Genomic DNA, 114,777 nt, shown 5'->3' with positions numbered 1-114,777 from the left:
TGAAGGGTTCGGTAGGTGTGATCTACCAGCAGTTCTCGCTGTCAATGGCCGTGTCGATCCTGTTCTCGGCGTTCCTCGCCCTGAGCCTGACCCCGGCCCTGTGCGCCACCCTGCTCAAACCGCTGGCCAAGGGCGAGCATCAGCAACGCCAAGGCTTCTTCGGTTGGTTCAACCGCCGCTTCGAAAGCCTGAGCAACGGTTACCAGCGCTGGGTGCTGCAAGCGCTGAAGCGCAGTGGCCGCTACCTGTTGCTGTATGGCGTGCTGCTGGCCGTGCTGGGATATGGCTTCAGCCAGTTGCCTACGGCGTTCCTGCCCACCGAAGACCAGGGTTACACCATCACCGACATCCAGCTGCCACCCGGTGCCAGCCGCATGCGCACCGAGCAGGTCGCCGCCCAGATCGAGGCGCACAACGCCGAGGAGCCGGGCGTCGGCAACACCACGCTGATCCTCGGTTTCAGCTTCTCGGGCAGCGGCCAGAACGCCGCGCTGGCCTTCACCACGCTCAAGGACTGGTCCGAGCGCGGTGGCGACGACAGCGCGCAGTCGATCGCCGACCGGGCCACCCTGGCCTTCACCCAGCTGAAGGACGCCGTGGCCTATTCCGTGCTGCCACCACCGATCGACGGCCTGGGTGAGTCGACCGGCTTTGAACTGCGCCTGCAGGACCGCGGCGGCATGGGTCATGAGGCGCTGATGGCCGCCCGTGACGAACTGCTGGCCGGCGCGCACAAGAGCAAGCTGCTGGCCAACGTGCGCGAGTCCTCGCTGGCCGAAAGCCCGCAGGTGCAGCTGGAAATCGACCGCCGCCAGGCCAACGCCCTGGGCGTTTCATTCGCCGCCATCGGCTCGGTGCTGGACGTTGCTGTGGGCTCCAGCTACGTCAACGACTTCCCCAACCAGGGCCGCATGCAGCGGGTGGTGGTGCAGGCCGAAGGCGACCAGCGCAGCCAGGTGGAAGACTTGCTGAAGATCCACGTGCGCAACAACAGCGGCAAGATGGTGCCCCTGGGCGCGTTCGTCCAGGCCAAGTGGGTCAGCGGCCCGGTGCAACTGACCCGCTACAACGGCTACCCGGCGGTGGCGATTTCCGGAGAGCCAGCAGCGGGCTACAGCTCGGGTGAGGCCATGGCCGAAATCGAGCGCCTGGTCGCCCAGCTGCCGGCCGGCGCCGGCCTGGAGTGGACCGGCCTGTCGCTGCAGGAACGCCTGTCCGGCAGCCAGGCGCCGCTGCTGATGGCGTTGTCGTTGCTGCTGGTGTTCCTGTGCCTGGCGGCGCTGTACGAAAGCTGGTCGATCCCCACTGCAGTGCTGCTGGTGGTACCGCTCGGCGTGCTTGGCGCGGTGCTGGCGGTGACCCTGCGCGGCATGCCCAACGACGTGTTCTTCAAAGTCGGCCTGATCACCCTGATCGGCCTGTCGGCGAAGAACGCCATCCTCATCATCGAGTTCGCCAAAGACCTGGTCGACCAAGGCGTCGAAGCCGCCGACGCTGCCGTGCAGGCCGCCCGCCTGCGCCTGCGGCCGATCGTCATGACCTCGCTGGCGTTCATCCTCGGTGTGGTGCCGTTGGCCATTGCCACCGGCGCCAGCTCGGCGAGCCAGCAGGCAATCGGTACCGGGGTGATCGGCGGGATGCTCAGCGCCACCCTGGCAGTGGTGTTCGTGCCAGTGTTCTTCGTGGTGGTGATGCGCCTGGCTGGACGCGACCGCAACAAGGCCGAACAGACGCAGGCCAGCGAAGCCTGACTGGACAAGCCGGGCGTTGAATGAGAGGGTTCCGGCATTGACTGCCCGGAACCCTTTTTCATGCCTGATACCCTGCCCCCCTGCTCTGTGCTGATTCTCGCCGGTGGCCGCGGCCAACGCATGGGCGGGCGCGACAAGGGCCTGCTGGAATGGCGCGGCGAGCCTTTGGTTGCTCATATCCACCGGACCGTGCGGCCGCTGAGTGATGACTTGGTGATTTCCTGTAACCGCAACCAGCAGGCGTATGCCGCTTATGCCAACCAACTGGTGGGCGATGCCGAAGCGGACTTCCCCGGGCCGCTGGCCGGAGTGATCGCCGGGCTGAAGGCAGCCCGGCATGAGTGGGTGGTGCTGCTGGCGTGTGACGCACCGTTGGTTGACCGGGCATTGATCGCAGCGCTGCTGGAGGCAGCAGTGGCCAGCGACAGCGCCGCGATGGTGCGCCAGGGCGGGTATTGGCAGCCTATGTTCAGTGTCCTGCCACGCCGGGTGCTGCCGGTCCTGGAACAGGCCTGGGCGGCGGGTGAGCGGAGTTTGCAGAAGGCCTTGCTGCGGGAGGCGGTACAAGGGCTGGAGTGTGCCGAGGATGATCGCCGGTTGAGCAATTTCAACAGCCCGGAGTTGCTCCAAGGCTGAGCCTGTCATTGCCTGTGCCGGCCGCTTCGCGGGTGGGCCCGCGAAACGGCTCACACCGATTCAGCGGATGAACACCTGCGGCGTGGTGGTGGACATGTCCCCGCCCGGCAGCTTGATGTTCTTCACTTTCTCCAGTGTCTGCGGGTCGAACACCGCCAGGTCATTGAAGGTGCCGCCCAGGTACAACTTGTCGCCCTTCTTGTCGAAGGTCACGCAGTAGTAGGTGTGCTCCAGATCGGCCGCCTTGATCAGCTTGCGCTGCTTGATGTCGTATTTGGCCAGGCGGTTGAGCACGCCGTAGATCTGGTTCGGATCCTTCGGCGAACGCAGGCCGGTGAAGTAGAGTTCGGTCAGGTCGGCGAATTCCTGGGTATGGGCCTTGCCGGTCTTGAGGTCGATGCTCAGGTAGCCATACAGCGGCTGCGCCTCGTTCGGGTCCTGCTTGGCGTCCTTGAACCTGGCGATGGTGTAAAGCATCGAGAACTCGTGGCGCGGGCTCTGGTGCGGCCAGAAGTACAGCACGTCAGGGGCGCTGTAGCCCTTGCGGTTCCAATTGCGCAGCGGCAGCGCCACGGTGTATTTGCCGGTCTGCACGTCCATCTTGTAGATGTCCGGCCCGGCGACGAACAGGCTGCCATCGTCGGCGGTGCGCATCAGGTACACCTGGCGCGGCATCGGGAAGGTCCGCACCGGCTTGGCCTGCAGGCCATCGGCAGTGCTGTAGACCTCCAGGCGCGGCGGCTTGACCACATAGTGATCATTCAACCGCTGGGTCGGGTTGACCGTGGCGTACACCTCTTTGCCATCCGGGCTCAGGGCGAACGAGTACATCGACTTGCCGACTTCACCCGGCACGCTGGACAGGTTGGCGTGGAAGGTGGTCTTGCAGGTGTCCAGGTCGATACCGTAGATATCGCCATAGTGGTTGTTGAGCACGTAGGCGGTGCGGTTGTCCGGCGCCATCACTGCGCTGCCGGGGCCGAACTTGTCGGGCATCTGGCAGCTCTTGTACAGCGTGTCGCTGGCCACGTCGATGACGTGCAGGTTGTTCGGGTAGTTGGTGGTGATCAGGTATTCCTGGCCAGCCTTGAGGGCCGGCCCGGCATCATCGGCCTGTACCGCCCAGGCGCAGGCCGTGGCGGCGATGGTCAGCGCGAGCTGCGCGCAGCGTCCAGCTTTCATGCGGTTTCCCCTTGTCATTATTGTTGGCCGGTCACTTGTCTTTCGGGAACACGGTGCCGAGGTTGCGCCAGTCTTCCTGGGAGTTGTTCGCCTGGGCGTTCCAGTCCTGATAGGTGCTCATCATGTCCGGCACCTGGGCCGGCCACCAGCAAGGGTCGGAACAGCCATACAGGTCGGCCTCCATCGGCTGGCACAGCGAGCTGACGCCGCCAAAGGCGTCCACTTCCCAACCCGGGTCGGTGGTGGCGGTGCAACCGGCCACCGCGCTCATGGCCATGACTGCTTCGACGCGGTCTTCGGCGGCGGCCTGCTCGAGGATGCGCGCCTTGTTGTTCAGGGGCTTCAAGTGCTTCATGTCAGTGCGCCTTCCGCGGGGTGATGTAGCGGTCGATGAAGGCCGGGTTGGCGGCCATGATGCGGCTGTAGACTTCGATGCCGAAGTCGACCCAGTCGCGCATCAACTCGCAGTAGTGGTAGGTCGGGTGCTGCGGGTCGCCGTAACGGGCATAGCTCTCGTGGTAGCACCCGCCGGAGCACAGGTTGCGGATGCGGCAGCTGTCACAGCCGGTGTTGCTGCGGTCCAGGCGCTGCGACAGGAAGTCGTTGAGCTGCGCCTGCTTCACGCCCTGGTGGACGTTGCCAAAGGTCGGCAGGCTGGAGCCGGTGAAGCGGTGGCACAGGTTCAGCTCGCCCTCGTGGTCCACGGCCAGCATCTTCAGCCCGGCACCGCACGGCAGGGCCTTCTTGTGGCCTTCGTGGATGTCGGTGATCAGCTGGTGCAGGTTGGAGAAGCCGATGTTGCGGTGCTCCAGCGCTGCTTCCAGGTACGTGCGGCCCAGCGCCTTCATGTTGGCGAAAACCTGTACCAGCTCTTCGGCGGTTAGGTTGAAGTCGGCCATGTCGCCGGAGGTGACTGGGGCAAAGCCGACTTCGGCAAAGCCCATCTCGTTGAACAGGTGGTTCCAGATGGTCTCCACATCGGTGATGCCACGGGTCAGCGTGACCCGCGCGCCCACCGGGCGGCTGGTGTAGCGCGACAGCAGCAGGTCGGCCTTGCGCCGCACCACGTCATAGGTACCCTGCCCGCCCACCGTGATGCGGTTGCGGTCATGCACGGTCTTCGGGCCGTCGATGCTGATCGACAGGCCGAAGCGGTGGGCGTCGAGCCAGTCGATGATCTCTTCGGTCAGCAGGGTCGCGTTGGTGGTCATGATGAACTCCACCTGCTTGCCAGCCTCGGCGAAGCGCCGCTCGCAATAGGCGACCATGTGCTCGATCAGCGGCCGGTTGGACAGCGGCTCGCCGCCGAAGAACACCACGCTGTAGCGTGCTTCGTCGGGTGATTCCTTGAGCAGCATCTCCACCGAGGCTTCGGCGGTGGCGGTGCTCATCTTCTTGCCCGCGGACGGTTTGTCCAGGTCTTCCTTGTAGCAGTAGGTGCAGCTGAGGTTGCAGCCGGTGTTGACGTTGAGCACCACGGTGTTCAGCGCCGTGCGCTGGACCTGCTTGAGGGCGATTTCCGGGGTCAGCGGCGAGCCGTCGCTGACCAGCTCCAGCGCGATCAGCTCGCGCAAGGTGTCCTGGATATCGTCGCTGGCAAACTGCTGGCCAAGGCGCTGCATCAACGCCTCGGCCGAGCAGCCTTGCTGGCGCAGGGTGTCGATGATGCTACCGGTCACCGCGTCGGCGGTGAACAGCGAACTGCTGGGGATATGGAACAGCATGCGGTCAGCATCGACCTGCACTTCGTGCAGGTTGCGTTCGACCAGGTTCAGTAGCGCGCCCATGGCGACCTCCCGATAATCGATCCGTTGGCAAAACCGTTACACCCTGCCCTTACGGCAGCGGCGGGTTGTTCCAACGCTGAACGGTGACGATCATATGGCCTTCACCACGCTGGCCGCCGTCTGCCAAGGTGGCGATGACCTTCAGGTTGCCGGCGTTGTTGGTCATCATCTTGCGCGCCGGGTTCGGCCCGGCCCCGCCTGGCACGAACACCCCGTCGGCCTGCATCTGCCCGGCGAACCTGACATCTTCGTCCTCGACCGCACGCTCGTTGAATGGCTCGACCTTCCAGCTGGCCGGCAGGTAGCCGATGCGCAGCGGCTGGCCACTGCCATCCTTGCCCCAGGCTTCGGCTTCGAAACGGCCCTGAACCTTGGGCACCGAGGCACCGTTCTCGCCGATACGGGCGATGGAGAATGCCGGCACCACCTTTACTTCCTCGACCTTGTCATAGACCGCCAGGTTGGCGCCCTTGATTTCACCCACGCCCACCTCGCGCTGGCCGGGCTTGGCATCGGCTGCAGCGCGGGCCTTGACACGCACCAGGGTCGGGGTCTGTTCCAGCACTTCGCTCACCTCAACGCCAGCCCCCAGGTCGGGCTTGCCGGCCAGGCCGGTGCCGACCAGGGTGATCTCGCTCTCGCCACCGGCCTTGATGAACGCAGGCTGGACCGCCAACAAGCGCGCCTTGCCCTCTTTGGCGGCGATGAAGTCCAGGCCACGCTCGTCGTGATCGGCCTCGAACATGCGGCCTTTCATTTCGCCGTCCAGCGCGGCAAACACCTGGCGCAGGTTGCTGTCGCCCACCTTGACGTTGCCGCGCCATTCATAACCGTTGTAGAGCAGCGCCGTGCCACTGCCATTGAACGGCGTGCCGTCGGCGTAGCTGCCTTTGACCTCGACCTTGAAGGTATCGCCCTGGTCGGCAGTCACAGTCATCACCCCACGCACATCGCCCTTGGCCAGCATGTGGCCGCTGAACGCCCACTGCCCCGCCAGCGCGTCTGCGGCAGGCCTGGCCTTCTGCCATTCAGCCCAGGCCGGGCTCTCCAGCGGGAAGCGCCTGGCCAGGTCGGGTACCACCTGTTTGAGGGCGATCTCCAGCCAGTCGCGGTCACGCGCCTGGGCCTGGTATTCGAGGGACGGCCATTGGCCAAGGTGGAAGTTGACCAGGTGCTCCCATTCCTGCGCCGGGCGCCGCTGCAGCGCGACACGGGCACCGGAGTGGCAGCGCCCGCAGGTTTCGCTGAGCTGAGTATCGAAGTGCTCGACGGTGTTGAGCCGGCGCTCCATGGCGTAGCGCACGCCATCGGTCTCGCTCGGCGCCAGGCCCTGCTTGTCGGCCAGGTACTTGACCAGGGTGCGGCGATCGTCGTCGCTGATCTGCACGCCGTGCATCACCTGCATGCGGGCAATGCTCATCAGCCAGCCTTCCGGCGTCTTGCGCTGATGGCTGATGCGGCTGTAGGTATCGTTGCCCTCGGGGATATGGCACCCCATGCACGTGTTCTGCAACAGGCTCGGGCCCTGCTCGGCCGCCACCACAGCCTGGGTGCCCAGCAGTGCGGCGGCGGCCAGCGCCAGTTTGCCCGCATGCCGCCGGAGTCGAGTCGTCTTCAAGGTCAGACCTCCACGGTTGTTGTTCTTATCGTTCTTGCACGCTTTGGTACAGCAGGTGTGCTTGTGACGGTTGTGATACAGAAACTGTGCCAAGTGCTGCAAAGGCGTTGTATTTCAGGCTTTTAGCTCCTTCATGCAGCTATATGGCCCTGCTGGCCGAGTGGCCGGAGCGTGCCATTTCGCGACAACGTGTTTCATCCTGAGACTGGGCCTGCCATGCAGGCCTTCGCGGGCACGCCCGCTCCCACAGAAATCGCGTAGAGCTCAGGTTCAGCGCTGTACCTGTGGGAGCGGGCTTGCCCGCGAAGAGGCCGGCACAGGCAGTGTTTCACCACCGTCTCACACCGTCTCAATGTGCAACAGCGCAGCCCTGCAATCCCAACCTCGCACCACGGCAAAACCCAGGCAGTTCAGCATCTTGCGACCATCGGCCGACCTTGGCACGGCCATTGCGCCTATGCCGGTCACATCCAATGACAAGAGGCACAGCCCCATGCTTTCCGACCTGCCCATCCTGCCCGCCACCCGCGCCTTCCTCGAACGCAAGCTGAAGATGCGCATCGGTGCCGACTGGCAGGACGCCGCCAGTGGCCGCACCCTGTCGTTCCGCAACCCGGCCACCGGTGAAATCCTCGGTGAAGTGCCCGCCGCCGAGCAGGAAGACGTCGACCGCGCCGTGCGCGCGGCGCGCCAGGCTTTCGACGATTCGGCGTGGAGCCGTGTGCGTCCACGCGAGCGGCAGAACCTGCTGTGGCGTCTGGCCGACCTGATGGAGCGCGACGCGCAACAACTGGCCGAGCTGGAATGCCTGAACAACGGCAAGAGCGCCGTCGTGGCCAAGGTCATGGACGTGCAGCTGGCCATCGACTTCCTGCGCTACATGGCCGGCTGGGCCACCAAGATCGAGGGTAGCACCGTCGAAGCGTCGATGCCGTTGCTGCCCAACGATCAGTTCCATGGCTTCGTGCGCCGCGAAGCCGTGGGTGTGGTCGGCGCCATCGTCGCCTGGAACTTCCCGTTGTTGCTGGCTTGCTGGAAGCTCGGCCCGGCCCTGGCCACCGGCTGCACCGTGGTGCTCAAGCCGGCCGACGAAACCCCGCTGACTGCACTGAAGCTGGCCGAACTGGTGGATGAGGCCGGCTACCCGGCCGGGGTGTTCAACGTGATCACCGGCACCGGCCTCAACGCCGGCGCCGCGCTGAGCCGCCACCCAGGCGTGGACAAGCTGACCTTCACCGGCTCCACCGAAGTGGGCAAGCTGATCGGCAAGGCGGCCATGGACAACATGACCCGCGTCACCCTGGAGCTCGGCGGCAAGTCGCCAACCATCGTCCTGCCCGACGCCAACCTGCAGGAGGCCGCCGCCGGCGCCGCCACGGCGATCTTCTTCAACCAGGGCCAGGTGTGCTGCGCCGGTTCGCGCCTGTACGTGCACCGCAAGCATTTCGACAATGTGGTCGCCGACATCGCCGGCATCGCCAACGGCATGAAGCTCGGCAGCGGCCTGGACCCGGCGGTGCAGATGGGGCCGTTGATCTCGGCCAAGCAGCAGGACCGCGTGACTGGCTACATCGAGTTGGGCCGCGAGCTGGGCGCGACCATCGCCTGTGGCGGTGAAGGGTTTGGCCCGGGCTACTTCGTCAAGCCGACAGTGATTGTCGACGTCGACCAGCGCCATCGCCTGGTGCAGGAGGAAATCTTCGGGCCGGTGCTGGTGGCGATGCCGTTCGACGACATCGACGAAGTGGTCGGCATGGCCAACGACAACCCCTATGGCCTGGGCGCGAGCATCTGGTCCAACGACCTGGCTGCGGTGCACCGGATGATTCCGCGGATCAAGTCGGGGTCGGTGTGGGTCAATTGCCACAGCGCGCTGGACCCTGCGCTGCCGTTTGGGGGGTACAAGATGTCCGGCGTGGGCCGTGAGATGGGCGCTGCGGCCATCGAACACTACACCGAGCTCAAGTCGGTTTTGATCAAGCTCTGATTTACAGGCCGGGGCTGCTTTGCAGCCCTTTCGCGACACAAGGCCGCTCCTACAGGAGTCCGCGTTCTCTTGTAGGAGCGGCCTTGTGTCGCGAAAGGGCCGCAGAGCGGCCCCACGATCTCAGCTTAAACCCTGTTCTCCCAACCACCGCCGCAGCAATATCTGATGCTCCATAGGTCTCCCATTCAAGACCCCATCGAGTGACACGCCTGCAAGCAGTTCTCCCACCACCGGCGCCAACTCGATCCCCTGCAAATGCCAGATCCCCAAAGGCTGATCCGAAGTCACCACCACTTCAGCCTCGTCCACTAGCCCATCCCGCAACACCGGCCGCCGCGCCACCCGCACCGCCGCCCAGTCTGCCGCCAGATGCAACGGCTGCGCATCCGGCCAGCCTCGACGGTGCTCCCAGAATGGCTGCCCTGCGCGCTCAAGCTCCTGCCCATAGAAATCCCGCCCGATGCGGGCAAAGCGCAGAAAAAGCTGCTCGATCCGCTGCTGATGAAACTGCTTCGCCAGTGCCGCGCGCTCGGGCCGACGGAGCAAGGTGTTGATCACCACCGGCGCCTGCAACGCCGATGACAGCGACTGGAAAATCCCATTCCCCGACAGTGGGTCAACCGCCATCGCCGCATCGCCCACCCGCAGCCAGTCATCCCCCACGCAGTCGCCGGCGAGGATCGCCGTGCTGCTGCGGGCATGCACTTGGGCAGGCGCCAGCGCTCGCGCATCGAACAGTTCAGCCACCAGCGCCGAAGCCCTTCGTCGTGCCGCACAGTATTCAGGTAAGGCCGCCTTGCCCGGCAGCCGTTCGGCATCCAGGGTCACTTGCCAATAGCATCGCCCGTCGGCCAGCCGGGCCATCCAGGCCCAACCATCGTCCAGGCTTTCCACGGCCGACGCAGGCGCGCCAGGGTCCGACTGCCAGAGGTTGAGCAGGCTGACCGTTTCCGGGCCACGCAGCCGGTCGGCCGCCAACGGCGCCTGACGGCCACGCGCCTCGACCAGAAACTCGCCCTGAAGCAGCTGCCCGTCATCCAGCCGAACCTCATAGCCCTCTGCACGCGCGACTTCACGCACACGCCCCTCCACCAACGTCCCCCCTGTGCGCAACAGGTCCTCACGCAACGCACGATCGAAGCGCTGGCGGTCGAGCAGGTATTCCTGATTAGGTTGCAGGTGCTGGCCATTCCAGCGCACCTGGCGTGTTGCCGGGACCGCTGCCTCGGCCAGCGCGCCTCCCAGGCCAGCGTGGCGCAGCCCTTCCAGTACCCGCTGCGAAACCCCTTCCACGGCGGCAAAACGCCGCCAGTCGGAGACCACCGTCACCGGGTAACCCAGCCGACGCAGGCCAAGCGCAGCAGCGGCGCCGGCAGGCCCGGCGCCCAGCACCAGAATGCGTGGTTCAGGCATCCGCCGTACCTCGTCGCTCCGGGCCGCTGAACGCGGCGTGGGCCTGCAGCCAGGCATAGACCTGTTGCCGGCCCAGGCCGGGTTGCTGCTGCAACAGTGCCGCAATCCGCCCGCTCACTGCCGCACAGCCAAGACTCGCACCGGCCCGCCCGCGCTCGCCCACATGGCCACCGAAGTCGGCCTGGGCACTGCCGAGCCACGACCATTGCCCCGGCGCGCAGCGCGCATCGCCAGTGATACGGATAACCCCCGGATACGCCGCCGGGTACACCGCACTGCCCTGCGCAGGGCTGGAGGCACACAGCAGCACGCCAGCCCGCTGCACTTCAGCACAGGCCTGGCGCAACACCGCCCGGTCCTGCTGCAAGCCAAGGCTGAGATTGATCAAGGTCACGCCCTGCTCCGCCAGCCAGAACAACGCGGCGGCAACCTGTAAAGCGCTGGTGCTGCCGCGTTCGCTGAAGACCTGGGCCAGCAACAGCGGCAGCACACCGACCTCGGCTTGCAGGCTGGCCAGCACGGCGCTGCCATGGCCGAGCCGGTCTGGTTGCAACTCGCCGTCGCAGAGCACGCCCTCGTCCAGCCAGAAACGCCGGGCAGCGACCAGTGCCTGGGTTGGCGCACAACCGCTGTCGATCACGCCGACCTTTACATCAACGGCCATGCTGGATCGTCTCCCGGGGCAATTCGTGCATCCGGCCACCTTGCAGGTGCAGGTGCAGATCGGCATCGGCCAGGGTCGCTGCGCGGTGGCTGATCAAGATGCGCGTGCGCCCGGCGAACAGTTCGTCGATGGCGGCAATCACTTCGCGCTCGGTGGCTTCGTCGACGGCCGAGGTGGCCTCGTCGAGCACCAGGATCGAAGGCGCTTGCAGCACCGCCCGGGCAATGGCGATGCGCTGTTTCTGCCCGCCGGAAAGCTGCTGGCCACGCTCGCCGAGCAGCCCGTCCAGACCCAGTGGCAGGCTCTCGACCAGGCTGTCGAGATGGGCCAGTCGCACCACCCGCTCCAGCTCCGCACGGCTGGCCTGCGGCGCACCATAGGCCAGGTTCTGCGCCAGGGTGCCGCGAAACAGCACGATGTCCTGGCTGACCACGGCGATACGCTGGCGCACGGCGGCCAGGTCGAGTTCGCGCAAGTCGGCACCATCGAGCAGGATGCGCCCGTCATCCGGGTCATAGAAGCGCTGCAACAGGTCGATCAGGGTCGATTTGCCGACGCCAGAGGCACCGCTGATGGCGACTTTCAGGCCACCGGCAATACAGGCATCGACCTGCGCCAGCACCGCGCCCTGGCGCCCGTCATGGGCAAAGCTCACGCCTTCCAGGCGCAGCTCGCCCGGCCCTTCCGGCATCGGCCTGGGCAAGTCGGCCTCGCGCACGGCCACCGCTTCCTGCTTCAACTCCATCACCCGGCCCAGGCTCACCGCCATGCGCTGCACCGCCACGTACAGGCCCAACAGGCTCTGCACCGGGCCGACCGCCATGCCCATGTAGGTGGAAAACGCGATCAGCGCGCCAAGCTGCCAGGTGCCCTGGATCACCCACCATCCACCCACCAGGAACGCGCAGGCGCGGCACCACGAGGTCAAGGTGCCGGGGATCGCCTGGGTGAAGAACTCGGTCACCTGCACCTTGAGCAGTTGGCGCATGTAGCCCTGCCCCAGCTGGTCCAGGCGCCCGGCCTCACGGTTCTGCTGGCCGGACGCCTGGATGAACTTCATCGCCGGCAGGGTCTCGACCAGGAACGACGACACATCTGCCGAGCGCTCGCGCAAGTTGCGCACCTCGCGCTCGACCTTGCGCCGCATCCAGCGCAGCCACAGGACTTCGATCGGGATCAGCAGTGCCAACAACAGCGACAGTTGCCAGGACAGCATCAGCATCAGCGCCACCGCCCCCACCAGGCCAATCACCGCCGACACCGCCGAGAACAGCGAATCCACGGCAAAACGCTGGATCTCGGCCACATCGCCGTCCAGCCGCGAGAGGATGTCGCCGGTGCGCCGACGCCCGTAGAAGGTCGGCGACAGCTGCTGCAAATGGCGGTACAGGTCATCGCGCAGGGCGAACAGGATGCGCCCCGACAGGCGTGTGTGCAGGTAGCGGTTGACGCCCGCCAGCACCGTGCCCAGCAGCCCGGCGGCAATCATGATCGCCGCCATGTGCCAGAGGGTCTGGTAATCCTTGGCCAGCAGGCCTTCGTCGATCAGTGTCTTGACCAGCCAGGGTTGCACCAGGGCCAGCAGCGAAGCGCCGAAGGACAAGCCCAGCAACACGCCGATGGCCCTTCGATGGGGGCGGACGAAACCATACAGCCAGGCCAGGGCCTGGCGCATGAGTAGCGGGTTGCTGGACTCCACCAGCCTGTGCAACAGGTTGCCCATGTCAGCCGCGCAACTGCTTGAGCTTGCGGTACAGCGTCGCCCGGCTGATGCCCAGCGCTTCGGCGGCGGCCGTGACATTGCCGTGGTGGCGCGCCAGGGCGCCACGGATCAATTCCAGCTCATTGTCCTTGAGGCTACCCGAGGGCGCCGTGCCGCTGGCCAGTTCTTCCAGCAGGCAATCGGTCAGGTGGTCGAGGGTCAGCACCTGCTCGCCATCCTCGCGCATGGCCAGGGCGGTGCGCACGACCATTTCCAGCTGGCGGATGTTGCCTGGCCAGTCGAAACCTTCGAGCAATGCGGCCAGGGCCGGGTCGAGGCTCACGCCTTTGGCGCCGGACTTGTCCAGCAAGCCCTCGATGATGTTCGCCAGGTCATCGCGCTCGCGCAGGGCCGGCAGGCGCAGGGAAACGCCGTTGACCCGGTAGTACAGGTCTTCACGAAAGTGCTGGTCCTGCACCAGGCGCTTGAGGTCGCGGTGGGTGGCGCAGATCAACGCCACGTCGATGTCCTGTTCGTCGCCCGCGCCCAGCGGCGCTACCCGGCGTTCCTGCAGCACGCGCAACAGCCGGGCCTGCAGGGCCAACGGCATGTCACCGATCTCATCGAGGAACAGCGTGCCGCCATGGGCCTGCATCAGTCGCCCGACCATGCCACCGCGGCGTGAGCCGGTGAAGGCGCCCTCGCGGTAACCAAACAGCTCGGACTCGATCAGCCCCTCGGGAATCGCCGCGCAGTTGACCGCCACGAACGCTTTGTCGGCACGCGGGCTGGCTTGATGCAGGGCACGCGCCGCCACTTCCTTGCCCGTACCGGTCTCGCCGAGCAGCAACACTGGCAGGCCATTGCCCAAGCCCTGGAGGGCCATGCGCAGGTTGCGTGCCAACCGCGCATCAGCCCCGGCCAAGGCTTCCAGCGCAGGGGTTTTGTTGGCCACTGTCGGCTTGGCATGCACCGCGCTGCCATTGAGCGGGGTGTGCCGTGGCAGGTGCAGCGCGCGGAAAGCGAATTCACCTTTGGCGGTCTGCACGTTACTCACGCCACCCTGCCACAGGCGGGCGATGAAGGCCGGCGAGCGCTCGCCCAGCAGGTCGCTGCAACGACGCCCGATCAGGCTTTGGCGCGGGACCTGGAGCAGTTGACAGGCGCTGTCGTTGGCCGCCAGCACTTCGCCATCCAGGCTTAGCGCCAGCAGGCCGTGCCAGGCGCTGTTGAGGTATTGCGGGCGGCTGTGGAACGCCAGCACCAGTTGCTCGGGATGGCTCAGGCCGAACATCCTGCTCTCGATATTGCCAGCCGCCAGCATCAGCATGCTCAGGCTGTCCTGGGGCTGAGCCAAGACACCTTCGCGGGTGATGTCGAGCACGCCGATCACTTCGCCGCGCGGGTCGCGCAGCGGCACTGAAGTGCAGGAGAACGGGCTGAGCCGGTCCAGGTAGTGCTCGCCACAGTTGATCAGCGTCGGCCGGCCTTCGACCACGGCGGTGCCGATGGCGTTGGTGCCGCGCAGCGACTCGCTCCAGCAGCTGCCGGGGTGCAGGTCGCGCAGGCCTTCGCGTTGCAGTACGTGCTTCTGCCCCTCGATGGCCAGCACGTTGGCCTGGGCATCGCCGAGGATGACGATGCCAGCCTTGCCTTGGCGTGATACCAGGTAGTCCAGTTCGGGGGTGACGGCGTCCATCAGCAGCCGGTTGCGTTCCAGCAGCATGCGCAAGTCCTGACCCTGCTGCAGGCCTACGCCGACTTGCTCGCCTTGCAGGCAATCCAGGCCATGGCCGAGGCTGCGGCGCCAGGAGGCGTCGATTTCTTCGCGCAGCATGCCCAGCGGCAGCTCGCCTTCGCTGGCCAGACGCATGCGGGCCTGGCGGGATTCATGCAGCGGGTCTTGGGCGTTTGTTATGGGAAATTGTCGCGCCATTTTTTGCTCCAGCTGTGGCCCTCGGGGTCAGGGCTACGGGCTTGGTATTTTTTCCGCAGTGTGCGGGAGAATTTGGTGGGCGTCGAGGTGCATGCCTTGTGAGGTGGGGAGCCTTGAGAGGGGTGGAGCCTTGAGAGGTGCTTGGCTCAAGAGGTATGTCGCCTGGGAGATCGAGCGCCGCCCGCGCGGCGCATCGCGGGCAAGCCCGCTCCCACATCTGTTTCGGGCCAATCTCTCCTGTGCCGCCAACAGGGACCGCCTTGTTGGCATGGCGATGCATCTCGGTGGAAGCCAACAGGGGTATGGCGATGCATCTTGGTGGGAGCCAACAGGGGTATGGCGATGCATCTCGGTGGGAGCCAACAGGGGTATGGCGATGCATCTCGGCGGGAGCCAACAGGGGTATGGCGATGCATCTCGGTGGCCGCTGATTGCTGCTCCACCTGTCTCCAGTCATGCACCAGGGCGGTCCCTGTTGGCGGCACAGGAGAGATTGGCCCGAAACAAATGTGGGAGCGGGCTTGCCCGCGATGCGCCGCGCGGGCGGCGCTCGATCTCACAGGCGCCAAAGCACTCTCGGCGGACAGATGGTAGCCCTCACCCAATTCCCAGCCATGCATTCCCAGCCCTATTCCCAACCCCAAAACCAACCCCAAAACTGGGGATCACCGCCCACCAGAAACCTGCCCACCCCGTCAGACATCACCTGCCCAGCCCACGCCCCACAAGGCCTGCAGCCTGATGTGAAAAATTGGCACGGCTGTTGCGCTGGTCCTCCCAGACGCCCCAAGTCCATGGGCCCGTTAGCAGGAGGAACCGACTCATGCTCCGACCGATACCCAACACGCTCGCAGTGGCGATCGTCGCCGGCCTGTTCCAGCTCCCGGCGCAGGCTGCGCTGTACGCCGTCGACACTGGGCCCTACACACCTGAGAACGGCCGCTATGCCGCCTGGTACCAGGACACCCATGGCCGAACCCTCGACCTGTGCCTGTCCAAGGCGGTGAGTTCACGCGTCGCCGGCGCCCCAGGCGCACCGGCGTACATGTGCACCCTGTTGCCTGCCCCAGGCATCTTCGATGACACCAAACCGTTGGTCTTCCCGAGCAACTGGCCGGATGAATCGTTCTGGTTCACCGCCGACGCTGCCATCAACGATGTCGCCCGGGGGGTCAACCTGACCTACGTCAGCGCGCTCGAAGCCGCGTTCGGCGGCGGCGACCCGGCAGAAAACGATCAGATCAGTTTCGCCCGCGTGAGGATCCGGGTCGACGTTCCTGTGGCCGGCACCTACGTGGTCACCCACCCTTACGGCGTCGAGGTGTTCGACGTACCCGCCGCCGGGCGCCGGGCGATCAACATGACCCGCGACATCGGCATCGGCTCCGCTGGCACCTTTACCGGCGCCCTGAAGGGCGATATCGGGCCCTTCCTGCGCAGCGTCAATGGCCCCTACACCGAAGGCAGCGAGACATTCATCGGCGACCCCAACCTCAACGAGCGGGTCACCGGCAGCCCGTTCAACACTAACTTCGTACGCATCGAAGGCCCCAACGGCATCGATCTGCGCACGGACCTGTTCGCCGTTTCCGGCAAACTTTCCGCAGTAGCCCGACCGACGCCGTTGATCCCGCTGCGCAGCACCTACTCGCGGCACACCGAGAACGGTGACCTGCGCGCCCAACAGGACGTGTTCGTGCTGGCACCGCCACCACCAGGCAGCGCCACCCTGACCAGCCAGACCCCTAACCTGCCACTGACCGAAGCCAATGGCACCGGCACTTGGTATGCCCAGTCGGCGCTCAACCCGGCACTGCCGACCAGCCTGTTGGTCAGCGCCGACAACAGCGTGGCCATCCCCACCAGCAGCGTAACCACCGCTGACATGCCGCTCACCGACCTGGTCACCATCACCAAGGCCGAATACAGCTTGGCCAATGCCACCCTGACCTTGATCGCCACCAGCAGTGACGAAACCAACCCGCCGGCAATGACTGCCCACACCGGCAACGGCACCTTCATCGGCAACTTCAGCGGCGACGGCGCGCAGAAAAGCCTGAGCGCCAACTTGTCACCCGTCCCGCCAGCCAAGGTGCAGGTCACCAGTGCCAATGGCGGCAGCGACATCGAAGACGTGGTGCTGGTGCCATGAACAGACAAAGGCTCCGCCTTCAAGGAGGCAGCATGAACACTTGGCAACGCCGCGCGCTGTTGGCCGCCGGTTTCTCCCTCACCCTCAGCAGTGCGGCCTGGGCTGCCCTGTCCGACGTCGACCCTGGCCCCTACACCTTCGCCACCGGCGGTTTCCCGTTGTGGTACAAGGACAGCAACGGCCTGTCACTGGAACTGTGCCGCTCGCATGCCGTCAGCACCCTGGTCGCTGGCGCCCCCGGTGCACCGGCCTACATGTGCACCCTGCTGCCAGAACCGGGCGTCTTCGACGATACCCTGCCCTTGGTGTTCCCTGACAACTGGCCTTCGGAGATGTTCTGGTTCCTGGCGGAAACCACTATTCCTGCCGTTGGCAACAGCGGCTATGCCCTCGACGCCTATGTGGCGGGCATAGAAGCGGCATTCGCTGGTGGCAACCCGGTCGATGGCGACCAGCAGAGCTTTGCGCGCATCCGTCTGCGCGTCTCGGTGCCCACTGCCGGTACCTACACCATCACCCACCCCTACGGCGTGGAGACGGTCAACGTCACCACACCCGGCCGCCGGGCGATCAACATCACTCGTGACATCGGCATCGGCGCCCCGGGCAACTTCACCGGTGCGCTCAATGGCGCAATCGGCCCGTTCATCCAGGGCTTCGGCGCACCCTATACCGCAGTCAACCCGGAGACCGGCTCCACCGACACCTTCATCGGTGACCCCAACCGCCCGGAAGCGATCAAGGGCAGCCCGTTCAACACCAACTTCATCCGCATCGACGGCCCGCCCGGGCGCATCGAAACCAGCCTGTTCACGGTCTCCGGCAAGGTACTCGACCAACGTCCGCAGCTGCCGGCGTCACTGGAGCGGGCGACCTACTCGCGCAATGCCGGCGGCACCCGGGTGGAGGTATTCGCCAAGGCGCCAAGCGACGCAAGTGTCTGCTTCCGTAACGGCCTGGCCCTGGTCGGCACGCCGCCATCGCCTTGCCAGTTCAGCATGACGGCGGACAACAACGGGCTGTTCTTCAGCCAGCAACTGAGCCAGGTGGCGCCGCCGCCGGTGGTGGTGGTGACCGCCAGCAGCAGCGACATCAACACCCAGCCGACCGCCATTTCGAGCAAGCTTTCCGATGTGGTCAAGGTCAGCACCGCACGCTACGAGTGGGCCAACAAGCGGCTGATCCTAGAAGCGCGCTCCAGCGATGAAGTGCTGATCCCGGACATGGTCGCCCAAGGCTATGGCCGGCTGTCCAAGTCCGGCACCCTGCAAACGCTCACCGTCAATGACCTGGCCCAGCCACCGGCCACCATCACCATCAAGTCCAGCCATGGCGGCGTGGATGTAGAGCCGGTGGTGGTGGTCGGCACCGCACCGGTGTCGGCCGCCAACCAGCCGCCGCTGGCCCAGGCCGATGTCGGCAGCACCAGCGTCGGCGTGCCGCTGACGATGAACCTGCTGCTCAACGACAGCGACCCGGACGGCAACGTGCCACTGAGCATCACCGACGTTACCCAGCCGGCCACCGGCCAGGGCAGCGTGGTCCTCAACGGTAGCACCGCCGTGACTTACACCCCACCGCCAGGTGCCACGCAGCCGGTGGTCGCCACCTTTACCTACCGGGCAATGGATGCCAAGGGCCTGAAGTCGCAACCGGCCACCGTGACCGTCAACGTCGCGCCCAACCAGGCACCCACCGCCAACCCGGAAACCGTGACCACCCTGGCCGCACCGCTGACCATCAACGTGTTGGCCAACGACACCGACCCGGAAGGCAACGTGCCATTGACCGTCGCCAACCTGACTCAGCCTGCCGCCGGGCGCGGCAGTGTGAGCACCGATGGCACCACGGTCAGCTACACCCCTCCGGCCACGGTGACCACGGCCTTCACCACCACATTCACCTACCAGGCACGTGATTCCCTGGGCGCGCTTTCCGCCCCGGCCACCGTCACGGTCAATGTGCAGCCACGGCCCGCAGCCGGCGAGACCTTCACGGTCACCGCGGCCACCGTCCTGGCCCGCTCGAACAACCGTTACAACTGGGATGTCAGCGGGACTTCGTCGGTGACCACCGGCAACACCGTCACCGTGCGGGTGACCACCACCACCGGCATCCAGACCCTCGGCACCACCACGGTACCGGTGACCGGCCGCTGGCGCCTGACGGTGAGCAACAGCACCACGATTGTCCCGACGGCCGCACCGACCGCCACCGTGACGAGCAGCCAAGGCAGTAGCCGTACTGTCAACGTGACGGTGCAGTAAGGCCAGGAGAACGCCATGAAGTGTCTGTATCCACTGCTGCTGAGCCTGGCCCTGGCGGGCCAGGCCGGGGCCGATGACCTGGTGGACAACGCCGACCTTGAGCCCGGCAGCGATCTCGGCGAACCGCTGATCATCCGCCTGCTGCCGGTCGGTGCCGGTCAGGCGGCAGTGATCGAGCAGCAAGGCAACGGTAACCGCGCCGCCCTCGACCAGAACGGCCAGGCCTTGCTGGGCCGCATCGTCCAGGCCGGGGGCGCGCAGGAGGCGTACATCCTGCAGGAAGGCAGTGACCTGATGGCCAACATCAGCCAACAGGGATATGGCAACAGCGCTGCGATCCGCCAGAGCGGCACCAGCAACAGCGCCAGCATCGAGCAGATCGGCAACAACAACAGCGCCAGTATCCAGCAGGCAGGCGTTGGCCTGAGCAGTTCAGTGACCCAGGCCGGCAATGGCCAGCGTGTTCAGATCACCCAATACCGATAGACCTGGAGGCTCCACCATGTTCAAGCTCGCCCCCCTAAGCGCCGCTATCTTCCTGGCCTTGGCCGGCCAGGTCATGGCTGACGACAGCACCTCGAACCAGTCGCAGAACGGTAACCAGAACATCGCCGAGGTGCAGCAGACGGTTGCACCGTTCGCCGCGGCCACCCAGACGCAGACCGGCAAGGGCCACAACCACCTGGCGGTGCAGGAAAACAGCACCAGCAGCATCAACCAGACCGCCAGTGGTTCGTACAACGCCGGCTACGGCGAGCAGCTGTTCGAAAATGGCAGCCAGATCACCCAGCAGGCCGCTGGCTCCTACAATGACGCCTTCGCCAGCCAGTCGGTGGGCGAGAACAACCAGTCGTTGCAGAACCAGCAAGGCAGCGAAAACCGCTCGACCGTGTGGCAGGACACCCAGACCGGCAGCCAGGCCACCACCACCCAGAGCGGCCAGCGCAACGAAGCCTTCGTCGAGCAGCTGTTCGGCGGCAGCAACAACCGCGCCAACATCACCCAGGATGGCCAGGACAACTACGCCGCCTCCGAGCACATCCTGCACAACGATGGCTATGTGCAGATCTACCAGCAAGGCAAGCAGAACTTCGCCTACGGTGACCAGCGCGATGGCAACGGCGGCACGATCGCCATCGACCAGTACGGCACCGGCCACTCGGTGGAGGTCTGGCAGGACACCCAGACCGGCAGCCGCGCCACGGTCAACCAGACCGGCCAGACCAACGAAGGCTACATCGACCAGAGCTTCGGCAAGGACAACGTCGCCAACCTGTATCAGCAGGGCCAGTCCAACGCCAGCTGGTCGGATCAGTTCGAGACCAACCACTCGAACACCACCGTCTCCCAGGGCGGCAAGAACAACAGCAGCTTCACCTACCAGACCGGTGACAACCAGAGCCTGACCATCAACAGCAAGGGCAACGGCAACAAAGTGCTGGCCAGCAACTGGAAAGGCGACAAGCTGGGTGGCCAGTTCGGCAATAACCAGACCGCCACCATCAACCAGAACGGCACCAACAACAGCGCCAACCTGACCCAGAACGGCGAGTACCAACTGGCCACGCTGAGCCAGAAAGGCACCGGCAACACCATGCAGACCAAGCAGGCCGACAGCTACAACGAGCTGTACTTCGAGCAGAACGGGAGCGACAACAGCCTCATCGCCGACCAGCGCGGCACCGACAACTACGCCTTCGGCTCGTCCACCGGCAGTGGCAACAGCATCAACCTGGACCAGTCCGGCTACGCCAACCAGAGCTACACCACTCAGCTGTACGGCAGTGGCAACAGTGCAACCATCAAGCAGGCTGACAGCGCCAACGTCGCCTACGTGACCCAGGGCGGCAACAACAACGCCGCCATCGTCAACCAGAGCGGCGCCTACCAGAGCGCCACCATCAGCCAGATGGGCAACGGCAACACGGCCACCGCTACCCAACGCTGACCAGCTCCCCCCTTGAGCCGCGGCGTCTCCTCTCCCTGGCGTCGCGGTTCCTTTTTATTTCCCTGCTTTGCACATGAGTGATGACACGGTCCTTGTAGGAGCGGCCTTGTGTCGCGAAAGGGCTGCAAAGCAGCCCCTGCAATTTGTGAGCTGCTGATATCCCGGGGCCGCTTCGCAGCCCTTTCGCGACACAAGGCCGCTCCTACAAAGACCGCGTTGGGCTTACAATATCTTGCACTCACCCCACGCCACCGCCCTGATGATCCAGTCCGACCTCGACCTGTTCGGCCCCCAGCCGCAACGCCTGGCCAGCCACACCGTGCTGCTGCCCGGCTTCGCCCTGGCCGTCATCGAGCCGCTGCTCGACGCTCTGCGCCCGGTGCTGCGTGCCGCGCCGTTCCGGCACATGCAAACACCGGGCGGCCTGAACATGGCCGTGGCGTTGACCAATTGCGGATCGCTGGGCTGGGTCAGTGATGCCAAGGGTTATCGCTATAGCCCCACCGACCCGGTCAGCGGCCAACCCTGGCCCGCCCTGCCCCAGGTCCTGCTCGAACTGGCAGGCCGTGCAGCGGAAGCGGCCGGTTTCGAGGGTTTCGTGCCGGATGCCTGCCTGGTCAACCACTACCTGCCCGGCACCCGCCTGAGCCTGCACCAGGACCGCGATGAGCAGGACTTTGGCCAGCCGATCGTGTCGATTTCACTGGGGTTGCCGGCGGTGTTCCTGTTTGGCGGGTTGCAGCGGTCGGACAGGACTCAGCGGATACCGTTAAGCCATGGTGATGTGCTGGTCTGGGGTGGCGAAGATCGGCTGCGCTTTCACGGAGTGTTGCCGATAAAGCCGGGCGTACACCCCAGAATGGGCGAGCGGCGGATCAACCTGACCTTGCGCAAGGCAGGTTGACCCAGTACGCAGGGCCGGCCAGCCGTCAGATACCTGGCACCATCTTCCGCCCAGCCAACTGCTGCCTTTCCACCCCATCCAGCAACGCCTCCACCACCGCCTTGGCCGAATCCAGCCCATGGTCATTGCTCAACAACAGATCACGACAGGTTCCTTTGGCCAGCTCAAGGGCCTTCAGATTGGTCGCAAACGCCCCTTTGAGCAGCGTGGACAGGTGCACCAGCGCATCTTCGTAATCCACCCCCGAGCGCACGGCAAACAACGGCGGATGGCTGCATTCACAGGTAGAGAAACTGGAGGCCGCCGTGGTGGCGCGTACGGGAGGATCAGGTAAGCCTTTTGTCATTGTGTCGCTCCTTGATTCAATGGAGCCGCCACACAACGTGACCAAACGAATGGGTGGCGACTGTACGCGGGTTGGTCAACCGGGAATCAAGGAAACCGGCGCGCACGGAGGCGCCCCACGCACAGCCGCCATAAAACGAAACAGCCGGGCACAAAAAAGCGCCAACTGTATCGCAGAGCGGGCGCTTGTGCGCCTTGATGATTGCGGGTGACCAAACCCGACTGCTGGATTTACAGCAGCGGGCAAAGACTACCGGTGTCGGGGAAGCGTTTCAAGCGAAGGGCATGTGCAGTAACACTTCTCTTGCCGGCCGCCACGTCCTCTCCTGCTGACGCGGTCGATGCTGGGGAAATGGCTGGGCGGATCGGGGTATGGCTAGGGGTGTAGGGCTCAAGCTTTGGGTGGGGGCTGACATCGAGCGCCGCCCGCGCGGCGCATCGCGGGCAAGCCCGCTCCCACATTTGTTTCGGGCCAGTCTCTCCTATGCCGCCAACAGGGACCGCCTTGTTGGCACGACGATACATCTCGGTGGGCGCTGATGCCGCTCCACCTGTCTCCAGTCATGCACCAAGGCAGATCCTGTTGGCGGTACAGGAGTGACTGGCCCGAAACAGATGTGGGAGCGGGCTTGCCCGCGATGCGCCGCGCGGGCGGCGCTCGATCTCACAGGCGCCAGAAATTTCAAGCCAACCACCCAAGCCATTCACTGCTGCTGGTTCTGGCTGAGGAACTTGTCCACCTCTGCCTTGCCCTCCGCCGGATCCCCCGCCACCTGCCACAAGCGCCGCTCGATCCCCTGGGCCAGCAGATGCCCCACCGCCGCCTCGATCGCCGACAGCACGCACAGCTGCGCCGGTTCGTTGGTGGTGTACCCTACCTCAGCCTCCAGCAGCTTCTTGAACTCGATGAACTTGAACACCCCGGCATTGCGGCCGATCGAGTAGATGGTCTTGCTGGTCATGACGTTCGCCAGCACCTGCCCGGTGCGCACGTCCACGGCGCGCAGGTTGACCGTGACCTGGTCGACCCGGTACTCGCGGGAGATGTCGACGCCCAGGTAACGGGCACCCTCGCCGCCACTGCGCACGTTGGTATCGTAGGCGATGATGCCGCCTTCGAGCATCAGGTTGGCGGCCTGCAGCGGGGGCAGTTCGCTCATTATGTTCTCGGGCACGTCGGGCTTTTTCTGCGAAGCACGGATGATCTTGCGTTCGGTCAGCAGGTTCTGCAGGCCTTCACGCTCCAGCACCACGAACCAGCCGCTGGCATTCAGCGCATCCATCAGCATGCTCGCCGCCCCTTGGGTGACGCTGGTGGAGAACGAGCTGGCCGGGGTCGGCTTGTACTGCCCGGTCTGGTCGCGGAAGCCATACACCACGGCCATCAGGCGCCCTTTGGGACGCGGCATGTTGATCAGGTCGTAGTAGGTCGAGGCCCGCGGCGTCAGGGTCGGGGTTTCCGTGTCCTGTTCGGCCGGCATCGGCTCGCGCAGGCCACAACCTTGCAGGCCGGCAAGTGTGGCGACAATCACTAAAGTGCTCAGCAAGCGTTTCATGGTGCTCTCTCCCCAGCTAAACGACCCGTCCCTCTCAGGGGTTCAGGCCACTGACCTCAATGAGCGAAGTTTCTCCTGTGACGCGGTCGGTGACCTTGATGCTCAGGGCACCGGAGTCATCGATGACATCGATCAGGAATGCGTCGGTGGCCATGCTGCCGGTCTTGCCGTTGCTGATGTTGTCCATCAGCTGCGACAGCATGCGGGACTCCAGCTGGTTGCTGAAGCGCTCCAGGGCCGAGGTGCCGCCAAAGGCGGATGCGCGGTCCTTGAGGTCCGGGTCGTCGTAGTCGTTCTGCGCCTGGGCGTTGTTCAGCAGCCAGGTGCCGTTCAACGGGTTGCCGCCGAACGCCGGGTTGACCGGGGTGTACACCAGTTCGGTGGCGTGGACGGCGCAGGCGCCGAACAGCAGGCCAGCCGCAAGGCAACGGGGTATGCACATGTTCATAGTTCATCCCTATCCAGATCAGTGGTGTCCTGCAGCAGCCGTTGCAGCTTGCGCTGGATGACTTCCTGCTTGACCAGGTCGGCGGCCGCGACGGCCTCTTCTTTTAATTGCGTGACGTTCGGTGGCAAAAAGCGCCGGTACAGCACGTCACGGTCGAACTCCACGGTCACCAGGCTGCCCCAACGGGCATCCGGGCGCTCGCGTACCACCAGGTTGAAATCCAGCCGGCTGGTGGCGCGCAGGCGGTCGGCGAAGTAGTAGTAAAAGTCGTGGCCGATGTGCGAGATGGTGTTGTCGACGATGAAGCCCTTCATCTCGTCCTCGGAGTCGGCCATGGCTGCGCCCGGCGTCCCGGCTGCCAACAGCAGGCTCAGGCACAGGGCCTGCAGGCATTTCATGGCGTATCTCCCGGGCCGGCATGGGTACGAGCGCCGCCGGCACTTTCGTTGAAGGCCTGCTCGGCAACGAATTGCCAGTCGCTGTAATGTTCCAGGCCTTCGAAACCGGAAAACTGCATGTCGAAGCCACTGCGCTTGAACGGCGTGGCGTCGGAGCGGCTGTGCACCCCGGTGATACGGCCATCGATGGCGCGCAGCAGGCCCCAGTCGTCACTGTTGGTGATCGGGTCCGGGTACAGTCGGCGGATGTGCCGCTTGGCCTCCGGGAAGCGGTTGTCTTCGAGCAGGTCGGCCAGCTCCTTGGGGTACTGGGCCAGGCCTGGCGAGGCGCGATAGTAGCTGCGCAGGGCCTGGGCATACTGGCCGCCGACCCACAGCAGCTCGCGCTCGTGCTCGCGCTGGGCGACGCTCGACCACACCGTGCCGGTAGCGGCCAGGGCCACGCTGCTGATCGCGATCAGCAGCAGCACGCCCAGGTAGGTGAAGCCGGCGCTGGCCTTACCATTCCGCGAACAGGCTGCCATCACGCGCCCTCCCTGTGGCACCGCTCTTGATATCGGCGACGCCGCCGGCCACGCCTTCGGGCGGTGGCACCAGCTGCCAGGCGTCGCTGCGCTCGGTGATCGGGTCGACCGGGGTGTTGCGCAGGTAACGCTGCTCGACCAGTTGCTCCAGTGAATCCGGGTAATGGCCGGTGTCGCCGTAGTAATGGTCCAGGGCTTCGCGCAGCACTGCCAGGCTCTGGCGCAGGGTGGCCTCGCGGGAACTGTCCAGGCTGTTGAAGTAGCGCGGCATGGCGATGGTCATCAGCGTGGCAATGATCGCCATCACCACCAGCAATTCGATCAGGGTGAAGCCTTTGCTGCGTTTCATGGCTGTCACCATTGCCCGTAAGGGATGTTGTTGAGGCCTTTGCCGCGGGCCTTGGAATACACGTCGAAGACGTCCTCGCCTTCACGCGGGTTGTCCGGGCTGCTGGCGTACGCACGCAGGCCCCAACCGCCTTCGTCCTGGTTCCTGGCCGCCACCAGCGGGTCGTGAGGAATGCGCCGCAGAAAGTAGAACTTGGCGCCCTTGGCACTGCGCACATCGCGCACGCCATCGACCAGCACCTGCAGGTTCGGCGGGTAGCCGCTGGCATCCAGGCGCTTCTCGATGTAGCCGGCGTCGAAGGCGCGCTTGTAGGCGTCGATGGCGTCGCGGATCTGGTACAGCGCCTCGCGCAGCTGCTGCTCCTTGCCACGGCGCACCACCGTCTCGGTCAACGGTGCAGCCATGGTCGCGAGCATCCCGAGCAGGGCCAGGGTCAGCACCACTTCGATCAGGCTGAATCCTTGCTGGCGGCGTTTCATGGCCGTGGGCTCACAGTAACGGTGGCTGGGGCAGTGGCAACTTGGCTCTGGATCGCCGGGGCGCTGTCCTGGCTATCGCTCGGCACGTCGCCTGGCACATCACGCACGGGCAGCGGCGCCGCCTGGCGCACCTGCATGCTCGACTCGGTGCCGGTGCCGAACTCCATGTCCGAAGGGCTCTGGTACGGCAGGTTACGCACGATCCGTGGGGTGATCGCCAGCACCAGCTCGGACTTGCTCATGTCGTCCTTGTTGCTGCCGAACAGCCGCCCCAGGCCAGGGATGTCGCCGAGGCCGGGTATCTTGTTGCCGGCGGCGTTGTGGTCGTTGCGCACCAGGCCGGCCAGCACCTGGGTTTCGCCGTCGTGCAGGCGCAGGCTGGTCTGCGCGTTGCGGGTATCGACCTGGACCGGGATGGTGCCCTGGCGGGTGGCCTCCAGGGGGGTGGCGTTACTCACTTCCAGGGCAATCTTGATCGCCACTTCGTTGTTCAGGTGCACCGTCGGCTGCACTTCGAGTTTGAGGCCCACGTCCAGATAGGTCACGCTTTCGGTGATCACCGGGCCTTGGGTGGACGGTACCGAAGTGGCACTGATGATCGGTACCCGCTGGCCGATGTGGATACGCGCCTGCTCGCGGTTGCTGACGCGGATCACCGGGCTGGCCAAGGTGTTGATGTCCTTGTCCTGGGCATTGATCTTGGCCTGCGGTGCCGGCGAGATGCTGATACGGCTGGAGTTGATGCCGCGCAGCTGGTCGAGCACGCTGACCGGGTTGCCGTCGTCGGTCAGCACACCGAAGGTGTTGGGCCATTGCAGGCCAAGGTCGAGGATACGCGAGGTGGCGACTTCCATCACCTCCACTTCCAGCACCACCTCGGGGTTGGACTGGTCCTGCGACTGCAGCAGCTTTTCGGCCATGCGCACGGCGTCGGGGGTGTCACGCATGGTCAGGGTATTGAGGCGTTCGTCGACGAACACGTCACGGGTCTTGAGCATGGTCTTGACCATGTTCAGCGCGGTGTTGGCGTCGATGCTGGTCAGGTAGAAGGTGCGCATGACCAGTTCCTGGTAGTCCTTGGTCTTCTGCGGCGAATCGGGGTAGATCAGCAAGGTATTGTCGTTGACGATCTTCTGCCGCAGCTGGTTCTGCTCCAGCAGCAGCGCCACGGCGTCCTCGATGCGCACGTCACGCACGAAGATGGTGGCCTTCATGTCCGGGCGCAGGTCCTTGTCGAAGATGAAGTTGATGCCGGCGACCTGCGACAGCACCTCGAAGATGGTCTTCAGGCCGGCGTCGCGAAACTCCAGGGTGACCGGGCGCTCCAGCTTGCTGCGCAGCTGCGGGTAAGGCGTTGCAGTGCGGGCCTGGACGTTCTCGATGTCGGTGCGCAGGGCCACGCCCTTCTGGTTCTGTGGGTCCAGGCGCAGCACTTCGCGAATGTAGCGCTCGGCGCCGAACAGGTCGCCCTGGCGCAGCGCAGCCTGGCCCAGCGCGACACGCTCGTCGAGGGTGCGGATCAGCTCCAGATGGCGGATGCCTTCCTGGGCACGGCGGTTGTTCGGCTCGAGGGTCAGCACCCGGCTGTAGCCGGTGCGGGCGCTGGTGAAGTCATGGCGGATGCGGTCGGCATCCGCCTGGCTGATCAGCGCTTCCACCGCGGCCTGGCGACCGTGGGCCAGGGCGATGTTCAGCTCCGTGTCGCGCGGGTTCTCGCTCAAGGCCTCTTCCAGGCGGGCGATGCCGGCCTCGTACTGGCCCTCCTTCATCAGCTCGGCGCTGTCCTTGCGCACCCCGCTGGAGCCGCAGCCGGCAATGGCCACGCACAGCGCCAGGAGCATGAACGGAGCAGGCTTGCACGGTTTCGACGACTTCATGGTGCGCTCCCTACAGACAAGGTCTGTGACTGATGCAAAGGCAGATAAACCAGGTCCAGCTCATTGGCCGAGACTCTGTCGAGGCGATAGGTACTGTCGATCACGTCGCCCTTGCGCACGACGTAGAGCTTTTCGCCGCTCTGCAGGAAGATCTGCAGGTCGTCGCGGTCGCCCATGCGGCCGACGAACTGGAACGGCAGCGCCGGGGCGGTAGGGGCCGCCGCTACGACGGGTGCGGCGACTACAGGTTGTTCGGTGACCGTGGCCAGGGTTTGTGGCTTGGTCCATTGCTGGGCTGGGAACAGATCCCTGGAGGCCCTTGTCGGCCCTTTCGCGGGCTCGCCCGCTCCCACAGGTTCCGCAGGCGACGCCGACCCTGTGGGAGCGGGCGAGCCCGCGAAGGGAGCAACGCTGTCTTGCTGCTGGAACCAATGGCCCGGTGCCCACGCCAACGCAGCGCTGATGCCCAGGAACCCGACCCATATCACTGCGCGTTGTGTATTCATCACGACCTCGACAGGTAGAGGGTCAGGCGCACCCGGCCGTTGAGCTCGGTGTCGCCGATGGATTTGCGTTTGAGTTCGAGGTCTTCCAGCACCAGGGTCGGCAGCTGGCCGATCAGGCCGCGCAGAAAGCCGCGGATCTGCGGGTAGCTGCCGCGTACTGGCAGGATGATCTGGTAGCGCGACAGCTGGGTCTTGGGGTCGACGCCCAGGGCGTACTCACCGCGCGCCAGGCTGATGTGCTCGGCACTGGCCAGGTGGTAGAGGCGCTCGATCAGCTCGCTGGCTTCGGGCTGCCCGGGCATCTGCTGGCGCAGGCTGTCCAGCGCCTGTTGCTCGGGCTTGACGGCAATCTTCAGCTCGCCGCGCTTGACCCGTTCGACCTGCACGCTGGCATCCGCTTCGCTGGCGCGCAGTTCGCGCACGGCCTGCCACTCGGGCACTACACCGGCCAGCGCAATACCGACGGCAAGTGCTGCGACGGCGACGGCGCCCAGGCCGACCGGGCCGATGCGGCGCAGTTGCTCGTGGAGGATAAGGCTAGGGACGCGCATGGCCGGTCTCCCAGGTGGCGGTGAGGTTGAAGCGCACCGGGTGCTCGGGCTGCCCGGCAACCACTTCGTGGTTGAGCAGCGACACATCGCTGAGCTCGTCGCTCTGCTCCAGACGCTGGTGGTACTGCAGCATCGCTTCCAGGTTGCGAGCCTCGGCGCTGATGCGCACCTGGCCCTTGCGGGCGTCCGGGGTCAGGGTCAGCAGTGCCACGTCCTCCTGTGGCTGCGCTTCGAGCATGGCGAACAGCTGTTGCCAGGGCCGTTGCAGTTGCTGCGAGACGCTGCGCATCTGCGCCAGGCGTTCGGCCTGCTCGCGGCTGGCGGCGCTGTTCTGCGGGGCGACCGGGGCCGGGCGGCGGCCCAGTTGCAGTTCCAGGCTGTGCAGCTGGGTTTCCAGGTCTGCCTGCTCGGCCTGCAGCTGCAGTTGCACCAGCACCAGCCCGGCGACTGCGACGGCGCCCAGGGCCAGCAGCGACCAGGCCAACGGGCCGCTGCGACGGGGCTGAAATTCCAGGTCGAGGCGGCGCATGTCAGGCCACCGCCCGCCACATGGCGCACAGCGGGTCGCTGTCGCCAGCGGGCTGGCACAGCTGCACAGCCGCCAGTTGCGGGACGTCGCCGCGCCCTGCGGCATGCAGGTACACCCGTGGCAGTTGCTCCCCGTACAACTCGCAGGTGCGTTCGATCAGCGCCTGCAGGGCCTGGTCGCTGTCAGCGCAGCCCTGGGCCAGCACCTGTTGCCAGGCACCACCAGCGGCCAGCAGTAGTACGCTGCGGCGTGGTTCGGCGAGCACGAACAGGAAGTCGCCCTGCTCCAGCTGCGCCGAGCAGCGGTTGTAGGCGGCCATCAGGTAGGGCTGCACCGAGCGCAGGCTCAGGCGGTTTTCCCGTCCCAGGCTCTGCAGGCCCAGCAGCAGGGCTTCGGGCAGCGCGGTGGCGATGCGTGCGGCCCCGGCGGGCTCAGGCGAAAGGACGATGCGCCAGTCACCGAGCGACTGGCCGTAGAGGTGCTCGAAGCAGGCCCGGGCGTAGGCATCCAGCTCGCGAGGCTGGCCGATGGCATCGCTCCACGGCACCAGGCAGAAGCGGCTGTAACGCGCCGACAGCAGCACGCGCAACGGGGCGCTTTTGACGGCGTGTTCGGCCAGCAGTGCAGCCAAGGCTTGCAAGGCCGCTTCCCAGGCCGGTTGCGCGGCATCGCAGGTGAATGCGCGGCTGCCAAGCCACTGCGTTTGATTGCCGCACGAGCGACCCAGGCCGACCCCGTCAGCGCCGAGCACGGCGCTGTACTTGTAAGAGCCACGATCAGATGAATGTGACACGGTTGATCTCCTCGAGTGTGGTGCGGCCATCACGGACCAGGTCCAGGGCCGAGGCACGCAGCAGGCGCAGGCCGCGTTGGCAGGCCAGCTGCTTGATCTGCGACAGGGGACGGCGTTCGACGATCATCTGCCGCAGGTCGTCGTCCAGGTGCAGCAGTTCGGCAATCGCGCTGCGGCCGCGGTAGCCGCTGCCACGACACTGGCCGCAGCCCTGGGCGCGAACGAATGTCCAGCCGCTGACCGCTTCGCGGGTCAGGCCCGAGGCGGCCAAGGCTTGGTCATCGACCTCGCACGGTGTGCAGCAGTGCGGGCAGGCCAGGCGGATCAGGCGCTGGGCCAGCACCGCGTTGAGAGCGGAGACGAAGCTGTAGGGGTCGACCTGCATCTGGCTAAAGCGGCCGATCACATCGAAGACGTTGTTGGCGTGGATGGTGGTGAACACCAGGTGGCCGGTCAGCGCCGACTGCACGGCGATCTGTGCGGTGTCCGGGTCGCGGATCTCGCCGACCAGGATCTTGTCCGGGTCATGGCGCAGGATCGAGCGCAGGCCACGGGCAAAGGTCAGGCCTTTCTTCTCGTTGACCGGAATCTGCAGCACGCCGGGCAGCTGGTATTCGACCGGGTCTTCGATGGTGATGATCTTGTCCACGCCATGGTTGATCTCGCTGAGCATGGCGTACAGGGTGGTGGTCTTGCCGCTGCCGGTGGGGCCGGTGACCAGGATCATGCCATAGGGCTCGCAGGCCAGCCGGCGCAGGGCGCACAGGGTTTGCTCGGCAAAACCGAGGGCCTGTAGCTGCACGCCGCTGACGCGGTCGGACAGGTCCTGCTTGTCGAGCACCCGCAGCACCGCGTCCTCACCAAAGATGCTCGGCATGATCGACACACGGAAATCGATCTGCCGCTCGCCGATGGCGACCTTGAAGCGGCCGTCCTGCGGAACGCGTTTTTCACCGATGTCCAGCTCGGCCATGACCTTGATGCGCGAGATCACCTGATCGGCGAAGGCGCTGCCACTGGCCTTGCCAGCGCCATTGAGCACGCCGTCGATGCGGTACTTGATGACCAGGCCTTGGCCAGTCATCCCCAGGTGGATATCGCTGGCGTGCTGTTTGAGCGCGTCGTACAGGGTCGAGTTGACCAGCTTCACCACCTTGCTCTGGTCTTCGCTGATGCTGGTCAGCGACAGGCGTTGCAGCGGGTCGCTTTCACCGCTGGTTTCCGGGCCATGATCGAGGGCATCGACGGCGTGGAAGCTTTCTTCGTGGCGGGCCAGAAAGGTGGCCAGGTCGGCAGCGTGGGCCAGGTACAGCGGCGCGCCTTGCAGGTTGTCGTCGATCCAGGCCAGGCGGGCATGGTCGAAAGGGTCGGCGAACACACCGATCAGTTGGCCGTCCTGCTCGATCATCACGAACTCGTGCTTCAGGCACTGGGCCAGGCTGACCGTGTCGAAGCGCGCAGTGCTGGCCAGCAGTAGCTGGGTAGCCAGCACCGGGTAGTGCAGGGTCAGGCCAAGGCGCTGGATGAAGCGGTCGGGGGTGTCGTTGGCCAGGCGCTCCAGACAGTTGAGCAGACGCTCGTCGCCCGCTTGCAGGCGGGCCTGGGCCAGGAGGTCGCGGGGGTAGGCGCTGTACTTGCCTGCACCTGTATCGAATACGTCTGCCATGGCCTGCGACTCCGCTCAGGGGCGCGTCGCGGGCTGGCTTGGCCAGGGCAGCGGGCGCCGCTATTCCCCGGTGAGCAGTTGTTCGTCGTCAGGTCCTGGGGGCTTGGCGCCATTACGGCGGCGGTCGGCCAACACCCAGCTGCCATCGTACAACTGCAAGGGGAACGATTCGTTCCTGTTCTGGCGTCGTTCGACAAACCCTTCGGCTGGATCGTCAGTGGCCCTGCGCCGGCGCTCGATGCCCATCAGGTCGAAGATCGCGCGGGCCAGTTCGGCCAACGGGAACGGCTTGAACAGGACATGACTGACGCCAAGTTCGGCAGCTCGCTCACGGACTTCGGCAGTCGGGTGAGCGGTGATCAGCACGAAATGGCACTGCCTGTTCTTGCGCACGGTCTCCAGGAGTTGAAACCCCACCATGTCAGGCAAGCGGTAATCCAGCACAATCACCTCCGGTGCCAGGCTTTGAGCCTGCTCGATACCGCTGGCACCGTCGTGGGCGACGTGAACTTCCAGGCCTTGCGCCTGCAGGTACGCTTGCAGGTTTTGCGCAAGGGTCTGTTCGTCATCGACTACCAATACTTTCTTCACCAAGGTCGACTCCCAAATACTGCCCGGTTACCCGGGTTGCGAAGTGCGGCCTCGACAAGGCTAGAGCAGGCTTCGTGCCAGGCATGAATTGTCTTCTCGCACCAATGTAAGTCTTTGATCCCACTGGGTTGCAGCACACCCCACGACGCAGGCGCAGGCCTTGTTCCCCACATCCGGGGAAACTGATGGCACTTTGCCAAAGCGCTATTCCCCAGCTTTGGGGAAACCCGTTCAAGGGCGTCAGTCAGCGATCTCCACTGTAGCGGATTCGCGCAAACGTTGGCGCACGGATTGGCGCGCCTGCGCCTGCAACTGGCCGATGAGCGCAGCCTTGGCCAGTTGCAGGGCTGGTTCGGGTATGACCAATGCACTAACACTTTGGTTCTGCGCTCCTTGCAGGATTTGCCGGTTGGCCTGGTAAAACGCCGCAACTTCGGCCTGGCTGGGTTCGTCTACCGCGCTGAGCTGAGCGTACACCCGCTGCGCGGCCAGCTCGCGGCGCATGTAATCAGCGTACTCTGCGCGATCGAATCCTGCATCTGCCAGGCGCCTTGCGAACAGTGCCGGGCTGGCGAAGGCTGCTTCGACTTCGCTGACTTGCGCTGATACCTGCTCATCACTGATGTGAATACCCTGGCGCTGGGCTTCCTGCCAGAGCAATTCCTTGTCGATTAGTTCATCCAGTGCTTGCTCGCGCAGGCGCTTGTACAGCGTCGGATTACGAATGCTGGCCACTGCCCTGCCCTGTGCCTGCAGATATTCGGAAAAATAGCGCTCAAGGCGCAGCTGGTCGATAGTCACGCCGTTGACCCGCGCAGCGGGTACGTCGGCCCAGCTCGCCTTGGCGGCCACCAGCAGCAGGCACAGCAACAGGAATCGCATGAGCACCTCCGTTCAAGGGCTGTCCGGCAACGGCCGGTACGGTGCGACGGCGCTGAAGCGCGGCCCGGGCAGCGCCACCGCGACGACATGGGCGCCAGCCATACCCTGGCGCCTGCCGGGGCCGAAGCCCAGCGCCGGGGTCAGGCCGGTATCGACATCGTGCAGGCGCTCCAGGGCGCCCACCAGCCGTTCGCGGCTGGCATCGCGCCCCATCTGCTTCAGGGCTTCCGTCAGCAGTTTGAGGGCACACAGGGTGTTGACCTGCAGCGACGCCTGGCGTGGGTCGAGACCCTGGCGCTGTTGCAGGCCAGCCAGGCTCGCCATGCCCTGCTCGGTCCAGTCATCGGGCAAGAACGGATAGGCCAGGAACAGCCGTTGCGACCACTGCGCTGGCAAGCTGGCCACCGCTACCGCCACCTGGCTGGAGGCGGCGAGCAGGTATGGCGCACGCCCTTCGGCGTGCAGCGCCTGGGCTAGCGCGGCGAAGGCCTGGGCGCGGCCGACGAAGACGATACCCTGGCCATCGACGGCCTGGCCGTCGAAGGCCAGGATCGGTGCGGGCGTCCAGCCTTGCTGGAGCAGGCGTTGGCGCACCTGCTCGGCCAATGCCGCCTGATCGTTGCCGGCATACACCACGCGCAAGCCATCTGGCGGCAAGCCGAGGGCGCCCTTGGCATGGGCTGCCAGGCTCAGCAACTGGCTGGCGACACCCGGCAGCGGGTCGAAAATCAGAGGGCTGCCGCCGCTGCGTGGCGTGCTGCCGATCAGCGGCACGCCCCGTTGTTCGAGCAGTGTCGGCAGTTGCTGATCGAGCATGGGCACCAGCGGGGTGATCAAGGCGAACACCTGCTCCTGGTCCAGCAGGCGCTGCAAGGCGTGCTCGGCACTGGCCGGGTCGGTGTCAGCATCGGCGACCACCAGCTCCAGGCGTCGCCCATGAATGCCGCCCTGCTGGTTGATCTGAGCCAGGCCATCCTCCAGCACGGCACGTACCACATGCCCGGCTTCAGCCAGTGGGCCACGGGCCGGGAGCAAGGTGCCCAGGCGCAGCACGCCTGCTTCCACCCCGGGGTCACGTTCATCGCCCAGGCGTTTGAGGTAAGCCGTGAGGTTGCGCTGGTCAGCCAGGGTCAATTCGAAGCGCGGCATGGCGGGGTCCAGTCGCTGCCCCGCGGGGTCGACGCCGTGCTGGATCGCGCGGGCCAGCGTGCCGTCGCGGTAGGCCGGGTAGCGGCGACCGTTGCTTTGTCGCTCGCCCTGCCCGAGCGCCAGGCGTTGCCAGTCGAGGCTGGGTGGGCGTACCCCGCCTTCGGCGCGCCCACGCCCGTCAAGCCCGTGGCAGCTGGCGCAGGGCAGCACGCTGGCGGGCACGCTCATGTCGCTGGCACCGACCCGAGCCATCAGCTGTGCGTCGCTGCTCGAGACCCCTTGCCGATAGAGGCGCTTGCCGGCCTGTTCATTGGCGGTAAGTTCCAGCGCACATGCTGAGCCGCCAATTACCCCAAAAAGGACGAATCCCAGAAGAAAGCGGGCCTTTGCAGGAGCGGCCTTGCGTCGCGAAAGGGTCGCGCAGCGGCCCCAGTGACCCAGCACCCATGCATGAATGGCCGGGGCTGCTTTGCAGCCCTTTCGCGACACAAGGCCGCTCCTACAAGAATTGCGCAATTCCATGGCGGCTATCGCCCAGCCAACGGTTGCGCCAGCAGCTGCATGCGCTGGGCGATGGCCGCAGGCGGTGCATCCGGGCGGATCTTGCTCCAGCGCTTACCGGCCACGTCACCGGCAATCAGCTGCGTCGAATGCTGCTCGGGGCTGGGCAGGAACTGGCCGATGCGCCCCAGCACCAGGTCGACATCAGCCTTGTCGCCGGTGAGGAACAGCCAGTTGGCGCTGTCCACGCCTTGCTTCTCGGCAAAGGCCTTGAGCGCTGCCGGGGTGTCGTTGAGCGGGTCGCTGCTGATCGACACGAAGGTCACCTGGCTGGCCAGCGCTGGCCCCATGGCGTCGCGCACCTCACGCAGCTTGCGGGTGATCAGCGGGCAGGCGTCGGTGCAGCGGGTGAATATCACGTTGAGCATGACCACTTTGTCTTTGAGCACATCGCTGTAGAAGCGCAGCTCGCGGCCGTTCTGGTCCTTGAGCACGGTGTCGGTGAACCACGCCTGCGCATCGCGGGTGCCTCCACCGCTGGTCATGGCCGACGGTGCCGGTTGCGGGCTGGGCCCCTGTGGCCCATGGCCCTCATGGGCAAACGCTACCGCGCTGAGGATCCACAGCACGGCCACCAGGGCCAGCCAGTCAGTGCTGCGCATCGTGGTGTGGCGGGTTGTGCTGCTCATGGCTGCACCTCACTGCGTTCGGCGATGGCGGTGCTCTTGGCGTGGACGCGACGAGCACTCAGGCGGTTGATTTCCTCGACCAGCACGGCCGGGTCGGTGAAGCCGTAGTAGCGGGTCCAGTGGCCCGTGCGGCCGTCACCCACCAGAATCAGCGGCGGATGCTGGCTGAGGTCGGCACTGAAGCTGCCGAGGCCCTTGAGGGTTTCGGTGACTGCATACTGCGAGCCGGTCAGCCAGCTCCAGCCCGGGCCATGCTGGAAGGCTTTGGCGTAGCCCTGCAGGCGCTTGGCGTCGTCACGTTGCGGGTCGACGCTGATCGACACCAGCTGGATCTCCTCGCCCACCCGCCCCCCCAGCTGTTGCTGGACCTTGCCCATGATCGACGACACCACCGGGCACACCGTGGTGCAGCTGGTGTAGATGAAGCCCATGATCACCAGGCGCTCGCCCACCAGGTCGTGCTCCAGGCGCACCGGCATGCCGTCCTGGTTGAGCAGCGGAACGTCGGCAAAGCGCACGCTGGCCTTTTCCTGGTGGGCCATCGGCGGCGGCCCGGCGTGGCCTTCGTGGTCATGGCCGGCATGGGCCAGTGCCAGGTTGCTGGCCAATGCCAGGCTCAGGGCAAGCAGCTGGAAAGAATGCTTGGCGTTCATCGCACATGCCTCACTTCGGTCTGGGAAGCAGTAGCCGCTGCGGCTGGCAGCACGCGCAGGCTGGTGTAGTTTTCTTCGGCGAACGAGCGCCCAAGCGATGGCGATTGCACATGCAGGTACCAGGCGCCGGCTTCGGGCAAGGTCAACGCCGCCTGGTACACGCCCTCACCCACCTCTTCGAGCGGCAGGTTGCGCGGCAGCGAAGACGGCGCCAGGAAGTAGCGCAGGGTCAGGTCGCCCAGGCCCAGCCGTGGCCGACCGTCGTCGCCGACGATGCGTACCTTGGCGGTGAATTCCGTTTGCTGCGCCATGGGCTGGTCGAGGCCGATGAACTCGGCATGCGCCCCCCGGCGCTTGCTTGCCGCTGGCGCCGCGGCCACCTCGGTGCTGAAACAGTGGATGATCTGCGGCTGGTTGAGCAGGAAGGCCACATCGAACCTGCCTGCCGCCGGCATCTTCACCGTCGAGCCATACACGCCGGGTGCCAGCTCACGCAGGCTGCGGTCGATGACCAGGGTCGCGCGGGCCTGGTGACCACGGTTGTTGTAGCCAGACATCGGGGCGTTCATGCCCTCGGCGTAGAAGTAGGTGGTGTTGTCCACCGGGTTGACCACGAATACCGAATTGTCGTCACGCGACACCGCCAACCCTTGGGCCAGTGGCAGGTCGCCGGCCTGGCGGGGCGCCGCGGGGCCGGCTTCGAAACCCTGCACGATCGGCTGGCGCCCTTCGCCCAGGCTGCTGAGGTTGATCATGCTGACCTTGGGCGAGGCCAGGCCGCGGATGTAGGCATAGCCTTTGGTGAAGGTCAGCTGGTACGGTTCGGCCGCCACCGGAACCCGATGGATCAGCTTGTCGGTACTGGCATCGATCACCAGCGCCTGGTTGTCCAGGGTGTTGAGCACGATGCCATAGCGGCCATCAGCGCTGAAGCGCATCGGCCCGAGGCCTTGCTCGGCCTTGACGATGTGGCGCAACTGATGGCTGCTGGCATCGATCACCCGCACCGTGCCCTCTTCGCCGTCGGTGACGTAGACCGCCTGGGACAAAGCCGAGTAGGCCACCGACAGCGGGTGCGGGCCGACCTCCAGGGTTTTCACCAGGCGCATCTGGGGGATGTCGATGATGCTCAGCGTGCCGCCGTCGCGGTTGCTGACAAAGGCGTAGCGTGAGTCGGCGCTGAAGGCGATTTCGTGGTGCCCGGAGCCGGTGGCGAATGACTTCAGGGTGCTGCGCGCGGGAACGTCGATTACCGTGACCCCGCCTTTGGCCGGGTCGCTGCTGTTGTTGCCGACCCACAGCCGGTGCTGGTCCGGCTGCAGGGCCACGCGGACCGGTGACTCACCGGCCTCCAGGGTGGACACGCGGGTGAAGGTCTCGGTATCGATGACTGCCACCTGGCCACGCTCCGGCATCGACACGAAGACCTGCTTGTCGTCGCTGGTGGCCGTCCAGTCCATGGGCCGGCCCGGCAGGTCGATGCGCGCCAGGGTACTGGTGATGCCGCCCACCGACACGGTCGGATCGATCACGGTCAGGCTGGCGTCCTTGTTCAGCACCAGCAGAAAGTAGCTGTTCAGGTCGAGCAACGGGCGTGCACCGATGCTGCTCTTGAGGAACAAAGCAACACGGGCCTTACAGCTCTGGTCGCGGTTGCCGCCTTCTGCCGGTGCCGACTGTGCCGGGTCGATCCAGGCCCCCGGCGCCATGCCCGACAGCGGCTGGCCGCTGGCCTGGTCGGTGACTTTGAAGCGGATGTTGGCAAACGCGCCTTCACGCACGTCGCCGCCGGCCAAGGGGCGCGCCTCGAACTCCACCGTCACGCCGTCGCGGCTGAGCCGGTGCAGCGCCTGTGGGTCGTCAGGCTCCTGCAGCAGCTCGCGCGGGTCGCACCAGAGCTTTTCATACGCCACCCCCAGGCCGATCAGCGCCGCACCCAGCATCACCCCCAGTACTGCAGGCCGAGTCTTCTTGTTCTTGTACATGCTCGCGCTCCCCTACCCTTACTGGCTCGCCGCAGTTGCCGGCGGCGCATCGTTGGTCACCCGCAGGATGCCCCACAGCCCCGAGAGGTTGCCGTAGGCGGCATAGTCGCGGAACAGATAGTCGCCGGGCACTGCGTTGGCGCCACCGGCACTGGGCAGCATGAAGCTGAAGTGCGCGGCCGGCAGCACGCTTTCCTGGGCGCCGATGTACATGCTCATCGGGTTGTTGGCAAAGCGCACCGAGCCGATACCAGGCAGGTTCATCGGGTAGCCATCAGAGTCGTTCTTTTCGGCCTGGTATGCATGCAGCGGCCAGACATGCCCATCCAGCTGGTAGACCATGCCGCGGCTGCCACCGCTGGGCATGACGATGTGGTTGCGCACCGGCTGGCCCGGCCTGGCGTACAGCACCGGGGTCAGCGGGTCGCCACCGACCAGGGCATTGGCGTAGGCCATGTGGGCGTTGGGCACATCGGCGAAGCCCAGGCCGTTGGCGTGGCCGAATGGCGAATTCGGGGCCATGCCGAAGCGCAGCCACAGCGGTTCGGTGCGGTAGTTGACGGCCATGTTGCCGTTATCCTGCGGGTCGCCCGCCGCACCATTACCTTCGGCGTTGATGCCTTCCACCGGGCGACCATCGGCCCAGCGCATGTTCAGCGCACGCTGCCAGACCGTGACGAAGTCGCGGTAGTCCGGCTGGCCGGTGACCTTTACCGTGGCCTGGGCGCGAGTGGCCGTGTCTTCGCTCCAGGTGGCGGTCTGCGGCAGGACACTCATGGCACCGACCAGGCCCTTCTGCGGTTGCTTGATGAAGTCCGACGGGGTCAGGTTGAGGCCGCCGAACTCGATCGCCGTGGTGTTGATGTTGTCCACCGTGCGGCCCAGTTGCAGTACCGGCTTGCCTTCACGCTCCAGGTGGCCGGCGTAGTACTGGTACACCTTGCTCGGGTAGGCGCCACTGTTGCCGACCCGGGGCGGTACGGTCTGCACCGGGTTGAGACCAACGTTGGCACCATCGGACTTGGTGATGTCGTAGGCCAGCAACTGGGCGTGCAGGCCGACATGGCTGGACGGGCGCATCAGGTTGTTGGCAAAGGCGGTGGCGCCTTCGCTGTCGAACCGGTCACGCTTGACCACGTTGTGCATCACCGCGGTGCTGGGCAAGTCCGGCATCACCTCGGGCAAGCGGTTCTCCAGGGTGATGCTGATGCAATCGCCAGCGTTGGCCCGCAGGATCAGCGGCTCCACAGGTACGCCGGCTTTCAGCTTGCCGGTGATGGCATCGAGGTCGGCCTTGCGCACGTACAGGATGGCCGTCGGGTCGTGCAGCGGCGCACTGTGGCCACCGATGCTGAACGGCATGCCGTCCTCGGGATCGACACCGCTTACCAGCGGGATGCTGGTCTTGCGATTGTTGAACACCAGGGTGCCGCCGTTGGCCTTCAGCGGCCCGCCGACATGCTGGCCGATACCGGCGATATCGTTGATGGCGACGCCGTTGCGGTTGTCGAGGATGTCGTTGGCCAGCGCGGCGACGATCTCGTAGCTGCGCTTGACGGTGGCGCGGGTACCAATGCCATTGGGGTTGGCCGTGGTTTTCGGGCAGATACCGTCGAAATTGACGGTGTTGCGCATGGCCACCGGCTGCGGGTTGTTCGGCAGCGGGAACAGGTCGGCACGCTGGGCGGTGTAGTTGCGCATGATGCCCCAGATGCCGTTCCAGTAGCCTTCCAGCGCTGCGTCCAGCGAATACAGGTAGTCACCGTTGGTGGCGGCGGAACTGGAAATCATCGACACCGGTGCCAGGAAGCCAAGCTGCTCGGATATGCCGATCATCTGCGATGACTTCCAGCCCGAGTTGGAGCTGTTGCCGAAGCCGGAGCCATTCTGCAGCCATTTCACGCCGTGCAGCGTCACGTTGTGCTCCTCTTCATGGCCGCCGGCATGCATGCGCAGGCGCACATTGTCGCCGCTGTAGGTGCGCAGCATCGGCGTGAACGGGTCGCCCGGCTCGCTACCACCGCGGTTGATGTGCGGTGGGAATAGCGTGGTGCCACCGGTTGGGCCGACCGCCGAGGTGATCGCCGAAGGCGCCAGGTTCATCGCCGGGATGGCACGGTCGGTGCGGGTCTGCAGCGCGTAGCTGAGGTCACCGCCAAGGCCCTCGGCCTGCATGCCGCGCTTGCCGTCCGGGCCGACCTTGTTCGGGTCGAACACGCGCAGGGCCAGCGGTTCGTTACGGTAGTTGACGACGAACATGCCAGGGTCATCCACCGAGATCGCCTGCGGGCATGGCCGGCTTGGGCAGCCCGGATTGATGCCGCCACGTTCTTCGACGATGGCTTCCAGCAGGTTCGACGCCTTGCCGCGTACCGGCGGGTTGATGGCGTAACGGAAGCTGTCGGCAGTGGCCGGGAACGACTGGGCATTGGGGATGCCATCCGGGCCGGCACCAACATATACCCCCGCCTCGTAGGCATGCTGGAAGTCGCTGTACTCGAGGAAGAACTCGCGGTAGCTGTCGTTCTTGCCGTCACCGTCGTTGTCGCCGGTGTGGATCACCGCTTGCCACGAAGTCGGGCCGCCATCCTGGCGGGTGGCCGGGTTGTACAGCTTCTCGCCAGTCTCGGCGTGGTACCAGGTGGAACCGGCCGGCTCGGCCAGCACGGTGGCGTACAGCCCGAGTTGCTGGTGGGTCGATGGGCCGAGGTGGTCGTGGGTGAAGATGGTGCCCAAGCCACGGTCGACGTTGAACACGTTGACCAGCGGGTCGGCGAACCAGCGCTGCATGGCGGTGCGCGCGCCCAGCCAGTCGGCCCGGCCGAAGCGGCCGAAGTACGGATGCTGCTTGGCTTTCGGGCAGGCAGCGGTGCCGTCGCGGGGGTCACCCTCGGTGCAGTTGTTGAAGGCACGGATGGCATGCACGCGCTCGACCACACTGCCGGGCGAGAGGATGCCATCTTCGTAGTTCCAGCCGTTGGCCGAACCGTCGGCAGCGGTCAGGTCCCACTTGGGCAGGTGGATGTGCTGGCCGATGACATCGGTCGGGGTGCGCACCTGGTAGTCGTCCATTTCATAGAACGACGGGATCAGGTTGGTGTGCTGGTACATGGTGCAGTCGAAGGTGTTCATGCGCATCACCAGTGGCTCTGGCGGGCGCTGCTTGGTGATCACTGGCCAGGCGTCTTCCCACAGGGCGATGATGCGCGCCTGCGGGAAGTGGTAGCCGACCTTGTTGTACACCGCGTCGAACTGGATGTTGGCGCCCTTGTAGATGCGCGGGCGATCGGCAGTGAAGGCAGACGCGCCACGGAAGTTGATGCCGCTCAGGCTTTCGCCGCTGAAGAATTCGCCCGCGCCCGAAGACTGGGTCAGGCGTTTGCCACGGTCATCCATGCACGGTTCATAGAATGGGGCGCCTGCGGTCGGCAGCGCGCCGTTGGTGCGGAAGGCCTTGGGCACCGGTTGGCTGCCAGGGACCAGCGCGTAGCTGGGGTGCTCGGCTGTGGCATGGAACTGCATGGCGGCCTGCTCGACGTCGGTACCCTCTTCCGGCAGGTAGATCGGCCTGGCCCGGTGCACCACCTTGGAAAAATCCAGTTTGGTGGTGGTGGTAACGGCTTCGCCGCCAGCGGATACACCGTCCAGCGCATGGCGCCCGAGTCCACCGTCCCAGCCATCGACCTGGTTGGGGTCGAGGTTGGCCCACAAGGCTTTGCCGCTGTCCTTGAGCTGCCGGGCCAGGGCCGGGTCGAGCATGTCCAGTGGCGGGGTTGGCGGGCGGTTGCCGACGCTGCTTTCCATGCCGCCGATCCAGAACGGGTAGCCCGGGTTCTTCAGCGTACCGTCGGCATTGCGGTTGGCCTCGCTGCGGTCGACCAGGGCCAGCGAGCCGATCGCCTTGGCAGCGCCAGGCTGCTGGGCGTGGTCGTCATCACCTTCGCTTTCAGGGTGGTCATCGTTGTTGGCGACCATCTGCCCGGCAGCGAGCTTGGGCACCACCACCACCTTGCCAGGCATCGGCGCCATGGCCTTTCCTGGCAACGGCACAATGGCCGGGATTGGCGTGCCGGCAACGATCTCGCCATCTGGCAGTGCCCGGGCGCCCGCCGCTGGCTTGCCGCTGCGCAGTGCGAACGGAGTGCTGTGAAAACCGTTCTCGCCCTGCCCGCTGACATCCAGCCGGGTGCCTTCCTCGAAAACGTCATGCACCCGCCACATGGCCCACATGCCTTGGGCGAAATGCGGGTAGAAATGGCAATGATAGATGGCATCGCCGGCCACCCGGTTGCGGTTGCCCGAGCCACCGTTGGCGATCTCATAGGTGTAGCCGACGCCGGCACCGATACCCTGGGCATCGATGTAGTCGGAATTGTCGTCGTTGGGGTTGAACAGCCACTGATGCCCGTGCAAGTGGAAGATGTGCTGCTCGTGACCGTTGTGGGTGTTGCGGAACTTGGTGAAGTCACCAATGTAGCTGTGGTGCACGTTGGCCGGCTCCGCCGGGTACAGGGCCATGCTGGCCTTGACCCCGGTGGCGCTTGCCGGCGGCACTTCGCCGGGGCGGATATGTTCGAGGCCGACGTTGGCCGGCACATCGACCAGGGTGCCGATATCGCCCACGGTGTGCGCACTGAGGAAGAACTCTTCGTAGGCGCACGACAGGCAGTCATGCATCGGTCCCACGCCCAGGCGGTTGGCGACCACCTCGGCGCCCATGCCACCGGAGCCATAGTTGATCATGAACGCGTCGCGCGCCGGTTCCAGTACATGCCCCATCACCGGGTCTGCCCAGTAACCAGGGAAGGCCTGGGTGCCGGCCACCTCATCGGCGAACTGCGAGGCGAAGTCGCGAAACGCCTCGAGCCGGTTGGGCAGCGCCGGGTTGCGCTTGCCGATGCTTTCCAGTGGGTAGGTGGACTTGGGGAAACTGCCATCAGGGTTGGGGCCCATGACGATGGCGTCGGTTTCGCTGCTGAGGATCTGGTTGCCGTCGATCATCGCGATGATCGGCTTGCCGGCCTTGCCCTCGGTGATCCAAGGCTCGCGCTGTGGATAGCGGGCCTCATAGTCGATCACCGGCTGGCCAGCGGCGGTGCGGCCGGTGGTGGCCAGGCGCATTTCTTCTTCGGTCAGGGTGTTGCGGTAGGTTCGCCCGCCTTTGGGGACCACCACCACCTGGCCGAACAGGCCGTTGGCGACATTGCCGGCAGCCCCTTCGCCGCCAAAGGTGGCGGCTTTGCTGGTAGCGGCGAACGCCCCTTCGCGTTCGGCAAACAAGGTGTAGCTGCGGGTGCTGCCGGGGCTGACCAGGAAGTTGCCGTTACGGCCGGTGTTGGCAGAGATGTCGGCGATGCTGTTGACCGCCTGCATGCCGTTGACCTGAAAGCCGACCATGCGCTCGGCGACTTGCTCGTCGGCGACGAAGCCTTCGGCAGCTGGGTCTTTCGACAGTTCGAGGCCTTCGACTTGTTCCGCCTCGATGCCATGCTTGTTGGGGTTGGCCCGGTAGTCGAGCAGGTTGGTGAGGTTGACCGTGAGGCAGTCGCCGGCGGCCACGCGCAGCACGATCGGCCGTGGTCGCTTGTCTGGCCGCAGGGTGACCTTGCCCGGCACTGCGGCACCGCCCCTGCTCAGCGGGACCTGGCGGTCATCCACCACATCCTCGCGCAGGGCGAAGATCATGCCGTTGGCGTTCTGCGCACCCAGGCGGTTGAACATCAGCGGCTGGTCCAGGGCTACCACGTTGGCCACCAGGGTGCGTTGGCACTGCCCGGCAGCCTCGCTCTCGCTGGTCGCTTCCCAGCCAAACAAGGCCAAGACAAGTGATGTCAGGACGGGGCCTTTGGACGAGATCGACATGCTGCACCTCCGGGACGCAGGAACACTGCATAGGGGGCAGCAAGGTGTGTGCCACAAGGAAATAACTTGCTATTTCAGTAAGTTAGCAATGGAAAAGGACCAATTTGGGGAGGATCCCCCATGGAAATTCCCCGAATCGGGGGGATGATATGCATTGTCGTTTCGGTGAAATGCAGGGCAAGAGGAACTGGCAACTGCCGTTCTGGGCCGTGCTGTTTCCTACAACCTTTTGCCTGGCTATCTGCTGGTACGTCATCTGCCGCCTCTTCAATGTACGAGCAGCACCTGCGCCACCCGAAGCGTTTGAAGAAGTACCTGTTCAATCCACCAGGCTTGAACGCAGATGATCCACTGCAAAGCGGCTGACTGACGAGGCGCCGGGCCACGCGGCCCTTCGTCGGCCCACTGCAGAAAAAACCGTGAAACCCCATGAAACAAGTTGAACATACAGCTCCGGTAAGCTTCCAAAAGATGATACGTGCCATCCTTTTGCCAGGAGCCTGCCGCCAATGCCTACCCAGTCTTCCCTTCCGTGCCAGCGCCCAGGAGCCCTGCGGCCATGAAGATGCCCGGCCGTGCGCCCAATTCCAGCCTGCAACTCGACTACGTCCGTGACACCCTGTTCGGCCCGGTCGCCCTGAGCGTGGAATGCCAGTGCCAGCTCGCCCCTCTCAATCTGCAGGGCCGCCCTGGCCTGCGACTGCATATCTGTCCACCCTTGCCAGACAAGGTCGAGCGCGCCCACAGCGTGGCGTTCGTGTGGGACGGGCGCAGCTATCACGGCGTGGTCCGCGATCAAGGCAAATGCGGCGATGGCGGCCTGAACCTGCTGCTGGAACTACAATAAGCCGATCAACGGCCAGATGTCAGGCTGAACCTGATACAAGCGGCGGATCTCCATAACTACAAGGCTTGCCTTCTGGAGATCGCCATGAACAGCCCGTTGCTCAAGCTCTTCACTCGCCCCTCCGACGCCTGGATTGACATCCGCCGCGCCGAAGAGGACCACCCGCAACAATACCTGCCGCGCCTGCTTGCGCTGGCGCTGGTCCCTGCCCTGTGCCTGTTCGTGGGTACCACCACCTTCGGCTGGAGCCTGGCCGCCGAAGACCGTGTGCGCCTGAGCATGGCCAGCGCCGCGCAACTGGCCGGGCTGCTGTATGCCACCACGGTGGTCGGGGTGATGCTGATGGGGGTGATGATCCGTTGGATGTCGCGCGGCTTCGATGCGCAACCGACGCTCAACCAATGCATCGGCTTTGCCGCCTACTGCGCAACGCCCTGGTTCTTCGCCGGCGCCGTTGGGCTGGTGCCGATCCGCTGGCTGGCACTGCTGGCGCTGGTCGCCGCGTCTGCCTATGCCACGGTATTGCTGTACGGCGGCTTGCAGACCTTCCTGCGCCTGCGCAAAGAGCAGGCCATGCTGTTTGCCAGCTGCGTATGGGGGGTGGGGTTGCTGTTGCTGGTGACCATCCTGGTTTCGATGATCCTGTTCTGGAGCCACGGGCTGATGCCTGAATACGTGCGCCCGGCCAGCCTCGGCTGACCGGTACGCATCGGCTGCTCAGGCGATGGCCCTGAATGCCGCCGGGTGGCTGTCCCGCAGGGTGTGCAACTGACCGACAAGATTCACCAGGTCGCGACAACTGTTCAAGCTCTGCAATGAGACCCCGGAGAGGGTCACGCCCTCCTCCAGGCTTTGCCCCTGACCCAGGCGAATGGTCAGGGTGGTGCCGTCCGGGCAGCTGACTTCGCAGCGGTCGGGCAGGCAAGCCTGCTCGATGATCTGCCGCATTTCCAGCATCGAAACTCCTATCAACGACATAGTACGACCCTCTCTGTACTGGATGGCCTGTTGTGTGTGAGTACGCCTTTGGCAGGCAGGGTGCCAATTGATATTGCGCATGCCCAAGCGGCCGTCCATGCGCTGGGGCAATGATCGTGCGAGGAATCACTTAGCACCTTAGTGGAAGAACGATGATCGGCCTCGCCTGTTCGATCGAATGCTGGCACTTCACGACAGGCGGTCGCTGAACGGACTATTTGTCGCCCAGGGACGCCCATAGATGCTGCGCCGCATAAGCGCGCCAGGGGCGCCAGTCCTGGGCACGTTCGGCCAATTGGGCGTCGGGCCCTTCCAGCAGACGCAAGGCTTTGACCAGCGCTACATCGCCCAGCGGCAACGCATCAGCGGCGCCTGCCTGGCGCAGCGCCAGATACAGGGCGCTCCAGGGGCCAATGCCTTTCAGCCGGCAGAGGTTGGCCAACAGCGGCTCCAGGCCCTGGCCCTTTCGCAGCAGCTCTGGTTCTGCCAGCAGTGCCCGCGCCAATGTACCCAGGGTGGCAGCGCGTGCCCGGGGCATGCCCAGGTTTTCCAGGTCGGCGTTGGCGAGCACGTGCGGCGTCGGAAAGACATGGGTCAGGCCATCGGACGGCTGACGAAGTGGCTGGCCATGACGCGCCACCAGGCGCCCGGCCAGGGTCATGGCACCCGCCACGCTGATCTGCTGGCCAAGCACCGTGCGCATGGCTTGCTCGCAGGCGTCCCAGCCCTGAGGGACGCGCAAGCCCGGGCGGGCGGCGAGCAGCCTGGCCATCAAGGGGTCGCGACACAGTTCGGTGGCGATGCGTGTCGGGTTGGCGTCGAGGTCGAAGAAGCGGCGAATTCGGGCGATCAGGCTGGGGACAGCGGCGGCAGGCACGCCGCTGAGTTGGATAAACAGGCGATTGCCACTGGCGGGCCGGGCTTCGAGTACACCGTGTTTGCCAGCCACGGGGAAACTGCGGCGATAGGTGCCAGCGCTGAAGGTTTCGATGCCGGGGATGCAGCGCGCGGCCAGGAAGGCCTGGGTCGAAGGCCAATGGTAGGGCGTGGGGTAGCGCAGCCACAACGTGTGCTGGCCGAAGGCATTGAACGAGCGGTGAACGGCGTGCAGTCGGGACAGAGGCATCGCAGCATCATGCCAATATTTGCAGGGTTTGTACCGGCCTCTTCGCGGGCACGCCCGCTTCCACAGGTTCATCACTCACCTTCAGGCAGTGACAATCCTGTGGGAGCGGGCGTGCCCGCGAACAGGCCGGTACAGGCAATCAATGATCCAGGCCAGCCCCCTCGCCCGCCATCTGCCCAAAGCGCCCAGCGTGGAAATCATCGAACGACTCGGCAATCTCCGCCTGGCTGTTCATCACGAACGGACCATAACCCACGATAGGCTCATCGATCGGCTCACCGCTGAGCAGCAGCAGGCTGGTGCCTTCGAGCGCCTCGATCGCCACATCCTCACCACCGCGTTCCAGCAACACCAGGCTGGCCGGGCCGGCTTCGCGCTCGCCGTTGACCCGCACGGTACCGCGCAACACCACCAGAGCAGCATTGTGGCCGTCGACAATCGGCAGTTGCAGGCTGGCACCCTCTTTCAGGCGCAGGTCCCACACATCCATCGGGGTAAAGGTCCGCGCGGGGCCAGCATGCCCCTGATAGCCACCGGCGATGACCCGCAGGCTGCCGGCATCGCCTTCCAGTTGCACCACGGGAATATCCGTCGACAGCAGCGTCTGGTATCCGGCAGCCGCGCGCTTGTCACGCGCCGGCAGGTTGACCCACAGCTGCACCATCTCCAGCGAACCGCCACTGCGGGCAAATGCCGGTGAGTGGAACTCTTCATGGATGATGCCGTTGGCAGCGGTCATCCACTGCACGTCACCAGGGCCAATAAGGCCACCGGCACCGGTCGAGTCGCGGTGCTCCAGCTCGCCCTGATAGACGATGGTCACGGTCTCGAAACCACGGTGCGGGTGCTGGCCGACACCGCGTTGCGTGCTGGTCGGGCTGAAGTCGTACGGGCCGGCATAGTCCAGCAGCAGGAACGGGCTGATCTTGCTGGCCAGGTTGTCATAAGTGAACAGGCTGCGCACCGGGAAGCCATCACCCACCCAATGGGCGTGGGGACTGCGGTGGATACCCAGGATCTTTTTCATGAGAAGTCTCCTCTCTTGGCTGGGTTAACCTTACCAATGAGACCAATAAGCCGGTAGCCAGTTGAAATGGCACTCATCGTTCCACCAACAGAACAATCATTCTGCTTTCAGATAGCCCAGCACCTTTTGTGCAGCCATGGCCGGGTCTTCCTGCATGAAACAATGCCCGCCAGGCACCTGGCTGGCGCTGACTGCAGGGTTGAGGCGGGCCAGGCGCTGCACCGAATGCGGCACGAAGGGATAAGTGTGTTCGCCATGCAGCGCCAGCGTAGGCGTCTGGATGGAAACCAGTTGCGCCCACATGCGCGAAGGGAACGAGCTGAAAATCTCCACTTCGCGGCTGGGCCGGCATTTCAGCACCACCCCCTCGCCGCAGTCCCCGATTGCGTGCTCGACATACGCTTGCAGCGCCGCGTCGGTCCAGCCCTTGAAGATGCCACGCCCGTGCAGCGAGGCCCGCGCCGCGTCCCGGTCCGGCCAATGGCTGCGGCGGCTGGCGGCCTTGCGCGCCAAGGCATGCCGGCGGTGCAGGCCTACCAGCGCAGCGGCGCCCATCACGCCGATCATGCGCCGGCTGAACAGCACCGGATCGAGCAATACGGCGCGGGCAAACAAGCCCGGCTGGCTGGCCAGCATCAACCCGGTCAGCACGCCACCGAAGCTATGCCCCACGGCGTACCGGGGAACCTCGCCATATTCACCACGACCGGCCTCGAAGGCCTCTACCGCCAGCGCGGCGGTACGGTTCCAGCCGCGGAATTCACCGCCATGGTCGCTGTCACCATGGCCCTGGACATCACAGAGCCACAGATCGAAATGTTCGCTCAGGCTCAGCAGCAACGGCTGGTAGGCCAGGCAGCAGAAGCCGTTGCCGTGCAGGAAGTGCAGCAAGGGCTTGCCGCTGACTGGCGAGCGCCAGCCACGCAGGGTGAAGCCTTCGGAGCTGTCATGGGACCAGGGAATCAACTGCATCGGGTACTCAGAGGGTCATGAAAACGCCGATTCTACAAACAGCAGCGGGTAGAGTGATATCACCAGCAGCAAGGCCATCAGGACATTGAACAGCATCAGCCAGCGCGGGTTCTGCAGCAGGTTGCGCAGGGCGCTGCCGAACATCACCCAGACGCCGACGCTGGGCAGGTTGACCAGGGCGAACAGCGCGGCGATGACGATCACATTCATCACGTAACCCTGGGCGGGCGTGTAGGTAGTGATTGCCCCGACCGCCATCACCCAGGCCTTGGGGTTGACCCACTGGAATGCCGCCGCCCCCCAGAACCCCAACGGCTTGCGCGCGCTCGGCGAGTCAGCGCCGAGCGGCCCTGAGGTGGCGATCTTCCACGCCAGGTACAACAAGTAGGCCGCACCGGTGTAACGCAACACGGTGTACAGCACTGGCCAGGCCTTGAACACCTCACCCAGGCCCAGGCCCACCGCCAGCACCATGACCATGAAGCCGACGCTGATGCCCATGGCATGCGGGATCGAACGGCGCACGCCGAAGTTCACGCCCGAGGCCAGCAGCATGGTGTTGTTGGGCCCAGGAGTGATCGAGGACACGAAGGCAAACAGCACGAAGGCGGTCAGCAGGTCGGCAGAGGCAAGCATGGCAGGCATTCCAGAAGTATTGCAGGAGCTGTCACACTAACGGAGTCGCCTTACCCTGCGACCGGTACAGCTGCATTAAATTATGCACATACACCTTACTGTACCGTTCACCAAGCGCACCCTCAGCCAAGCACAAGGAAGCCCTGCATGAGCTTGACCATCCGCCCCGCCGTTCGCGCCGATGCCGCGCAGATTCTCGCCTACATCACCGAGCTGGCGGACTACGAGCGCGCCCGTCACCAAGTGGTCGCCACCCTGGCCGATATCGAGCAAAGCCTGTTCGATGAGGGCAGCACCGTGCACAGCCTGATCTGCGAGCGCGATGGCCAGGCCATCGGCTTTGCCGTGTACTTCTACAGCTACTCGACCTGGCAAGGCCGCAACGGCATTTACCTGGAAGACCTGTACATCACCCCTGAACAACGTGGCGGCGGCGCAGGTCGGGATGTGCTGCGGCACATCGCTCGCGAAGCCGTGGCCAAAGGTTGCGGACGCTTCGAGTGGAGCGTGCTGGACTGGAACGAGCCCGCGATCGGTTTTTACCAATCGCTGGGCGCCGAACCGCAAGCGGAGTGGGTACGCTATCGGCTGGAGGGCGACAGGCTGTTGCAGTTCGCCCAGGGCTGAGCTTCGGTCAGCACGTCAATCCTGACGCCAGACCGCTCCGGCAATGTCGACCCGCTTGGGCAACAGCCGGTTCTCGAAGAACAGCTGCGCAGTGCGCTGTTGCGCGGCGACGATTTCCTCGCTCACCGGTATCAACGGCGATGCCGGCCGATGGCTGAAACTGCGCCGTACCACCTCCTCCGGCAGCCCCATGAACTGCGCCAGTACACGGACGCTACCGGCCTCGTCAGTGCGCGTCAGCGCCTCAGCCTCGGAGATCTGCGCCAGCAAGCGCTTGATGAAATCGCCATTGGCTTCGACATAACCACGCGCTCCCAGCATGAATGGCCCGATCAATCCCAGCCCCTCGCCATCCGCCAGCAGCCGTGCCTTGCCTTCCAGATCGATGGCCGAATAGTACGGGTCCCAGATCGCCCAGGCATCGATGCTGCCACGCTCGAAGGCTGCCCTGGCGTCAGCGGGCGCCAGGTACACCGGTTGCACGTCGCGCATGCTCAAACCCACGCTGGCCAGGCTGCGCAACAGCAGGTTATGGGCGCTGGAGCCCTTCTGCAGCGCGACACGCTTGCCTTTTAGCTCAGCCACCGAAGTGATCGGGCTGCTTTTGGGTACCAGAATGACTTCGGCCTTCGGCTTTGCAGGTTCGGCGCCGATGTACAGCAGGTCTGCACCGGCGGCCTGGGCGAAGATCGGCGGAATGTCCCCGGTGGAACCTATATCGAGGCTGCCAATGTTCAGCGCTTCGAGCATCTGTGGCCCCGCCGGGAATTCGATCCATTGCACATGTGTACTGGCGAACCGCTGTTCCAGCAGCCGGTGCTGCTTGGCCAGCACCAGGCTGACAGAGCCTTTCTGATAGCCGATGCGCAGTGTCGCGGGGTCTGCGGCATGAACGGCACCCGCCAGCGCCAGCAGTACGAGCGCGGCAAAGCGTAGTACGCGCATGGCTCACTCCTTCCAGTCGGTCGAGGGCTTTTCCCACAGGTTGATCCCGCCTTCAACGGCATGGCGGTCGATTTCGGCGAGCTCTTCGAGGCTGAATGCCAGGTTGTCGAGTGCTGCGACATTCTCGGTGATCTGCTCGGGCCGGCTGGCACCGATCAGTGCCGAACTCACCCGCGGGTCGCGCAAGGTCCAGGCCAACGCCAGTTGCGCCAGGCTCTGCCCGCGGCGACGGGCAATCTCGTTGAGCGCACGGGCGCGGGCCAGGTTGGCCTCGGACAGGTGCTGCGGCAGCAGCGAGCCACCACCGGGGCGGTTGACCCGTGCATCAGCGGGAATGCCATTCAGGTACTTGTCGCTGAGCAGCCCCTGGGCCAATGCGGTGAACACGATTACACCGGCGCCCAACGCCTCGGTAGTGTCGAGCAAGTCCTGCTCGATCCAGCGATTGAACAGGTTGTACGAAGGCTGGTGAATCAGCAGCGGGACCTTCAACTCGGCCAGCAGCGCGGCGATCTCGCGGGTTTTGTTGGCGGAATAGGAAGAAATGCCGATGTACAGCGCTTTGCCCTGGCGCACGATATCGGCCAGGGCGATTGCGGTTTCCTCCAGCGGCGTTTCGGCATCGAAACGGTGCGAGTAGAAGATGTCCACATAGTCCAGCCCCAGACGCTTGAGGCTCTGGTCAAGGCTGGCGATCAGATACTTGCGTGAGCTGCCACCCTGGCCGTAAGGCCCCGCCCACATATCCCAGCCGGCTTTGCTGGAAATGATCAGTTCGTCCCGGTAGCTGCGCAGGTCTTCTCGCAGAAGGCGGCCGAAGTTGCGCTCGGCACTGCCATAAGGTGGGCCGTAATTGTTGGCCAGGTCGAAATGGGTGATGCCGGCATCGAAGGCCGTGCGCAGCAAGGCACGCTGGGTGTCGATCGGCGTCGCATCGCCGAAGTTGTGCCACAGGCCCAGGGACAGGGCCGGCAATACCAGGCCGCTGCGGCCGACGCGACGGTAGGGAATGCGCGCGTAGCGCTCAGGGTTGGCAATGTAGCTCATGGGTGACCTCACTCGGCAAAATAGGGATTGGCGGGCCGCTGCAGGCCCAAGTGCTCGCGCAGGGTGTGGCCCTGATACTGGCGCCGGAACAGGCCCCGGCGCTGCAACTCGGGCACCACCAGGCTGGCGAAGTCTTCGAGCCCCTGTGGCAGGTGCGGGACCAGCACATTGAAGCCGTCGGCCGCGTGGCCTTCGAACCAGGCCTGCAGCGCATCGGCGATCTGCATCGGCGTACCGATCAGGCTGAAGTGCCCTCGCCCGCCAGCGATGCGCCGTCCCAGCTCGGCGAGGGTCAACTGCTCCTGCCCCGCCAGTTCGGTCAGCAGTCGCTGGCGGCTGCGCTGGCCATCTTCAGTCAGTGGCAGTGCCGGTAGCGGGCCGTCCAGCGGGTAGCCGGACAGGTCGAAGTTGCCGAGCATGCGGCCGAGCAAGGCAACCCCTACACGGGGGTCGACCAAGTCCTGGAACTGCTGGTACTTGGCCTGGGCTTCGGCGGCACTGCGGCCGACCACGACGAACACGCCCGGCATGATCTTCAGTTCATCGTCGCGACGCCCGTAGCGGGCCAGGCGCCCCTTGAGGTCGGCATAAAACGCCTGGGCGCTGGCCAGGCTGGGCTGCGCGGTAAACACCACCTCGGCACTTTCGGCAGCCAGCTCGCGGCCAGCTTCGGATGACCCAGCCTGGACCAGCACCGGTCGGCCCTGGGGTGAGCGAGCCACATTGAGCGGACCGCGAACCCGAAAATGCGCACCCGCATGGTCGATGCTGCGCACGGCCTGCGGCCGGTGAAACTCGCCGCTGGCCTTGTCCCGGACGAAGGCGTCATCCGCCCAGCTGTCCCACAAGCCCTGCACAACCTGCTGGAACTCGCGGGCCCGGGCGTAACGCTCGGCATGGGGAATATGCGCATCGCGGCCGAAGTTGCCGGCCTCGGCGGCGGCGTCGGATGTCACCAGGTTCCAGCCGGCACGGCCGCCCGAGAGATGATCGAGCGAGGCGTACTTGCGTGCCACATGGTAGGGCTCGTTGTAACTGGTGGTGGCCGTGGCGATCAGGCCAATGCGCTCGGTCACCATGCTCAGCGCCGAGAGCAGGGTCAAGGGCTCGAAATACACCGACCGGGCGCTGCGACTGGCCAATGCATCACTGGCGGCGGCAACGCTGTCGGCAACGAATAGCGCGTCGAAGCAGGCCGCTTCAGCGATTTGCGCAGTGCGCCGGTAGCTGGCGAAGTCCAGCGGGTCGGCGGGCACATCCGGGTGACGCCAGGCGGCGACATGGTGGCCGGTGGCCATGAGAAAGGCCCCAAGGCTCATTTGACGACTCATGCTCTGTCTCCTTGCAGTGCTCGCACAGTCAGAAATCCTTGCGCAGTTGAACGCCGAAGTAACGCCCGTCATCACGCGGCACGGCCCGGTAGATATAGTCGCCGCCACTGGCCAGCATCTGCGCGTAGGACTTGTCACCCAGGTTTTTGCCCAGCAACGCCACGCGCCAGCCGTCGTTGTAGTCGGCCAGGGCGATGCTGGCGTTCCAGATGCCATAAGCGCCCTGCACGGTGTCCGGGTTCTGGTCCAGGCTGAACTGCACCGAGTCCTGCCAGCTGTAGTCGCTGGCCAGTTCCACATCCAGGCCGTTCTCCAGCGGGATCACGTAGTCGGCGCGCACATAGGTCTTCCAGTCCGGCGTGAACGGCAGGCGGCCGCCGTCGATGTTGCAATTGGCCGCCGCCCCGACCGGGCAGTTGAAATGATCGACCCGCGCCTTGGTGTAGGCCGCAGCGGCGGAGAACTTCAGCTGACGAGTAGCCTGGAAGCTGGCATCGAGCTCGACGCCCTGGGTCTTGACCTTGCCGGCGTTGACCAGCCGGGTCACCACCTGGTTGGCCACGGTGTCGAAGAAGTTGGCCTGGTAGTTATCGTAATCGGTGTGGAACACCGCCAGGTTGGCCATCAGGCGGTTATCCAGCGCGGTGCCTTTCAGGCCGACCTCGTAAGCGTCGGATGTTTCCGGCTTGAGCGCCTGGGTATCACGCGGTTGCATGTTGAAGAACACGTTGTACGCCGGCCCCTTGTAGCCGCGCGAATAGGTGACGTAGCCGGTGAGGTTGTCGTTGAAGTCGTACTGCAGGCCGGTACGGCCACTCCAGCCGTCTTCGTCCACCGAGCCGGAACTGGCGGTCGACGGCTGGATGCCGGTGACCGCCGTGGCTGAAGTCGATACGCGACGGTGGTCGTACTCCAGGTCATCATGGGTCCAGCGCAAGCCGAAGATGGCGCGCAAATCGTCGGTGAAGTTGAAGGTGTTTTCACCAAACAGCGCGACGCTGTCGTTGGTCGTCGAGTAATCCGCCCTGCCCGTATTGGCCACCCCGCCGTTGACCGAAAGCCGCTGATAGGTCTCGTTGGAGGTGCCGTGCATGTAGAAGGCGCCCAGCACGTACTCATTGAACTGCCCCTTGGGCGACGTCAGGCGAAACTCCTGGCTGTACTGGTCATAGTCCACGGTGCCTTTGTCATGGGAAGCCGTGACCGGCAATAAAGCGCGGCGGTCACCATCCTGGTACTGGGTGTTGTCCCAGCCACGCCAGGCGCTGATGGAGGTCAGCGTGTAGTCGCCCAGCTGCCAATCGAGCTGTGCCGACAGGCCCTGGTTCTCGTCTTCGACGTGGGTCTTGAAGTCACTGTTGATGTCGCGGTTGTGCGCACTCGGCGTAACCGGGCGCAGCTGGTTGGCGATGGCCGTGCTGGCACTGGTGATCACCCCGCTGGGCAAGCTGTCCTCGCCTTTCATGTAGTCGGCGATCAGTGTCAGGCGCAGCTCATCGCTGGGCTCGAACTCCAGCTTGCCTCGGGCGCCCTTGCGTTGGTAGCCATTGACGTCGTGGCCATTGGCGACATTTTCCACATTGCCGTCGTAGTCGCCCCACAAGGTGCTCAACGAGCCTTTGAACTGCTCGTTCAGGCGGCCACCGATGCCGAAGCGCAGGCGGTTTTCGTCGCCACCGCCGAAGTGCGAATAATCCACGTAGCCTTGTGTCTGTTCAGGGATGGCCTTGCTGACCACGTTCAGCACGCCCGCCGAAGCATTCTTGCCAAACAGCGTACCCTGCGGGCCGCGCAGCACTTCGATACGCTCCAGGTCGAGCAGGTCGAGGGTGGACTGACCGGGGCGGCCGAACACGACGCCATCGACCACGGTCGCCACGGTCGGCTCGACGCCGGGCGAGGTGGAAATGGTCCCCACACCGCGAATGAACAACGAGGTGTCCTTGTTCGACGCGCCGGCGCGGTAATTGAGCGTGGGTACCTGCTGAACGATGCTGGCGACGTTGTTGCGATTGTCACGTTCGAGCTGTTCGCCATCGACCACCGAAACGGCCACCGGCACCTCCTGCAAGGTCGACTCGCGGCGGGTGGCGGTCACGGTCACCGCGTCCAGCGACGTGGCCTGCGGCGCGGGTTCGGCCGCTTGCGTGGGTTGGCCGATGGCAGCCAGCAATACAGCGGCGGCCAGTGGTTGGCGTTGCTTGAACGGGATTGCCTTGCGGTGTTTGTGCATGATGCGACTGCCTTGAAAGACCAGACCATGGCCCGCACGGGGGCCGACACGGGTAATGCTGTGGGTGTCTGGTCTCGCTCGTGCGAGTGGCAGGCGCTTGCCAACAGCCGCGCTTGTTAGCGCTAACATCAACAAGTATCAGAGGCGCATACTTAGCAGGTCAAATACTTAAAAATACGATTTATATTCCATAAAGCTATTTGGCATATCCGCCTTCGTTAGCGCTACCATCGCGGCATTTCTCATCGAGGCCAGCCTGTGAGCCAAGCCAAGGAACCCACCCGCAAGCGCCGTGGCGCGGGCCGTGTCACGCTCGCGGAGGTGGCGCGGGCCGCCGACGTGTCCGCCATCAGCGTGTCGCGCTACTTCAACCAGCCCGGGCAGGTATCCCCACCTCTGCGCGAACGCATCGAGGCCGCGGTACAAGCGCTAGGTTATGTGCCCAACCTGGTGGCGGGAGGCCTCGCCTCTGCCCGTGGCCGTATCGTCGGCATGGTCATTCCGAACATTTCCGGGCCGATATTCGCGCAGACCATCCAGGCCTTCAGCGACACCTTGACCCGGCATGGCTACCAGCTATTGCTGGCGTCCAGCTATTTCAGCGAGGCCCAGGAAGAAAGCGCCGTGCGGGCCTTTCTCGGCTGGTCGCCGGCAGCGCTGGTGGTGACCAGCCATTTCCACAGCCCGGCCACCGAGAAGATGCTCACCGAGGCCGAAGTACCGGTGGTGGAAATCTGGGACTATCGCCCGGAACGGTCCGCGCTGCAGGTTGGCTTCCGCCATCACCAGGTGGGTGTGCAGGCGTGTCGCTATCTGCTGGGCAAGGGCCACCGGCGCATAGCCTTCGTGCAGAACAGCGCGGCTGGTGACCTCAGCGCGCTGGAGCGGCGCGATGGCTATATCGAAGCACTGCGTGAAGCCGGGCTCGAGCCGTGGGTTTTCGTGCCGTCGACTGACTGCGCGCCGTTTGAAGCCGGCAAGCAGGCCATGGAGGCACTGATCCGTCGCGACCCTCGTCCTGACGCGATCATCTTCGCCAACGACAACCTGGCCGCCGGCGCACTCCTGGCCGGCCAACGTGCCGGGCTGCGCTTGCCCGAGGACATGGCCATCGTCGGTTTTGGCGACTATCCCTTCGCCGAAATGCTGTTACCCAGCCTGACCACCTTGCGGCCCCCGTCGCGGCAAATTGGCGAATTGGCAGCCATGCGGGTGTTGCAGCATCTGGGATGCGTGGCCCATGAGGGTGAAGTGGAACGCTTGAACCTGCTGCAATGCGAATTGATTACCCGCGAAAGCGCATGATCCGGTAACGGCAGTTGCGGCCGCAGGGGCACCGAGCACAAGCCTGACGCAGCAGGCACGTTACACTAACGCCCAATCCTCATTTCCTCTGCTTTCCTCAGGAGCCCCCTTGGAACTCAGGCAACTGCGCTACTTCATCAAGATCATCGAACACGGCAGCCTCGGCCGCGCCGCGCTCGAACTGGAGGTCGGCGTCTCTGCCCTGAGCCAGCAGATCGCCAAGCTTGAAAGCGAACTGTGCACCCGCCTGCTCAACCGCAGCAGCACAGGTGTCACGCCAACCAGCGCCGGCATGGCGTTTCTGCACCATGCCCAACTCAGCCTGCGCCAGGCCGAGAACGCCGTCCTGGCTGCCCACCGTGGGCGCATGAGCGGCTACGTCACCGTCGGCCTGCCACCGACCACAGCGACCGTGCTCGCGCTGCCGCTGATCAGTGCCATGCGCGAGCGCTACCCCGACATCCAGCTGCACCTGGTGGAGATGCTCTCCGGGCACCTCGCCGCGCAGCTCAACGCCCGGCAGATCGACCTTGCGATCCTGTTCCAGCTCGAGGGTGGCAAACGCTGGAGCGTGACGCCGCTGCTGGATGAAAAGCTATTCGTCATCAGCCCGCCACAGCTGGCCCATGCGCCGGGAAACAGTGTGCAACTGGCCGACCTGGGCCAGCTGCCGCTGGTCATGCCCAGTGCCCAGCATGGGCTGCGCTCGACCCTGATGACCGCATTCGAACGCTCCGGCCTGGTGCCCAACATCATCATGGAGGTCGATGGCCTGGCGGTGCTGATGAACGCCGTGCGTGCAGGCCATGCCGCGACCATCCAGCCCGGCGCCGCAGCGGCGCTGAGCGGTGAAAGCGGGCTGCGGGTCGCGCAGATCAGCGACGCCCACGTTGGCCGGCGCAACCTGTTGGCGACCCTGGCGGAGGATGAGCTGTCCCCTGCCGCGCTGGCCGCACGACGGGTGATCATCGACGTTGCTCGCCAGCTTGTCAGCCAGCGGCAATGGCCGGGGGCGACCTGGATCGAAGAGTCCAGCCTTTAGTAAAACTGAACACCTCATGTCGTAACCCGCCTTTCGACGCCTCGCCGACCGCCCTATTTTCTGCTCACTCGCAAGGGGCTCTCTGTTCATGCCTCCTTGCGACCGAGGAGCGAAAATGATCGATGTTCTTGTAATCGGCGGCGGCAACGCCGCCCTCTGCGCCGCGCTGATGGCCCGTGAGGCCGGCGCCAGCGTCATGCTGCTGGAAGCCGCGCCCAAGGCCTGGCGTGGCGGCAATTCGCAACACACCCGCAACCTGCGCTGCATGCACGACGCGCCCCAGGATGTGCTGGTCGACGCCTACCCCGAAGAGGAATACTGGCAAGACCTGCTCAAGGTCACCGGCGGGCTGACCAACGAAAAACTCGCGCGCATCGCCATTCGTGCCTCCTCCAGCTGCCGCGACTGGATGCGCAGCCACGGTGTGCATTTTCAGCCGCCGCTGTCCGGCGCCCTGCATGTGGCGCGGACCAACGCGTTCTTCATGGGTGGCGGCAAGGCCTTGGTGAACGCCTATTTCCGCAGTGCCGAACGGCTCGGCGTGCAGGTGCGCTACAACGCCCAAGTCTGCGATATCGAGCTGCAAGACGGCAGGTTCGTCGCCGCTCACCTGCCGGCCCGTGAGGTCGAGGGCCGGCAACTACCAGCAGAACGAATCCAGGCCAAGGCCTGTGTGCTGGCGGCGGGTGGCTTCGAGTCCAATCGCGAGTGGTTGCGTGAAGCCTGGGGCCAGAACGCCCGTGGCGAATGGCCGTCGGACAACTTCCTGATCCGCGGCACGCGCTTCAACACCGGCATCCTGCTCAAGCGCCTGGGCGAACTCGGCGCCGATATCATCGGCGACCCGACCCAGGCGCACATGGTCGCCATCGACGCCCGCGCACCGCTGTATGACGGCGGTATCTGCACCCGTATCGACTGCGTGTCGCTGGGCGTGGTGGTCAATCGCGACGGCGAACGCTTCTATGACGAGGGCGAAGACTTCTGGCCCAAGCGTTATGCCATCTGGGGCCGCCTGGTAGCTGGCCAGCCGGGCCAGCAGGCCTATTCGATCATCGACCAGCAGGCCATCGGCCGTTTCATGCCACCGGTGTTCCCAGGCACCACGGCCAACTCCCTGACGGAACTGGCGCGCAAGCTGGGCCTGCCAGAAGCGCCGTTTTGCCAGACCATCGAGGCGTTCAACCATGCCTGCCAGGTCGGCACGTTCGACCATACCGCGCTCGACGACTGCCACACCGCCGGCCTGACCCCGGCCAAGACCCACTGGGCCCGCCCGCTGGTCAAGCCACCGTTCTACGCCTACCCGCTCAAGCCAGGCGTCACCTTCACCTACCTGGGCCTGGCGACAGACGAAAGCGCTGCGGTGCATTTCGCCGGCAAGCCCAGCCCCAACCTTTTCGTCGCAGGAGAAATGATGGCCGGTAACGTACTGGGCAAGGGCTACACCGCCGGTATCGGCATGGCCATCGGCACGGCTTTCGGCCGCATTGCCGGTGTCCAGGCGGCTGCCAGCGCAGGCTTTGTCGACTCCCGGGAGGCACGTCATGCAGCTGTTTGATCCGCAGGCCCAGAAAAGCGAACTGATCCCGGTGCTGAACGTGCACGAAAGCGAAGTGCAACGGCAAATGAGCATCTGCAATGCCTGCCGCTACTGTGAAGGGTTCTGCGCGGTGTTTCCGGCGATGACCCGGCGCCTGGAATTTAACCAGGCCGACATCCACTACCTGGCCAACCTGTGCCACAACTGCGGCGCGTGCTTGCATGCCTGCCAGTACGCCGCACCCCATGCGTTCGAAGTCAATGTACCCAAGGCCATGGCCAAGGTGCGCCTCGACACCTATGCCGAATACGCCTGGCCGCGTGCCCTGGGCCGGCTGTACCAACGCAATGGCCTGACGCTGGCGCTGGCCAGCGGCTTCGGCCTGGTACTGTTCCTGTGCCTGACATTGCTGGCCATGGGCAACCTGTTCACGCCAATGCCCGGCGGCAACTTCTACGGGATCTTCCCGCACAACACCCTGGCACTGATGTTCGGCGCGGTGTTCGGCTTTGCGGTCATCGCCCTGGGCCTGGGCGTGCGGCGGTTCTGGCGCGACGTATCGCCCCCTGCGGCAGGCGTCGGGCTGAAGACCGCCGCAGCCCTGGAGGCGACGGCCAGCGTGGCCAAGCTCAAGTATCTGGACGGTGGCCACGGCGAAGGCTGCAACAACGCCGATGACCGCTTCACCCTGTGGCGCCGGCGCTTTCACCACCTGACCTTCTACGGCTTCCTGCTGTGCCTGGCCGCGACCGGCACCGCGACGCTCTACCACTACCTGCTGGGCGTAGCGGCGCCTTACCCGGTGCTGAGCCTGCCGGTCTTGCTGGGTATTGCCGGCGGTCTCGGCCTGCTGGCAGGCCCCGCCGGCTTGCTCTACCTCAACCTGCGGCGCAACCCCAACCACGGCGACGCCGAGCAGAAGCCCATGGATCGCGGCTTCATCGCCCTGCTGTTGCTGGTCAGCGCCAGCGGCCTGGCGCTGCTGGCGTGGCGCGAGACCAGCGCGCTTGGCCTGCTGCTGGCCGTGCACCTGGGGCTGGTGATGGCGTTCTTCCTGACCATGCCTTACAGCAAGTTCGCCCACGGCATCTTCCGCAGCGCGGCGTTGCTCAAGCACGCCATCGAGAAACGCCAGCCCAACCCGATCAATGCCGGCAGCGATTGAACACTCAAAAACAACAAAAGCGAGCAAAACGGTAGCCATGATGAAAACAACAACACAGACCAGGGGCGCCAAGCTGGGCGCCATCCTGCGGGTGACCAGCGGCAACTTCCTCGAACAGTTCGACTTCTTTCTGTTCGGTTTCTATGCCACCTACATATCGCAGACGTTCTTCCCGGCCAGCAGCGAGTTCGCCTCGCTGATGATGACCTTCGCGGTGTTCGGCTCAGGCTTCCTGATGCGCCCGCTGGGCGCCATCGTGCTGGGCGCCTACATCGACAAGGTCGGCCGACGCAAAGGGCTGATCGTGACGCTGTCGATCATGGCCGCAGGTACCGTGCTGATCGCCTTGGTGCCGGGTTACGCCAGCATTGGCATCCTCGCCCCGTTGCTGGTGCTGCTGGGCCGACTTTTGCAGGGCTTTTCCGCTGGCGCCGAGCTGGGCGGTGTTTCGGTCTACCTCTCGGAGATCGCCACGCCGGGGCGCACCGGTTTCTTCACCAGCTGGCAGTCGGCGAGCCAGCAAGTGGCGATCGTCGTGGCGGCAGCGCTGGGCTATAGCCTCAATGCCTGCATGGCCACCAGCGAAGTGGCAGCCTGGGGCTGGCGCATTCCGTTCTTCATCGGCTGCGTGATCATCCCGTTCATCTTCATCATCCGCCGCTCGCTGCAGGAGACCGACGCGTTCAAGGCCCGCGGGCACCACCCGGGCGCTGCCGAAGTGTTCCGCTCGATGTGCGACAACTGGCGCACGGTGCTGGCGGGCGGGCTGCTGGCGGCCATGACCACCACGACGTTCTACCTGATCACGGTCTACACCCCGACCTTCGGCAAGACCGTGCTGCAACTGAGCACTACCGACAGCCTGGTGGTAACCCTGCTGGTGGGCGTCAGCAACTTCATCTGGCTGCCCATCGGCGGCGCGCTCTCCGATCGCATCGGCCGGCGCCCGCAGCTGTTGGCGATTTCCCTGCTGTGCGTACTGACCGCCTACCCGGCCATGCACTGGCTGGCCGAAGCCGCCAGCTTCGAGCGCCTGCTTGCAGTGTTGCTGTACTTCTCGTTCTTCTTCGGGATGTACAACGGCGCCATGGTCGCAGCGCTGACCGAGGTGATGCCGGCGAACGTGCGGGTGGTTGGTTTCTCGCTGGCCTTCAGCCTGGCCACCGCGCTGTTCGGCGGCTTCACGCCAGCGGTCTCGACGCTGTTGGTGCAGGCCACCGGGGACAAAGCGTCGCCGGCCTACTGGCTGATGTTCGCAGCGGTCTGCGGGTTCACCGCGACCACCGTGCTGTATCGTCGAGCCAAGCCAGTAGCGGCGCTTAGCTGCTGAACCTCGGTAGCCAACCGGTAGTGCCAGCAGCCTCAGCTGCTGGTTCGCACCCGATGCATCAGCGTGCCCACCAGCAGCACATTGGTCAGCGCCAGCAGGCACAAGGTCAACAACACCCCCATCGAGCCAAAGTGCTCGAACAGAAAGCCCCCCACCACGGGCGTGAGTGCCTGCCCGATCAGCGACGGCCGCGACATGCGCCCCATCAGCAGCACATATTGCGCAGGAGGCATCATCGCCAGCGGCAACAGCCCGCGTACGATCGCCCGCAGGCCATTGCCGCAGCCGAACACCAGCAAGCCTACCGCCGTAGCTGCCGGGATAAAGGTCACCATCAGCAAACCGATCAACACCAGGCTCACCCAGGCGAGCGCGGTCCAGATCGGGTGACGCTTGCCCGCCAGAATCTGCAACACCCGCGAGGCCACCTGGCTGGGCCCGAGCATCGCCGCCAGGCCGATGGCCACAGGCAGCGAATGACCCAACCCCTGAAGGACGGCCACCAGCTGTACGGCGATGGCGGTCATGATGATCGCGCCAATGGCGAACATGCTGGTCAGCAGCCAGTAGAGCTGGCGGTCGACGCCAAGGGTTTCGCCTTTTGCCGGCGTCTTGGCGGGGACTTCAACCCGGCCACCTGCGGGTAGCACTCGCCAGTACAGCGGCGCCACCACCACCATCAGCACCAGTGCATAGCACACGCACGTCGCCCGCCAGCCGAAGTGTTCAATGGCCAGGGCCACGGTCGGCCAGGACAGTGTCGAAGCGAAGCCGGCAATCAGCGTGATGCCGGTAATGGCCTTGCCCGCGCCTTCGCCGTACAACCCGCCGAGGGTGGCGAACAGCGCTTCATACAAACCCATGGCCATGCCAATGCCGATCACCGCCCAGGCCAGCAGGAACAGGCCGAGGGTGTGGCTGGCGGCCATGATCAGCAACCCCACTGCCACCACCGCGCCGCTGGCGGCCATTTGCGGGCGACCGCCGTAGCGGGCGACCAGCCGGCTGGACAACGGGGCCAACAGCGCCGAAACCATCAGGCTCAGGGACAGCGCGCCGTAGACCCATTGGCTGGGCCAGCCGGTGTCGCGGCTGATCGGGTCGGCCATCACTGCCATGAGGAAGAACGAGCCGCCCCAGACCAGGATTTGCAGCACGCCGAGGAGGACGATGCTGAGGGGGCCGGGCAGGCGGTGGTAAGTGTGCAAGGTGGGGCCTATTTCAGTCGCTGTGCGGGGGGCTGCACGGGCCTGTTCGCGGGCACGCCCGCTCCCACAGGGACCGCACTTCTTTCAGAGCTGGTGCAGGACCTGTGGGAGCGGGCGTGCCCGCGAAAAGGCCAGTACAGCCTTAGAGAGCTTACCCGCAGTCACCGTCACATGCCCGCCATCGATGTTGGATGCGGACATATCATTGCGCGTGATAATAGCTTTCGCTCCGTTCGATTCGTGCGTCGCGCGCAAGACACTCACACTCCGCCCACTACTAATACATTGGCGGAGTTCTCCATGGATCACTCACTCAAACCCTTGCGCTTCCCCCTTGCTGCCCTGGCAGTGGTGGTGCTCAGCGCTTGTGGCCGCACCCCCGACGCCGTGCAGGCTCCCGCCGCGCCCAAGGTCAGCGTCGCCAAGGTCATCGAGCAGCCGATCAACGAATGGGACGAGTTCACCGGCCGCCTGGAAGCACCGGAAACCGTCGAAGTGCGGCCACGGGTCTCCGGCCAGATTGACCTGGTGGCCTTCACCGAAGGCGCCCAGGTGAAGAAAGGCGACCTGCTGTTCCAGATCGACCCGCGCCCGTTCCAGGCTGAAGTCCGTCGCCTCGAAGCCCAGTTGCAACAGGCCAAGGCCACCGCCATCCGCAGCGCCAACGAAGCCCGCCGTGGCGAGCGCCTGCGTGACAGCAATGCCATTTCCGCCGAACTGGCCGAGTCGCGCAGCAGCGCCGCTGCCGAAGCCCGCGCCGGCGTCGACGCGATCCAGGCTCAGCTCGACCTGGCCCGCCTGAACCTCAGCTTCACCCGCGTCACCGCGCCGATCAGCGGGCGTGTCAGCCGTGCCGAATTCACCGCCGGCAACATCGTCACCGCCGATGTCACGCCACTGACCAGCGTAGTGTCCACCGACAAGGTGTACGCCTACTTCGACGCCGACGAGCGCGTGTACCTGAAGTACACCCAGCTGGCGCGCGAAGGCCAGCGCGGCCAGAGCACCCCGGTGTACCTGGGCCTGACCAACGAAACCGGCAACCCGCACCTGGGCCAGATGAACTTCGTCGACAACCAGGTCAACCCGCGCACCGGCACCATCCGCGGCCGCGCCGTGTTCGACAACCGTGACGGCCAGTTCACCCCGGGCCTGTATGCACGCCTGAAACTGGTGGGTAGCGCCCAGTACGACGCCGTGCTGATCAACGACGAAGCGGTCGGCACCGACCTTGGCAAGAAGTTCGTGCTGGTCATGGACAAGGACAACAACGCCGCCTACCGCGCCGTGGAACTGGGGCCGAAGCTCGAAGGCCTGCGCATCGTCCGTAGCGGCCTGGCCAAAGACGACCGCATCGTGGTCAAGGGCCTGCAGCGCGTGCGCCCTGGCTCGCCGGTGACCCCGGAAGAAACCCCGATGGCCAGTGAACAGACCCTCGCCGCCCTCGCCCAGCAGCGCCAGGCCCTGGAGGCCAGCAACCCGGCGCCTAAAGTGGCCGGCTCCACTGAAAAAGTCGCCAGCGCCCAGGCGCCACGCGGTTAAGGGACCCCATCGATGAACTTCTCGAAATTCTTCATTACCCGGCCGATCTTCGCCGCGGTGCTGTCGCTGGTGCTGCTGATCGCCGGTTCGATCTCGCTGTTCCAGCTGCCGATCAGCGAATACCCCGAGGTGGTACCGCCGACCGTGGTAGTGCGCGCCAACTTCCCTGGTGCCAACCCCAAGGTCATCGGCGAGACCGTCGCCGCGCCGCTGGAGCAGGCCATCACCGGTGTCGAGAACATGCTGTACATGTCCTCGCAGTCCACCGCCGACGGCAAGCTGACCCTGACCATCACCTTCGCCCTGGGCACCGACCTGGACAATGCCCAGGTGCAGGTGCAGAACCGCGTCACCCGTACCCAGCCCAAGCTGCCGGAGGAAGTGACCCGGATCGGTATCACCGTCGACAAGGCTTCGCCCGACCTGACCATGGTCGTGCACCTGACCTCGCCGGACAACCGCTACGACATGCTCTACCTGTCCAACTACGCCATCCTCAACATCAAGGATGAGCTGGCGCGCCTGGGTGGCGTCGGTGACGTGCAGCTGTTCGGCATGGGCGACTATTCGCTGCGCGTGTGGCTCGACCCGAACAAGACCGCGTCGCGCAACCTGACCGCCAGCGACGTGGTGGCCGCGATCCGTGAGCAGAACCGCCAGGTCGCCGCCGGCCAGCTGGGCGCCCCGCCCGCCCCCGGCTCTACCAGCTTCCAGCTGTCGATCAACACCCAGGGCCGCCTGGTCAACGAGGAAGAATTCGAGAACATCATCATCCGCGCAGGTGCCGATGGCGAAATCACGCGCCTGAAGGACATTGCCCGGGTCGAGCTGGGCTCCAGCCAGTACGCCCTGCGTTCGCTGCTGAACAACCAGCCGGCGGTGGCTATCCCGATCTTCCAGCGGCCAGGCTCCAACGCCATCGAAATCTCCGACGAAGTGCGGGCCAAGATGGCCGAGCTGAAGAAGGACTTCCCGCAAGGCATGGACTACAGCATCGTCTATGACCCGACCGTGTTCGTCCGTGGTTCCATCGAAGCCGTGGTGCACACGCTGTTCGAAGCGCTGGTGCTGGTGGTGCTGGTGGTGATCCTGTTCCTGCAGACCTGGCGCGCCTCGATCATCCCGCTGATGGCTGTACCCGTCTCGCTGATCGGTACCTTCGCGGTCATGCACCTGTTCGGCTTCTCGCTCAACGCGCTGTCGCTGTTCGGCCTGGTGCTGGCCATCGGTATCGTGGTGGACGACGCCATCGTCGTGGTGGAGAACGTCGAGCGGAACATAGGGCTGGGGTTGAAACCCCTGGAAGCCACGCAAAAAGCCATGAGCGAAGTGACCGGGCCGATCATCGCCACGGCGCTGGTGCTGTGCGCGGTGTTCGTACCGGCGGCATTCATTTCCGGCCTGACCGGGCAGTTCTACAAGCAGTTCGCCTTGACCATCGCCATTTCCACCGTGATCTCGGCGTTCAACTCGCTGACCTTGTCGCCAGCGCTGGCTGCCGTGCTGCTGAAAGACCACCATGCGCCCAAAGACCGCTTCTCGCGGTTCCTCGAGCGGCTGCTGGGCAGCTGGCTGTTTGCCCCGTTCAACCGCTTCTTCGACCGCGCCAGCCACGGCTACGTCGGCGGCGTACGCCGGGTCATCCGCTCCAGCGGCATCGCCCTGTTCGTCTATGCCGGCCTGATGGGCCTGACCTACCTGGGCTTTGCCTCCACGCCGACCGGTTTCGTGCCGGCGCAGGACAAGCAGTACCTGGTGGCGTTCGCCCAGCTGCCCGACGCCGCCAGCCTCGACCGTACCGAGGCGGTGATCAAGCGCATGAGCGAAATCGCCCTGGAGCAACCGGGCGTAGCCGATTCGGTAGCCTTCCCGGGCCTGTCGATCAACGGCTTCACCAACAGCCCGAACAGCGGCATCGTGTTCACCCCGCTCAAGCCGTTCGACGAGCGCAAGGACCCGAGCCAGTCGGCTGCGGCGATTGCCGCTGCGCTGAATGCCAAGTTCGCCGACATCCAGGACGCCTACATCGCGATCTTCCCGCCACCGCCCGTGCAAGGCCTTGGCACCATCGGTGGCTTCCGCCTGCAGATCGAGGACCGCGGCAACCTCGGCTACGAAGCGCTGTACAAGGAAACCCAGAACATCATCGCCAAGAGCCACAACGTGCCGGAACTGGCGGGCCTGTTCACCAGCTACCAGGTCAACGTGCCGCAGGTCGATGCCGCCATCGACCGGGAAAAGGCCAAGACCCACGGCGTGGCGATCACCGACATCTTCGACACCCTGCAGGTCTACCTGGGCTCGCTGTACACCAACGACTTCAACCGCTTTGGCCGCACCTACCAGGTCAACGTACAGGCCGAGCAGCAGTTCCGCCTCGATGCCGAGCAGATCGGCCAGCTGAAGGTGCGCAACAACCTCGGCGAGATGATCCCGCTGGCGACCTTCCTCAAGGTCAGCGACACCTCCGGGCCTGACCGGGTGATGCACTACAACGGCTTCATCACTGCCGAGATCAACGGTGCCGCAGCCCCAGGCTACAGCTCCGGCCAGGCCGAGGCGGCGATCGAGAAGCTGCTCAAGCAAGAGCTGCCCAACGGCATGACCTTCGAGTGGACCGACCTGACCTACCAGCAGATCCTCTCTGGCAATACCGCGCTGTTCGTGTTCCCGCTGTGCGTGCTGCTGGCCTTCCTGGTGCTGGCCGCCCAGTACGAGAGCTGGAGCCTGCCGCTGGCGGTGATCCTGATCGTACCGATGACCCTGCTGTCGGCCATCACCGGGGTGATCGTGTCGGGTGGCGACAACAACATCTTCACCCAGATCGGCCTGATCGTGCTGGTGGGCCTGGCGTGCAAGAACGCGATTCTGATCGTCGAGTTCGCCAAGGATGAACAGGCCAAGGGCCTCGACCCGCTGGCTGCGGTGCTGGAAGCCTGCCGCCTGCGCCTGCGGCCGATCCTGATGACCTCGATCGCCTTCATCATGGGCGTGGTACCGCTGGTGTTCAGCTCCGGTGCCGGCTCGGAAATGCGCCATGCCATGGGTGTGGCGGTGTTCTCGGGGATGATCGGCGTGACTGTGTTCGGCCTGTTCCTGACCCCGGTGTTCTTCTTCCTGATCCGCCGTTTCGTCGAGCGTCGCCAGGCCCGCAAGGCCGAACACGCGCCTGTTCTGGAGAACCATGCATGAACCTGCTCAAACCCCTGACCCCGAGCCTGCTGGCGCTGGCCCTGGCAGCCTGCGCGGTCGGCCCGGACTACAAGACCCCGGACACCGAGCCCGCACACTTCGACAGCACGGATGTGCAGGCCAAGGCCTTCGACCGCAGCCGCTTCGAAAGCGTGTGGTGGAAGCAGTTCGACGACCCGGTGCTGAACCAGCTGGTGCAGGCATCGCTGGACGGCAACCGTGACCTGCGCGTGGCCTTCGCCCGGCTCAAGTCGGCACGGGCGATTCGTGATGACGCCGCCAATGACCAGTTCCCCGTGGTCACCAGCCGCGCCAGCAGCGAGATCGGCAAGGGCCAGATTCCCGGTCAGACCACCCAGCGGGTCAATCAGGAACGCTACGACCTGGGCCTGGACATGGCCTGGGAGCTTGACCTGTTCGGCCGCATCCAGCGCCAGATCGAAGCCAGCGAAGCCCAGGAAGCAGCGGCCCAGGCCGACCTGCAACAGCTGCAGGTGAGCCTGATCGCTGAGCTGGTGGACGCCTATGGCCAGCTGCGCGGGGCGCAACTGCGCGAAAAGATCGCCATGGCCAACCTCAAGACCCAGCAGGAGTCTCGCAGTATCACGCTGACCCTGCGCGACGCCGGGGTTGGCAACGATCTCGACGTCGTCCGTGCCGATGCCCGCCTGGCGGGGGTCGAGGCCACCGTGCCGCAGTTGCAGGCCGAACAGGCCCGAGCGCGGCACCGCATCGCCACCCTGCTCGGTCAGCGCCCGGACGCGCTGAGCGTCGACCTGTCGCCCAAGGCCTTGCCGGCGATCGCCAAGGCCTTGCCGGTGGGCGACCCGGCCGAGTTGCTGCGCCGCCGCCCGGATATCCGCAGCGCCGAACGCCAGCTGGCCGCCGCCACCGCCAATGTCGGCGTAGCCACTGCCGACCTGTTCCCGCGGGTAAGCCTCAGCGGCTTCCTTGGCTTTACCGCCGCCCGTGGCTCACAGATCGGCTCCTCCGCAGCCAATGCCTGGTCGCTGGGGCCGAGCATCACCTGGGCCGCCTTCGACCTGGGCAGCGTGCGGGCCCGCCTGCGCGGGGCCAAGGCTGACGCCGAAGGCGCCCTGGCCAACTATGAACAGCAGGTGCTGCTGGCCCTGGAAGAGTCGGCCAACGCCTTCAGCGACTACGACAAGACCCAGCAGCGGCTGTTGTCGCTGATCCGGCAGAGCGAGGCCAGCCGCAAGGCAGCCGACCTCGCCTCGGTGCGTTACCGCGAGGGCACGGTGGATTACCTGGTGCTGCTCGATGCCGAACGCGAACGCCTGAGCGCCGAAGACGCCCAGGCCCAGGGTGAAGTCGAGCTGTATCGCGGCATCGTCTCGATCTACAAGGCCCTCGGCGGTGGCTGGCAGCCTGAAACCGTCGCCAGCGCCCGCTGATCCTCTGTTTGCAACGACTCCTTTGGTTGGTTCCTCCCCCAACCGTTTGCCCCGCCGGCCTTGGTCTGCGGGGCTTTTTTATGGGCCGCTGGCGACCCGTTCGCTTGCAGCCCAGGGCATTCTGCCCCAAGCTCTGCCTTCCGACCGCCATGGACCGCTGCGTACGATGCCCAGACGCCACCGCTACCTGATCGCCGTGTTGTTGCTGATCCTGGTGTCGCTCGCCATCGTTTTCCTGCGCCGGGACGATAAGCCCGCGCCACCGGTACTGCCGCCACACAGCTACGGCAAGGCACTGCGCCAGGCCCATGACGGCCTGCCAGGTGCCGCCCGGGTGCTTTACCAACAGCTGCAACGCGATGACCTGACGCCGATCCGCCGCGCCGCACTGTATGCCGAATTACCCAACTACCCCTCGCCGCAAGCGCTCAAGCTGGCGCGCCTGGACCTGGAAAACGACGACCCGCTGGTGCGTCGCGCAGCCATTGCCAGCATCCGCAAGCTACTGCCGCCCTCTCAGCGCAGCCTGGTGCTGGGGCCGTTGCTGGACGATGACGAACAGAGCGTGCGCTTCGCCGCCGTGGACGCATTGCTGGGTCTGGACCCCGATGCCATCGGCCTGTACTTCGGCCCGTTGCAGAGCGCACTGGAGCAATACCAGCAAGCCCTGGAAAAACAACCCGACGACGCCGAGGCCCAAGTGCACCTGGCGCGCCTGTACTTGCACGAGAACGACTACGATCAGGCTGCCGCGGCCCTGCAGCGCAGCCTCGCGGTGGCCCCGGAAGGCCTCGACGCCCTGGCCACACAGGTGCGCCTTCTGGAGCGCCAGGGCCAGCACGAGCAATCCCGCCAGGTGCTGGCCAAGGCCCTGGCGCTGCGTCCGGACTCAGCGTTCCTGCAATACGAGCTGGGGCTCTGGCTGATCCGCCATGATCAGCGTGAATACGCCCTGCTCGCCTTGTCCCGCGCGGTGGAACTGGAGCCGGAGAATGCCGACTATCGCTACACTCTGGCGGTCACCTTGCATGAGCTGGACCAGTCCGATGCTGCGCAAAAACAACTGGAAACCCTGCTCAGCCGCCAGCCAGCCAACCGCCGGGCGCGGGTGCTGCTGATCCAGTACTGGAAAGCGTCCGGCCAGTTGCAGAATGTCCAGGTCTTGCTGGCTGAACTGGAGCGGCAGAACCCGGACGATCCCTTCCTGCAGCAGGGGCTGTGACTGGCATTGGCCAGTGGGTTGCCGAAGGGGCCGGTTCAGTCGCTCAGCATCAGCAGGGCCTGGCTCATCAGGCTGGCCAACGCGAACGGCTTGAGCATCAGCGCCGTGCCGGGCGCCTCGGACAGTTGCGGGTCCAGCGGTTGGTCATTGAACCCGGTGATGAACAGAATTTTCTGCTCCGGCACAAGCATGCGCATCGCCCTGGCGACCTGCCGCCCACTGAAACCTCCGGGCAGGCCGATGTCGGTGATGACCAGGTCGAACGGGCCGTGGTGGCGGAAGCGATCAAGCGCCGAATTCGCATCCCTCGCATCGCACACGTCGAAACCACGTTCCTGCAGATACTCCTTCATCACCGAACGCAGGTTTTCATCATCATCTACCAGCAGCACCCGTTGGCCACTGGCCCGGGTTACCGCCGGAACCGGCTGCGGGGGCTGCTGCGCCACGTGTTCAAAGCATCGCGGAAACAACATGCAGACCTTGAAACCGTGGTCAGGTGCTGATTCAAGCCATACGTGGCCACCCGACTGGCCGACGAAGCCATACACCATCGCCAGGCCCAACCCGGCACCGTGACCCATGGGTTTGGTGGTGAAGAACGGCTCGAATGCCCGCGCCAGATCCACTTGGGGCATACCATGGCCATCGTCGATCACATACAAGGCGACATAGTCACCAGGCGGGACACCTTGGTCGTCGGGGCTCGCCGCCTCCAGGCGCTTGTTGATCGTACGCAACGTCACCACGCCACGGCCAAGGCACGCCTCGCGGGCGTTGGCTAACAGGTTCACCATGGCGGTTTCGAGCTGCGCAACATCCAGGCAGACTGCCCAGGGTTGTACGTCCAGCTCCAAGCCCAGTAGCATTTCAGTGCCCAGCACCTGATGCAACAGCGGTTCCATGGCGGCCAGCTGGCGATTGATGTCCACCGGCTTGGGTGACAGCGGCTGATGACGCGAGAACGCCAGCAGACGGTGTGTGAGCTTCATCGCGCGCTGTACAGAATCGCTGGCCAGGGACACATAACGGTCGATGTGCTCCAGGCACCCTTGCTCCATGCGTCGTTGCAACAACTCCAGGCTGCCGCCAATACCCGACAGCAGGTTGTTCATCTCGTGGGCCATGCCTCCGGCCAGATGGCTGACCGCATCCAGCCGCTCGGTTACCCGTAAAAGGCTATCGGAGTGGCGCAAGATATCTTCATGTTCCTGCGAAATGTCCCGCCCTACGGCCGTCAGCAGCGTGCCGTCGAAACTCGCCGTCCAGCGAAACAACCGGTAGTGCCCGTCCTTGTGGCGTAACCGCGTCTCGAGCTGCTCAAGCCCGCAGTCGTTGACGAACTCCATCACCGCCACCTCAACTTCGGCTCTGTCCGCAGGATGGACCAGTTCCAGGATCGGCTTACCGACCACCTCGCCTTCGGTCCAGCCCAGCACGCGCTGCCAGGTCGGGTTGGACGCTTGCAGCCGCAGGTCGGCAGTCACGGCGATCATCGCATCGCGAGAAAGTTGCCAGATGTGATCACGATCGGCCAAGACGGACTGGATCTCGCGCTCGAACGCCAATGCCTGCTCGCGCCACTGATGATGCGTGTCGACGCTGGCGCTGGTTTCGATCACCGTATGCAGAAACCCGACCACTTCGTGCTGTTCATCGCGTAACGGTGTGTAGCTGAAGACATAGCAGGCTTTGTTGCCCGTTTGCTTGTTCGTCAGCCATAGCGGCTGGTCTTCGCCAAAGATCGCCCCCCCTTCAAGCACCTGGAACACGCAAGGGCCAATGACCTTCCAGGCTTTTGCCCACAGTCTGTCGAACGCCTGCCCCAGGGCGTGACCGTCACATTCGAGCAAATTCGCGTAAGCATCATTGTGAACCACGGTCATCCCGGCGCCCCAGACCACCGCGCAGGGAAACGGCGAAAGCACCATCATGTCGACTGCGATACGCAACGGTGCCTGCCAATGCGGCAGCGGCCCGAGCGGGCTGTAACACCAGTCGAACCGCGTGACCTGCTCAGCCATGCCCGCTGCCGTTGCCGGCCGCGTGGCGAGTTCCATGCCTTGGGCTGAAGGTTTGCGCGGCGTGTCGTTTACCAGCACTGTCGTTTCCACCGTTGCGTTGGGATGAAGATTCCGTTTGCGCATCATCTGCCCGACCATCTGCCACTGCAATAGCTGCGCATCCAGCGTGCGCAGGCAGCGACCACCAGCATAGGCCCGTTACCGAAGTAGCGCCTTGGCAAACGGAAGCTATGCTTAACAGGTTTTCCCCGCGCCACTGACCCCATTGCCCCACGACGACAGACCCGGGAGCGAGGTGATGAGCAAGAAGATTCTGGTAGTACTGACCAACACGGCCAAGTACCCGAGCCTGAAGCGGGCCACGGGCCTATGGCTGGGGGAAGCCGTGCACTTTGTCGAGGTCGCGCTGAAAGCTGGGTATGAAGTCGATTATGTGAGCCCGAATGGCGGCTATGTACCCATCGACCCGCATAGCCTGCAAATGGCCCCGGAGCTGGACTGGCAATGGTATGACGACACATCGTTCATGAACCGTCTGGGCGCAACATCAAGCCCAGGCGAGGTCAGGGCAAGTGATTACTGCGCCATCTACTACACGGGCGGCCACGGTGTCATGTACGACTTCCCCGACAACCCGCCATTGCAGGAGCTGGCACGCAGCATCCATGAAAACAACGGCGTGGTTGCCGCGGTCTGTCACGGCGTGGTCGGCCTGTTGAACATCAAGCTCAGCGACAACAGCCTGCTGCTCAAGGACCGGCAGGTCACCGGGTTTTCCAATACCGAAGAAAAACTGGCAGAGCTGGACAAGGTCGTGCCCTTTCTTACCGAGACCGAACTGATTGCCCGGGGCGGCAACTACAGCAAGGCCGACGAGCCGTGGAAGCCGTTCGTGGTTTGCGACGACCGGCTGATTACCGGGCAGAACCCAGCCTCGACGAACCTGCTGGCCGAGCAGGTCATTGCTGCCCTTTCGCGGCGATGAGTCCTACACCTCAGCAGCGTAGTTCACCAAGCACGCATGGTTATGGATTACAGCAAGTACAGTAATTGATTCATAGGCTCACCACTTGGGCTGCCCATCTCGGGCAGCTTGGAAACTGGGGGCCGAACATTCATGTCGAGAATCAAAACTGCTGGGCAGGGTTTGATAGAACTGTTGCTGACTTTGGCAATAAGCCTGCTGCCGGTCGGCACCGGGCTGATGGTCATGCTTTATCAGCAGGACAAGAAGCTTGAAGAAACCGCACGAATCTCTGTGAAGGAAGCGATCTATTCCGTGGACCTGGCACTGGATCGCATACACGCATCCGCGTCTGCTGCACTGAAGTTGGCAGGGACCGCCTGCGAGAGTGCCCTGCCGCAATTGGTCGATCAGGTCACGAAAGCGCCGCATCTGCGTTCGTTGGCTTTGACCGTTGATCGCCGCACCTATTGCAATACCTTGAAAACGCCTTTTCCACCCGATGACATTTTCCCGGATACTCGTTCGCAATTTCGTCTGGTGCTGGATGCGCCAGCAACACCCAATGCGGTTCTGCTCGCCTATCAGCTGAGTGAGAATAATAAAGGGATCATTGCCACGTCCTATGGCCTGTTGCTGCGCAATGAGTTGCGGGCATTTCAGACGGGGCTGACGTTACTGCTCGAATTTGATGAGTTTTACATCTGGGCCGACGGCGATAGCCGCGATGCAACGCGCCCATCACAAGTCGAGTTTTACCAGGAGGGGGTCTCGAGCAAGTATGGCTATACCGTCAAGGCAGGCTATGCCCACGGCTATGCGGCACACCAGACACACCAGACATTGAAACAGCTTTTCCCTATCTTGGCGCTGATAGGCGTCATTACCGGCTCGATCACGTACTGGGGCCTGTTCAGGCAACGTCGCCAGCGTGCTCGCAGCGCCGCCAGCAAAGGCTGACGGCGCCACAATTCACTCATTCGGCATTGAGCACGCCGCGGCGCACCTGGTCACGCTCGATGGACTCGAAGAGGGCTTTGAAGTTGCCTTCACCGAAACCGTCATCCCCTTTACGCTGAATGAATTCGAAGAACACCGGGCCAAGCAGGGTTTCCGAGAAAATCTGCAGCAGCAGGCGCTTGTCACCCGGCTCGGAAGCGCCATCCAGCAGGATGCCACGGGCCTGCAGCTGGTCGACTGGCTCGCCATGCCCTGGCAGGCGCTCTTCGAGCATTTCGTAATAGGTCTGCGGCGGTGCGGTCATGAATCGCATGCCAAGGCCCTTGAGGGCATCCCAGGTCTTGAGCAGGTCATCGGTGAGGAAGGCCACATGCTGGATGCCTTCGCCGTTGAACTGCATCAGGAACTCTTCGATCTGCCCTGCACCCTTGGATGACTCTTCATTGAGCGGAATGCGGATCATGCCGTCAGGCGCGGTCATGGCCTTGGAGGTCAGGCCGGTGTATTCGCCCTTGATATCGAAGTAGCGGATCTCGCGGAAATTGAACAGCTTCTCGTAGAAGCCAGCCCAGTAGGCCATGCGCCCGCGATAGACGTTGTGGGTCAGGTGATCGATGATCTTCAAGCCTGCACCCGCCGGGTTGCGATCAACACCCTCGATGAAATTGAAGTCGATATCGTAGATCGAGCTGCCTTCATCGAAACGGTCGATCAGGTAAAGCGGAGCACCACCAATGCCCTTGATGGCCGGCAGGCGCAGTTCCATCGGGCCGGTTTCGATCTCGACTGGCTGGGCGCCCAGCTCCAGGGCCCGGGCGTAGGCTTCATGGGCGTTACGCACACGGAACGCCATGCCGCACACCGACGGGCCATGCTCGGCGGCAAAGTAAGAGGCGATGCTCTTTGGCTCATTGTTGAGGATCAGGTTGATGCCGCCCTGGCGGTACAGGTGCACGTCCTTGGAGCGGTGAGTGGCCACCTTGGTGAAGCCGAGCATCTGGAACACCGGCTCCAGCACGCCTGGTGTCGGCGAAGCCAGTTCGATGAACTCAAAGCCCATCAGGCCCATTGGATTGTCAAAGATATCAGCCATGTTCGTACCCTCATCTGCAGCGGAAATTAATGATTGCGTAGGATGTGGAACGGCGATGGTGGAGAGCATGGGATACCGCGCACGCTGCGGGCGAGGAAGTCACCAATGATCAGCTTGAACCCATGGTATGTCATATGGACCCATTCTCTGCGAGGGTTGACCCTTCAGAAACGAAGGACCTTATTGTTGTATTCGTAAACCGATTCTACAGTGCGTAAATTGCTTTGTCGCGCTTTAGTTCGCCACCTGCGCCGACAAACGGCTATCCTCAACACGTCCATCATCAGGAAGATCCCCCAGCATGCCGCTCACCGCCAAACGCCCCGCTCGCTGGAGCTGGCGCACGCTGCTGCCCTGGATCGTCAGCGTGGTGCCGCTTGCCTGCGGCCTGGCGGTAATGAACTGGCAGATCGAGCGCGAATTGCGCGCCAGCAGCGAGGCGACGACACGCCAGCTGATCGAACATGTCGACCATATTCTGGACAACCTGGCCAATGCCGCGCTGACCCTGCTGCCACTGGCCGGCACCCCCTGCGCAGATGCACAGCTGGCCTTGCGCAGCCAGGTCACGCGCAATGCCTTCGTGCGTTCGACCAACCTGTTCCAGCACCATAACCTGTACTGCAGTTCGCTGTTCGGCGATTTCGACGAACAGGTCGAGACCAATGACTACACCGATGGCCGGCTATGGCTGATGGATGGCAATTCGGTAACGCCTGGCCATCCCCTGCTGGTCTATCGCGCCAGCGATGGCGACCGCGGCGCGATCACCACCGTCGATGGCGACCATCTGCTCACAGCCTTGCGCCTGATTGGCCCGGAGGAAACCCTGCAGATCCGTGTCGGCAAGGCCTGGATGGGCAAGGACGGCGTAGTGCATGAAGGCGTGCCACCGGCAGCCGCCGCCGCCGATGTGACGCTGGGCTCGACCCGCTACCCGTTCAGCGTGCACGGCGGCTACGAAGCCGGCAAACAAGGTGAAGTGCTACGCAGCCACTACCCCGCCCTGCTCAGCCTGCTGCTGGTACTCGGCGTGGTGGCCGGTTGCGCCTGCCGCTGGCAGATTCGCCGGGCCAGCTCGCCGCGTGCCGAGCTGCGCCGGGCGCTGGAGGCGGACGAGTTTCTGCCGTACTTCCAACCCGTGGTGCGCAAGGGCGACTACCGCTGGGCCGGAGCTGAAGTGCTGATGCGCTGGAACCATCCCCGTGAGGGCCTGGTGCGTCCGGACCTGTTCATCCCCTATGCCGAACACAGCGGCCAGATCGTCGCCATGACCCGTGCCCTCATGCTGCACACTGCGCAAAGTCTTGCCCCCTACACCGCGCTGTTGGAGGACGGTTTCCACATCGGCATCAACATTACCGCCGATCACTGCCGCGACCTGAGCCTGCTCGACGACTGCCGCACCTTCCTCCAGCATTTTCCCCCAGGGCGAGTCCGGCTGACCCTGGAGCTGACCGAGCGCAAGCTGCTTGAAGCCACACCGGTAGCCCTCGAACTGTTCACCAAACTGCATGACATGGGGGTGATGATCGCCCTGGATGACTTCGGCACCGGCCAGTCGAGCCTCAATTACCTGCGCCAGTTCAAGGTCGATTACCTGAAGATCGACCAGAGTTTCGTGGCCATGATCGGTGGTGACGCGCTGTCGCAACACATACTGGACAGCATCATCGAACTGTCCGCCAAGCTGGGCCTGGGCATCGTTGCCGAAGGGGTGGAAACCGACGTGCAGCGTGACTACCTGGCACGCAGCGGGGTGGACTTCCAGCAAGGCTATCTGTTTGCCCGGCCGATGCCGGCGGCCGACTTCCTCAAGGCACTCGCTACCCACCCGGCGGCTGCGCGGTTGCCGCAAGACGCGGCCCCTGAGATCATGCGCGGCTGATCCACCCGCTCACTCCCTATCCGAGGCATTCGTGTCAAAAGGCATTATTTCGTCGGTCATGGCGTCCTGTCTGTTCGCCGTGATGTATTTCTATACCTCCTTGCTGTCGCCGCTCGACGGCGAAGAGATCTTTGGCTGGCGCACGCTGTTGACCCTGCCCTGCCTCACCCTGTTCATGTTGGCCAGCAAAGACTGGAAGCGCGTCGGTGAACTGCTCGCCCGCGTGCGCCGGACGCCGACCCTGCTGCTGGGCATGGTCGGTACCTCGTGGTTGATGGGGGTGCAGCTGTGGCTGTTCCTCTGGGCGCCGTTGCACGGGCGTAGCCTGGAAGTGTCGATGGGCTATTTCCTGCTGCCGCTGGCAATGGTGCTGACCGGGCGCCTGGTGTATGGCGAGCGCTTGTCACGCCTGCAACAAGTGGCGGTCGGCTGCGCCGCGCTGGGTGTCGGGCACGAGTTGTACCAGAATGGCAGCTTCGCCTGGGAAACCTTGTTGGTGACGATCGGCTACCCGATCTACTTCGTCTTGCGGCGACGCTGCCGCACCGACCACCTGGGTGGCCTGTGGTGCGACATGTGCCTGTTGCTGCCCTGGGCGCTGTATTTCGTCACCCAGGGGCCGTTGACGACGGCCGATCTGCACCAGCACCCAGGCCTGTATGCTCTGATTCCACTGCTAGGGGCGATCAGCGCCTGCGCACTGATCGCCTACGTGCTGGCCAGCCGCCTGTTGCCGTTCAGCCTGTTCGGCCTGCTCAGCTACGTCGAGCCGGTGTTGCTGGTGGGCGTCGCCCTGCTACTGGGCGAAACCATCGGCCCGGATCAGTGGCTGACCTACCTGCCGATCTGGGCCGCGGTGCTGGTGCTGGTGCTTGAAGGCTTCAAGCACCTGATGCGTCAGCGTCGGCGCTCGGTGTAAGGCGCACCTGGCGTACCCGGCGCTCCTCCACCGCCACCACAATCATGCGCCAACCGTTCCAGGCCAACTGGTCACCCACCACCGGCAGGCGGTCCAGCAAGCTCATCACCAGTCCTGCCAGGGTCTGGTAGTCCTCGGTGGCGCGGGCGCTGAAGCCTGTGCGCGCCTGGACCTGGCTCAGGTTCAGGGCACCACTGACGACAAAGCTGCCATCTTCCTCGATGATCGCCGGGCCTTCCACCTCGCTGGCATCCGGCAACTCACCGGCGATCGACTCGAGGATGTCGGTCATGGTCAGCAGACCAGTGAAATCGCCGAACTCGTTGATCACGAAGGCAATGTGCGTTGACTGGCTACGCATTTGCTCGAGGGCGTTGAGGATGCTGAAACTCTCCAGCAGGTTCAACGGCGCCCGGGCCATGCGCTCCAGGTCCGGCTGACTGCCGGTCAGCAGCTCCTTGAGCAGCTCCTTCTTGTGCACGAAGCCCAGCGGTTCCTCGATATGGCCGTTGCGAATCAGCGGCAGGCGCGAGTACGGCGAGTTGGCCAGCGCCTCGGTGATGGCATGCGCGGGTTGCGCCAGGTCGATCACATCGACTTCGGCGCGCGCGGTCATCACCGTGCGGATCGGCCGCTCGGCCAGGTTCAGCACGCCGCTGATCATCACCCGCTCACGGCGGTCGAACAGCACCTGCTCTTCGCCCCCTTCGACCAGGTCGGCGATTTCTTCGCCCACCTCGTCAGCCTCGACCCGGCGGCCACCCAGCAGGCGCAGCACCGCATGCGCGGTACGCTCACGCAGTGGCCGGTGCTGCTGCAGGCTGCGCTTGCGGCGGGCACGGGCCAACTGGTTGAACAGCTCGATGAGAATCGAGAAGCCAATGGCCGCGTACAGGTAGCCTTTCGGGATATGGAAGCCCAGGCCTTCGGCGGTGAGGCTGAAACCGATCATCATCAGGAAGCCCAGACACAGCATGATCACCGTCGGGTGCGCGTTGACGAAACGGGTCAATGGTTTGCTGGCGACGATCATGATGCCGATCGAGAAGATCACTGCGATCATCATCACCGACAATTCTTCGACCATGCCAACGGCCGTGATCACCGCGTCCAGCGAGAACACCGCGTCGAGCACGACGATCTGCGCCACGATCGACCAGAACAAGGCATGACGCACGGCTCCCGTAGCCTGGGTGGCATGCCCTTCCAGGCGTTCGTGCAATTCCATGGTCGCCTTGAACAGCAGGAACACACCGCCGAACAGCATGATCAGGTCACGGCCAGAGAAGCTTTTGCCGAACACTTCGAACAGCGGTGCGGTCAGGGTGACCATCCACGAGATACTGGCCAACAGGCCCAAACGCATGATCAGCGCCAGGCTAAGGCCGATGACCCGCGCGCGGTCGCGCTGATGCGGTGGCAGCTTGTCGGCGAGGATGGCGATGAACACCAGGTTGTCGATACCCAGCACCAGCTCGAGGACGATAAGCGTCAACAGGCCTAGCCAGGCCGTAGGATCAGCTAGCCATTCCATTAGCGGGTACTCACGAAGAAGGCGTCACGCAGACGAAGGGGGGATGGCCGGGACGGCCAGGGACTGGGGGGTTCCGCGAAGGTGCTCATATAGGCCTTGATTGAAAAAGGAAAGACGATGCTACAAGCACAGCAGATTTTTCTGATAGCGCGAAACTATTACAAAACCTGTAACCAGCTTTCAGGGGACTTTTATTCAATACCACCGCTGCGCAAGGCTAGAGGATGGCGGCATTCATCAATCCACGGAGTTACGGAAATGAGCCTGTCCCTTTCCATGGCCGCATTCGCCCTCGCCGCTTCGATCTCGCCCGGGCCGGTCAATGTCGTCGCCCTTGGCAGCGGTGCCCGCCATGGCTTGCGAGCGAGTATGTGGCATGTAACAGGCGCGACGCTGGGCTTCTGCCTGTTGCTGGTGCTGGTCGGCCTGGGGTTGCATGAACTGCTGTTGCGCTGGCCGCACCTGGAGCTGGCGCTGCACTGGGGTGGCGTGGCGTTTCTGCTGTACATGGCCTGGAAGCTGGCCAGCGATGATGGTCAGCTGGGTGGCTCGGATCAGCCACGTGCTCCCTCGGCCTGGCATGGCGCAGCGATGCAATGGCTCAACCCCAAGGCCTGGCTGGCTGCGGTGGCGGGTGTGGGCGCCTACACCGGTGGCGAACAGCATCTGTTGTGGTTGTTCAACTGGATCTATGGGCCGATCTGTTTCGTCTCGGTCGCCTGCTGGGCCTGGGCCGGGAGTGTGATCCGCCAGTACCTGCGGGAGCCGCGGTATCTACGGTTGCTGAATCGGGGGCTGGCGGTGTTACTGGTGGGGAGTGCGGTTTATCTGCTGGTTTGATGTCGCCAGTGCCGGCCTATTCGCGGCTAAAGCCGCTCCCACAGGGACCGCGCCGGATCTGAAGCTGGCGCTATGCCTGTGGCTTTAGCCGCGAAGAGGCCGGCACTGCATCTCGGTAATGCCCGGGTGTCGCCGCCAGGTGCTGTTTGAACGCCCTCTGAAGATGCGCCTGGTCGGCAAAACCTGCCTCCAGTGCCACGTCGGCGATCGCCCTGCCCTTGCGCAGTTGCGCCCGCGCATGCTGCACCCGCTGATCCAGCAAATAACCGTGAGGGGTCAGGCTGAAGCGCTGGCGGAACGCACGGATCAGATAGGACCGGGACAGGCCGCACGCCGCGCAGATATCTGCCAGGCCAAGCGGGTCGCTCCGGTGCGCACGAATGAATGCCGCAGCAGCATCCAATTGCGGATGTTCGCTTGGCAGCTTGTGCGCATTGGGGTGCAAATAGCCGGGAAGATCGGCAAAAAAAGCGGCCAGCCGTGCTTCTCGATCATTCAACTCGGCGTCGAACAGGTCGGCAAACAATTGCAGCAGCCGGCTGTACAACCCAGCAGAGGCGCTGAACGTCTGCGCAGGCAGGACGAAGCCCCGAGCCAGCAACCACGGCATGTCGACGAACAGCATCAGGTACGACCAGGGCTGGCCGGCGATCGGGTTGCAGGTGTGCACCACACCCGGGTTCATCAATACCGTGGTACCGGCCATTACCTCGACCTGACTGGCGCCGCTCAGGTAGGTACTGCGCCCGCCAGTGATCACGCCGATGGAAAAGCTCTCATGGGAATGCGCGGCATAACAGACCTTGCGCCCATCCCCCACGCGCCGGGCTTCGACGAAGGGCAATGCCGGATCCCGCCAGAACCGCGACACCTCGATCATCGCCCGGCCCTCATTCGCCGCCGTGCTGCACCACTACCAGCAGCTGCGCCGGCTGCGCGCCGACCGAGCGCAAGCGGTGCGGTGTCTGGGCATTGAAGTGCAGTGCATCGCCCTGCTCCAGCAACACCCGCTCATTGATGAAGTCGACCTCCACCTGGCCGGCGTGGACGAACAAGAACTCCTCACCGTCATGCTCTTTGAAGGTCGGGTCGCTGAACTCGGTCGGCGGCTTGATCAGGAACGGCAACAGGCTGTGCTGCCCGAACTGCCGGGTCAAGGCTGCGTAGCCCGGCCCATGGCCATCGCCCACCAGCGGCTGACGCTCGCCCTGGCGTACCAGGCTATAGCGGCTCTGGGCGGCCTGCTCCTCGGCGAACAAATCTTCGACGTTGACATTCAGCGCCCGCCCCAGCTTCAGCGCAGCAGCGATGGACGGCGTATTCAGGCCACGCTCCACCTTGGACAGGTAGCTCTTGGTCATGCCGGACTTCTCGGCCAGCGCCTCAAGCGTGACACCAAGTTTTTTTCTCAATACTTTCAATCGGTTAGACATGCGACGCGATTTTCCCGGGTCCACAGGCTTGCTTATGACACTTTGTGTCATATAGGATTATTTGTGTCACGCACCGACAGATTCCTCGACCGACCAAAGCTTCGGAACCGGCCAGCGCTGACATCGCTCATCACGCCACAGAGGAAAACCCCATGGCCAAGACCCTGACACTCAGCAAGGACCAACTGGTCCAGCAGGCGCTGACGCAGATGCAAGGCTCGCTTGCCGATAATACGTGGACTGTACGAGAAAAGCTGGCCCTGACCTGCCGAATTCTGTTCGATCATGGCCACGACTCCGGCCTGGCCGGGCAGATCAGCGCCCGCGGCCCGCAACCCGGGACTTTCTACACCCAGCAGCTGGGCCTGGGTTTCGATGAAATCAGCGCCAGCAACCTGTTGCTGGTCAACGAGGACCTCGACGTGCTCGAAGGCCAGGGCATGCCCAACCCGGCCAATCGCTTCCACAGCTGGGTGTACCGCACCCGGCCGGATGTGAACTGCATCATCCATACCCACCCGACCCACGTTGCCGCCCTGTCGATGCTGGAAGTCCCGCTGCAGGTCTCGCATATGGACCTGTGCCCGCTGTACGACGACTGTGCCTTCCTTGAAGCCTGGCCTGGCGTGCCGGTGGGCAACGAGGAAGGCGAGATCATCAGTGCCGCACTGGGGGACAAGCGCGCCATTCTGCTCTCGCACCATGGCCAGCTGTCCACCGGCATCAGCATCGAGCAGGCCTGCGTGTACGCCCAGTTGATCGAGCGCGCCGCACGCCTGCAACTGCTGGCGATGTCGGCTGGCACCCTCAAGCCCATCGACCCGGCACTGGGCCGTGAAGCCCACGACTGGATCGACCGGCCCAAGCGCCATGCCGCTGCCTTCAACTACTTTGCCCGGCAGTGCCTGCGCACCCACGCCGACTGCCTGAACTGAACCCTGAATGCCTTGCTTGCGGAGCCTTTTAAAATGACCACTGAAATCCACGGCATCATCGGCTACACCATCACCCCCTTCAGCGCTGGTGGCGAACAGCTCGACCTGCCCGCGTTGCGCCAGTCCATCGAACGCCTGATCGACGGCGGCGTGCAGGCCATCGCGCCCTTGGGCAGCACCGGCGAAGGGGCCTATCTCAGCGACAGCGAATGGCAGCAGGTGGCCGAGTACAGCCTTGCGCAGATCGACAAACGGGTGCCCAGCATCGTCAGCGTGTCCGACCTGACTACCGCCGGTGCCGTGCGACGCGCCCGTTTTGCCCAGGCCCAGGGCGCCGACGCGGTGATGGTACTGCCGGCCGCCTACTGGAAACTCAGCGAAGCCGAGATCCTCCAGCACTACCGCGCCATCGGTGAGGCCATCGATATCCCGATCATGCTCTACAACAACCCGGCCACCAGCGGCACCGACATGTCGGTGGAGCTGATCCTGCGCATCGTCCGCGAAGTGGCCAACGTGACCATGGTCAAGGAAAGCACCGGCGACATCCAGCGCATGCACAAGCTGCATTTGCTGGGTGAAGGCCAGGTGCCGTTCTACAACGGCTGCAACCCGCTGGCGCTGGAAGCGTTCGTGGCCGGGGCAAAGGGCTGGTGCACGGCAGCGCCGAACCTGATTCCGGCACTGAACCAAGGTTTGTATCAGGCAGTGCTGAAGGGAGACCTGGCGCAGGCCAGGGCGCTGTTCTATCGGCAGCTGCCCTTGCTGGATTTCATTCTCAAAGGCGGGTTGCCGGCAACCATCAAGGCCGGGCTAGAAATGACCGGCCTGTCAGTGGGCGAACCGCGGCGACCCGTTTTCGGTCTGGACGCGCCAGGGAAAGCGACCTTGGCAGCATTGTTGGCAAAGCTGGCTGATTGAAAACCTGCACCGGCCTCTTCGCGGGTAAACCCGCTCCCACAGGATCCTGACAAGCTTCAAGGGCGGTGCAGTACCTGTGGGAGCGGGTTCACCCGCGAAGGGCCGGTGCAGGCAGTACAACTAGTTCAAGGCATCACCGGGGGCACGTATTGCAAGGTAGTGCCCAAGGCCCAGAGCAACACCAGCACCAACGGCACATGCACCAGCAACTGCACGAACGAGAAGCCTATCAGATCACGCGCCTTGAGCCCCAGCACGCCCAGCAGCGGCAGCATGTAGAACGGGTTGATCAGGTTCGGCAACGCCTCGGCAGCGTTGTAGATCTGCACCGCCCAGCCCAGGTGGTACTGCAGGTCGTTGGCCACCAGCATCACGTAAGGCGCTTCGATGATCCACTTGCCTCCCCCTGACGGGATGAAGAACCCCAGCACGGCAGAGTAAACGCCCATCAGCAGCGCGTAGGTGTCATGGGTGGCGATCTGGGTGAAGAACAGCGAAATGTGGTGGGCCAGGGTCTGTTCATCCACCCCCTTGACCTGGGTCAGGATCGCTGCGATCGAGCCGTACAGGGGGAACTGGATCAGCACCCCGGTGGTGGTCGGCACGGCGCGGGCCACGGCATCGAGGAAGCTGCGCGGTCGCCAGTGGAGCAAGGCACCGAGCATGATGAACAGCAGGTTATAGGTGTTCAGCCCGGAAATCGCCGTTATCGCCGGCTTGGTGGCGAACTCCTGATACAGCCAGCCAGCGGCCAGGGCCACCAGCATCAGTATCAGGATCGGACTGTGCTCCAGCCATTCACCGGGGCGGGTACGCCTGGCTGGCGCTGGCGCGGTAAAGCTGGGGTCGACGCCACAGGCTTCGGCGCTACGCGCACTGTTCGGGCCAGGCGCCGTGGCATAGGCGATCACCAGCGAGACGATCACCAGGGCTGCCAGCATCACGCCAGACTGCCAGAGAAAAATGGTCTCGGTGAACGGGATCACGCCCGTGATCGACAGGATCGATGGCGGCAGGCTCGCCGGGTTGGCCTGCAACTGCGCGGCCGAAGACGAAAGGCCCAGCGCCCAGACAGCGCCCAGGCCCAGGTAGGCGGCAGCACCTGCGGCGCGATAGTCCATCTTCAGCTCGGTACGACGGGCCAAGGCACGGACCAGCAGGCCGCCAAACACCAGCGACAGCCCCCAGTTGAGCAGCGAGGCCAGCATCGAGATCAGCGCAACCCAGCACACCGCCGACCGGCCATTGCCGGGGATGCGCGCCAGCCGGTCGATCAGCCGGGCCGCCGGTGGCGAGCTGGCCACCACGTAGCCGCCGATGACCACGAAAGCCATTTGCATGGTGAACGGGATCAGGCTCCAGAAGCCATCGCCGAACGCTTTGGCAGTGTCGGTCGGCTTGGCGCCCATGGCCAGGGCGCCGATGCACACCAGCAACACGGCGAGGGCGGCGAATACCCAGGAGTCGGGGAACCAGCGTTCGGCCCAGTTGGAACAACGCAGGGCAAAGCGGGCGGAGCGGCTGTCTTGGATTTCAGCGGCCACGGTTACTTCCTTTTATTGGTCTTATCGGATACATCAGTAAAAACACAAAACCCCTGTGGGAGCGGCCTTGCGTCGCGAAAGGATCGCGAAGCGGTCCCGCGATCTCAGCATCGGTGCTGAAATCGCGGGGCTGCTTTGCAGCCCATTCGCGACGCAAGGCCGCTCCCACAGGGGGGACAGTGTGATGCTTTAGAAGGTCATTTCCTTTACATCATCCGGCACGATCAGCTTGCCGGCGGTTTTCTCGATGATCTCCTCGACGCTCACCCCCGGCGCGGTCTCACGCAGGATGAAGGCGCCGTCTTCGATCTCCAGGTAGGCCAGGTCGGTCAGGACCTTGCGGATGCAGCCGGCACCGGTCAGCGGCAGGCTGCAACGCGGCAGCAGCTTGGACTCGCCATCCTTGGAGGCGTGGGTCATGGTGACGATGATGTTCTCGGCACCGGCGACCAGGTCCATGGCGCCGCCCATGCCCTTGACCAGTTTGCCAGGGATCATCCACGAGGCGATGTTGCCTTCCACATCCACTTCGAAAGCGCCCAGTACAGTCAGGTCGACGTGGCCGCCACGGATCATGGCGAACGATTGCGCCGAGTCGAAGATCGACGCGCCACGTCGGGCGGTGACAGTCTGCTTGCCGGCGTTGATCATGTCGGCATCGAGGGTGCTTTCGGTGGGGAATTCGCCCATGCCGAGCAAGCCGTTTTCGGACTGCAACATCACGTCCATGTCGGCCGGTACATAGTTGGCCACCAGGGTCGGGATGCCGATGCCGAGGTTGACGTAGTAGCCGTCCTTCAGTTCACGGGCGACGCGTTGCGCCATCTGTTCGCGGGTCAGTGCCATGGTCAGGATCTCTTTGTTGTTCTGATGGACGGCGCTCAGGCCTTGACGGTGCGCTTTTCGATGCGTTTTTCGAAGGTGCCGACGATCACCCGGTCGACATAGATGCCCGGGGTATGGATTTCGCTGGGCAGCAGCACGCCCGGCTCGACGATTTCTTCCACTTCGACCACGGTGATCTTGCCAGCGGTGGCCGCCAGCGGGTTGAAGTTCTGCGCGGTGTTGCGGTACACCACGTTGCCGTAGTGGTCGGCCTTCCAGCCCTTGACGATGGCGAAGTCGCCGGTGATGGACTCTTCGAGGATGTACTTGCGGCCCTTGAACTCGCGCACTTCCTTGCCGTCGGCAACCGGGGTGCCGTAACCGGTCGCGGTAAAGAAGGCCGGGATGCCTGCACCGCCGGCGCGCATTTTCTCGGCCAGGGTGCCTTGCGGGGTCAGTTCGACTTCCAGCTCGCCACTGAGCAGCTGGCGTTCGAATTCGGCGTTCTCGCCAACGTAGGAGGCAATCATTTTGCGGATCTGCCGGTCTTCCAGCAGAACGCCCAGGCCGAAGCCGTCGACACCGCAGTTGTTGGAGACCACGGTCAGGCCCTTGACGCCAAGGCGCTTGATTTCGGCAATCAGGTTTTCGGGGATGCCGCACAGGCCGAAGCCGCCGGCCAGTACCGTCATGTTGTCGGTCAGGCCTGCCAGGGCCTCTTCATAGGTTGCTACGCGCTTGTCCAGTCCGGCCATGCTGATCCGCCTTTTGTAGTTGTTGAACCGACGAGGCTGTCGGTGAGCGTGTGAAGCCATCTTCACCGCTGGCGACTGATTTGTTAATTTTGTTTTCATCATCGATTGATAACTTTTCCAAAACAGCGCTCGAGACTGTCATGAACGTCAAGCAACTGCGTGCCTTCGTCACCGTAGCCAAGTACCAGAGCTTCGCCCAGGCCGGTGAACACTTGCATGTGTCGCAACCGGCCCTGAGCCTGACCATCAAGGCGCTGGAAGACAACCTCGGCGGCGCCCTGCTCACCCGCACCACCCGCAGCGTCAGCCTGACTGCCGAGGGCGAGGTGCTGCTGCCGCTGGCCCGGCGCCTGCTGGCCGACTGGGACGACACCGAAGAGATGCTGCGCCAGCGCTTCACCCTGCAGCTTGGCCGCGTCTCGGTGGCGGCGATGCCAGCCTTTGCCGGCAACCTGCTGCCGCAATCGCTCAAGGTGTTCCGCCAGCGTTATCCCAAGGTCAACGTCACGGTGCACGACGTGATCAACGAACAAGTGCTGGAACTGGTGCGCCATCGCCGCGTCGAACTGGGCATCGGTTTCGAGCCGGATAACAGCGAAGGCCTGAATTTCCACCCGCTATACATGGACCGCTTCGTCGCCGTGGTGCCGGCAGACTCGCCACTGGCTTTGCAGTCCGAGGTCACCTGGGCGCAGTTGCTGGCCGAAGACTTCATTGCCTTGCAACGCCCGTCGGCAGTGCGTCTGCTGCTGGAGCAGAATGTCGCGGCGCGCCACGGCAAGCTGGCGGTGGCCTTTGAAAGCCATCAGCTTTCGACCATCGGCCGCATGGTTGCCAGTGGCCTTGGCGTGAGCGCTGTGCCTGCGCTGTGCATCAACCAGATGCAGGAACTCGGCGCACGTTGCGTGACGCTGGTAGAACCCACGGTGGAACGGCGCATCAGCGTGATCGCCCTGGCCGACCACAAGCTTTCCACTGCAGCCCAGGCGCTGCTCGACGTATTGCTTTCCCATACCCAGACTCCGGAGGTGACATGCGTTACGTGAAACTGGCAGGTTGCAGCGTGCCGGCCATTGGCCAGGGCACCTGGTACATGGGCGAAGACCCGTCGCACAGGGCCGCCGAAGTGGCGGCCTTGCAACAAGGCATCGAACAGGGCCTGACCCTGATCGACACCGCCGAGATGTATGCCGAGGGCGGCGCCGAAGCCGTGGTCGGCCAAGCCATCGCCGGGCGCCGTGACCAGGTGTTTCTGGTCAGCAAGGTCTATCCGCACAACGCCAGCCGCCGCGGTGTGGCTGAAGCCTGCGAGCGCAGCCTGAAGCGCCTGGGCAGCGAAATGATCGACCTTTATCTACTGCACTGGCGCGGCCAGTATCCGCTGGAGGAAACGGTCGAGGCCTTCGAGCGCTTGCGCGAGCAAGGCAAGATCGGCCGCTGGGGGGTGTCCAACTTCGATGTCGACGACCTGCGCGAACTGCACAACCCGGATTGCGCCACCAATCAGGTGTTGTACAACCCGGCGCAGCGGGGCATCGAGTTCGACCTGTTGCCCTGGAGCCGCCAGCGCGGCTTGCCGACCATGGCCTATTGCCCGCTGGCCCAGGCCGGGCGGCTGTTGCAGCACCCGGTGCTGAGCGAAATCGCCGAGCGCCATGGCGCAACGCCGGCGCAGGTCAGCCTGGCCTGGGTGACGCGGGAGAATGACGTGATTGCCATTCCCAAGGCTGTATCTGCCGAGCATGTGCGGTTGAATGCGGCTGCCGGGGCGTTGACCCTGACCCTTGAAGACCTGCGGGCGATGGACCGGGCGTTTCCGGCACCGACGCGCAAGCAGCATCTGGCGATGGTCTGACAGACCGGGTTGGTTTCTTCGCGGGTAAAACCGCTCCCACAGGTACGGCGCCGGCTTCGAAAACTGTGCTGACCCTGTGGGAGCGGGTTCACCCGCGAAGAGGCCAGTGAAGTCAGTGAAAATCTCGGCTCTTTACATCCAGCCCCTGCAACAAGGGGCTGATGTCCTCCAGCCGCCGGGCGATCAAATGCCGCACCCCGTTGTCCTGCTCCAGCCGCCCGCTCACCTTGAGCAACTGCGACCCCACCAGCGCCCGCCGCTGCCGCTCGGCCAGGTCACGCCAGACCACCACGTTGACCATGCCGAACTCATCCTCCAGCGTAACGAATGTCACCCCGCTGGCGGTCTGCGGCCGCTGCCGCCCCACCACCAGCCCGGCCACGGCAATCGCATCGCCATGCTCAAGCCCCGCCAGCTCGCCGCAACTGCGACAGCCCAACGCCCGCAGCCGTGAGCGCAAAAGCCTGAGCGGGTGCGGGCCCAAGGTGGTGCCCAAGGTGGTGTAGTCAGCAACCAGGTCTTCGCCGACCGTGGGTGCGGGCAATACTACCTGTGCTTCCGGCACTGCCTGCACCTCGGCGAACAGCGGCAACTGCGCCTGCACCGCCGCCACCTGCCAGCGCGCCTGGTGACGGTCGCGGGCCAGGGCTCGTAGTGCCCCCGCATCGGCCAGCCGGGCGCGGGCACGGCTGTCGAGACCTGCGCGCAGGCACACGTCTTCGACATCCCGCCAGGGGCGTTGCGCCCTCGCCTGCTCCAGCCGGCGAGCATCCGACTCGCTGAAACCACGGATCTGTCGCAGCCCAAGGCGAATGGCCAGGACCCCGTGCTGATCGGGCTCCAGCGTGCAGTCCCATTCGCTATGGAACACATCCACCGGACGTACTTCGATGCCTTGTCGCCGCGCCTCCTGCAGCAGCTGATCCGGGCTGTAGAATCCCATCGGCCAACTGTTGACCAGGGCACAGGTGAAGATCGCCGGTTCATGGCACTTGAGCCAGCTGCTGGCATAGCACAGCAAGGCGAAGCTGGCCGCGTGCGATTCAGGGAAGCCGTAACTGCCAAAGCCTTTGATCTGTTCGAAGATGCGCTCGGCGAACGCCAGGTCGTAGCCGTTGCGCAGCATGCCCTCCACCAGCCGCTGGCGATGGGGCTCGAGCCCGCCATGGCGCTTCCAGGCCGCCATGCTGCGGCGCAGCTGGTCGGCCTCGCCGGGGCTGTAGTCGGCAGCGACCATGGCCAGCTCCATCACCTGCTCCTGAAACAACGGCACGCCCAGGGTGCGCTCGAAGACTTCCTTGAGCTTTGCCGAGGGGTAGGTCACCGGCTCCTGCTTGAGGCGCCGACGCAGGTAAGGGTGAACCATGTCACCCTGGATTGGCCCGGGGCGCACGATGGCGACCTCGATCACCAGGTCATAGAAGGTCTCGGGCTTGAGCCGCGGCAGCATGGCCATCTGTGCCCGTGACTCGATCTGGAACACGCCCATGGTTTCGGCGCGGCTGATCATCGCATAGGTCGCCGGGTCTTCGCCGGGGATGGTCGCCAGGGTCAGCTGCCGACTCCGATGCCGCTGCAGCAGGTCGAAACAGCGGCGCAAGGCGCTGAGCATGCCCAACGCCAGGACATCGACCTTGAGCAGACCGACCATGTCCAGGTCGTCCTTGTCCCACTGGATCACCGTGCGCTCGGCCATTGCGGCGTTCTCCACCGGCACCAGGTGGGCCAGCGGCTGTTCGGAAATGACGAAGCCACCGGGGTGCTGGGACAGGTGGCGTGGAAAGCCGATCAGTTCACCGGCCAGCACCAGAATGCGCCGCAGCGAAGGGCTGCCGGGCTCGAAACCGGCCTCGGCCAGCCGTTGCTCGTCCGGGATACGGTCGCTCCAGCGGCCGCAGCACTTGGCCAGGGCATCCACCTGGTCGGCCGGCAGGCCCAGCACCCTGGCCACATCGCGAACAGCACCGGCAGCATGGTAGGTATTGACCACCGCGGTCAGCGCAGCGCGATGCCGGCCGTAACGGCGGAACACGTACTGGATCACCTCTTCGCGCCGGTCATGTTCGAAGTCCACGTCGATATCGGGTGGCTCGTTGCGCTCGCGCGACAAGAAGCGCTCGAACAACAGCCGATGCTCCATCGGGTCAAGCTCGGTGATGCCCAATACGAAGCACACCACCGAGTTGGCTGCCGAGCCACGGCCCTGGCAGAGAATATGCTGGCTGCGGGCAAAGGCGACGATGTCGTGCACGGTCAGGAAATAGCTTTCGTAGCCCAGTTCCTCGATCAGCGTCAGTTCCTTGTCCAGCACCGCACGGACCTTGCTGCTCGGCCCTGACGGCCAGCGCTGCGGCAAGCCCCGCTCGCACAATGCGCGCAGCCAGCTGGCGGGTGTCTGGCCCTCGGGCACCAGTTCGCGTGGGTACTGGTAGCGCAGTTCGGCCAGGTCGAACTGGCAACGTTCGGCGATGGTCAGGCTCTCGGCCAGCAGATCTGCCGGGTACAGCTCACCCAGTTGCTCCAGCGAACGCAGGTGACGCTCGCCATTGGCGAACAGGTGGCGCCCGGCCTCGGCCACGTTGCAGTGATGGCGAATCGCGGTCATGCAGTCCTGCAGGGCGCGCCGGCCCCGCACGTGCATATGCACGTCACCACAGGCCACAGCGCGGACACCCAGCTGCGCCGCCCGTTCGCGCAAGCGGGCCAGGCGCCGGGCATCATCGCTGCCCCGGTGCAGGTGCACGCCCAGCCACAGGCGCTCGGCGAACATCTCGCACAGCCATCTGCCCGTCGCCTGATCGTCGGCATCATCGGCGATCCACAGCGCCAGCAACCCTTCGTGATGTGGCTCAAGATCGTCAGCGAGCAATTGGTAGTCACCCTTTTCGGCCCGCCGTCGGGCACGGGTGATCAAGGCACAGAGGTTCTGGTAGCCCGTGAGGTTCTGCGCCAGCAACACCAGTTTGGGGCCATCCTGCAGGCGCACTTCGCTGCCGACGATCAGGCGCATCTGCTGGTCTTTGGCTGCTTGCCAGGCGCGTACGATACCGGCCAGGGTGCACTCGTCGGTGATCGCCAGCGCCTGGTAACCCTGCTCGCGGGCACGGCGGAACAGCTCTTCGGCGCTGGATGCACCGCGCTGAAAACTGAAGTTGGACAGGCAATGCAACTCGGCGTAGCCCGGAGCACTCATGCGAACCAGCCCTGCAGCCACAGCGGGCCGGGTTGAGCCAGGTCGCGATAGGCCCAGCCACGCAGGCCATCACGGGTTTCGATGCGGTAGTAGTCACGGCGCACGTCGCCACCGTCCCACCAACCTGACTCGATCCGTTCGGCCTGGCCCAGCAGCTTGTGGTCAGCCGTATCCAAGGCCTGCGGCGTGGGCAGCAACCAGCCTGGGCGGCTACCCGGCATCACCGGCAGGTGACCCTGGGCGCCCTGCTCCGCCTGCTGCCAGGCGCACTCGGGGCGGTGGTCAGCCTCGGCACGCAACCCGTTGACGGCCTCATCACCGAGGCGAGCGCGCAGGCGTTCGCGCAGTTGTTCCCAGGGCTGGGCCTGCTTGGCGCGGGGGTCGAACAGTGCCTGATGCTGGGGCACGAAGGCAGGCAGGTCATCGGCGACCAGCCGTAGGTTGCGCACCGGTGCCGGAATGCGCAGCGGCTCAAGGCGCCCGCGGGCCAGTTCGAACAGCAGGGCGGCATCCCGCTCAGCAGACAGCAGCCCTACGTGCAGCAGGGTGTCCGGCCCTTCGACGTGCTCCAGGTGCAGGCTGAAGCGCTGCACACCGCAGTCGCGCCCGGCGAGGAAGGCCGCCAGGTCATTGAGCATGCGCCGCAACGGGAACAGCAAGGCCTGATGTGATTCAACGTCGAAGTTGAGTTCCAGGCGCGATTCGAAGCGGTCTGGCGGCTGATAGAAGTCCAGCCCCATGGAACGCAGCCCAAGCAATCGGTCCAGGTGCAACTGCACATCGGCGCAAAACCGCCTGGCCAGCGCCTCGCGCGGCAAGGCCAGCACTTGGCCCAACTGGCGCAGGCCCATACGCGCAAAGGCCTGGGCAGCGTCCGCTGGCAACCCCACCCGGTCGACAGGCATGCGCGCCAGTGCCGACCGGGTTTGCTCGGCGCAGGTCAAAGCCAAGCCATCATGGCCGTTGGCAAGCATCCGAGCCGCGACCGGGTTGGTCGCGAGCACGATGCGCTGGCGCAAGCCCAGGGCAGTCAGCTCTTCGCGCAAGCGGGCTTCGAACAGTGGCCATGGGCCGAACAACTGCAAGCTGGAGCCGACTTCAAGCAGCAAGGCGCGTGGGTAATGCAGACTGACCTGGGCACTGAACCGGTAGGCCCAGGCCGCGAGCAATTGCTGCAACCGCTCGATCCGGGCCGGGTCGGCCTCGACACAATGGAAGCCATCGGCCAGGGCCCGCGCTGCCGTCAGCGTCTGCCCCGCCCGCAGGCCAAGCGCCGCCGCCGCCGGGTTGACGGCTTGCAGCAGGCGACGCTGCACAGGGCCGCCGATCAGCACCAGTGGCGTATCGGCGTCGTCCCGTTCACGCAGGATCGAGTCCAGCGCCAACTGGGGCAGGAGGATGCAGGCCCAGAGCATGGTGCATCAGCCCCGCCCTGGGCAGGCGATGGGCAGGGCCGGGGGCATGCCGCCACGGCACTTGAGTACACGCCATTGTGCCGGGCGCGTATCCACGGCAATACGCAGCGCAGCGGGCGACGGGTTGTGGGCCGCCTCTTGCGGGCGACAGGCAAAGGCCAATGCCTGCCCTGTCTCGGCGGCCACCTGCAAGCGGCGCAAGGCGCGGTCATCGGCACGCTCCGGCCAGCACAGCACCGCCGCGCAGCTGCCGGAGCGCAAGCACTGTTCGGCCGCCCACAGGGCATCGGCCTGCCCGGCATCGACCTGCACCAGCCAGCGCAGGTCCACACCTGCTGCCTGCCAGGCCGGTGCATAGGGAATGAACGGCGGCGCCACCAACACCACCCGCCCGCCCTCAGCCGTCAGGCGTGACAGGGAGGGCCATAGCAGCTGCAATTCACCACAGCCCGGGCTGGCCAGGAGCAGCTCGCTGAGGGCTGCGGCTGGCCAGCCGCCGTCCGGCAGGCACTGGTCGAGCAGCGCATGGCCGGTGGGCTGCAAACCGGCCGGGCGCACCTGGCCCTGCCGCCCACGCCAGACCTGGCGCTGGTCGAGCAGCCGATCGAGATCGACCACCGCGCCCATCAGTCGCGCCTCAGCAGGCCACAGAACACGCCTTCGATGAAGAATTCGCGCTCAGGCCCCACATCGATTGGTGCATAGGCTGGGTTGCGTGGCAACAACCGGTAACCGCCGGGCTGGCGTTGCAGGCGCTTGATGGTCACCTCGCCGTCCAGTCGCGCAACCACGATCTGACCATCACGTGCCTCGCCCTGCTGGAGGATGCCGACCAGGTCACCGTCGAAGATGCCATCTTCGATCATCGAATCGCCGCGCACCTTGAGCAGGTAATCCGGGGTGCGGCGAAACAGGCTGGGGTCGAGCAGCAATTGTTCGTGAATGCCCAGGTCCGGGCCGATCGGCGCGCCGGCAGCCACTTGCCCGAGCACGGGAATTTCGAGGATTTCCGGCCGCCGCAAGGGCTCGGCCAGGCGAATGCCCCGCGCCTGGTTGGGGGTGACGTCAATGAAGCCGGCCTGGCACAACGCAGTGATGTGCTTGCGCGCGACGCTACGCGAGGCGAAGCCGAAGCGGCTGGCGATATCGGCCAGGCTCGGTGGCTGGCCATGGTCGGCAATGCGCTCGCGAATGAAATCGAGGATTGCACGGCGTTTTGGGGTGAGATTGTCCATGGAGTACATTTGTACTCTTTTCAGTGTGCGCTGAACAGCCCCCTTTGTCGTCAGGTTTGGTTATCATCCCCTGGCGTTTGTTCTTGAATCCTTGGATACCTGATGCTGACTGCCCTGCTGTTCGATCTCGATGGCACCTTGACCGACACCGATACCCTGCATTTGCAAGCCTTCCGTCAACTGCTGCACGACCATGACGGCCGCGAGCTGACCCAGGAACAATTCGATGCCCAGGTCAGCGGCCGAGCCAATGGCGAACTGTTTGCCGAACTGTTTCCACTTGCTGGTGCGTCCGAGCGCAAGGCGCTGGCCGACCGCAAGGAAGCGCTTTTTCGCGACCTGTCACCCGCGCTGCAACCCATGCCCGGCCTGCTGCGGCTGATGGACCATGCGCGGGCCTGCAACATCGGCATGTGCGTGGTGACCAATGCGCCGCGGCTGAATGCCGAGCACATGCTCAAGGCCATGGGGCTTGGCGATCGCTTCGAGCATGTGCTGGTGGCCGAGGAGCTGGAGCGGGCGAAGCCTGATCCGCTGCCTTATCTGGCCGGGCTGCAGCGCCTGGAAGCGGTGGCGGGCGAGGCGCTGGCGTTCGAGGACTCGTTGCCGGGGGTTACGGCTGCGAGCGGGGCCGGGATCTTTACCGTGGGCGTTGCCACTACCCAGACGCCGGAGCGGCTGCTGGCTGCGGGGGCGAAACTGGTGGTGCAGGATTTCAATGACCCACAGCTGTGGGAATTGATCGAGACCATGCACGGGTGAGGGCCTCTAGGTGCCCGCCGGGAGGCATTCAGCGCCTGTGAGATCGAGCGCCGCAACCCTACCGCCCTACACCCGCAAACCACTCGTCGGCCCTGCTCCTGGCCTGTCGATCCACCTCCCCTTCGAATCGACCACTCACTGAATCCCTTCACGGAGTCAGCCCCATGAGCACCCCCGATCCCAAACACCCAATCGCCTCGCGCGAGCAATGGCTGGCCGCCCGCCGCCAGCTATGGCTGCACGAAAAGGCCTTCACCCACCAGCGCGATGAACTGGCTGCTGCCCGTCATGCCCTGCCCTGGGTCAAGGTCGGGCAGCCCTACCGTTTCCAAGGCCCGGACGGCGAACTGAGCCTGGCCGACCTGTTTGCCGGGCGCAGCCAGTTGCTGGTCTATCACTTCATGTTTGCCGAGGGCTGGAACGAAGGCTGCCCAGGCTGCTCGTTCCTCGCCGATCATTTCGACGGTGCCAACCTGCACCTGGCCCATCACGACGTCTCGCTGGTCGCCGTGTCGCGCGCGCCCTACGCCGAATTCCAGGCTTTCCGCCAGCGCATGGGCTGGCGATTCCCCTGGTATTCATCGAACGGCAGCGGTTTCAACGAGGACTTCGGCGTCAGCGTCGGCACCGAGGGCCAACGCCAGTACAACTATGAGCCGTACACCGGCAACGAGGCCGAACTACCGGGCCTGAGTGCCTTCTACAAAGACCCGGACGGCGCGCTCTACCATACCTACTCCACCTACGCCCGCGGCCTGGACATCCTGGTCAACACCTACAACTTCCTCGACATCGCCCCACTGGGGCGCAACGAAGCCGGGACCATGGACTGGGTGCGGCATCATGATCGCTACGAAGGCCAGCACGGCAAACCCCATTGCTGCCATGAGTGAGCGGTCAGCCCCTCACACCCAGCATGCCCCGCTCCACGATGAAGTCGATCACCGCCTGCAAGCCTTCGCCCTTCTTCAGGTTGCTGAAGGTCCAGGGCCGCTGCGGGCGCATGCGCTGGGTATCACGCTCCATGACCTCCAGCGAGGCGCCGACGTAAGGCGCCAGGTCGGTCTTGTTGATCACCAGGAAATCCGACTTGGTGATGCCGGGCCCACCCTTGCGCGGGATCTTCTCGCCCTCGGCCACGTCGATGACATAAATGGTCAGGTCGGCCAGCTCCGGGCTGAAGGTGGCACTGAGGTTGTCGCCACCGCTCTCGACGAAGATGACTTCAAGGTTGCCGAACTTGCGCGCCAACGCTTCAACGGCAGCCAGGTTCATCGAGGCATCTTCGCGGATGGCGGTGTGCGGGCAGCCGCCGGTCTCGACGCCGACGATCCGATCAGGTTCCAGGGCGCCGGCTTCGGTGAGGATGCGCTGGTCTTCCTTGGTGTAGATGTCATTGGTGACCACGGCGATCTGGTAGTGATCGCGCATGGCCTTGCACAGGCATTCGAGCAGCGCGGTCTTGCCAGAGCCGACCGGGCCGCCGACACCGACGCGCAGGGGTTGCTGATAGCTTTGCATGTAGGCAGTCCTCAAGAACGGAACAAACGGGTGTATTGGGTTTCGTGACGCGAAGATGCGATTGCCAGCAGCGGCAGGCCGCCGCCGAGCTGGTCATCGGCCAAGGCCAGGGCCTGGTCCAGCACGCCGGGCAGTTCAGCACCCAGGTCGCGCAGCAGGGTCTGCGCCGCCTGCTGGCCGAACGGCACCAGCTTGACCCCGGCCATCACCGCGCCTTCGAGCCAGGCGAAGGCATGGCCGAGGGCGAGTTGACGCAACGGGATCTGCCAGTGCGCGGCGAGCCAGGCCATGCCTCCAAGCTGGCTGAGTTCAAGGCTGGCGCGCCAGGCCGGGTCCTGGCCCAGCTGCCAGCCGTCGAGCAGGCGCGCCAGGGCCGAGCCACGCTGCTGTTCTTCCAGGCGCAGCTCGGCAGTTTCGCGGTTGGCCAGCAGGAACCTGCTCCAGTGCGCAAAGGCCTCTGCATCGCCTGCCTCGCAGGCGCGATACAGGCGCGCCAGCACCGGCCAATCCAGACATGCCAGGGTGTCGTGCAGCTGCTCCCGTTGCCAGGCGCTGAAGCTGGCAGTATCACGCACCCAGCCAGCCTCCACGGCCCACTCCAACCCTTGCGAGTAGGTGAAGCCACCCACCGGCAGGCCAGGGCTGGCCAGCTGCAGCAGACGCAGCAGTGCCAGGTCGCTGTTCATCAACCGGCCAGCACCAGCGCGGCGCCAGCCAGCATGCCGCCACCGAAGGCCTTCTGCAGGCCGCTATGACGACGCAGCAAGCATCCGACGCCGAAGCCGACGGCCAGCAGCAGGCCGCTGACCGTGACGAAGCCTGCGCTGAACATCCAGAAAGCGCTTGGCGTGGCTTCCACGCCGTGTGCCCAGCCGTGGAACAAGGCAAACACCGGCATGGCCAGGGCCAGCAGCAACTGACGGCGCGGCAGCAGCACGGCAACGGCAGCCACCAGCACCGACACGGCAATCATGCTTTCCATGCCCAGCACATCGCCGAACAGGTGGCCGCACACGGCGCCAGCGAACATCGACGCCAGGGTGGCCAGTGGCAGGGCAAGGTTGCGCCGGGTCAGCGCAGCCAGCACTCCGGTGCCTAGCAGCATCAGCAGGTGGTCAAGACCGGTCAGCGGGTGCAGCAAGCCATCCTGCAGCGGGTTGCCGTCGTGACCAGGGTGGGCGAAAGCTGGCAATGCGACCATTAGCAGGGCAAGGGCGAAAGTCTTTTTCATGGTGGGCTCCTTGGATGAGGGATTCAGGGATGGGCTGGCAGGCGCACGAACGGATGGTCGTTGCCATGGCTGTGACTGTGGCTATGCGGTGCGCTCTGGTAGGCGCCGGCTTCAGGCTCGAACGGTGCCTGCTCGGCCAGCACCGTCAGGCCCAGGCCACGCAGCATCTCGTCGAGCACATGATCGTGCTGGTAACGCAGCAGGCCTGGCTCGATCTGCAAGGGCACATGGCGGTTACCCAGGTGATAGGCGGCACGGGCCAGCAGATGCGGGTCGTCGCAGCGCACCGTCGAAACCGCTTCAGGTGCAGCGAGGATGCGGATCACCTGGGTGCCTGCGGCATCGGCAAGCAGCTCGCCACCGCGCAGCAGGTGGCCACGTTCGAGCATCAGGCCGGCTTCGCGGCCGTCATCGAGGACCACGCGCAGGCGGCTCTTGATGCGGCTGTCGACGTCCAGGGTCACAGTACCGGTGACGCTCTCGGATGCCTCGATCCGACGGGTCAGGACAATCATCTTCACTCCTTCAGAACAGGAAATAACGCTGGGCCAGCGGCAGTTCGCTGGCCGGCTCGCACACCAGCAACTCGCCGTCGGCGCGTACCTGATAGGTCTGCGAGTCGACTTCGATCACTGGCTGCAAGGTGTTGTGGACCATGTCGGCCTTGCGCACCCGGCGGCAGCCGTGGGCCACGCCGATCAGGCTCTGCAGCCCCAACTCCTGGTGCAGGCCACGGTCCATGGCGGCCTGGGGCAGGAAGGTCATGCGTGTGGCGTGACGGGCCGCACCCAGGCCACCGAACATCGGCCGGTAGTGCACTGGCTGCGGGGTTGGAATCGAACCGTTGATGTCGCCCATTGGCGCGGTGGCGATCATCCCGCCCTTGATCACCAAGGCCGGTTTGACCGCGAAGAACGCCGGTGACCAGAGCACCAGGTCGGCCAGCTTGCCCACTTCCACCGAACCGACTTCATGGGCGATGCCGTGGGTCAATGCCGGGTTGAGGGTGTATTTGGCGATGTAGCGCTTGACCCGGAAGTTGTCGCTGTAGCCGGTGTCTGGTGCCAGCGGGCCGCGACGCAGCTTCATCTGGTGCGCCACCTGCCAGGTGCGCAGCACCACTTCGCCGACCCGGCCCATGGCCTGGGAGTCGGACGAGGTCATGGCGAAGGCGCCCATGTCGTGGAGGATGTCCTCGGCGGCAATGGTCTCGCGGCGGATGCGCGACTCGGCGAAGGCCACGTCTTCGGCAATGCTCGGGTCCAGGTGGTGGCAGACCATGAGCATGTCGAGGTGCTCGTCGACGGTGTTGACCGTGTACGGCAGGGTCGGGTTGGTCGAGGACGGCAGCACGTTGGCCTGCCCGGCCGCACGGATGATGTCTGGCGCGTGGCCGCCACCGGCACCTTCGGTATGGAAGGTATGGATGGTGCGGTCGCCGATGGCCGCCAGGGTGTCTTCGATGCAGCCCGACTCGTTCAAGGTGTCGGTATGGATCGCCACCTGGATGTCCATTTCTTCAGCCACGCCCAGGCAGCAGTCGATGGCGGCCGGGGTCGAGCCCCAGTCCTCGTGAAGCTTGAGGCCCACGGCACCGGCGGCGATCTGCTCGCGCAGCGCTTCGGGGCGCGAGGCGTTGCCCTTGCCCAGCAGGCCGATGTTGATCGGCAGGCAATCGGCGGCCTGGAGCATCCGCGCCAGGTACCACGGCCCGGGCGTGCAGGTGGTGGCATTGGTGCCGGTGGCCGGGCCGGTGCCGCCGCCAATGAAGGTGGTGACGCCACTGGTCAGCGCCTCTTCGACCTGCTGCGGGCAGATGAAGTGAATGTGCGAATCGATGCCGCCGGCGGTGACGATCTTGCCCTCGGCGGCGATCACCTCGGTACCTGGGCCGACCGGCACGGTCACGCCCGGCTGCACGTCGGGATTGCCGGCCTTGCCGATGGCAGCGATGCGCCCGCGCTTGACGCCGATATCGGCCTTGACGATGCCCCAGTGATCAATGATCAGCGCATTGGTCAGCACCAGGTCCATGGCCTCGGCCGCGAGCATCTGGCCCTGGCCCATGCCGTCGCGGATGACCTTGCCGCCACCGAACTTGACCTCTTCGCCATAGACCGTAAAGTCCTTTTCGACCTCAACCCACAACGCGGTATCGGCCAGGCGAACGCGGTCGCCGACGGTGGGGCCGAACATGTCGGCATAGGCCCGACGGGAAATACGGCTCATGCCCTACCCTCCAGTGCGCCATTGACCTTCCCCTGGAAGCCGTACACTTCACGCTTGCCGGCGTAGGCCACCAGTTGCACGGTGCGCGCCTGGCCCGGCTCGAAGCGCACGGCGGTGCCAGCCGGTATATCGAGGCGAAAACCACGGGTCGGTTCACGCTCGAACACCAGCGCATCGTTGACCTCGTAGAAGTGGTAGTGCGAACCGACCTGCACCGGCCGGTCACCATGGTTGGCCACGCTGACGCTGACCGTGTCACGGCCGACGTTGAGTTCGATGTCGCCAGCGGCGACCTGAATTTCACCTGGGATCATGCTGAGCTCCTGCTCCAGGTCAGACGATAGGGTCGTGCACGGTCACCAGCTTGGTGCCGTCGGGGAAGGTCGCCTCGACCTGCACGTCATGGAGCATCTCGGCGACGCCCTCCATGACCTGCTCGCGGCCAATCACTTCGCGGCCCAGGCTCATCAGCTCGGCCACCGTGCGGCCATCGCGGGCGCCTTCGAGCACCGCAGCGCTGATCAACGCCACCGCCTCCGGGTAGTTGAGCTTCAGGCCACGGGCCAGCCGTCGTTCGGCCAGCAGCGCGGCGGTAAACAACAGCAGTTTGTCTTTCTCTCTCGGGGTCAGCTCCATGGCGCTCTCTCAAGTGGCCCAGATGCGCGGCGGGCATGCGGCCAGGCCGAGAACGGCCGGGCGCAGGGCATGCCAGAGGCGCTGCAGGGTGTGTTGCAGGTGTTGGTTGTCGTGGTCGAGCAGGCGGATCACCAGCAGCGAGCCGAGCAAAGTCGCGCCTGCGGGGGTGTCGAGTTCATCCAGTAGCGCGCGCACCTGCTCCAGCACCGCCGGGGTCGCCGGGGCGGCGCAGAAGGTGGCGACCAGCGGGTGGCCGCCGACCTTGGCCAGTTGCCCACCGGCGATGCGCAGCCGCTCGTGCAGGCCGGGGTCGCCTGGCAGCTCGATGCACAGGCGGCTGTCCAGTGCACCCTGCTCGAAACGCTCGTTCATCACCGGCCGGCCCAGGCACAGGGTTTCCCAGGCCAACAGCTTCGCCCCCGGTTCCAGGGTGAAGCGGCTGTCGAGGCTGGCGCGGGCGCCGTTGAACAAGATGCTGTCCTGCGGCAGCCATTCCAGCGTGCTGCCGGCCTGCAGGTGGAAGCGCTGGGCCAGCCGGGCGGTGGGGCCGATGCTGCGGTAGAACTTGCTGGCACCCGGCATGGTCAGCAGCGCATGGCTGCCCGGCTCGAGGTGGATATCCAGCTCCAGCCGGTCACCGGCAACGATGCCGCCGGGCGGGTGCAACACATACACGTGGCACGGTCCACCCTCTGGGTAGAACGGGCGCTGCACCAAAAGCGGGCCGAAATGCCGGCGCGCACCAATGCGGGTCACGCCATTGCGCTCGACGAAGCGCAACTGCAAGTGCGCGCTCCAGCCGGCGTCCTGCTCCGATGGTTCGATCTGCTCCGCGAGCGACATCCTGCGGCCCCTTGATATCCGTGGCCTGACGGCCGTTTTGAGGGTCATGCGTGGCCTTTTCGGGCAACCGCAGACTGACCACTCGATCAAATTTCGCTGGCTGGATATAGCAGGTTGCGGGCCAACTACGCAGGTGAATGAAGATGAAACCTTCACGGCGACGGCTCTGGCATGGGGCATATGGGGTTACATCGCACATTGCCGGGGCGGCACTTGGCCCTGTTTCGGTGCTGCGCTACAGTCTCTGTTTTACCTACGGCCAAGGAACCGCCATGCCCCTCGCCCCTGCCATTCCGGTCCTGCGGATTTTCTCGGTCGACAAGGCCAAGGAGTTCTATCTCGAGTTCATGGGCTTTCAGCTCGACTGGGAACACCGCTTCAGCCCGGACCTGCCGCTGTACGCGCAGATCCACCGCGACGGCCTGATCCTGCACCTGAGCGAACACCACGGCGATGCCTGCCCCGGCTCGACCGTGTTCGCCCGCACCGAAGACCTGCTGGCACTGGAGCGCGAACTGCTGGACAAGCAGTACGGCTATGCCCGCCCCCAGGCCGAACGGGTCGATTGGGGCCTGCAGATGCAGATCCGCGACCCGTTCGGCAACCTGTTGCGCTTCTGCCAGCAGATCGATGATGAGGATGCCCAGTGAAAGCCATGAGCAAGCGCGACCTGGCGCGACTGGAACGCGAGCTGGTCGCCTGCCTGACCGAAGCCTGCGAGACCGCAAAAGGCGAGATCGTCGGCTTCACCTGGCTGACCCATCAGCTGGACCCGGATGACTACCCGGCCAGCCTGCGCATTACCTGGGTATTCGAGCGTGAGGCCGATAAAGCAGCGGCGCTGGCGGGTAAGGCCAAGGCGCGCATGCTGGCGCTGACAGCCCAGGCACTCGATGCAGCCGGTGTGAAGCTGGAGCACGTTGCCTGGCATGTGCGATTCGACAGTGAAGAGGCCTGTAATCGCAATCATGCCGGAGACTGGAACAGGCGCTTGCAGCAACGCTAAGGCTGGACGGGCCTTGTGTTGCCTGGGCCGGCCTCTTCGCGGGCAAGCCCGCTCCCACAGGGTTGGCGCAGCTCTCAAGACTTGCGCGATACCTGTGGGAGCGGGCGCGCCCGCGAAGAGGCCGGTCCAGACAATCGAAACGTTCAGATAGTGGCCAATTCGTGACTGGCCGTTCCCGATCCGCAAGGTTTGTATTATCGTGGCGTGGTGCGCATATAACAGCAGCCCGAGCGATCGGGCACTTGCAAGACAATCGAGGGTGTCATGAGTAACGAAAGCATTAACTGGGACAAGCTGGGTTTCGACTACATCAAGACCGACAAGCGCTACCTGTCCGTATGGCGCAATGGTGAGTGGGACAAAGGCACCCTGACCGAAGACAACGTGCTGCACATCAGTGAAGGCTCCACCGCCCTGCACTATGGCCAGCAGTGCTTCGAAGGCCTCAAGGCCTACCGTTGCAAGGACGGCTCGATCAACCTGTTCCGCCCAGACCAGAACGCAGCCCGCATGCAGCGTAGCTGCGCGCGCCTGCTGATGCCGCAGGTGCCGACCGATGTGTTCATCGAGGCGTGCAAGCAAGTGGTCAAGGCCAACGAGAAGTTCGTCCCGCCACACGGCAAAGGCGCCCTGTACCTGCGCCCGTTCGTGATCGGTACCGGCGACAACATCGGCGTGCGCACCGCCCCCGAGTTCATCTTCTCGGTCTTCGCCATCCCGGTTGGCTCGTACTTCAAGGGCGGCATGAAGCCGCACAACTTCCAGATTTCCAGCTTCGACCGTGCCGCCCCTCAGGGCACTGGCGCAGCCAAGGTCGGTGGCAACTACGCCGCCAGCCTGCAACCAGGCGCTGAAGCCAAGAAGGCCAACTTCGCCGACGCCATCTACCTCGATCCGCTGACCCATACCAAGATCGAGGAAGTCGGTTCGGCCAACTTCTTCGGCATCACCGCCAACAACGAATTCGTCACCCCGAAATCGGCCTCGGTACTGCCAGGCATCACCCGCCTGTCGCTGATGGAACTGGCACAAGCGCGCCTGGGCCTGACCGTGATCGAAGGCGACGTCGAGATCAACAAGCTCGACCGCTTCGTCGAAGCCGGCGCTTGCGGTACCGCTGCGGTGATCACCCCGATCGGTGGTATCGAGTACAACGGCAAGCTGCACGTGTTCCACGACCTGGAAAAAGTCGGCCCCGTCACCCAGAAGCTCTACAACGAGCTGACCGGTATCCAGAGCGGCGACGTCGAAGCGCCAGCCGGCTGGATCGTCAAGGTCGCCTGAGACGCTGCACCGCGCTGATCGACGGGGCATGCCAGACACTGGCATGCCCCGTTTTGTTTTACCCGGCGTAGATGAATTTTTCTTAAATCGCCGTTTGGCTATTCTTTGGCACAATCAAGTCTCCAATAGACGCCCAGGAACGAGCATGCCACGCGTACTGACCATCGAAGACGACGCCGTCACCGGCCAGGAAATCGTCGCCGAACTCTCCAGCCACGGCCTGGAAGTGGATTGGGCCGACAACGGCCGCGAGGGCCTGGCCAAGGCGATCGCCGGCGGTTACGACCTGATCACCGTAGACCGGATGCTGCCCGAGGTCGATGGCCTGACGATCGTCACCACCCTGCGCAACCTGAAAATCACCACGCCGATCCTGATGATCAGCGCCCTGTCCGACGTGGATGAGCGCGTGCGTGGTCTGCGCGCCGGCGGCGACGACTACCTGACCAAGCCGTTCGCCTCCGACGAAATGGCGGCACGGGTCGAAGTACTGTTGCGCCGCAACAGTGTACCGATGACCCAGACCCGCCTGCAGGTCGCCGACCTGCAGCTGGACCTGATCAGCCACGAAGCCCGCCGCGGCGAGCAGACCCTCAACCTGCTACCCACCGAGTACAAACTGCTGGAATACCTGATGCGCCACAGCGGCCAGGTGATCACGCGGATGATGATCTTCGAGGAAGTCTGGGGTTACCACTTCGACCCGGGCACCAACTTGATCGACGTGCACATCGGGCGCCTGCGCAAGAAAATCGACTCCCCCGGCCAGTCGCCGCTGATCCGTACGGTACGGGGCTCGGGCTATGCCATTGCTGAACCCGTCTAAGGGCTGGAGCTCGTCCACCAGCCGCCTGCTGGCGCTGTACAGTTTCCTCTTCGTGGCCTGGAGCAGCATCCTCATGGGGGTGCTGTATTTCGAGGTGTCCAGCTACCTGAACAAGCTGACCCGCCACTCGATGCTGCAGCGCCAGCACCTGTTCGCACACATGAGCGGCAAGCAGCTCGACGATGCCCTGGTCGCCAGCCAGGCGTTCGAGGAACGCAGTTTCGATGCCTATGGCCTGTTCGATGCCCAGTTCAACCCGGTGGGCGGGCGGATTCGCGCGATCCCCCCGGACCTGGGCCTGGACGGCAAGGTGCACGAACTCAAGCGCTGCCTGGATGCCGATGACCCGCACATGCCACGTGACAGCTGCGATGCGGTGGCGATCAGGGTGCAAGATGGCCGTTGGCTGGTACTGTTCCGCGACAATGGCTCGTTGTTCGTGGTGACCCGCATCATCCTGCATGCCTTGCTGTGGGGCATCTCGCTGACCCTGATTCCGGGGTTTGCCGGCTGGTACCTGCTACGCCGCCGCCCGCTCAAGCGCATTCGTGCCATTCAGGCCCAGGCAGAGCTGATCGTTGCCGGCGACCTCACCCACCGCTTACCACTGTCAGCGCGCCGCGATGAGCTGGACATGCTGGCCGATATCGTCAACGCCATGCTCGACCGCATCGAGCGGCTGATGCATGAAGTCAAAGGCGTATGCGACAACATCGCCCACGACTTGCGCACTCCCCTGACCCGCTTGCGGGCCCAGCTTTACCGTATTCGTCAGCAAAGCGCGCACGATTCACCACAAGCCGAAGCGCTGGACCAGGCGATTGGTGAGACCGATACGTTGATGGCCCGCTTCCGTGGCCTGCTGCGCATCAGCGAGCTGGAAGACCGCCAGCGCCGCGCCGGCTTCGTTCAGCTTGATCCGCACGACTTGCTGGTGGAACTGCACGACTTCTACCTGCCGCTGGCCGAAGATGGCGGCATTCGCCTCAACCTGGAACAGCCGGCCCAGTTACCGGCGCTGCACGGTGATCGCGAGTTGCTGTTCGAAGCACTGGCCAACCTGGTGGGCAATGCCATCAAGTTCACGCCTGAAGACGGCCGGGTTGCCATCAAGGCGACTCAGGATGAGCTGGGCGTGCACATTGCCATCGAAGACAGCGGGCCGGGGATTCCCGAAGAGGAGCGCGCTGCGGTGCTGAAGCGGTTCTATCGCAGCGAGGAAGGCCACCGCCATTCCGGGTTCGGGCTGGGGTTGTCGATCGTTGCGGCGATCGTCGACCTGCACGGGTTCGGGCTGGAGATTGGCGAGAGCGAGCTGGGTGGGGCCAGGCTGGTATTGCACTGCCCATTGGCCGGTTTGGCCAAATAAAGCTGGGGCTGCTTTGCAGCCCTTTCGCGACACAAGGCCGCTCCTACAGGAGATCGTGTTCCCCTGTAGGAGCGGCCTTGTGTCGCGAAAGGGCCGCAAAGCGGCCCCAGTTGCGCCGATCAGTCAGCCAGGCGCCAGGTGGTGGCACCCTTGCTGTCTTCCAGCACCACACCCATGGCCGTGATCTGGTCACGGATACGGTCGGACTCAGCCCAGTTCTTGTCCGCACGCGCCTGCAGACGCGCCTGGATCAAGGCTTCCACCTCCGCCGCATCGACCTTGCCTTCGGCGCCGGCACGCAGGAAGTCATCGGCCTCCAGTTGCAGCACACCCAGCACATCGCCCAGCTCACGCAGGCGACCGGCCAGGCCCGCCGCCGCATCGACATCGCTGTCACGCAGGCGGTTGATCTCGCGCACCAGGTCAAACAGCACGGCGCAAGCTTCCGGGGTGCCGAAGTCGTCGTTCATCGCCACGCTGAAGCGCTCGACGAACGCCTCGCCACCCTTGGCGGCAACCCGCGGCAGGCCACGCAGCGCGTGGTAGAAGCGCTCCAGGGCGCCCTTGGCATCGCGCAGGCTGTCTTCGGAGTAGTTGATGGCGCTGCGGTAGTGGCTGGCCACCAGCAGGTAGCGCACCACCTCCGGGTGATACTTCTCGAGCACGTCGCGAATGGTGAAGAAGTTGTTCAACGACTTGGACATCTTCTCGCCATTGATACGGATCATGCCGCAGTGCATCCAGCTGTTGGCGTACTGCTTGCCAGTGGCCGCCTCGCTCTGCGCGATCTCGTTCTCGTGGTGCGGGAACTCCAGGTCGCTGCCACCGCCGTGGATGTCGAAGCTCTCACCCAGGCAGCAGGTGGACATCACCGAGCACTCGATGTGCCAGCCCGGACGGCCCGGGCCCCACGGCGAATCCCAGTATGGCTCGCCCGGCTTGACGCCTTTCCACAGGACAAAGTCCAGTGGATCCTGCTTGGCCTCGTCGACCTCGATGCGGGCACCGATGCGCAGGTCTTCGATCTTCTTGCGCGACAGCTTGCCGTAGCCGGCGAACTTGCCGACCCGGTAGTACACGTCGCCGTTGCCGGGCGCGTAGGCGTAGCCCTTGTCGATCAAGGTCTGAATCATCGCGTGCATGCCGGCGATATGGTCGGTGGCACGCGGCTCCAAGTCCGGCTTGAGGATGTTCAGGCGGCGCTCGTCTTCGTGCATCGCGTCGATCATGCGCGCGGTCAGGGCATCGAACGCCTCGCCGTTTTCGTTGGCGCGGTTGATGATCTTGTCGTCGATGTCGGTGATGTTGCGCACATAGGTCAGGTCGTAGCCGCTTTTACGCAACCAGCGGGTCACCAGGTCGAACGCCACCATGCTGCGGCCATGGCCAAGGTGGCAGTAGTCGTACACGGTCATGCCGCACACGTACATGCGCACCTTGTTGCCATCGAGCGGCTTGAAGGCTTCCTTGGTCTTGCTCAGCGTGTTGTAGATGGTAAGCACGGCGGTTCCTTAGCTGCCCCAGGAGTCACGCAGGGTGACGGTGCGGTTGAACACCGGACGCCCCGGCTGGCTGTCCTTGAGGTCGGCGCAGAAGTAGCCTTCGCGCTCGAACTGGAAGCGGTCCTCAGGCTGCGCCTGGCCCAGCGATGGCTCGGCGCGGCAGCCCGTCAGCACTTGCAGCGAATCCGGGTTGATGTTGTCGAGGAAGCTGCCGCCGTCTTCGGTCTTTTCCGGGTTGGCGGAGCGGAACAGGCGGTCGTACAGGCGCACTTCGCACTCGACACTGCCTTCGGCCGGTACCCAGTGGATCACGCCCTTGACCTTGCGGCCTTCCGGGTTCTTGCCCAGGGTGTCCGGGTCGTACGAGCAGCGCAGCTCGACGATGTTGCCGTCGGCATCCTTGATCGCCTCGTCGGCGCGGATCACGTAGCTGCCGCGCAGGCGCACTTCACCGGCGGGCTCCAGGCGCTTGTAACCCTTCGGCGGCTCTTCCATGAAGTCGTCGCGGTCGATGTACAGCTCGCGGGCGAACGGCAGCACGCGCACGCCCATGTCTTCCTTCGGGTGGCGCGGCAGTTCAAGCTGCTCGACCTGGCCTTGCGGATAGTTGGTGATGACCACCTTCAGCGGGCGCAGCACACACATGGCGCGTGGCGCGGTGCGGTCGAGGTCGTCACGGATGCTGAATTCGAGCATCGACATGTCGACCACGCCGTCGGAACGGTTGGTACCGATCATTTCGCAGAAGTTGCGGATCGACGCCGGGGTGTAGCCGCGGCGGCGGAAGCCCGACAGGGTCGACATGCGCGGGTCGTCCCAGGCACTGACGTGCTTTTCGTCCACCAGTTGCTTGAGCTTGCGCTTGGAAGTGATGGTGTAGTTCAGGTTCAGGCGGCTGAACTCGTACTGGCGCGGGTGCGCCGGGACCGGCAGGTTGTCGAGGAACCAGTCGTACAGCGGGCGGTGGCCTTCGAACTCGAGGGTGCAGATCGAGTGGGTGATGCCTTCGATGGCGTCCGACTGCCCGTGGGTGAAGTCGTAGTTCGGGTAGATGCACCACTTGTCACCGGTCTGGTGGTGGTGGGCATGGCGGATGCGGTAGAGGATCGGGTCGCGCAGGTTCATGTTCGGCGAAGCCATGTCGATCTTGGCACGCAGCACGCGCTCGCCGTCCTTGAACTCGCCGGCCTTCATGCGTGCGAACAGGTCGAGGTTTTCCTCGACGCCGCGCTCGCGGAACGGGCTGTTCTTGCCGGGTTCGGTCAGGCTGCCACGGTATTCCTTGGCCTGATCAGGGGTCAGGTCGCAGACATAGGCCTTGCCACGCTTGATCAGTTCAACGGCCCAGTCGTGCAGCTGGTCGAAGTAGTCGGAGGCATAGCGCACCTCGCCGGCCCAGTCGAAGCCCAGCCATTTCACGTCGCGCTGGATGGCGTCGATGTATTCCTGGTCTTCCTTGGCCGGGTTGGTGTCGTCGAAGCGCAGGTGGCAGACGCCGCCGAACTCCTTGGCCAGGCCGAAGTTGACACAGATCGACTTGGCGTGGCCGATGTGCAGGTAGCCATTGGGCTCCGGCGGGAAGCGGGTGACGATGCTGCTGTGCTTGCCCGAGTCCAGGTCGGCCTGGATGATCGGCCGCAGGAAGTTCGCAGGGACAGCGGGGGCGCCTTTGGCAGCGGCGTTGGGCGCGTTGTCGGCAGTGGGCTTGCTCATAGGATCCTTGAATGCACGTGTCCGGCCTGGGTAGGCCGATTGAATCAAAGGGCCTATCATAGCCGAAGCAGTCAAGCTGCTGACAGCCGGGCACCGACAAACTGGCGCGATTTATCGCGATCCGTGCAAAATGGCCGCTGCGCGCCATGAACCATCAACATGTGTCGCGGTTGCCCGATCCTGCGTCAGGTGACTAAACGCGCCCTGCGCACCCTATTCCCGTATGCCTTGAAAGAGCGAATTTCAGCATGTCCAAAGTCAAACTGACCACCAACCACGGCGACATCGTTCTGCAACTGAACGCCGAAAAAGCGCCGCTGACCACCGAAAACTTCGTTCAGTACGTCAAGGACGGCCATTACAACGGCACCGTGTTCCACCGTGTGATCAAGGGCTTCATGATTCAGGGCGGCGGTTTCGAAGCCGGCATGAACCAGAAGAAGACCCGTGCCAGCATCCAGAACGAAGCCGACAACGGCCTGAAGAACACCAAGTACAGCATTGCCATGGCCCGCACCATGGAGCCGCACTCCGCCTCGGCGCAGTTCTTCATCAACGCCGCCGACAACGACTTCCTCAACCACAGCGGCAAGAACGTACAGGGTTGGGGCTACGCCGTGTTCGGCGAAGTGACCGAAGGCCGTGAAATCGTCGATGCGATCGAAAAAGTTGCCACCGGCTCCAAGGCTGGCCACCAGGACGTGCCGAAGGACGACGTGATCATCGAGAAAGCCGAGATCATTGAGTGATCCTGCTGATCTCCGATCTGCACCTGCAAGAAGAACGCCCGGACATCACCCGGGCGTTTCTTGATCTGCTCGACGGCCGCGCCCGTCACGCCAAGGCGTTGTACATCCTCGGTGATTTTTTTGAAGCGTGGATCGGCGACGACGCCATGACAGCGTTCCAGCAGTCGATCTGCCAGGCCTTGCGCCAGCTCAGCGACAGCGGCACGGCGATCTACCTGATGCATGGCAACCGCGACTTCCTGATTGGCCAGGACTTCTGCACGGCCGCTGGCTGCACACTGCTGGCCGACCCAAGCGTGATCGAGCTGGGCGGTGAACAGGTGCTGCTGATGCATGGCGACACCCTGTGCACCCGCGACCTGGGCTACATGAAGATGCGCCGTTACCTGCGCAACCCGGTGAGCCTGTGGATCCTTCGGCACCTGCCGCTGGCCACCCGCCAGAAACTGGCGCGCAAGCTACGCAGCGAAAGCCGTGCGCAGGTGCGCATGAAGGCCACCGAGATCGTCGACGTCACGCCGGAAGAAGTGCCGAAAGTGATGGCCGCGCATGGCGTACGCACGCTGGTGCATGGCCACACCCACCGGCCGGCGATTCACAAGCTGGTGGTCGAAGGTGAACCGGCCCGGCGCATCGTGCTGGGGGATTGGGACCGTCGGGGCTGGACCTTGCAGGTCGATGGGCAAGGCTTTGCCCTGGAGCCATTCGAGTTCTCCTGAAAGTCCAATTCGCCCTTTTCGCGGGCTCGCCCGCTCCCACAGGGAAACCACTGGACTCAGGCCTGTGGAGTTTCCCGTGGAAGCGGGCGAGCCCGCGAACAGGCCGTTACAGGCCAAAGGCTCAAGGCCGGCTGGCCACCGCGGCTTTGTCCCGTTCACTGATCACATACTGACGATACTCCGGGTCCGCCTTGATCTGCGCCTCGGTAAACGGTATCGCTGCCAGCTGCTTGGCGGCAAACGCCTGGGTCTGGTCGCTGAAGTGCGCCGAGCCAGCTTCGCTGGATTGCGAGAAGGCCAGCAGCCCACGTGCCTGTGGCCCGTGCTCAGTGAAACTGACAAGCTGCAGATAGCTGGTACCGCTGACCACAAGGCGCTTGCCCGGCCCATGCGGCACGCTGAACATCGCGTTATAAACCCCAAGCTGCTGCGGGCCGCCCGGCACCGGCGTGCCATCGGCAGCCTGCTGGATCTGCCCCCATCGGCTACCCTCCTCGACTCCGGCGTCGGCCACTTGCTGCAGCGAACCCAAGGCCGCTTCACGCAACAGCTTGCGCACCAGCGCCTGCTCCACCGCCAGGCCCCGCGGGGTGTGCTGAGGGTCTGCCGGGTCGAAAGCCACGCGCCAACTTTGCGGATGCTTGGCCATGGCCTCGACCATGTTCTGGAAATGCACCAGACCAACACCACTGTCCACACCGGCCTTGCCATCCCAGGCAGCGAGGCTGACACACACGGCCTGCACCTCGGCCTCAGCCACTTTGCACCACTGCAGCAGGTCGGGCAGTACCAGGCTGGCCAGGTAAACCTCGTCATCCAGCACCATGCGCTGCAAGTCGTCGACACCCAGCTTGGCGTTGCCTTGCAGGCGCTCAAGGGCAAAACGCCCGCGCATGCCCAGCGGCTGGTCACTGCGGCTGATCAATGGCGAGAAGCCGGTCAACGGCTGGGCCGGGTTGGCCATCCAGGCCGGGTCGTTGGAATTCTGCACAAAGTCGTTGCGTTCCAGGCTCGGCAGCATTCGCGCCGGGAAGATACCAGGCTGCGCGGCCTGGGCATCGACCTTCCACTGGCAGGCACTGCGCGACCCGTCCAGTACCACCAGAGGGCCTTGCGCCGTCGGATCGCTGCAGGCGCTGAGCAGTTGCTGATCGACAAAAGGCACTACCGACTGGTTCAGGTACAGCGCCTTGCCTGCGGCATCGACGGCGAGGGTATTGACCCACGGGATGCCCTGCAACTGCTCGATGGAACCCTTGAGGGCCTCCAGGCTGTCGGCACGATTGATGCGGTACCACTGCTGCAGCACGCGCGTGTTGTCCAGGTTGGCATCGCGCAGGCTGTAGGCTGCCTGGGTGTCCCAGTCCAGTCTCCCCGGCCACTGCACAATCGGCCCGAAACGGGAGCTGTAGACCTGGCGCTCGATCTGGCTGAGGGTGCCATCGTCGGCCTTGACCCTGACGCTCACGGTTTGCCGTGTCATCGGGATGGACTTGCCATCCTGCAGGTAATGGGTCGGATCCTTGGGGTCCAACTGCAAGCGATACAGGGTGAAGTGCTTTGAGGTATCCACCGTGTGGGTCCAGGCCAGGTGGCGGTTGAAGCCGATGTTCACCACTGGCAGGCCAGGCAAAGCGGCCCCCATCACATCCAGCTTGCCTGGGATGGTCAGCTGCATCTGGTAAAAACGCATGCCACCCATCCACGGGAAGTGCGGGTTGGCCAGCAACAGGCCGCGGCCATTGGCCGAGCGTTGCGCCCCCACAGCCACCGCGTTGCTGCCGCGCTCGGAGGCGAAGCGCTGCTGCCGGGCCAGCGCCACGTCAAAGGCCGGGGTTGTTCGCTGGGCTGCCAGCCTGGGGGGCTGGGCACCCGCCAGCGCTTCGGCGAACTGGCCCACGCCCCCTTCAGCCAGCAGGCGACGGGTCAGTTTGACCAAGTCCTGGCTGGTGATCTGGCGTACCCACTGGCCGTCGCCGCATTGCGCAGGCAGGCCTTGCTTGCGCCGCTCGGCCAAGGCGCGGTTGAAGCCGCTGGCATAACCCTCCAGCAATTCGCGCACCTGTGCTGGCTGGGCCTGCATGAACCCAGTGACTGCCGCCGGCGTGTTGAGCCAGGTGTAGAACAGGTCACTGGCGAGGTTGTCGCGTTGTTCGAGGGTCTTGGCCTGAGCGCCGAAATAGCGCGAGCGCTCACCGTTGACCGTCAGCACTTCATTGGCCAGCAGGCACAGGTTGTCCTGGGCATAGGCATAGCCAATGCCATACCCCAGGCCGCGCTCATCCTTGGCGACGATATGCGGCACGCCAAAACTGGTGCGACGGATCTGCGCACTGGCATCAGCGCCGGTTTGCCGCGCCTGCACGGCTACGCTGGAGGCGACCAGGGCAGCCGCCAGGCTGGCAAAGGTCAAGGGACGCGAAATTGACAACACGGGCATTCCTCGGATTCAGGGATCATTCCCGATCAAACGAACGGCTGGATGAAAATTTTACGCGCAGTGGCGCCGCGAACCGTCTTCAAGAAACACCGGCAGAAAATTTTGCAGGCAGACGCTGCAGATTTGCCGTTCTCATTCGTCCTAATCAGTGAGCCAACCATATTTCGGGACAGTCCACGAAAAGGAGCATTCACATGTACGACCCGCAACCCTCATTGCAGACCGGGTGCATTCCGGGAAAGGCGGCCAACGGCGCGGCCGCCTGCGTGGATGAGCGTACCGGCAACGAGCAGATTCGCGAACTGCTGCGCAATTACGGCCTGCGCACCAGCCTCATTCGCCTGAAGGTGATCGATGCGCTGTACCACGCAGATCGCACCGGGCGCAGCATCGGCGTGCGCGGCGTGCATGCGCAACTGGAGCAACTGGACATCCCGTTGTCGTTTCTGAGCGTGCGCGAGGTGCTCAAACGGCTGTGCACAGAGGGTGTGATCAGCCTTGGCAGCGACAAGTGCTACAGCCTCAAGCCCGAAGCACGCGCCGTACTCGAACAGCCCTTGCCGCGCTGACTGCAGGCCGCCTGACGCTGCCGCCGGGCAGG

At 64.6% G+C, this 114,777-nt stretch carries 100 protein-coding genes (1 of these 100 running past the window's edge); 39 read left to right on the top strand and 61 right to left on the bottom strand.

From position 1 onward, the window contains the following. Together CQW31_RS05670 and mobA are read left to right on the top strand one after the other, a co-directional pair. Positions 1-1,751 carry the 3' portion of an efflux RND transporter permease subunit gene (locus CQW31_RS05670; RefSeq protein WP_099814016.1) on the top strand. Its footprint begins 1,372 nt before the window's first position, so the window shows 1,751 of its 3,123 coding nt (coding positions 1,373-3,123); its start codon lies off the left edge, out of view; its stop codon occupies positions 1,749-1,751. A gap of 60 nt (positions 1,752-1,811) precedes the next feature. Beyond that, positions 1,812-2,387, top strand: a complete 576-nt coding sequence (gene mobA, locus CQW31_RS05665) for a molybdenum cofactor guanylyltransferase MobA (RefSeq protein ID WP_099814015.1) — start codon at positions 1,812-1,814, stop codon at positions 2,385-2,387. A gap of 60 nt (positions 2,388-2,447) precedes the next feature. Here the strand turns inward: mobA and peaD are convergent, their stop codons facing one another. From peaD to peaA, 4 genes are read right to left on the bottom strand one after another with little or no spacing between them, the layout of a single operon-like run. Further along, entirely contained in the window at positions 2,448-3,569 is a 1,122-nt protein-coding gene (peaD, locus tag CQW31_RS05660) for a quinohemoprotein amine dehydrogenase subunit beta (protein ID WP_099814014.1), read from the bottom strand. Between the two features lie 31 nt (positions 3,570-3,600). After that, positions 3,601-3,924 carry a quinohemoprotein amine dehydrogenase subunit gamma gene (qhpC, locus tag CQW31_RS05655; protein WP_054885454.1) on the bottom strand — a complete coding sequence of 108 codons (324 nt, stop codon included), beginning with the start codon at positions 3,922-3,924 and terminating at the stop codon, positions 3,601-3,603. A gap of 1 nt (position 3,925) precedes the next feature. After that, entirely contained in the window at positions 3,926-5,356 is a 1,431-nt protein-coding gene (peaB, locus tag CQW31_RS05650) for a quinohemoprotein amine dehydrogenase maturation protein (protein WP_099814013.1), read from the bottom strand. 49 nt (positions 5,357-5,405) lie between these two features. Next, the gene (gene peaA / locus CQW31_RS05645) at positions 5,406-6,974 is read right to left on the bottom strand and encodes a quinohemoprotein amine dehydrogenase subunit alpha (RefSeq protein WP_099814012.1); all 1,569 of its coding nucleotides are present in this window, start codon (positions 6,972-6,974) and stop codon (positions 5,406-5,408) included. Between the two features lie 493 nt (positions 6,975-7,467). Here peaA and CQW31_RS05635 point away from each other — a divergent pair, with 493 nt between their 5' ends. Next, complete coding sequence (locus CQW31_RS05635; RefSeq protein ID WP_099814011.1) at positions 7,468-8,961, top strand: aldehyde dehydrogenase; 1,494 nt, start codon at positions 7,468-7,470, stop codon at positions 8,959-8,961. Positions 8,962-9,081: 120 nt separating this feature from the next. On the opposite strand, the gene CQW31_RS05630 is transcribed toward CQW31_RS05635, so the two are convergent. From CQW31_RS05630 to CQW31_RS05615, 4 genes are read right to left on the bottom strand one after another with little or no spacing between them, the layout of a single operon-like run. After that, positions 9,082-10,374, bottom strand: coding sequence for an NAD(P)/FAD-dependent oxidoreductase (locus tag CQW31_RS05630; protein ID WP_099814010.1), 1,293 nt, complete (start codon positions 10,372-10,374; stop codon positions 9,082-9,084). Next, a complete protein-coding gene (locus CQW31_RS05625; RefSeq protein WP_099814009.1) occupies positions 10,367-11,038 on the bottom strand; it encodes a S8 family serine peptidase in 672 nt (223 codons plus the stop codon). Before CQW31_RS05625 ends, CQW31_RS05630 begins: the two co-directional genes overlap by 8 nt. Continuing rightward, positions 11,028-12,761 carry an ABC transporter ATP-binding protein gene (locus tag CQW31_RS05620; RefSeq protein ID WP_099814008.1) on the bottom strand — a complete coding sequence of 578 codons (1,734 nt, stop codon included), beginning with the start codon at positions 12,759-12,761 and terminating at the stop codon, positions 11,028-11,030. Before CQW31_RS05620 ends, CQW31_RS05625 begins: the two co-directional genes overlap by 11 nt. A 1-nt stretch (position 12,762) precedes the next feature. After that, positions 12,763-14,676, bottom strand: coding sequence for a sigma-54-dependent Fis family transcriptional regulator (locus CQW31_RS05615; RefSeq protein ID WP_099814007.1), 1,914 nt, complete (start codon positions 14,674-14,676; stop codon positions 12,763-12,765). Between the two features lie 823 nt (positions 14,677-15,499). Here CQW31_RS05615 and CQW31_RS05600 point away from each other — a divergent pair. The 5 genes from CQW31_RS05600 (at position 15,500) to alkB (ending at position 21,947) form a co-directional block, all read left to right on the top strand. Further along, positions 15,500-16,828 (top strand): hypothetical protein, encoded by a 1,329-nt coding sequence (locus CQW31_RS05600; protein ID WP_099814006.1) that lies wholly within the window; start codon positions 15,500-15,502, stop codon positions 16,826-16,828. A 32-nt stretch (positions 16,829-16,860) separates the two neighbouring features. After that, on the top strand, positions 16,861-19,095 hold the full coding sequence (locus CQW31_RS05595; RefSeq protein ID WP_099814005.1) for an Ig-like domain-containing protein: 2,235 nt from the start codon (positions 16,861-16,863) through the stop codon (positions 19,093-19,095). A 15-nt stretch (positions 19,096-19,110) separates the two neighbouring features. Further along, complete coding sequence (locus tag CQW31_RS05590; protein WP_099814004.1) at positions 19,111-19,581, top strand: curlin; 471 nt, start codon at positions 19,111-19,113, stop codon at positions 19,579-19,581. A 16-nt stretch (positions 19,582-19,597) separates the two neighbouring features. After that, on the top strand, positions 19,598-21,043 hold the full coding sequence (locus tag CQW31_RS05585; RefSeq protein WP_099814003.1) for a curlin: 1,446 nt from the start codon (positions 19,598-19,600) through the stop codon (positions 21,041-21,043). A gap of 259 nt (positions 21,044-21,302) precedes the next feature. Then, positions 21,303-21,947, top strand: a complete 645-nt coding sequence (gene alkB / locus CQW31_RS05580) for a DNA oxidative demethylase AlkB (RefSeq protein ID WP_099814002.1) — start codon at positions 21,303-21,305, stop codon at positions 21,945-21,947. A gap of 25 nt (positions 21,948-21,972) precedes the next feature. Here the strand turns inward: alkB and CQW31_RS05575 are convergent, their stop codons facing one another. The 20 genes from CQW31_RS05575 to mnxG all read right to left on the bottom strand — a co-directional run bounded on the left by CQW31_RS05575 (position 21,973) and on the right by mnxG (position 44,280). Continuing rightward, positions 21,973-22,209: a hypothetical protein gene (locus tag CQW31_RS05575; protein WP_054885269.1), complete on the bottom strand. Its 237-nt coding sequence runs from the start codon at positions 22,207-22,209 to the stop codon at positions 21,973-21,975. Positions 22,210-22,996: 787 nt separating this feature from the next. Beyond that, a complete protein-coding gene (locus CQW31_RS05565; protein WP_054885270.1) occupies positions 22,997-23,848 on the bottom strand; it encodes a CsgG/HfaB family protein in 852 nt (283 codons plus the stop codon). 34 nt (positions 23,849-23,882) lie between these two features. Further along, positions 23,883-24,296, bottom strand: coding sequence for a curli assembly protein CsgF (locus tag CQW31_RS05560; RefSeq protein WP_054885271.1), 414 nt, complete (start codon positions 24,294-24,296; stop codon positions 23,883-23,885). After that, the gene (gene csgE / locus CQW31_RS05555; protein WP_099814001.1) at positions 24,293-24,694 is read right to left on the bottom strand and encodes a curli production assembly/transport protein CsgE; all 402 of its coding nucleotides are present in this window, start codon (positions 24,692-24,694) and stop codon (positions 24,293-24,295) included. Before csgE ends, CQW31_RS05560 begins: the two co-directional genes overlap by 4 nt. After that, positions 24,691-25,218, bottom strand: a complete 528-nt coding sequence (locus tag CQW31_RS05550) for a type II secretion system protein (protein ID WP_054885273.1) — start codon at positions 25,216-25,218, stop codon at positions 24,691-24,693. The genes csgE and CQW31_RS05550 overlap by 4 nt, the downstream gene beginning before the upstream one ends. After that, positions 25,193-25,567, bottom strand: a complete 375-nt coding sequence (locus tag CQW31_RS05545; protein WP_054885274.1) for a type II secretion system protein — start codon at positions 25,565-25,567, stop codon at positions 25,193-25,195. The genes CQW31_RS05550 and CQW31_RS05545 overlap by 26 nt, the downstream gene beginning before the upstream one ends. Positions 25,568-25,572: 5 nt before the next feature. Beyond that, positions 25,573-26,046: a type II secretion system protein gene (locus CQW31_RS05540; protein ID WP_054885275.1), complete on the bottom strand. Its 474-nt coding sequence runs from the start codon at positions 26,044-26,046 to the stop codon at positions 25,573-25,575. After that, positions 26,043-27,923: a secretin N-terminal domain-containing protein gene (locus tag CQW31_RS05535; RefSeq protein WP_099814000.1), complete on the bottom strand. Its 1,881-nt coding sequence runs from the start codon at positions 27,921-27,923 to the stop codon at positions 26,043-26,045. Before CQW31_RS05535 ends, CQW31_RS05540 begins: the two co-directional genes overlap by 4 nt. After that, positions 27,920-28,429: a hypothetical protein gene (locus CQW31_RS05530; protein WP_099813999.1), complete on the bottom strand. Its 510-nt coding sequence runs from the start codon at positions 28,427-28,429 to the stop codon at positions 27,920-27,922. Before CQW31_RS05530 ends, CQW31_RS05535 begins: the two co-directional genes overlap by 4 nt. After that, entirely contained in the window at positions 28,429-28,980 is a 552-nt protein-coding gene (pilO, locus tag CQW31_RS05525; RefSeq protein ID WP_099813998.1) for a type 4a pilus biogenesis protein PilO, read from the bottom strand. The genes CQW31_RS05530 and pilO overlap by 1 nt, the downstream gene beginning before the upstream one ends. Continuing rightward, complete coding sequence (locus CQW31_RS05520; protein WP_099813997.1) at positions 28,967-29,509, bottom strand: PilN domain-containing protein; 543 nt, start codon at positions 29,507-29,509, stop codon at positions 28,967-28,969. Before CQW31_RS05520 ends, pilO begins: the two co-directional genes overlap by 14 nt. 1 nt (position 29,510) lies before the next feature. Then, the gene (locus CQW31_RS05515; RefSeq protein ID WP_099813996.1) at positions 29,511-30,302 is read right to left on the bottom strand and encodes a hypothetical protein; all 792 of its coding nucleotides are present in this window, start codon (positions 30,300-30,302) and stop codon (positions 29,511-29,513) included. After that, positions 30,286-31,968 carry a GspE/PulE family protein gene (locus CQW31_RS05510; RefSeq protein WP_054885281.1) on the bottom strand — a complete coding sequence of 561 codons (1,683 nt, stop codon included), beginning with the start codon at positions 31,966-31,968 and terminating at the stop codon, positions 30,286-30,288. Before CQW31_RS05510 ends, CQW31_RS05515 begins: the two co-directional genes overlap by 17 nt. Positions 31,969-32,028: 60 nt before the next feature. Further along, positions 32,029-32,562 carry a response regulator gene (locus CQW31_RS05505; RefSeq protein WP_054885282.1) on the bottom strand — a complete coding sequence of 178 codons (534 nt, stop codon included), beginning with the start codon at positions 32,560-32,562 and terminating at the stop codon, positions 32,029-32,031. Positions 32,563-32,799: 237 nt separating this feature from the next. Continuing rightward, entirely contained in the window at positions 32,800-33,441 is a 642-nt protein-coding gene (locus CQW31_RS05500) for a SurA N-terminal domain-containing protein (RefSeq protein WP_054885283.1), read from the bottom strand. A gap of 12 nt (positions 33,442-33,453) precedes the next feature. Further along, positions 33,454-34,818 (bottom strand): ABC transporter substrate-binding protein, encoded by a 1,365-nt coding sequence (locus CQW31_RS05495; protein WP_256587348.1) that lies wholly within the window; start codon positions 34,816-34,818, stop codon positions 33,454-33,456. A 299-nt stretch (positions 34,819-35,117) separates the two neighbouring features. Further along, entirely contained in the window at positions 35,118-35,753 is a 636-nt protein-coding gene (locus CQW31_RS05490) for an SCO family protein (protein ID WP_371858367.1), read from the bottom strand. 23 nt (positions 35,754-35,776) lie between these two features. Next, the gene (locus CQW31_RS05485; protein ID WP_054885286.1) at positions 35,777-36,433 is read right to left on the bottom strand and encodes an SCO family protein; all 657 of its coding nucleotides are present in this window, start codon (positions 36,431-36,433) and stop codon (positions 35,777-35,779) included. Further along, positions 36,430-38,418: a cytochrome D1 domain-containing protein gene (locus tag CQW31_RS05480; protein WP_099813994.1), complete on the bottom strand. Its 1,989-nt coding sequence runs from the start codon at positions 38,416-38,418 to the stop codon at positions 36,430-36,432. Before CQW31_RS05480 ends, CQW31_RS05485 begins: the two co-directional genes overlap by 4 nt. 18 nt (positions 38,419-38,436) lie before the next feature. Further along, entirely contained in the window at positions 38,437-44,280 is a 5,844-nt protein-coding gene (gene mnxG / locus CQW31_RS05475) for a manganese-oxidizing multicopper oxidase MnxG (protein WP_099813993.1), read from the bottom strand. A 559-nt stretch (positions 44,281-44,839) separates the two neighbouring features. Between mnxG and CQW31_RS05465 the strand changes: the two genes are divergently transcribed. Next, positions 44,840-45,127: a hypothetical protein gene (locus CQW31_RS05465; protein WP_054885289.1), complete on the top strand. Its 288-nt coding sequence runs from the start codon at positions 44,840-44,842 to the stop codon at positions 45,125-45,127. An 84-nt stretch (positions 45,128-45,211) separates the two neighbouring features. Continuing rightward, a complete protein-coding gene (locus CQW31_RS05460; protein WP_099813992.1) occupies positions 45,212-45,826 on the top strand; it encodes a Yip1 family protein in 615 nt (204 codons plus the stop codon). Between the two features lie 18 nt (positions 45,827-45,844). On the opposite strand, the gene CQW31_RS05455 is transcribed toward CQW31_RS05460, so the two are convergent. The 5 genes from CQW31_RS05455 to CQW31_RS05435 form a co-directional block, all read right to left on the bottom strand. Then, positions 45,845-46,105 (bottom strand): DUF1652 domain-containing protein, encoded by a 261-nt coding sequence (locus tag CQW31_RS05455; RefSeq protein ID WP_099814104.1) that lies wholly within the window; start codon positions 46,103-46,105, stop codon positions 45,845-45,847. A 214-nt stretch (positions 46,106-46,319) separates the two neighbouring features. Continuing rightward, the gene (locus tag CQW31_RS05450) at positions 46,320-47,231 is read right to left on the bottom strand and encodes a DNA-3-methyladenine glycosylase (protein ID WP_082433565.1); all 912 of its coding nucleotides are present in this window, start codon (positions 47,229-47,231) and stop codon (positions 46,320-46,322) included. Between the two features lie 139 nt (positions 47,232-47,370). Then, positions 47,371-48,258, bottom strand: coding sequence for a pirin family protein (locus CQW31_RS05445; RefSeq protein ID WP_099813991.1), 888 nt, complete (start codon positions 48,256-48,258; stop codon positions 47,371-47,373). A gap of 96 nt (positions 48,259-48,354) precedes the next feature. After that, positions 48,355-49,230, bottom strand: coding sequence for an alpha/beta fold hydrolase (locus CQW31_RS05440; protein WP_054885293.1), 876 nt, complete (start codon positions 49,228-49,230; stop codon positions 48,355-48,357). Positions 49,231-49,245: 15 nt separating this feature from the next. Then, complete coding sequence (locus CQW31_RS05435) at positions 49,246-49,875, bottom strand: LysE family translocator (protein ID WP_054885294.1); 630 nt, start codon at positions 49,873-49,875, stop codon at positions 49,246-49,248. 138 nt (positions 49,876-50,013) lie between these two features. Here CQW31_RS05435 and CQW31_RS05430 point away from each other — a divergent pair, with 138 nt between their 5' ends. Next, positions 50,014-50,493, top strand: a complete 480-nt coding sequence (locus CQW31_RS05430) for a GNAT family N-acetyltransferase (RefSeq protein ID WP_099813990.1) — start codon at positions 50,014-50,016, stop codon at positions 50,491-50,493. Between the two features lie 15 nt (positions 50,494-50,508). Here CQW31_RS05430 and CQW31_RS05425 read toward each other — a convergent pair whose 3' ends face one another. From CQW31_RS05425 to CQW31_RS05410, 4 genes are read right to left on the bottom strand one after another with little or no spacing between them, the layout of a single operon-like run. Next, entirely contained in the window at positions 50,509-51,438 is a 930-nt protein-coding gene (locus tag CQW31_RS05425; RefSeq protein WP_099813989.1) for an aliphatic sulfonate ABC transporter substrate-binding protein, read from the bottom strand. A 3-nt stretch (positions 51,439-51,441) separates the two neighbouring features. Next, positions 51,442-52,485 carry an L-glyceraldehyde 3-phosphate reductase gene (mgrA, locus tag CQW31_RS05420; protein WP_099813988.1) on the bottom strand — a complete coding sequence of 348 codons (1,044 nt, stop codon included), beginning with the start codon at positions 52,483-52,485 and terminating at the stop codon, positions 51,442-51,444. An 8-nt stretch (positions 52,486-52,493) separates the two neighbouring features. After that, positions 52,494-53,816 (bottom strand): LLM class flavin-dependent oxidoreductase, encoded by a 1,323-nt coding sequence (locus CQW31_RS05415; RefSeq protein ID WP_099813987.1) that lies wholly within the window; start codon positions 53,814-53,816, stop codon positions 52,494-52,496. A 28-nt stretch (positions 53,817-53,844) separates the two neighbouring features. Next, positions 53,845-56,049, bottom strand: a complete 2,205-nt coding sequence (locus CQW31_RS05410; protein ID WP_082433567.1) for a TonB-dependent receptor — start codon at positions 56,047-56,049, stop codon at positions 53,845-53,847. A gap of 258 nt (positions 56,050-56,307) precedes the next feature. Between CQW31_RS05410 and CQW31_RS05405 the strand changes: the two genes are divergently transcribed. The 5 genes from CQW31_RS05405 (at position 56,308) to CQW31_RS05385 (ending at position 62,434) form a co-directional block, all read left to right on the top strand. Continuing rightward, positions 56,308-57,354 (top strand): LacI family DNA-binding transcriptional regulator, encoded by a 1,047-nt coding sequence (locus CQW31_RS05405; protein ID WP_099813986.1) that lies wholly within the window; start codon positions 56,308-56,310, stop codon positions 57,352-57,354. Positions 57,355-57,463: 109 nt separating this feature from the next. Then, positions 57,464-58,396, top strand: a complete 933-nt coding sequence (locus tag CQW31_RS05400; protein WP_099813985.1) for a LysR substrate-binding domain-containing protein — start codon at positions 57,464-57,466, stop codon at positions 58,394-58,396. A 115-nt stretch (positions 58,397-58,511) separates the two neighbouring features. Beyond that, positions 58,512-59,957 (top strand): FAD-dependent tricarballylate dehydrogenase TcuA, encoded by a 1,446-nt coding sequence (gene tcuA / locus CQW31_RS05395; RefSeq protein WP_099813984.1) that lies wholly within the window; start codon positions 58,512-58,514, stop codon positions 59,955-59,957. Further along, positions 59,944-61,104, top strand: coding sequence for a tricarballylate utilization 4Fe-4S protein TcuB (tcuB, locus tag CQW31_RS05390; protein ID WP_099813983.1), 1,161 nt, complete (start codon positions 59,944-59,946; stop codon positions 61,102-61,104). Before tcuA ends, tcuB begins: the two co-directional genes overlap by 14 nt. 37 nt (positions 61,105-61,141) lie before the next feature. After that, positions 61,142-62,434, top strand: a complete 1,293-nt coding sequence (locus CQW31_RS05385) for an MFS transporter (RefSeq protein WP_099813982.1) — start codon at positions 61,142-61,144, stop codon at positions 62,432-62,434. 32 nt (positions 62,435-62,466) lie between these two features. Here CQW31_RS05385 and CQW31_RS05380 read toward each other — a convergent pair whose 3' ends face one another. After that, positions 62,467-63,591, bottom strand: a complete 1,125-nt coding sequence (locus CQW31_RS05380) for an MFS transporter (RefSeq protein WP_054885330.1) — start codon at positions 63,589-63,591, stop codon at positions 62,467-62,469. 351 nt (positions 63,592-63,942) lie between these two features. Between CQW31_RS05380 and mexE the strand changes: the two genes are divergently transcribed. The 4 genes from mexE to CQW31_RS05360 all read left to right on the top strand — a co-directional run bounded on the left by mexE (position 63,943) and on the right by CQW31_RS05360 (position 71,013). Next, positions 63,943-65,184 carry a multidrug efflux RND transporter periplasmic adaptor subunit MexE gene (gene mexE / locus CQW31_RS05375; protein WP_054885304.1) on the top strand — a complete coding sequence of 414 codons (1,242 nt, stop codon included), beginning with the start codon at positions 63,943-63,945 and terminating at the stop codon, positions 65,182-65,184. Positions 65,185-65,196: 12 nt separating this feature from the next. Beyond that, complete coding sequence (locus tag CQW31_RS05370; protein ID WP_099813981.1) at positions 65,197-68,376, top strand: efflux RND transporter permease subunit; 3,180 nt, start codon at positions 65,197-65,199, stop codon at positions 68,374-68,376. Then, positions 68,373-69,791, top strand: coding sequence for an efflux transporter outer membrane subunit (locus CQW31_RS05365; RefSeq protein ID WP_099813980.1), 1,419 nt, complete (start codon positions 68,373-68,375; stop codon positions 69,789-69,791). Before CQW31_RS05370 ends, CQW31_RS05365 begins: the two co-directional genes overlap by 4 nt. Positions 69,792-69,957: 166 nt before the next feature. Continuing rightward, entirely contained in the window at positions 69,958-71,013 is a 1,056-nt protein-coding gene (locus CQW31_RS05360; RefSeq protein ID WP_099813979.1) for a tetratricopeptide repeat protein, read from the top strand. Positions 71,014-71,048: 35 nt separating this feature from the next. Here CQW31_RS05360 and CQW31_RS05355 read toward each other — a convergent pair whose 3' ends face one another. Then, positions 71,049-73,115: a response regulator gene (locus tag CQW31_RS05355; protein ID WP_371858364.1), complete on the bottom strand. Its 2,067-nt coding sequence runs from the start codon at positions 73,113-73,115 to the stop codon at positions 71,049-71,051. Between the two features lie 220 nt (positions 73,116-73,335). On the opposite strand from CQW31_RS05355, the gene CQW31_RS05350 reads away from it, so the two are divergent. Both CQW31_RS05350 and CQW31_RS05345 read left to right on the top strand, forming a co-directional pair. After that, entirely contained in the window at positions 73,336-74,022 is a 687-nt protein-coding gene (locus tag CQW31_RS05350) for a type 1 glutamine amidotransferase domain-containing protein (protein ID WP_099813977.1), read from the top strand. Positions 74,023-74,154: 132 nt separating this feature from the next. Continuing rightward, positions 74,155-74,961, top strand: a complete 807-nt coding sequence (locus CQW31_RS05345; RefSeq protein WP_099813976.1) for a CSS-motif domain-containing protein — start codon at positions 74,155-74,157, stop codon at positions 74,959-74,961. Positions 74,962-74,977: 16 nt separating this feature from the next. Here CQW31_RS05345 and hppD read toward each other — a convergent pair whose 3' ends face one another. Next, complete coding sequence (gene hppD / locus CQW31_RS05340; RefSeq protein WP_054885310.1) at positions 74,978-76,054, bottom strand: 4-hydroxyphenylpyruvate dioxygenase; 1,077 nt, start codon at positions 76,052-76,054, stop codon at positions 74,978-74,980. A gap of 301 nt (positions 76,055-76,355) precedes the next feature. On the opposite strand from hppD, the gene CQW31_RS05335 reads away from it, so the two are divergent. Together CQW31_RS05335 and rarD are read left to right on the top strand one after the other, a co-directional pair. Beyond that, on the top strand, positions 76,356-77,942 hold the full coding sequence (locus CQW31_RS05335) for a cyclic diguanylate phosphodiesterase (protein ID WP_099813975.1): 1,587 nt from the start codon (positions 76,356-76,358) through the stop codon (positions 77,940-77,942). A 31-nt stretch (positions 77,943-77,973) separates the two neighbouring features. Beyond that, positions 77,974-78,861, top strand: coding sequence for an EamA family transporter RarD (gene rarD, locus CQW31_RS05330; RefSeq protein WP_054885312.1), 888 nt, complete (start codon positions 77,974-77,976; stop codon positions 78,859-78,861). Here rarD and CQW31_RS05325 read toward each other — a convergent pair. Then, on the bottom strand, positions 78,824-80,395 hold the full coding sequence (locus tag CQW31_RS05325; RefSeq protein ID WP_099813974.1) for a TerC family protein: 1,572 nt from the start codon (positions 80,393-80,395) through the stop codon (positions 78,824-78,826). The genes rarD and CQW31_RS05325 overlap by 38 nt on opposite strands. Before the next feature lie 258 nt (positions 80,396-80,653). Here CQW31_RS05325 and CQW31_RS05320 point away from each other — a divergent pair, with 258 nt between their 5' ends. After that, positions 80,654-81,235, top strand: a complete 582-nt coding sequence (locus CQW31_RS05320; RefSeq protein WP_099813973.1) for a LysE family translocator — start codon at positions 80,654-80,656, stop codon at positions 81,233-81,235. Between the two features lie 70 nt (positions 81,236-81,305). Here CQW31_RS05320 and CQW31_RS05315 read toward each other — a convergent pair whose 3' ends face one another. Continuing rightward, entirely contained in the window at positions 81,306-82,115 is an 810-nt protein-coding gene (locus CQW31_RS05315) for an AraC family transcriptional regulator (RefSeq protein ID WP_099813972.1), read from the bottom strand. Positions 82,116-82,125: 10 nt separating this feature from the next. Then, complete coding sequence (locus tag CQW31_RS05310; RefSeq protein ID WP_099813971.1) at positions 82,126-82,668, bottom strand: helix-turn-helix domain-containing protein; 543 nt, start codon at positions 82,666-82,668, stop codon at positions 82,126-82,128. A gap of 152 nt (positions 82,669-82,820) precedes the next feature. Between CQW31_RS05310 and CQW31_RS05305 the strand changes: the two genes are divergently transcribed. Further along, positions 82,821-83,603: an aldolase gene (locus CQW31_RS05305; protein ID WP_099813970.1), complete on the top strand. Its 783-nt coding sequence runs from the start codon at positions 82,821-82,823 to the stop codon at positions 83,601-83,603. A gap of 33 nt (positions 83,604-83,636) precedes the next feature. Beyond that, the gene (locus CQW31_RS05300; RefSeq protein ID WP_054885318.1) at positions 83,637-84,524 is read left to right on the top strand and encodes a dihydrodipicolinate synthase family protein; all 888 of its coding nucleotides are present in this window, start codon (positions 83,637-83,639) and stop codon (positions 84,522-84,524) included. A gap of 125 nt (positions 84,525-84,649) precedes the next feature. Here CQW31_RS05300 and CQW31_RS05295 read toward each other — a convergent pair whose 3' ends face one another. The 3 genes from CQW31_RS05295 to CQW31_RS05285 form a co-directional block, all read right to left on the bottom strand. Then, a complete protein-coding gene (locus tag CQW31_RS05295; RefSeq protein ID WP_099813969.1) occupies positions 84,650-86,068 on the bottom strand; it encodes a short-chain fatty acid transporter in 1,419 nt (472 codons plus the stop codon). A 189-nt stretch (positions 86,069-86,257) separates the two neighbouring features. Then, complete coding sequence (locus CQW31_RS05290) at positions 86,258-86,914, bottom strand: CoA transferase subunit B (protein WP_027916751.1); 657 nt, start codon at positions 86,912-86,914, stop codon at positions 86,258-86,260. Positions 86,915-86,949: 35 nt separating this feature from the next. Beyond that, complete coding sequence (locus CQW31_RS05285; protein ID WP_054885320.1) at positions 86,950-87,648, bottom strand: CoA transferase subunit A; 699 nt, start codon at positions 87,646-87,648, stop codon at positions 86,950-86,952. A 140-nt stretch (positions 87,649-87,788) separates the two neighbouring features. Between CQW31_RS05285 and CQW31_RS05280 the strand changes: the two genes are divergently transcribed. Then, a complete protein-coding gene (locus CQW31_RS05280) occupies positions 87,789-88,694 on the top strand; it encodes a LysR family transcriptional regulator (RefSeq protein ID WP_054885321.1) in 906 nt (301 codons plus the stop codon). Further along, positions 88,682-89,503 (top strand): aldo/keto reductase, encoded by an 822-nt coding sequence (locus tag CQW31_RS05275; protein WP_099813968.1) that lies wholly within the window; start codon positions 88,682-88,684, stop codon positions 89,501-89,503. Before CQW31_RS05280 ends, CQW31_RS05275 begins: the two co-directional genes overlap by 13 nt. 112 nt (positions 89,504-89,615) lie before the next feature. Here the strand turns inward: CQW31_RS05275 and CQW31_RS05270 are convergent, their stop codons facing one another. Genes CQW31_RS05270 through lexA form a run of 4 tightly spaced genes read right to left on the bottom strand, consistent with a single transcriptional unit; the run spans position 89,616 to position 95,355 of the window. Next, on the bottom strand, positions 89,616-92,696 hold the full coding sequence (locus tag CQW31_RS05270) for an error-prone DNA polymerase (protein ID WP_099813967.1): 3,081 nt from the start codon (positions 92,694-92,696) through the stop codon (positions 89,616-89,618). Continuing rightward, a complete protein-coding gene (locus tag CQW31_RS05265) occupies positions 92,693-94,111 on the bottom strand; it encodes a DNA polymerase Y family protein (protein ID WP_099813966.1) in 1,419 nt (472 codons plus the stop codon). Before CQW31_RS05265 ends, CQW31_RS05270 begins: the two co-directional genes overlap by 4 nt. A 6-nt stretch (positions 94,112-94,117) precedes the next feature. Beyond that, complete coding sequence (gene imuA, locus CQW31_RS05260) at positions 94,118-94,738, bottom strand: translesion DNA synthesis-associated protein ImuA (protein ID WP_099813965.1); 621 nt, start codon at positions 94,736-94,738, stop codon at positions 94,118-94,120. Beyond that, entirely contained in the window at positions 94,738-95,355 is a 618-nt protein-coding gene (lexA, locus tag CQW31_RS05255; protein WP_054885326.1) for a transcriptional repressor LexA, read from the bottom strand. Before lexA ends, imuA begins: the two co-directional genes overlap by 1 nt. A 93-nt stretch (positions 95,356-95,448) precedes the next feature. Here lexA and CQW31_RS05250 point away from each other — a divergent pair, with 93 nt between their 5' ends. Then, positions 95,449-96,108, top strand: coding sequence for an HAD family phosphatase (locus CQW31_RS05250; protein WP_099813964.1), 660 nt, complete (start codon positions 95,449-95,451; stop codon positions 96,106-96,108). A gap of 164 nt (positions 96,109-96,272) precedes the next feature. Then, on the top strand, positions 96,273-97,001 hold the full coding sequence (locus tag CQW31_RS05245) for a thioredoxin family protein (protein ID WP_099813963.1): 729 nt from the start codon (positions 96,273-96,275) through the stop codon (positions 96,999-97,001). A gap of 4 nt (positions 97,002-97,005) precedes the next feature. Here the strand turns inward: CQW31_RS05245 and ureG are convergent, their stop codons facing one another. The 8 genes from ureG to CQW31_RS05205 are packed head-to-tail and all read right to left on the bottom strand — an operon-like array spanning position 97,006 to position 102,568. Next, the gene (ureG, locus tag CQW31_RS05240; protein WP_099813962.1) at positions 97,006-97,629 is read right to left on the bottom strand and encodes an urease accessory protein UreG; all 624 of its coding nucleotides are present in this window, start codon (positions 97,627-97,629) and stop codon (positions 97,006-97,008) included. 11 nt (positions 97,630-97,640) lie between these two features. Then, on the bottom strand, positions 97,641-98,315 hold the full coding sequence (locus CQW31_RS05235) for an urease accessory protein UreF (protein ID WP_054887302.1): 675 nt from the start codon (positions 98,313-98,315) through the stop codon (positions 97,641-97,643). Continuing rightward, positions 98,315-98,860 (bottom strand): HupE/UreJ family protein, encoded by a 546-nt coding sequence (locus tag CQW31_RS05230; protein WP_099813961.1) that lies wholly within the window; start codon positions 98,858-98,860, stop codon positions 98,315-98,317. Before CQW31_RS05230 ends, CQW31_RS05235 begins: the two co-directional genes overlap by 1 nt. A 23-nt stretch (positions 98,861-98,883) precedes the next feature. Continuing rightward, on the bottom strand, positions 98,884-99,375 hold the full coding sequence (ureE, locus tag CQW31_RS05225; protein WP_099813960.1) for an urease accessory protein UreE: 492 nt from the start codon (positions 99,373-99,375) through the stop codon (positions 98,884-98,886). Positions 99,376-99,385: 10 nt separating this feature from the next. Further along, positions 99,386-101,089 carry an urease subunit alpha gene (ureC, locus tag CQW31_RS05220; protein ID WP_099813959.1) on the bottom strand — a complete coding sequence of 568 codons (1,704 nt, stop codon included), beginning with the start codon at positions 101,087-101,089 and terminating at the stop codon, positions 99,386-99,388. After that, complete coding sequence (locus CQW31_RS05215) at positions 101,086-101,403, bottom strand: urease subunit beta (protein WP_099813958.1); 318 nt, start codon at positions 101,401-101,403, stop codon at positions 101,086-101,088. Before CQW31_RS05215 ends, ureC begins: the two co-directional genes overlap by 4 nt. 19 nt (positions 101,404-101,422) lie before the next feature. Continuing rightward, positions 101,423-101,725 (bottom strand): urease subunit gamma, encoded by a 303-nt coding sequence (locus tag CQW31_RS05210; RefSeq protein WP_027916767.1) that lies wholly within the window; start codon positions 101,723-101,725, stop codon positions 101,423-101,425. A 9-nt stretch (positions 101,726-101,734) separates the two neighbouring features. Beyond that, positions 101,735-102,568: an urease accessory protein UreD gene (locus tag CQW31_RS05205; RefSeq protein ID WP_099813957.1), complete on the bottom strand. Its 834-nt coding sequence runs from the start codon at positions 102,566-102,568 to the stop codon at positions 101,735-101,737. A gap of 272 nt (positions 102,569-102,840) precedes the next feature. Here CQW31_RS05205 and CQW31_RS05200 point away from each other — a divergent pair, with 272 nt between their 5' ends. From CQW31_RS05200 to CQW31_RS05175, 5 genes are all read left to right on the top strand, one after another. After that, entirely contained in the window at positions 102,841-103,218 is a 378-nt protein-coding gene (locus CQW31_RS05200; protein WP_099813956.1) for a glyoxalase superfamily protein, read from the top strand. After that, the gene (locus CQW31_RS05195) at positions 103,215-103,574 is read left to right on the top strand and encodes a hypothetical protein (RefSeq protein ID WP_099813955.1); all 360 of its coding nucleotides are present in this window, start codon (positions 103,215-103,217) and stop codon (positions 103,572-103,574) included. The genes CQW31_RS05200 and CQW31_RS05195 overlap by 4 nt, the downstream gene beginning before the upstream one ends. A gap of 264 nt (positions 103,575-103,838) precedes the next feature. Further along, complete coding sequence (locus CQW31_RS05185) at positions 103,839-104,858, top strand: branched-chain amino acid aminotransferase (RefSeq protein ID WP_054887311.1); 1,020 nt, start codon at positions 103,839-103,841, stop codon at positions 104,856-104,858. Positions 104,859-105,003: 145 nt separating this feature from the next. After that, a complete protein-coding gene (locus CQW31_RS05180) occupies positions 105,004-105,684 on the top strand; it encodes a response regulator transcription factor (RefSeq protein ID WP_054887312.1) in 681 nt (226 codons plus the stop codon). Next, positions 105,662-107,053, top strand: coding sequence for a HAMP domain-containing sensor histidine kinase (locus CQW31_RS05175; RefSeq protein ID WP_099813954.1), 1,392 nt, complete (start codon positions 105,662-105,664; stop codon positions 107,051-107,053). The genes CQW31_RS05180 and CQW31_RS05175 overlap by 23 nt, the downstream gene beginning before the upstream one ends. A gap of 119 nt (positions 107,054-107,172) precedes the next feature. Here the strand turns inward: CQW31_RS05175 and cysS are convergent, their stop codons facing one another. Beyond that, positions 107,173-108,555, bottom strand: a complete 1,383-nt coding sequence (gene cysS / locus CQW31_RS05165) for a cysteine--tRNA ligase (protein WP_054887314.1) — start codon at positions 108,553-108,555, stop codon at positions 107,173-107,175. A 9-nt stretch (positions 108,556-108,564) separates the two neighbouring features. Then, positions 108,565-110,268 carry a glutamine--tRNA ligase/YqeY domain fusion protein gene (locus CQW31_RS05160; RefSeq protein ID WP_054887315.1) on the bottom strand — a complete coding sequence of 568 codons (1,704 nt, stop codon included), beginning with the start codon at positions 110,266-110,268 and terminating at the stop codon, positions 108,565-108,567. A gap of 248 nt (positions 110,269-110,516) precedes the next feature. Here CQW31_RS05160 and CQW31_RS05155 point away from each other — a divergent pair, with 248 nt between their 5' ends. Both CQW31_RS05155 and lpxH read left to right on the top strand, forming a co-directional pair. Beyond that, the gene (locus CQW31_RS05155) at positions 110,517-111,017 is read left to right on the top strand and encodes a peptidylprolyl isomerase (protein WP_054887316.1); all 501 of its coding nucleotides are present in this window, start codon (positions 110,517-110,519) and stop codon (positions 111,015-111,017) included. Beyond that, on the top strand, positions 111,014-111,736 hold the full coding sequence (lpxH, locus tag CQW31_RS05150; protein ID WP_054887317.1) for a UDP-2,3-diacylglucosamine diphosphatase: 723 nt from the start codon (positions 111,014-111,016) through the stop codon (positions 111,734-111,736). Before CQW31_RS05155 ends, lpxH begins: the two co-directional genes overlap by 4 nt. Positions 111,737-111,857: 121 nt before the next feature. Here the strand turns inward: lpxH and CQW31_RS05145 are convergent, their stop codons facing one another. Beyond that, the gene (locus CQW31_RS05145) at positions 111,858-114,176 is read right to left on the bottom strand and encodes an acylase (protein WP_099813952.1); all 2,319 of its coding nucleotides are present in this window, start codon (positions 114,174-114,176) and stop codon (positions 111,858-111,860) included. Positions 114,177-114,370: 194 nt separating this feature from the next. Between CQW31_RS05145 and CQW31_RS05140 the strand changes: the two genes are divergently transcribed. Further along, entirely contained in the window at positions 114,371-114,745 is a 375-nt protein-coding gene (locus tag CQW31_RS05140; protein WP_054887319.1) for a hypothetical protein, read from the top strand. Positions 114,746-114,777: the final 32 nt, after the last annotated feature.

This window comes from Pseudomonas sp. 382, from assembly GCF_002759075.1.
GTDB lineage: Bacteria > Pseudomonadota > Gammaproteobacteria > Pseudomonadales > Pseudomonadaceae > Aquipseudomonas > Aquipseudomonas vlassakiae.
Note: the sequence above shows the minus strand (reverse complement) of the source record. Positions and strands in the feature narration are given on the sequence as shown.

Bases quoted from the DNA above. Each gene is read 5' to 3' on its own strand.
- mobA (WP_099814015.1), top strand. From the start codon at position 1,812: ATGCCTGATACCCTGCCCCCCTGCTCTGTGCTGATTCTCGCCGGTGGC.
- peaD (WP_099814014.1), bottom strand. From the start codon at position 3,569: ATGAAAGCTGGACGCTGCGCGCAGCTCGCGCTGACCATCGCCGCCACG.
- qhpC (WP_054885454.1), bottom strand. From the start codon at position 3,924: ATGAAGCACTTGAAGCCCCTGAACAACAAGGCGCGCATCCTCGAGCAG.
- peaB (WP_099814013.1), bottom strand. From the start codon at position 5,356: ATGGGCGCGCTACTGAACCTGGTCGAACGCAACCTGCACGAAGTGCAG.
- CQW31_RS05635 (WP_099814011.1), top strand. From the start codon at position 7,468: ATGCTTTCCGACCTGCCCATCCTGCCCGCCACCCGCGCCTTCCTCGAA.
- CQW31_RS05630 (WP_099814010.1), bottom strand. From the start codon at position 10,374: ATGCCTGAACCACGCATTCTGGTGCTGGGCGCCGGGCCTGCCGGCGCC.
- CQW31_RS05625 (WP_099814009.1), bottom strand. From the start codon at position 11,038: ATGGCCGTTGATGTAAAGGTCGGCGTGATCGACAGCGGTTGTGCGCCA.
- CQW31_RS05620 (WP_099814008.1), bottom strand. From the start codon at position 12,761: ATGGGCAACCTGTTGCACAGGCTGGTGGAGTCCAGCAACCCGCTACTC.
- CQW31_RS05615 (WP_099814007.1), bottom strand. From the start codon at position 14,676: ATGGCGCGACAATTTCCCATAACAAACGCCCAAGACCCGCTGCATGAA.
- CQW31_RS05600 (WP_099814006.1), top strand. From the start codon at position 15,500: ATGCTCCGACCGATACCCAACACGCTCGCAGTGGCGATCGTCGCCGGC.
- CQW31_RS05595 (WP_099814005.1), top strand. From the start codon at position 16,861: ATGAACACTTGGCAACGCCGCGCGCTGTTGGCCGCCGGTTTCTCCCTC.
- CQW31_RS05590 (WP_099814004.1), top strand. From the start codon at position 19,111: ATGAAGTGTCTGTATCCACTGCTGCTGAGCCTGGCCCTGGCGGGCCAG.
- CQW31_RS05585 (WP_099814003.1), top strand. From the start codon at position 19,598: ATGTTCAAGCTCGCCCCCCTAAGCGCCGCTATCTTCCTGGCCTTGGCC.
- alkB (WP_099814002.1), top strand. From the start codon at position 21,303: ATGATCCAGTCCGACCTCGACCTGTTCGGCCCCCAGCCGCAACGCCTG.
- CQW31_RS05565 (WP_054885270.1), bottom strand. From the start codon at position 23,848: ATGAAACGCTTGCTGAGCACTTTAGTGATTGTCGCCACACTTGCCGGC.
- CQW31_RS05560 (WP_054885271.1), bottom strand. From the start codon at position 24,296: ATGAACATGTGCATACCCCGTTGCCTTGCGGCTGGCCTGCTGTTCGGC.
- csgE (WP_099814001.1), bottom strand. From the start codon at position 24,694: ATGAAATGCCTGCAGGCCCTGTGCCTGAGCCTGCTGTTGGCAGCCGGG.
- CQW31_RS05550 (WP_054885273.1), bottom strand. From the start codon at position 25,218: ATGGCAGCCTGTTCGCGGAATGGTAAGGCCAGCGCCGGCTTCACCTAC.
- CQW31_RS05545 (WP_054885274.1), bottom strand. From the start codon at position 25,567: ATGAAACGCAGCAAAGGCTTCACCCTGATCGAATTGCTGGTGGTGATG.
- CQW31_RS05540 (WP_054885275.1), bottom strand. From the start codon at position 26,046: ATGAAACGCCGCCAGCAAGGATTCAGCCTGATCGAAGTGGTGCTGACC.
- CQW31_RS05535 (WP_099814000.1), bottom strand. From the start codon at position 27,923: ATGAAGTCGTCGAAACCGTGCAAGCCTGCTCCGTTCATGCTCCTGGCG.
- CQW31_RS05530 (WP_099813999.1), bottom strand. From the start codon at position 28,429: ATGAATACACAACGCGCAGTGATATGGGTCGGGTTCCTGGGCATCAGC.
- pilO (WP_099813998.1), bottom strand. From the start codon at position 28,980: ATGCGCGTCCCTAGCCTTATCCTCCACGAGCAACTGCGCCGCATCGGC.
- CQW31_RS05520 (WP_099813997.1), bottom strand. From the start codon at position 29,509: ATGCGCCGCCTCGACCTGGAATTTCAGCCCCGTCGCAGCGGCCCGTTG.
- CQW31_RS05510 (WP_054885281.1), bottom strand. From the start codon at position 31,968: ATGGCAGACGTATTCGATACAGGTGCAGGCAAGTACAGCGCCTACCCC.
- CQW31_RS05500 (WP_054885283.1), bottom strand. From the start codon at position 33,441: ATGCGATTCCTGTTGCTGTGCCTGCTGCTGGTGGCCGCCAAGGCGAGC.
- CQW31_RS05495 (WP_256587348.1), bottom strand. From the start codon at position 34,818: ATGAGCGTGCCCGCCAGCGTGCTGCCCTGCGCCAGCTGCCACGGGCTT.
- CQW31_RS05490 (WP_371858367.1), bottom strand. From the start codon at position 35,753: ATGCGCAGCACTGACTGGCTGGCCCTGGTGGCCGTGCTGTGGATCCTC.
- CQW31_RS05485 (WP_054885286.1), bottom strand. From the start codon at position 36,433: ATGAACGCCAAGCATTCTTTCCAGCTGCTTGCCCTGAGCCTGGCATTG.
- CQW31_RS05480 (WP_099813994.1), bottom strand. From the start codon at position 38,418: ATGTACAAGAACAAGAAGACTCGGCCTGCAGTACTGGGGGTGATGCTG.
- mnxG (WP_099813993.1), bottom strand. From the start codon at position 44,280: ATGTCGATCTCGTCCAAAGGCCCCGTCCTGACATCACTTGTCTTGGCC.
- CQW31_RS05465 (WP_054885289.1), top strand. From the start codon at position 44,840: ATGAAGATGCCCGGCCGTGCGCCCAATTCCAGCCTGCAACTCGACTAC.
- CQW31_RS05460 (WP_099813992.1), top strand. From the start codon at position 45,212: ATGAACAGCCCGTTGCTCAAGCTCTTCACTCGCCCCTCCGACGCCTGG.
- CQW31_RS05455 (WP_099814104.1), bottom strand. From the start codon at position 46,105: ATGTCGTTGATAGGAGTTTCGATGCTGGAAATGCGGCAGATCATCGAG.
- CQW31_RS05450 (WP_082433565.1), bottom strand. From the start codon at position 47,231: ATGCCTCTGTCCCGACTGCACGCCGTTCACCGCTCGTTCAATGCCTTC.
- CQW31_RS05445 (WP_099813991.1), bottom strand. From the start codon at position 48,258: ATGAAAAAGATCCTGGGTATCCACCGCAGTCCCCACGCCCATTGGGTG.
- CQW31_RS05440 (WP_054885293.1), bottom strand. From the start codon at position 49,230: ATGCAGTTGATTCCCTGGTCCCATGACAGCTCCGAAGGCTTCACCCTG.
- CQW31_RS05435 (WP_054885294.1), bottom strand. From the start codon at position 49,875: ATGCCTGCCATGCTTGCCTCTGCCGACCTGCTGACCGCCTTCGTGCTG.
- CQW31_RS05430 (WP_099813990.1), top strand. From the start codon at position 50,014: ATGAGCTTGACCATCCGCCCCGCCGTTCGCGCCGATGCCGCGCAGATT.
- CQW31_RS05425 (WP_099813989.1), bottom strand. From the start codon at position 51,438: ATGCGCGTACTACGCTTTGCCGCGCTCGTACTGCTGGCGCTGGCGGGT.
- mgrA (WP_099813988.1), bottom strand. From the start codon at position 52,485: ATGAGCTACATTGCCAACCCTGAGCGCTACGCGCGCATTCCCTACCGT.
- CQW31_RS05415 (WP_099813987.1), bottom strand. From the start codon at position 53,816: ATGAGTCGTCAAATGAGCCTTGGGGCCTTTCTCATGGCCACCGGCCAC.
- CQW31_RS05410 (WP_082433567.1), bottom strand. From the start codon at position 56,049: ATGCACAAACACCGCAAGGCAATCCCGTTCAAGCAACGCCAACCACTG.
- tcuA (WP_099813984.1), top strand. From the start codon at position 58,512: ATGATCGATGTTCTTGTAATCGGCGGCGGCAACGCCGCCCTCTGCGCC.
- tcuB (WP_099813983.1), top strand. From the start codon at position 59,944: ATGCAGCTGTTTGATCCGCAGGCCCAGAAAAGCGAACTGATCCCGGTG.
- CQW31_RS05385 (WP_099813982.1), top strand. From the start codon at position 61,142: ATGATGAAAACAACAACACAGACCAGGGGCGCCAAGCTGGGCGCCATC.
- mexE (WP_054885304.1), top strand. From the start codon at position 63,943: ATGGATCACTCACTCAAACCCTTGCGCTTCCCCCTTGCTGCCCTGGCA.
- CQW31_RS05370 (WP_099813981.1), top strand. From the start codon at position 65,197: ATGAACTTCTCGAAATTCTTCATTACCCGGCCGATCTTCGCCGCGGTG.
- CQW31_RS05365 (WP_099813980.1), top strand. From the start codon at position 68,373: ATGAACCTGCTCAAACCCCTGACCCCGAGCCTGCTGGCGCTGGCCCTG.
- CQW31_RS05360 (WP_099813979.1), top strand. From the start codon at position 69,958: ATGCCCAGACGCCACCGCTACCTGATCGCCGTGTTGTTGCTGATCCTG.
- CQW31_RS05350 (WP_099813977.1), top strand. From the start codon at position 73,336: ATGAGCAAGAAGATTCTGGTAGTACTGACCAACACGGCCAAGTACCCG.
- CQW31_RS05345 (WP_099813976.1), top strand. From the start codon at position 74,155: ATGTCGAGAATCAAAACTGCTGGGCAGGGTTTGATAGAACTGTTGCTG.
- hppD (WP_054885310.1), bottom strand. From the start codon at position 76,054: ATGGCTGATATCTTTGACAATCCAATGGGCCTGATGGGCTTTGAGTTC.
- CQW31_RS05335 (WP_099813975.1), top strand. From the start codon at position 76,356: ATGCCGCTCACCGCCAAACGCCCCGCTCGCTGGAGCTGGCGCACGCTG.
- CQW31_RS05325 (WP_099813974.1), bottom strand. From the start codon at position 80,395: ATGGAATGGCTAGCTGATCCTACGGCCTGGCTAGGCCTGTTGACGCTT.
- CQW31_RS05320 (WP_099813973.1), top strand. From the start codon at position 80,654: ATGAGCCTGTCCCTTTCCATGGCCGCATTCGCCCTCGCCGCTTCGATC.
- CQW31_RS05315 (WP_099813972.1), bottom strand. From the start codon at position 82,115: ATGATCGAGGTGTCGCGGTTCTGGCGGGATCCGGCATTGCCCTTCGTC.
- CQW31_RS05310 (WP_099813971.1), bottom strand. From the start codon at position 82,668: ATGTCTAACCGATTGAAAGTATTGAGAAAAAAACTTGGTGTCACGCTT.
- CQW31_RS05305 (WP_099813970.1), top strand. From the start codon at position 82,821: ATGGCCAAGACCCTGACACTCAGCAAGGACCAACTGGTCCAGCAGGCG.
- CQW31_RS05300 (WP_054885318.1), top strand. From the start codon at position 83,637: ATGACCACTGAAATCCACGGCATCATCGGCTACACCATCACCCCCTTC.
- CQW31_RS05290 (WP_027916751.1), bottom strand. From the start codon at position 86,914: ATGGCACTGACCCGCGAACAGATGGCGCAACGCGTCGCCCGTGAACTG.
- CQW31_RS05285 (WP_054885320.1), bottom strand. From the start codon at position 87,648: ATGGCCGGACTGGACAAGCGCGTAGCAACCTATGAAGAGGCCCTGGCA.
- CQW31_RS05280 (WP_054885321.1), top strand. From the start codon at position 87,789: ATGAACGTCAAGCAACTGCGTGCCTTCGTCACCGTAGCCAAGTACCAG.
- CQW31_RS05275 (WP_099813968.1), top strand. From the start codon at position 88,682: ATGCGTTACGTGAAACTGGCAGGTTGCAGCGTGCCGGCCATTGGCCAG.
- CQW31_RS05270 (WP_099813967.1), bottom strand. From the start codon at position 92,696: ATGAGTGCTCCGGGCTACGCCGAGTTGCATTGCCTGTCCAACTTCAGT.
- CQW31_RS05265 (WP_099813966.1), bottom strand. From the start codon at position 94,111: ATGCTCTGGGCCTGCATCCTCCTGCCCCAGTTGGCGCTGGACTCGATC.
- imuA (WP_099813965.1), bottom strand. From the start codon at position 94,738: ATGGGCGCGGTGGTCGATCTCGATCGGCTGCTCGACCAGCGCCAGGTC.
- lexA (WP_054885326.1), bottom strand. From the start codon at position 95,355: ATGTACTCCATGGACAATCTCACCCCAAAACGCCGTGCAATCCTCGAT.
- CQW31_RS05250 (WP_099813964.1), top strand. From the start codon at position 95,449: ATGCTGACTGCCCTGCTGTTCGATCTCGATGGCACCTTGACCGACACC.
- CQW31_RS05245 (WP_099813963.1), top strand. From the start codon at position 96,273: ATGAGCACCCCCGATCCCAAACACCCAATCGCCTCGCGCGAGCAATGG.
- ureG (WP_099813962.1), bottom strand. From the start codon at position 97,629: ATGCAAAGCTATCAGCAACCCCTGCGCGTCGGTGTCGGCGGCCCGGTC.
- CQW31_RS05235 (WP_054887302.1), bottom strand. From the start codon at position 98,315: ATGAACAGCGACCTGGCACTGCTGCGTCTGCTGCAGCTGGCCAGCCCT.
- CQW31_RS05230 (WP_099813961.1), bottom strand. From the start codon at position 98,860: ATGAAAAAGACTTTCGCCCTTGCCCTGCTAATGGTCGCATTGCCAGCT.
- ureE (WP_099813960.1), bottom strand. From the start codon at position 99,375: ATGATTGTCCTGACCCGTCGGATCGAGGCATCCGAGAGCGTCACCGGT.
- ureC (WP_099813959.1), bottom strand. From the start codon at position 101,089: ATGAGCCGTATTTCCCGTCGGGCCTATGCCGACATGTTCGGCCCCACC.
- CQW31_RS05215 (WP_099813958.1), bottom strand. From the start codon at position 101,403: ATGATCCCAGGTGAAATTCAGGTCGCCGCTGGCGACATCGAACTCAAC.
- CQW31_RS05210 (WP_027916767.1), bottom strand. From the start codon at position 101,725: ATGGAGCTGACCCCGAGAGAGAAAGACAAACTGCTGTTGTTTACCGCC.
- CQW31_RS05205 (WP_099813957.1), bottom strand. From the start codon at position 102,568: ATGTCGCTCGCGGAGCAGATCGAACCATCGGAGCAGGACGCCGGCTGG.
- CQW31_RS05200 (WP_099813956.1), top strand. From the start codon at position 102,841: ATGCCCCTCGCCCCTGCCATTCCGGTCCTGCGGATTTTCTCGGTCGAC.
- CQW31_RS05185 (WP_054887311.1), top strand. From the start codon at position 103,839: ATGAGTAACGAAAGCATTAACTGGGACAAGCTGGGTTTCGACTACATC.
- CQW31_RS05180 (WP_054887312.1), top strand. From the start codon at position 105,004: ATGCCACGCGTACTGACCATCGAAGACGACGCCGTCACCGGCCAGGAA.
- CQW31_RS05175 (WP_099813954.1), top strand. From the start codon at position 105,662: ATGCCATTGCTGAACCCGTCTAAGGGCTGGAGCTCGTCCACCAGCCGC.
- CQW31_RS05160 (WP_054887315.1), bottom strand. From the start codon at position 110,268: ATGAGCAAGCCCACTGCCGACAACGCGCCCAACGCCGCTGCCAAAGGC.
- CQW31_RS05155 (WP_054887316.1), top strand. From the start codon at position 110,517: ATGTCCAAAGTCAAACTGACCACCAACCACGGCGACATCGTTCTGCAA.
- CQW31_RS05145 (WP_099813952.1), bottom strand. From the start codon at position 114,176: ATGCCCGTGTTGTCAATTTCGCGTCCCTTGACCTTTGCCAGCCTGGCG.
- CQW31_RS05140 (WP_054887319.1), top strand. From the start codon at position 114,371: ATGTACGACCCGCAACCCTCATTGCAGACCGGGTGCATTCCGGGAAAG.